Annotated in this window: 101 protein-coding genes and 1 pseudogene (2 of these 102 cut by a window edge); 7 read left to right on the top strand and 95 right to left on the bottom strand. The window is 29.9% G+C overall.

What is annotated here, in order from left to right; translation table 4 throughout:
* From SCHRY_RS01865 to thyA, 7 genes are all read right to left on the bottom strand, one after another.
* Window positions 1-118 carry the beginning of a pseudouridine synthase gene (locus tag SCHRY_RS01865; protein WP_016338779.1) on the bottom strand. The gene continues 632 nt to the left of window position 1, outside the view, so the window shows 118 of its 750 coding nt (coding positions 1-118); its start codon is at window positions 116-118; the stop codon falls past the left edge of the window.
* A 1-nt stretch (window position 119) separates the two neighbouring features.
* Window positions 120-668 carry an SMC-Scp complex subunit ScpB gene (scpB, locus tag SCHRY_RS01860; protein ID WP_016338778.1) on the bottom strand — a complete coding sequence of 183 codons (549 nt, stop codon included), beginning with the start codon at window positions 666-668 and terminating at the stop codon, window positions 120-122.
* 15 nt (window positions 669-683) lie between these two features.
* On the bottom strand, window positions 684-1,421 hold the full coding sequence (locus tag SCHRY_RS01855; protein WP_016338777.1) for a segregation and condensation protein A: 738 nt from the start codon (window positions 1,419-1,421) through the stop codon (window positions 684-686).
* A gap of 143 nt (window positions 1,422-1,564) precedes the next feature.
* Entirely contained in the window at window positions 1,565-2,875 is a 1,311-nt protein-coding gene (locus tag SCHRY_RS01850; RefSeq protein WP_016338776.1) for a thymidine phosphorylase, read from the bottom strand.
* 10 nt (window positions 2,876-2,885) lie between these two features.
* Window positions 2,886-3,674: a lysophospholipid acyltransferase family protein gene (locus SCHRY_RS01845; protein WP_016338775.1), complete on the bottom strand. Its 789-nt coding sequence runs from the start codon at window positions 3,672-3,674 to the stop codon at window positions 2,886-2,888.
* Window positions 3,675-4,157: a dihydrofolate reductase gene (locus SCHRY_RS01840; RefSeq protein WP_016338774.1), complete on the bottom strand. Its 483-nt coding sequence runs from the start codon at window positions 4,155-4,157 to the stop codon at window positions 3,675-3,677.
* Window positions 4,157-5,026, bottom strand: coding sequence for a thymidylate synthase (thyA, locus tag SCHRY_RS01835; RefSeq protein WP_016338773.1), 870 nt, complete (start codon window positions 5,024-5,026; stop codon window positions 4,157-4,159). Before thyA ends, SCHRY_RS01840 begins: the two co-directional genes overlap by 1 nt.
* Before the next feature lie 136 nt (window positions 5,027-5,162).
* Here thyA and SCHRY_RS01830 point away from each other — a divergent pair, with 136 nt between their 5' ends.
* Window positions 5,163-5,513 (top strand): hypothetical protein, encoded by a 351-nt coding sequence (locus SCHRY_RS01830; protein WP_016338772.1) that lies wholly within the window; start codon window positions 5,163-5,165, stop codon window positions 5,511-5,513.
* Between the two features lie 162 nt (window positions 5,514-5,675).
* On the opposite strand, the gene SCHRY_RS01825 is transcribed toward SCHRY_RS01830, so the two are convergent.
* The 22 genes and pseudogenes from SCHRY_RS01825 to rplU form a co-directional block, all read right to left on the bottom strand.
* Window positions 5,676-7,115: a hypothetical protein gene (locus SCHRY_RS01825; RefSeq protein WP_016338771.1), complete on the bottom strand. Its 1,440-nt coding sequence runs from the start codon at window positions 7,113-7,115 to the stop codon at window positions 5,676-5,678.
* Window positions 7,116-7,258: 143 nt separating this feature from the next.
* A complete protein-coding gene (locus tag SCHRY_RS01820; RefSeq protein ID WP_016338770.1) occupies window positions 7,259-8,827 on the bottom strand; it encodes an MATE family efflux transporter in 1,569 nt (522 codons plus the stop codon).
* A 37-nt stretch (window positions 8,828-8,864) separates the two neighbouring features.
* Entirely contained in the window at window positions 8,865-9,305 is a 441-nt protein-coding gene (locus SCHRY_RS01815) for a peroxiredoxin (RefSeq protein ID WP_016338769.1), read from the bottom strand.
* 44 nt (window positions 9,306-9,349) lie between these two features.
* Window positions 9,350-9,679 carry a hypothetical protein gene (locus SCHRY_RS01810; protein WP_016338768.1) on the bottom strand — a complete coding sequence of 110 codons (330 nt, stop codon included), beginning with the start codon at window positions 9,677-9,679 and terminating at the stop codon, window positions 9,350-9,352.
* A 129-nt stretch (window positions 9,680-9,808) separates the two neighbouring features.
* The gene (locus SCHRY_RS01805) at window positions 9,809-11,227 is read right to left on the bottom strand and encodes an NADP-dependent glyceraldehyde-3-phosphate dehydrogenase (protein ID WP_016338767.1); all 1,419 of its coding nucleotides are present in this window, start codon (window positions 11,225-11,227) and stop codon (window positions 9,809-9,811) included.
* 70 nt (window positions 11,228-11,297) lie between these two features.
* Window positions 11,298-12,620 carry a methylenetetrahydrofolate--tRNA-(uracil(54)-C(5))-methyltransferase (FADH(2)-oxidizing) TrmFO gene (trmFO, locus tag SCHRY_RS01800; protein ID WP_016338766.1) on the bottom strand — a complete coding sequence of 441 codons (1,323 nt, stop codon included), beginning with the start codon at window positions 12,618-12,620 and terminating at the stop codon, window positions 11,298-11,300.
* Window positions 12,621-12,622: 2 nt separating this feature from the next.
* Window positions 12,623-15,268, bottom strand: a complete 2,646-nt coding sequence (locus SCHRY_RS01795; RefSeq protein WP_016338765.1) for a valine--tRNA ligase — start codon at window positions 15,266-15,268, stop codon at window positions 12,623-12,625.
* A gap of 736 nt (window positions 15,269-16,004) precedes the next feature.
* Window positions 16,005-16,505 (bottom strand): DUF2130 domain-containing protein, encoded by a 501-nt coding sequence (locus SCHRY_RS01790; RefSeq protein ID WP_016338764.1) that lies wholly within the window; start codon window positions 16,503-16,505, stop codon window positions 16,005-16,007.
* Window positions 16,496-16,747 (bottom strand): hypothetical protein, encoded by a 252-nt coding sequence (locus tag SCHRY_RS01785; RefSeq protein ID WP_016338763.1) that lies wholly within the window; start codon window positions 16,745-16,747, stop codon window positions 16,496-16,498. Before SCHRY_RS01785 ends, SCHRY_RS01790 begins: the two co-directional genes overlap by 10 nt.
* A 38-nt stretch (window positions 16,748-16,785) precedes the next feature.
* A complete protein-coding gene (locus SCHRY_RS01780; RefSeq protein WP_016338762.1) occupies window positions 16,786-17,067 on the bottom strand; it encodes a CHC2 zinc finger domain-containing protein in 282 nt (93 codons plus the stop codon).
* 128 nt (window positions 17,068-17,195) lie between these two features.
* A complete protein-coding gene (locus SCHRY_RS01775) occupies window positions 17,196-17,651 on the bottom strand; it encodes a lipoprotein (protein WP_016338761.1) in 456 nt (151 codons plus the stop codon).
* A 192-nt stretch (window positions 17,652-17,843) separates the two neighbouring features.
* Window positions 17,844-20,111, bottom strand: coding sequence for a lipoprotein (locus SCHRY_RS01770; protein WP_016338760.1), 2,268 nt, complete (start codon window positions 20,109-20,111; stop codon window positions 17,844-17,846).
* Between the two features lie 204 nt (window positions 20,112-20,315).
* The gene (locus SCHRY_RS05505) at window positions 20,316-21,788 is read right to left on the bottom strand and encodes a type IV secretory system conjugative DNA transfer family protein (protein WP_236607999.1); all 1,473 of its coding nucleotides are present in this window, start codon (window positions 21,786-21,788) and stop codon (window positions 20,316-20,318) included.
* Between the two features lie 39 nt (window positions 21,789-21,827).
* Window positions 21,828-22,460, bottom strand: coding sequence for a hypothetical protein (locus tag SCHRY_RS05500; RefSeq protein ID WP_236607998.1), 633 nt, complete (start codon window positions 22,458-22,460; stop codon window positions 21,828-21,830).
* A 218-nt stretch (window positions 22,461-22,678) separates the two neighbouring features.
* Window positions 22,679-22,876: a hypothetical protein gene (locus SCHRY_RS01760; protein ID WP_016338759.1), complete on the bottom strand. Its 198-nt coding sequence runs from the start codon at window positions 22,874-22,876 to the stop codon at window positions 22,679-22,681.
* A 120-nt stretch (window positions 22,877-22,996) separates the two neighbouring features.
* Window positions 22,997-24,625, bottom strand: a complete 1,629-nt coding sequence (locus tag SCHRY_RS01755) for a spiralin repeat-containing protein (protein WP_016338758.1) — start codon at window positions 24,623-24,625, stop codon at window positions 22,997-22,999.
* Window positions 24,626-25,357: 732 nt separating this feature from the next.
* Window positions 25,358-25,483 (bottom strand): hypothetical protein, encoded by a 126-nt coding sequence (locus tag SCHRY_RS05620; RefSeq protein ID WP_269077127.1) that lies wholly within the window; start codon window positions 25,481-25,483, stop codon window positions 25,358-25,360.
* Window positions 25,484-25,519: 36 nt separating this feature from the next.
* Window positions 25,520-25,903 (bottom strand): hypothetical protein, encoded by a 384-nt coding sequence (locus SCHRY_RS01745; protein WP_016338757.1) that lies wholly within the window; start codon window positions 25,901-25,903, stop codon window positions 25,520-25,522.
* Between the two features lie 97 nt (window positions 25,904-26,000).
* The gene (locus tag SCHRY_RS01740; protein ID WP_144060281.1) at window positions 26,001-26,330 is read right to left on the bottom strand and encodes a hypothetical protein; all 330 of its coding nucleotides are present in this window, start codon (window positions 26,328-26,330) and stop codon (window positions 26,001-26,003) included.
* An 875-nt stretch (window positions 26,331-27,205) separates the two neighbouring features.
* Entirely contained in the window at window positions 27,206-27,490 is a 285-nt protein-coding gene (gene rpmA / locus SCHRY_RS01735) for a 50S ribosomal protein L27 (RefSeq protein ID WP_041611930.1), read from the bottom strand.
* Window positions 27,491-27,492: 2 nt separating this feature from the next.
* Window positions 27,493-27,807, bottom strand: coding sequence for a ribosomal-processing cysteine protease Prp (locus tag SCHRY_RS01730; RefSeq protein ID WP_016338753.1), 315 nt, complete (start codon window positions 27,805-27,807; stop codon window positions 27,493-27,495).
* Window positions 27,808-28,085: 278 nt separating this feature from the next.
* Window positions 28,086-28,379, bottom strand: a pseudogene (rplU, locus tag SCHRY_RS05495) (50S ribosomal protein L21); the annotation flags it as partial.
* Between the two features lie 225 nt (window positions 28,380-28,604).
* Here rplU and SCHRY_RS01720 point away from each other — a divergent pair.
* On the top strand, window positions 28,605-29,711 hold the full coding sequence (locus SCHRY_RS01720; RefSeq protein ID WP_016338751.1) for a GNAT family N-acetyltransferase: 1,107 nt from the start codon (window positions 28,605-28,607) through the stop codon (window positions 29,709-29,711).
* A 14-nt stretch (window positions 29,712-29,725) separates the two neighbouring features.
* On the opposite strand, the gene SCHRY_RS01715 is transcribed toward SCHRY_RS01720, so the two are convergent.
* The 6 genes from SCHRY_RS01715 to SCHRY_RS01690 all read right to left on the bottom strand — a co-directional run bounded on the left by SCHRY_RS01715 (window position 29,726) and on the right by SCHRY_RS01690 (window position 37,029).
* A complete protein-coding gene (locus tag SCHRY_RS01715; RefSeq protein ID WP_016338750.1) occupies window positions 29,726-31,324 on the bottom strand; it encodes an MATE family efflux transporter in 1,599 nt (532 codons plus the stop codon).
* A 167-nt stretch (window positions 31,325-31,491) separates the two neighbouring features.
* Window positions 31,492-32,487 (bottom strand): ABC transporter ATP-binding protein, encoded by a 996-nt coding sequence (locus tag SCHRY_RS01710; RefSeq protein ID WP_016338749.1) that lies wholly within the window; start codon window positions 32,485-32,487, stop codon window positions 31,492-31,494.
* Window positions 32,487-34,343, bottom strand: a complete 1,857-nt coding sequence (locus SCHRY_RS01705) for an ABC transporter permease (RefSeq protein ID WP_016338748.1) — start codon at window positions 34,341-34,343, stop codon at window positions 32,487-32,489. Before SCHRY_RS01705 ends, SCHRY_RS01710 begins: the two co-directional genes overlap by 1 nt.
* Window positions 34,344-34,452: 109 nt before the next feature.
* Window positions 34,453-35,832 (bottom strand): DEAD/DEAH box helicase, encoded by a 1,380-nt coding sequence (locus SCHRY_RS01700; protein ID WP_016338747.1) that lies wholly within the window; start codon window positions 35,830-35,832, stop codon window positions 34,453-34,455.
* 76 nt (window positions 35,833-35,908) lie between these two features.
* Entirely contained in the window at window positions 35,909-36,622 is a 714-nt protein-coding gene (locus SCHRY_RS01695; protein WP_016338746.1) for a hypothetical protein, read from the bottom strand.
* 47 nt (window positions 36,623-36,669) lie between these two features.
* A complete protein-coding gene (locus SCHRY_RS01690; protein WP_016338745.1) occupies window positions 36,670-37,029 on the bottom strand; it encodes a hypothetical protein in 360 nt (119 codons plus the stop codon).
* 666 nt (window positions 37,030-37,695) lie between these two features.
* Here SCHRY_RS01690 and ispH point away from each other — a divergent pair.
* Entirely contained in the window at window positions 37,696-38,580 is an 885-nt protein-coding gene (gene ispH / locus SCHRY_RS01685) for a 4-hydroxy-3-methylbut-2-enyl diphosphate reductase (RefSeq protein WP_016338744.1), read from the top strand.
* 10 nt (window positions 38,581-38,590) lie between these two features.
* On the opposite strand, the gene SCHRY_RS01680 is transcribed toward ispH, so the two are convergent.
* The 31 genes from SCHRY_RS01680 to rsmD form a co-directional block, all read right to left on the bottom strand.
* Window positions 38,591-39,340, bottom strand: coding sequence for a Nif3-like dinuclear metal center hexameric protein (locus SCHRY_RS01680; protein WP_016338743.1), 750 nt, complete (start codon window positions 39,338-39,340; stop codon window positions 38,591-38,593).
* A 1-nt stretch (window position 39,341) separates the two neighbouring features.
* Entirely contained in the window at window positions 39,342-40,004 is a 663-nt protein-coding gene (locus tag SCHRY_RS01675) for a tRNA (adenine(22)-N(1))-methyltransferase (RefSeq protein ID WP_016338742.1), read from the bottom strand.
* A gap of 13 nt (window positions 40,005-40,017) precedes the next feature.
* Window positions 40,018-41,346, bottom strand: a complete 1,329-nt coding sequence (locus tag SCHRY_RS01670; RefSeq protein WP_016338741.1) for a sigma-70 family RNA polymerase sigma factor — start codon at window positions 41,344-41,346, stop codon at window positions 40,018-40,020.
* Between the two features lie 5 nt (window positions 41,347-41,351).
* Window positions 41,352-43,265 (bottom strand): DNA primase, encoded by a 1,914-nt coding sequence (gene dnaG / locus SCHRY_RS01665; RefSeq protein ID WP_016338740.1) that lies wholly within the window; start codon window positions 43,263-43,265, stop codon window positions 41,352-41,354.
* Window positions 43,266-43,286: 21 nt separating this feature from the next.
* Entirely contained in the window at window positions 43,287-44,654 is a 1,368-nt protein-coding gene (locus SCHRY_RS01660) for a glycine--tRNA ligase (protein ID WP_016338739.1), read from the bottom strand.
* Between the two features lie 54 nt (window positions 44,655-44,708).
* A complete protein-coding gene (gene recO, locus SCHRY_RS01655) occupies window positions 44,709-45,467 on the bottom strand; it encodes a DNA repair protein RecO (RefSeq protein WP_016338738.1) in 759 nt (252 codons plus the stop codon).
* A 2-nt stretch (window positions 45,468-45,469) separates the two neighbouring features.
* Window positions 45,470-46,363 carry a GTPase Era gene (era, locus tag SCHRY_RS01650; RefSeq protein ID WP_016338737.1) on the bottom strand — a complete coding sequence of 298 codons (894 nt, stop codon included), beginning with the start codon at window positions 46,361-46,363 and terminating at the stop codon, window positions 45,470-45,472.
* 72 nt (window positions 46,364-46,435) lie between these two features.
* Complete coding sequence (locus SCHRY_RS01645; protein WP_016338736.1) at window positions 46,436-50,791, bottom strand: PolC-type DNA polymerase III; 4,356 nt, start codon at window positions 50,789-50,791, stop codon at window positions 46,436-46,438.
* Between the two features lie 21 nt (window positions 50,792-50,812).
* The gene (locus tag SCHRY_RS01640; protein WP_016338735.1) at window positions 50,813-52,165 is read right to left on the bottom strand and encodes a site-2 protease family protein; all 1,353 of its coding nucleotides are present in this window, start codon (window positions 52,163-52,165) and stop codon (window positions 50,813-50,815) included.
* 15 nt (window positions 52,166-52,180) lie between these two features.
* Window positions 52,181-53,341, bottom strand: a complete 1,161-nt coding sequence (dxr, locus tag SCHRY_RS01635) for a 1-deoxy-D-xylulose-5-phosphate reductoisomerase (protein ID WP_016338734.1) — start codon at window positions 53,339-53,341, stop codon at window positions 52,181-52,183.
* Window positions 53,342-53,344: 3 nt separating this feature from the next.
* The gene (locus tag SCHRY_RS01630; RefSeq protein WP_016338733.1) at window positions 53,345-54,409 is read right to left on the bottom strand and encodes a phosphatidate cytidylyltransferase; all 1,065 of its coding nucleotides are present in this window, start codon (window positions 54,407-54,409) and stop codon (window positions 53,345-53,347) included.
* Window positions 54,402-55,106 (bottom strand): polyprenyl diphosphate synthase, encoded by a 705-nt coding sequence (uppS, locus tag SCHRY_RS01625; RefSeq protein WP_236607997.1) that lies wholly within the window; start codon window positions 55,104-55,106, stop codon window positions 54,402-54,404. Before uppS ends, SCHRY_RS01630 begins: the two co-directional genes overlap by 8 nt.
* A gap of 33 nt (window positions 55,107-55,139) precedes the next feature.
* A complete protein-coding gene (frr, locus tag SCHRY_RS01620) occupies window positions 55,140-55,688 on the bottom strand; it encodes a ribosome recycling factor (RefSeq protein WP_016338731.1) in 549 nt (182 codons plus the stop codon).
* Window positions 55,688-56,413 (bottom strand): UMP kinase, encoded by a 726-nt coding sequence (pyrH, locus tag SCHRY_RS01615; RefSeq protein ID WP_016338730.1) that lies wholly within the window; start codon window positions 56,411-56,413, stop codon window positions 55,688-55,690. The genes frr and pyrH overlap by 1 nt, the downstream gene beginning before the upstream one ends.
* A gap of 154 nt (window positions 56,414-56,567) precedes the next feature.
* Window positions 56,568-57,917 (bottom strand): signal recognition particle protein, encoded by a 1,350-nt coding sequence (gene ffh, locus SCHRY_RS01610; protein WP_016338729.1) that lies wholly within the window; start codon window positions 57,915-57,917, stop codon window positions 56,568-56,570.
* A 184-nt stretch (window positions 57,918-58,101) separates the two neighbouring features.
* The gene (locus tag SCHRY_RS01605) at window positions 58,102-58,371 is read right to left on the bottom strand and encodes a hypothetical protein (protein ID WP_016338728.1); all 270 of its coding nucleotides are present in this window, start codon (window positions 58,369-58,371) and stop codon (window positions 58,102-58,104) included.
* 119 nt (window positions 58,372-58,490) lie between these two features.
* Window positions 58,491-60,020, bottom strand: coding sequence for a ribonuclease Y (gene rny, locus SCHRY_RS01600; RefSeq protein WP_016338727.1), 1,530 nt, complete (start codon window positions 60,018-60,020; stop codon window positions 58,491-58,493).
* A 216-nt stretch (window positions 60,021-60,236) separates the two neighbouring features.
* Entirely contained in the window at window positions 60,237-60,764 is a 528-nt protein-coding gene (locus SCHRY_RS01595) for a ferritin (RefSeq protein ID WP_016338726.1), read from the bottom strand.
* Between the two features lie 84 nt (window positions 60,765-60,848).
* Window positions 60,849-62,693 carry a prolipoprotein diacylglyceryl transferase gene (locus SCHRY_RS05215; RefSeq protein WP_016338725.1) on the bottom strand — a complete coding sequence of 615 codons (1,845 nt, stop codon included), beginning with the start codon at window positions 62,691-62,693 and terminating at the stop codon, window positions 60,849-60,851.
* 82 nt (window positions 62,694-62,775) lie between these two features.
* On the bottom strand, window positions 62,776-63,372 hold the full coding sequence (gene yihA / locus SCHRY_RS01585) for a ribosome biogenesis GTP-binding protein YihA/YsxC (RefSeq protein ID WP_016338724.1): 597 nt from the start codon (window positions 63,370-63,372) through the stop codon (window positions 62,776-62,778).
* On the bottom strand, window positions 63,365-64,165 hold the full coding sequence (locus SCHRY_RS01580; RefSeq protein ID WP_016338723.1) for a TrmH family RNA methyltransferase: 801 nt from the start codon (window positions 64,163-64,165) through the stop codon (window positions 63,365-63,367). Before SCHRY_RS01580 ends, yihA begins: the two co-directional genes overlap by 8 nt.
* A 16-nt stretch (window positions 64,166-64,181) precedes the next feature.
* On the bottom strand, window positions 64,182-64,886 hold the full coding sequence (locus tag SCHRY_RS01575) for a hypothetical protein (protein ID WP_016338722.1): 705 nt from the start codon (window positions 64,884-64,886) through the stop codon (window positions 64,182-64,184).
* A gap of 108 nt (window positions 64,887-64,994) precedes the next feature.
* Window positions 64,995-66,344, bottom strand: a complete 1,350-nt coding sequence (locus SCHRY_RS01570) for a Sapep family Mn(2+)-dependent dipeptidase (protein WP_016338721.1) — start codon at window positions 66,342-66,344, stop codon at window positions 64,995-64,997.
* 49 nt (window positions 66,345-66,393) lie between these two features.
* Window positions 66,394-67,476, bottom strand: coding sequence for a radical SAM family heme chaperone HemW (gene hemW / locus SCHRY_RS01565; RefSeq protein ID WP_016338720.1), 1,083 nt, complete (start codon window positions 67,474-67,476; stop codon window positions 66,394-66,396).
* 92 nt (window positions 67,477-67,568) lie between these two features.
* The gene (locus SCHRY_RS01560; RefSeq protein ID WP_016338719.1) at window positions 67,569-69,293 is read right to left on the bottom strand and encodes an MSC_0882 family membrane protein; all 1,725 of its coding nucleotides are present in this window, start codon (window positions 69,291-69,293) and stop codon (window positions 67,569-67,571) included.
* A 59-nt stretch (window positions 69,294-69,352) separates the two neighbouring features.
* Window positions 69,353-69,613 carry a hypothetical protein gene (locus SCHRY_RS01555; RefSeq protein ID WP_016338718.1) on the bottom strand — a complete coding sequence of 87 codons (261 nt, stop codon included), beginning with the start codon at window positions 69,611-69,613 and terminating at the stop codon, window positions 69,353-69,355.
* A gap of 93 nt (window positions 69,614-69,706) precedes the next feature.
* A complete protein-coding gene (locus SCHRY_RS01550) occupies window positions 69,707-71,221 on the bottom strand; it encodes a hypothetical protein (RefSeq protein ID WP_016338717.1) in 1,515 nt (504 codons plus the stop codon).
* A 183-nt stretch (window positions 71,222-71,404) separates the two neighbouring features.
* The gene (gene argS / locus SCHRY_RS01545; protein WP_016338716.1) at window positions 71,405-73,078 is read right to left on the bottom strand and encodes an arginine--tRNA ligase; all 1,674 of its coding nucleotides are present in this window, start codon (window positions 73,076-73,078) and stop codon (window positions 71,405-71,407) included.
* A gap of 18 nt (window positions 73,079-73,096) precedes the next feature.
* Window positions 73,097-74,380 (bottom strand): 16S rRNA (cytosine(967)-C(5))-methyltransferase RsmB, encoded by a 1,284-nt coding sequence (gene rsmB / locus SCHRY_RS01540; RefSeq protein ID WP_016338715.1) that lies wholly within the window; start codon window positions 74,378-74,380, stop codon window positions 73,097-73,099.
* 9 nt (window positions 74,381-74,389) lie between these two features.
* A complete protein-coding gene (gmk, locus tag SCHRY_RS01535; RefSeq protein WP_016338714.1) occupies window positions 74,390-74,962 on the bottom strand; it encodes a guanylate kinase in 573 nt (190 codons plus the stop codon).
* A gap of 3 nt (window positions 74,963-74,965) precedes the next feature.
* On the bottom strand, window positions 74,966-75,523 hold the full coding sequence (gene rsmD, locus SCHRY_RS01530) for a 16S rRNA (guanine(966)-N(2))-methyltransferase RsmD (protein ID WP_016338713.1): 558 nt from the start codon (window positions 75,521-75,523) through the stop codon (window positions 74,966-74,968).
* A gap of 109 nt (window positions 75,524-75,632) precedes the next feature.
* Between rsmD and def the strand changes: the two genes are divergently transcribed.
* The 3 genes from def (at window position 75,633) to SCHRY_RS01515 (ending at window position 79,639) form a co-directional block, all read left to right on the top strand.
* Window positions 75,633-76,214: a peptide deformylase gene (def, locus tag SCHRY_RS01525; RefSeq protein ID WP_016338712.1), complete on the top strand. Its 582-nt coding sequence runs from the start codon at window positions 75,633-75,635 to the stop codon at window positions 76,212-76,214.
* 170 nt (window positions 76,215-76,384) lie between these two features.
* Window positions 76,385-78,142, top strand: coding sequence for a ribonuclease J1 (rnjA, locus tag SCHRY_RS01520; RefSeq protein ID WP_016338711.1), 1,758 nt, complete (start codon window positions 76,385-76,387; stop codon window positions 78,140-78,142).
* 105 nt (window positions 78,143-78,247) lie between these two features.
* Window positions 78,248-79,639 carry an alanine--tRNA ligase-related protein gene (locus SCHRY_RS01515; protein ID WP_016338710.1) on the top strand — a complete coding sequence of 464 codons (1,392 nt, stop codon included), beginning with the start codon at window positions 78,248-78,250 and terminating at the stop codon, window positions 79,637-79,639.
* A 17-nt stretch (window positions 79,640-79,656) separates the two neighbouring features.
* On the opposite strand, the gene SCHRY_RS01510 is transcribed toward SCHRY_RS01515, so the two are convergent.
* The 9 genes from SCHRY_RS01510 to SCHRY_RS01470 all read right to left on the bottom strand — a co-directional run bounded on the left by SCHRY_RS01510 (window position 79,657) and on the right by SCHRY_RS01470 (window position 89,421).
* Window positions 79,657-80,598, bottom strand: a complete 942-nt coding sequence (locus tag SCHRY_RS01510; RefSeq protein ID WP_016338709.1) for a CPBP family intramembrane glutamic endopeptidase — start codon at window positions 80,596-80,598, stop codon at window positions 79,657-79,659.
* Between the two features lie 116 nt (window positions 80,599-80,714).
* A complete protein-coding gene (gene gpmI, locus SCHRY_RS01505; RefSeq protein ID WP_016338708.1) occupies window positions 80,715-82,292 on the bottom strand; it encodes a 2,3-bisphosphoglycerate-independent phosphoglycerate mutase in 1,578 nt (525 codons plus the stop codon).
* A gap of 50 nt (window positions 82,293-82,342) precedes the next feature.
* Window positions 82,343-83,161 (bottom strand): Cof-type HAD-IIB family hydrolase, encoded by an 819-nt coding sequence (locus tag SCHRY_RS01500; protein ID WP_016338707.1) that lies wholly within the window; start codon window positions 83,159-83,161, stop codon window positions 82,343-82,345.
* Between the two features lie 63 nt (window positions 83,162-83,224).
* Window positions 83,225-83,995, bottom strand: a complete 771-nt coding sequence (locus tag SCHRY_RS01495) for a hypothetical protein (RefSeq protein WP_016338706.1) — start codon at window positions 83,993-83,995, stop codon at window positions 83,225-83,227.
* Between the two features lie 106 nt (window positions 83,996-84,101).
* Window positions 84,102-85,673, bottom strand: a complete 1,572-nt coding sequence (locus tag SCHRY_RS01490) for an APC family permease (protein ID WP_016338705.1) — start codon at window positions 85,671-85,673, stop codon at window positions 84,102-84,104.
* Between the two features lie 26 nt (window positions 85,674-85,699).
* Window positions 85,700-86,707: an NAD(P)H-dependent glycerol-3-phosphate dehydrogenase gene (locus tag SCHRY_RS01485; protein WP_016338704.1), complete on the bottom strand. Its 1,008-nt coding sequence runs from the start codon at window positions 86,705-86,707 to the stop codon at window positions 85,700-85,702.
* Between the two features lie 17 nt (window positions 86,708-86,724).
* Window positions 86,725-88,041, bottom strand: coding sequence for a ribosome biogenesis GTPase Der (gene der / locus SCHRY_RS01480; RefSeq protein WP_016338703.1), 1,317 nt, complete (start codon window positions 88,039-88,041; stop codon window positions 86,725-86,727).
* The gene (cmk, locus tag SCHRY_RS01475; RefSeq protein ID WP_016338702.1) at window positions 88,042-88,704 is read right to left on the bottom strand and encodes a (d)CMP kinase; all 663 of its coding nucleotides are present in this window, start codon (window positions 88,702-88,704) and stop codon (window positions 88,042-88,044) included. It abuts the gene before it with no gap.
* Between the two features lie 15 nt (window positions 88,705-88,719).
* A complete protein-coding gene (locus SCHRY_RS01470; protein WP_016338701.1) occupies window positions 88,720-89,421 on the bottom strand; it encodes a hypothetical protein in 702 nt (233 codons plus the stop codon).
* 99 nt (window positions 89,422-89,520) lie between these two features.
* Between SCHRY_RS01470 and SCHRY_RS01465 the strand changes: the two genes are divergently transcribed.
* Window positions 89,521-89,766, top strand: a complete 246-nt coding sequence (locus SCHRY_RS01465) for a ferredoxin (RefSeq protein WP_016338700.1) — start codon at window positions 89,521-89,523, stop codon at window positions 89,764-89,766.
* A 42-nt stretch (window positions 89,767-89,808) separates the two neighbouring features.
* Here SCHRY_RS01465 and SCHRY_RS01460 read toward each other — a convergent pair whose 3' ends face one another.
* The 20 genes from SCHRY_RS01460 to phoU all read right to left on the bottom strand — a co-directional run.
* A complete protein-coding gene (locus SCHRY_RS01460; protein WP_016338699.1) occupies window positions 89,809-90,318 on the bottom strand; it encodes a dUTP diphosphatase in 510 nt (169 codons plus the stop codon).
* A gap of 3 nt (window positions 90,319-90,321) precedes the next feature.
* A complete protein-coding gene (locus SCHRY_RS01455; protein WP_016338698.1) occupies window positions 90,322-91,866 on the bottom strand; it encodes a vWA domain-containing protein in 1,545 nt (514 codons plus the stop codon).
* A gap of 25 nt (window positions 91,867-91,891) precedes the next feature.
* On the bottom strand, window positions 91,892-93,370 hold the full coding sequence (locus SCHRY_RS01450) for an AAA family ATPase (protein ID WP_016338697.1): 1,479 nt from the start codon (window positions 93,368-93,370) through the stop codon (window positions 91,892-91,894).
* An 11-nt stretch (window positions 93,371-93,381) separates the two neighbouring features.
* Window positions 93,382-94,050 carry a hypothetical protein gene (locus SCHRY_RS01445; RefSeq protein WP_016338696.1) on the bottom strand — a complete coding sequence of 223 codons (669 nt, stop codon included), beginning with the start codon at window positions 94,048-94,050 and terminating at the stop codon, window positions 93,382-93,384.
* A 64-nt stretch (window positions 94,051-94,114) separates the two neighbouring features.
* Entirely contained in the window at window positions 94,115-96,805 is a 2,691-nt protein-coding gene (locus tag SCHRY_RS01440) for a hypothetical protein (RefSeq protein WP_016338695.1), read from the bottom strand.
* Between the two features lie 22 nt (window positions 96,806-96,827).
* The gene (locus tag SCHRY_RS01435; protein ID WP_016338694.1) at window positions 96,828-97,544 is read right to left on the bottom strand and encodes a hypothetical protein; all 717 of its coding nucleotides are present in this window, start codon (window positions 97,542-97,544) and stop codon (window positions 96,828-96,830) included.
* Window positions 97,545-97,562: 18 nt separating this feature from the next.
* Window positions 97,563-98,327 (bottom strand): hypothetical protein, encoded by a 765-nt coding sequence (locus tag SCHRY_RS01430; RefSeq protein WP_016338693.1) that lies wholly within the window; start codon window positions 98,325-98,327, stop codon window positions 97,563-97,565.
* A gap of 2 nt (window positions 98,328-98,329) precedes the next feature.
* Entirely contained in the window at window positions 98,330-98,917 is a 588-nt protein-coding gene (locus SCHRY_RS01425) for a hypothetical protein (protein ID WP_016338692.1), read from the bottom strand.
* A 116-nt stretch (window positions 98,918-99,033) separates the two neighbouring features.
* Window positions 99,034-100,587: a lipoprotein gene (locus SCHRY_RS01420; protein ID WP_016338691.1), complete on the bottom strand. Its 1,554-nt coding sequence runs from the start codon at window positions 100,585-100,587 to the stop codon at window positions 99,034-99,036.
* Window positions 100,588-100,642: 55 nt separating this feature from the next.
* Entirely contained in the window at window positions 100,643-102,724 is a 2,082-nt protein-coding gene (locus tag SCHRY_RS01415) for a hypothetical protein (protein ID WP_016338690.1), read from the bottom strand.
* 150 nt (window positions 102,725-102,874) lie between these two features.
* A complete protein-coding gene (gene lpdA, locus SCHRY_RS01410) occupies window positions 102,875-104,257 on the bottom strand; it encodes a dihydrolipoyl dehydrogenase (RefSeq protein WP_016338689.1) in 1,383 nt (460 codons plus the stop codon).
* 34 nt (window positions 104,258-104,291) lie between these two features.
* Window positions 104,292-105,578: a dihydrolipoamide acetyltransferase family protein gene (locus SCHRY_RS01405; protein ID WP_016338688.1), complete on the bottom strand. Its 1,287-nt coding sequence runs from the start codon at window positions 105,576-105,578 to the stop codon at window positions 104,292-104,294.
* A 17-nt stretch (window positions 105,579-105,595) separates the two neighbouring features.
* Window positions 105,596-106,585, bottom strand: coding sequence for an alpha-ketoacid dehydrogenase subunit beta (locus tag SCHRY_RS01400; protein ID WP_016338687.1), 990 nt, complete (start codon window positions 106,583-106,585; stop codon window positions 105,596-105,598).
* Window positions 106,585-107,688 carry a pyruvate dehydrogenase (acetyl-transferring) E1 component subunit alpha gene (gene pdhA, locus SCHRY_RS01395; RefSeq protein WP_016338686.1) on the bottom strand — a complete coding sequence of 368 codons (1,104 nt, stop codon included), beginning with the start codon at window positions 107,686-107,688 and terminating at the stop codon, window positions 106,585-106,587. Before pdhA ends, SCHRY_RS01400 begins: the two co-directional genes overlap by 1 nt.
* Window positions 107,689-107,705: 17 nt before the next feature.
* Window positions 107,706-108,695: a lipoate--protein ligase gene (locus SCHRY_RS01390; protein WP_016338685.1), complete on the bottom strand. Its 990-nt coding sequence runs from the start codon at window positions 108,693-108,695 to the stop codon at window positions 107,706-107,708.
* 17 nt (window positions 108,696-108,712) lie between these two features.
* The gene (locus SCHRY_RS01385) at window positions 108,713-110,071 is read right to left on the bottom strand and encodes an FAD-dependent oxidoreductase (protein WP_016338684.1); all 1,359 of its coding nucleotides are present in this window, start codon (window positions 110,069-110,071) and stop codon (window positions 108,713-108,715) included.
* 225 nt (window positions 110,072-110,296) lie between these two features.
* The gene (locus SCHRY_RS01380; protein WP_016338683.1) at window positions 110,297-111,244 is read right to left on the bottom strand and encodes a 3'-5' exoribonuclease YhaM family protein; all 948 of its coding nucleotides are present in this window, start codon (window positions 111,242-111,244) and stop codon (window positions 110,297-110,299) included.
* Between the two features lie 24 nt (window positions 111,245-111,268).
* Complete coding sequence (locus tag SCHRY_RS01375; RefSeq protein ID WP_016338682.1) at window positions 111,269-113,017, bottom strand: 2-oxo acid dehydrogenase subunit E2; 1,749 nt, start codon at window positions 113,015-113,017, stop codon at window positions 111,269-111,271.
* Window positions 113,018-113,055: 38 nt separating this feature from the next.
* Window positions 113,056-114,732, bottom strand: a complete 1,677-nt coding sequence (locus SCHRY_RS01370) for a phospho-sugar mutase (RefSeq protein WP_016338681.1) — start codon at window positions 114,730-114,732, stop codon at window positions 113,056-113,058.
* A 108-nt stretch (window positions 114,733-114,840) separates the two neighbouring features.
* Window positions 114,841-115,343, bottom strand: partial view of a phosphate signaling complex protein PhoU gene (gene phoU, locus SCHRY_RS01365; RefSeq protein WP_016338680.1) — the 3' portion only. Its footprint extends 157 nt past the window's final position; only the last 503 of its 660 coding nucleotides appear in the window; the start codon falls outside the window, past its right edge — the gene reads right to left on this strand; its stop codon occupies window positions 114,841-114,843.

Below are 115,343 nucleotides of genomic sequence, written 5' to 3'. Positions count from 1 at the left end.
TTCCTAGCTCACTTGTAACCACCCCATTAACTGTTACTTTCCCAGCGGAAATTAACTCTTCTGCTTTTCGTCGGGAACAATAGCCCGAATTGGCAATAACTTTCTGTAAACGTTCCATCTTATTTAAATAACTCCTCATCATCTTCTAATTTTGTTTCTTGCAATTCTGGTAACTCTGATAACGATGATAATTTAAAAACCTTTAAAAATTCTTCGGTTACTTGATAGTTCATTGGTTTCCCAGCAATTTCACTTTTACCAACTTCTTTAATTAATTCACGTGCTTTTAATTTGTGAATAACATTATCGGAATTAACGCCCCGTAAATCCTCAATTTCTGGTTTAGAAATTGGTCCCCGATAGGCAATTATCGCCAATGTTTCTAACGCGGCTTGTGATAGTTTACTTTCAAATTTATTATTAGCTAATTTTAAATAAAAACTATAATATTCTTTTTTGGTTGTTAAGCGGTATTTTTTGGCAAATTTGGTAATAATAAAACCACGACGAGTATTTTGTTGATACTCTTTTTCTAACTCAGTTAATAATAACGTTACTTCATTTGGTTCTAACTCTAAAACTTCACAAATTTCATCTAACATAATTCCTTCATCGCCAACTAAAAATAATAAACCTTCTAATAAAGCGATTTTTTCTGCATTATTCATCTGTTTTCCTCCTTGTTACTCCTGAAAAGTAAGATAAATTTGTTCTAAATGATCTGATTGTTCGATCACAATTTTTTGACTTCGCGCTAAATCAAGTAAAGCAATAAAACAAGCAACAAATATTTGTAGAGTTGGTTCAAAATGACTTAATAATTCTTCTAGTAATCATGTCTTTGTTGTCACCCCCATTAACTGGACAATTTTAACCGCCATATCTTCTGGAGACACTTCGCTAATCACAATATTTGATTGTAAGGGACGTTGTAAATTAATTCGTTCCAGCATTTTTAAAAAAGTATTAGCTAATTTATCAACATTAATTTTTGGAGATAATGGTAATTGTTCATCAGGAACTTTGTTACCTTTAATAATTGTTTTTGGTTTTGACAAATACTGGCGACCTTGTTCATGTTGTGCTTTAAAATACTTTGTTACTTCTTTAATTTTTTTGTATTCTAATAATCGGGCAATTAATTCATTGCGTAAATCAGTTTCGTAGTTATCTTCAATTTCCACTTCTTGTTTTGGAATTAATAACTTAGTCTTAATTTCAACTAAATAACTGGCCATCAACAAATACTCTGATGCCATTTCAATATTAAGGTCATTAACATTAGCTAAATAACCAGTAAATTGATCGGTCAATTGCGCTAAACTAATTGTAAAAATATCAAGTTCTTTGCCCTTAATCAGATGTAATAATAAATCTAATGGGCCAGTAAATTGTTCTAAATTAACTTCATAGCGCTCCATTGCCAATTTTCCTTTCTTAGTTAATAATCTCTTTAATTAAATAATAACGATATTTTTGCAATAATGAAATATTTTGATTAAAAATAATAACTGCCAAAAAAGAGTATATCATTTTATTTGATATACTCAAAGTCTGTTATTAATTATTGAATAATGTCATAAATTAGTTCTTGTTCTTTTGGAGCTTTTTCAACAATCCGATAAATTTTATCTGGTCATTCATAAATTACTTGGGTTGGGTAACGATTCGTGTATAATGTCATAATAACTTCATCTTTTTTAACGACATCACCATGTTTTTTATTTAAATAAATTCCTGCTCCATGATCAATTTCATCGGTCATTTCGCTACGCCCAGCTCCTAAACGCGAAGCTAAGAACCCAAGTTCACTAGTATTAAAGATTTCTAAATAACCATCTTGTTTTGCTTTAATTTCAATTACATTACTTACTTTTAATAAATTTTCAATTGTGGTTATATTTTCAATAATTGATAAATCTCCCCCTTGTTCTTTAATAAAAGCTTTAAAATAATTTAATGGCTCTGGGGTTTTTAAACGCGTTTCACAAGCAGCAAAGGCTTCATCTAGATTATCAAAAATCCCCCCTTGGCAAAGACTTAAAGCTGCTACTTTACAACTAATATAAATTAAATCTTGTGGCCCTCGTCCTTGTAGTACTTCTAAAACCTCAAAAATTTCAATTAAATTACCAATCGTATGTCCTAATGGTTGGGACATATTGGTAATAATAACTGCAACTTTTTTATTAAAATCCAAACCTAATTCAATCATAATCTGAGCTAATTCACGAGCTTCTGAATTACTTTTTAATAAAGCCCCACTACCACTTTTAACATCTAAAACAATCCCATCACTTCCTGTGGCAATTTTTTTACACATTACACTTGAAGCAATTAATGGCAATGAATCAGAAGTTCCTGTTACATCCCGTAATTGATAAATTTTTTTATCAGCAGGAACAATTTCTTGTGATTGAGAAATAATTGACATATTAGTTTTTTCAATGATTTTAACAAACTCATCGAAAGTAAAATTAGTTTTAAATCCTGGAAAACTTTCTAATTTATCAATTGTGCCTCCAGTATGACCAAAACCACGACCAGAAATTTTCGCAACTTTTAAGCCAAATGAAGCTACAAGAGGTCCATAAATTAATGAAACTTTATCACCAACACCCCCAGAAGAATGTTTATCCACTTTAAAACCAGGGATTTGTGATAAGTCATATGTTTCCCCTGAATTAACCATTGCCTCAGTTAAATAAAAGATTTCTTTGGCTGACATTGATTGAAAATAAACCGCCATCAAAAAAGCCGCCATTTGATAGTCGGGAATAATCCCATTTGTATATTCAGAAATTAAATAATGAATTTCTTCTTTTGTTAATTCTTGACCATTTTTCTTTTTTTCAATGAAATTTAAAATATCCATATTATCTATCCTAACTTTTTTTCTTTAATTCTTTTTTATATTCATGGTATGCTTTTTTATCATCAACATTGCCAAATTGATCAAGGCCTTTTTGAATGATTTGTTTAACATTATTGGCAATTAGATCAGTTGGTTTTGTCATAAACGTATCTGGTTTAATTGGTTTATGAAAAACAATATGAACATATTTACGTCCTTTTTTCTTTGCTTTTTTATTTAAAACACGATATGAATTTACGATTGATACTGGAATAATTGGGACATGGGCTTTTTGGGCAATTTTAAAACTCCCAGCTTGAAATTCCCCGATTTCTTCGGAATGGCTACGAGTTCCTTCTGGAAAAATCACCATTGTGCGGGGAATTCGAATTAACTCATTTGCCTCTTGCATTACTTCTAATGCTTGACGAGGATTTTTACGATCTAAGAATAAAACATCAATTAATGATAAAAATCGTTTAAAAATTTTATCATTTTGTAATTCCAATTTCGCAATAAAAGCACATGGAGCTGTTTTACTAAAATCATTTAAACTAAATAAAATTCCTGGATCAATGTTCGATTGGTGGTTTGCAACCATTAAACATCCTTTATCAATTCAATTATCACGATTGTGAACAATTAATTTAATATCAAAAAGTCATAAAAAATAACGACATTTTTTTTGTAATCAATGATAGCGATATTCTTCTGTTACTAAATTGGGGTCTCGCTTTACTTTTTTAGCCATACTTTTTGATTTTGTTAAAGTTCTTAAAAAGCGTGGCAAAGATAGAAAGACTTTTCAGCCATTAATCATCTAATTTTCTTCCTTCCTAATATATTCTTTTATAATAAAACCGGGTTTAACAACTTCACTTATTTGTTGAAAAGCCGTTATATCAAAGCCAGGAAAATAGGTATCTCCAGCATATTGTCCTTTAATTTCTGAGATAATTAACATATCTGCATAGGGTAAAAAATCCTCATAGACTTTTTTGCCCCCACAAATTAAAATTTCATTTGTTGGATTTTTACTATATTTCTCTATAATATTATCAAAATTATTAATAACTTCAACATCAACGTCATCAATTTTATAATCTTTTTGATGGGTTAATAAAACAATTTTACGATTAGGTAATTTTTTACCAATCCCCTCATAAGTTTTACGCCCAAACAAAATTGTTTTTCCCAAGGTTGTTGCTTTAAAATGGGCTAATTCTTCTTTTAAATGTCAAGGTAATTTATTATCCGCCCCAATTAAATGATTTTCATCCATTGCTCATAGTAATTTTATCATTAGACTGCGACAGCTCCTTTAATTAAAGGGGCTGGATCATAGTTTTCTAAAGTAATATCCTCATATTTAAAATCAAATAACGAATTAATGTTCTGATTTAATTTTAATGTTGGTAATGTGCGTGGTGTTCGCGTAAGTTGTTCATTTACTTGTGATAAATGGTTTTGATAAATATGGCAATCCCCAATACTGTGAACAAAATCACCAGGTTCTAACCCTGTTACTTGGGCAATTAAATAAGTTAATAAAGCATAGCTAGCAATATTAAATGGCACCCCTAAAAAAACATCAGCGCTACGTTGATATAATTGACAACTTAGTTTCTTATCTTCTGAAACATAAAATTGCATTAATGTATGACATGGTGGTAAAGCCATCTTGTTAATTTCCGCTGGATTCCATGCACTAATGATATGGCGACGAGAAAACGGATTACTTTTAATATTTTCAATTAATTGGGCTAATTGATCAACCCCATTAAAATTACGTCATTGTTTACCATAAACTGGCCCTAAATCACCATGGCGTTTAGCAAATTCGCCATCAGTTTTAATTTTTTCAACAAATTCGGCTAATGTTTCATTATTATATTCTTGTGATTTTTTAAATTTTTCATATGGTCATTCATTTCAAATTCGAACATCATTATCAACTAAATATTTAATGTTTGTATCTCCCGCAATAAACCATAATAATTCGTGGACTACTGACTTAAAGTGAATTTTCTTTGTTGTCAATAACGGAAACCCCTCTTTTAAGTTAAAACGCATCTGATATCCAAAATATGAAATTGTTCCTGTTGCAGTCCGATCTGCTTTTTCTTGGCCATTTGCTAAAACAAATTCAACCATTTTCAAATATTGTTTCATAATACTCTCCTCTTAATGTTAATTTACTATTCAATATTACCCTATTTGGTAAATAAAATCACTTAAAATGATTAAAAAACTATTGCTATTTTTATCTTTTTTATGTTAATATTAGGGTATTAAAGGGGTGAGAACAATGAAAAAAAAGTTTTTACAGATTTTATATAAAATTAAACTATCTTTTGGTCTGTTTACCCCAAAATCAACTTCACAAGTTTTATGAAATATTTTTAATAATAATGATTATGAGCAAGCCTTTATTATTATTAATGAAATTAATGAAAATAATGCGATTATCAATAATAATGAAACAGTTGTAATTGAAAAAAATGAACAAGAAATATTTTTGGCCCCAATTGCTAAAAAAATTAGTTCTCAACAACAAAATAATTTTTTAACAAGTCCATTATTAGTAATTTTAGGCTTTGTTTTATGATTTTTCTTAATTAAAGTAGTACAACTACCACCAGTAAAATCAATAAATTAAAAAAAATACAACAACTAAACCCTAAAATTAATATAAATTTTTCATATTTTTAAACCCTTTAAAAAATAAAATTAATTATAATAATAGTTATGAACTAGACATACTCCTGTCTAGTTTTTTTATTACTTAAAATAATAAAAAAAGATATTATTGCTAATATCTTTAGAATCATGGGTTAAAGGTTTTAGTAATTCCAAATCACCCATTTACAATTTCTTGGAACGCCGGAACATTGAAGTAAACAATTGTTAAGACTCCGACTGCAACTACTAAGATTACTAATAAACTAATTATAATTTTAGCTCATAAAGGTAATTTCTTCTTATTGGCACGTTTTTGTTCTCTTTCTCATACTTTTTTTGCTTTTGCATTGGCTCGTAATTCTTTTTTAGTTAATAATGCATTGTTTTCTGGACTTAAATTATCATAATTATCGTAATTTAAATCTTGATCATAACCATCATTGTAATTAACTGGGTAATTATCATCATTTTCATAATTATCTGAATAATATTGATTTTCATCATTAATAAATTCATTATCCATCTCATTAACATCGTTTCATTGATCAATATAATCTTCTTTGCTTGATAATTCTGGATTCATAATTGCAAAATGATTATCTGCTCCTAAACTATCATTATAGTTATCAAATTTATTTCCTTGGTTTTCTAAACCAAACGATTGTGAATTACGGTCTATATTGATTGGATTTTGACCAATCACACCTGGTTGGTTTGGTTGGTAATAATTTTGTTGTGGATACTGTTGATATCCTGGACCAGGTTGGAATTGGTTAGTTGGTTGAACATTTAAATAATATGGATTATTTTGTTGTTGACCATAAGCAAGGTTTATCGGATTAAATGCTAAATTTTGAGGATTAACATCATACATGTTCATACCATGCATATTATTTTGTTGACCATTATTAATGGCTGGTAAAACATAAGGTTGATAAACAATAGCTTGATAAATTGGTTTGTTATAGTGAATTGATTGCTCAGGACCACCCATCCCCATTTGATTAAAACCAGGAACACGACCTTGTTGTGCATATTGTGAAAATAATTGTTGACCCATAAATTGATTATATGGATCGCCCATAATTGGCATTCTTGGGGCTGGGTATTGCGCTGGATTAGATAGTGGTGTTAAATAACCATTATTAAAACCAGGAACAACATTATTTTGTTGTTGATTTTTTAGCATTTGATTTTCTTGCACCAATTGATTAATTAAATCATTGTTACTATTTTGACCTGGTGCTTTTGGTTGACCTGTTGTCTGTACCGTTTGACCTGTTGTCTGTCTTTGATTTACAGGCTTATTCTCAACTGTCGTTTTAACTGGATCACTAGGTCTCATTGGTTTTCCAGCACCATTTACTTGGTTTGATCCTGGTTGTGGTCCGTTACTATTAATCCCTTGATTTGTTTTTATCCCTGTACTTGCATTTGCTCTATTTGCAAATGTTTGTGAATTATTTTGGCCAATTGGTTTATTATTTGCCATCTTTACATTATCAACTAACTTATTATTAATTAATGGCCCTGGTTTTGATTCACTAACATTTCCGCTACCTTTGCTTTGATTATTCATAGTTTAACCCCCTGTATTAATTTTTACCCGTACATTAATATTATACTACAAAAATCAAAAAATTTCTAAATTTTCTTGCTTTTATTATAGGCACAGTATATAATATTATACTAAATTCCCAAGTCATAGGTTGTAAAAACGCTTTAAATTAAGGCTGGTTCAGTTTGTGCGGGCGGTTTTTTTAAAAACGAATTCTTACGTTTCGATAAAAAAACAGCTAAAATAATCCCAACAATTACCCCTGAAATTAAATCATTTAAACCAATTACTAAAAAATAATATCAGTTACTATAAGTTGTTCCATCATCAAAAGCATGCGCAATAAAATAGCCAATAATAACTAGAATCGGTAAGATAATAATTGCACGTAACGATGAAACAATAGTGGCTAATCTTGTTTTATTAATCCCTTGGAATAAAGTTGTTGCGGTAAAAGAAATTCCAGCTAAAGGAAAACTCATCATCATCAAAACAACCCATCAACGAACCTCACTCACATTTTCGGGAGGAAAGGCAAAAACACGCATTAAACTAGGAGCAAACAAGAGACAAATGAAAAAGACTATAACTAATCACCCCGTGACTAAAATATAGCTTCGTCATGAAATTTGATAAATCTTATGATACTGTTTGGCCCCATAACTATAACTGATTAAAGACTTGCTACCTTGACTAATCCCTAAGGCAACAGAAGTAAATAACATTATTCAGGGGCTAATAGCGCTATTATATAGTTGTAGCATTGAAGAACCATATTGATTGCGTTGTTCAACTTGACCTGGTAAATAAGCAATTATTGTTGCCGAAAGAATTGCCACTGAAGCAATTGCTAGGTTATTTAAAAACGATGGTAATCCTAACTGAAAGATTTTTTTAAGATTATTTTTTTTCAAAATGTAAAGATCATGTCAGCGAAAACGTAAATATGAATCATGGTTTTTATATATAATAGTCATACTAATTGCAATCGAAATAGCTCACGAAACAATTGTTCCTAAGATTGCCCCTTCTAATAATAAGTGACCTGCCTTAACAAAAATAATTGCAAAAACAGCATTGATAGGAATTGATAAGACGGTAATTAAAGCAGCTCATTTCCCTTTACCATCGGCTCCTAATAAAGTTAATAATAAAAAGTTAATAAACATTAATGGGCTAGCAATTAACATTGGTCAAATATAACGTCAGGTTAAATCTTGGATGATTCATGCCCCTTTTTTTGATAATTGGATAAAAATAATGATATTATCTCATTTTGGATAAACTAAGGTGAAAACAAAAAGACCAGCAAAAAGAGAAAAAAGAACTGTAATTGTCATGGAATTACCAGAAATAATTTTAGCCTCTTCGCGGTTAACTTGACCATAGCGATAAGAAAACGAAATTGATGCTCCTAAAGCAGTTAAAACAGCAAAGGAAAATAACAAGTTATAGATTTGGGAAGAAACTTGGGTCGCAATATTAACAAATTCTTTTGCAATTTGTTCCGATAAAATGCCATTATTGACGTTAATATTATTTTTATATCATTCAAGATATGGTTGATAATCCAGGACATTTTGTGTTACAAACGCCAACGAAATTAACTTATCAATTAGCGGATAAGATGCTGAAATTGTCATAACAAAAATTGTTGGTAAAGAATAGATGAAAACTGCTTTTCATAGATTTTCATAGCGTAATTTTAATTCATTTTGTGATAGTATTTTCATTTAGACTCCCATTGGTTGATTTTTAATAATTATAGATTTAAATTAATTTTAGAACATCGCTGATATGCTCAACCGCTTTAACATTTCGTCATTCATGTAGAATATTAAAATCATTATCAAGCATAAAAGTACTACGTTCAATTCCCATAAAAGTATTATTAAACATTTTCTTTTGTTTTAAAACATTAAAAGTATTACATAATTGTGAATCAACATCACATACTAATGGAAATTTGATATTATTTGATAATTTAAATTGTTGTTGTTTTTTTGGTACATCGCGGCTAACCCCAATTACACTATATCCTGCTTGCATAAATTGATCATAAAGCCTATTATATTCAACTGTTTCTAAGGTACAAGCACTAGTATTTGCTTTTGGAAAAAAATAAATAATATAACCCTTTGCTTGTTGAAACTCACTTAACAAATGTTCAATATTATCCGAAAATAGTAATTTTGTTGTTTTTAAATCCATAATAATAACCCCTTCTTTCTTTTACCATAAAAAAAATAAACTAATTATTCGTAAAATAGTTTAATTAAATAATTAGTTACTTCTAGTTTATTTTTTAAGATATTAAATGATAGTTTTAAGTTTAAGAATATTAAGTACAATGAAATTTCTGAAATTGTAAACTTATATTCAAGTTCGGAAATTTCTGTTTCCACAGCTTGAACCTCTTCTGAAATGCTATCATAATCATCTTTGACGGCACTATTTTTTAAACTAGCTCTTTCTTGTAAATCACTAATGTCTAAATTAATATCACTAACTGTTTGCATTAGTTCATTTAAGCGTTGTTCAATTTTTTCTTCGCGTAATGTCATATTACTATCTTTATGTTCCATATTCTCACCTACTTATGAATATAATATATCATAAATATTTAAAAAAGAAAGCCTCTCCCGAAAAACTAAATTATCTTAGTCTTTTTACTTAAAAATAAAAAAACTGATAATAAATCAGTTTTTTCTTGTTTAGTAATTAATTACTAAACCTTTTAAGCGTGTTACAGAATTAATAGTTTCGCGAATTCCTTGTACTCCTTGTCCTGAATCTTTAATTCCTAAAAATGGGAATGAGTCTGGGCCACGTTGAGATTTACTATTAATATTTACCGTTCCTGTTTCTAATTGATCAGCGATTAAAAAGGCGTGATCTAACTTATTTGTAAAAATACTTGCTTGTAAGGCAAAATTAGAATCATTAGCAATTTTAACCATTTCGGCAACTGATTTACAACGAATAACTGGTAAAACAGGGCCAAAAGGCTCTTCTCATGCTAACTTCATCGCTGTTGTCACATGGTCAAGCAATGTTGGGGCTAACAAATTTCCTTGGCAAATATTACCTGTCACTAATTTTGCTTGATGTATTAAAGCATCATCAATTAACTCTTGAACAAAATCAGCTGATTTTTCGTCAATAATTGGAATCACTGTGGCATTATCTAGCGGTGAGCCAACTGTTAATTTTTCAACTTCTGTTTTTAACATGCTAACTAATTCGTCAGCAACTTCTTCGACGACTAATACCCTTTTAATTGCTGTACAACGCTGCCCTGAGTATGAAAAGGCCCCAGCCATTATTTCTTTAACTGTTTTAGCTAAGTTAGCATCCCCTAAAACTAAGGCTGGATCTTTTCCCCCTAATTCTAAGACTAATTCTTTCCCGTTACATTTTTGTTTAATTTCATTTCCAACATTAACTGAACCAGTAAATGAAATTAAATCAATTTCTGGGTTTGTAATTAATAAATCACCAATATCACGACCACGACCAGTCACAACATTAATTACTCCAACTGGAAACTTTGCTGCGTGAAATAATTTTGCCAAAAATAAGCCTGTTAAACTACCATTTGTTGCTGGTTTAAAAACAACGGTATTTCCCATTATTAAACTTGGCGCAATTTTAGAAATACTTAAGTTGACTGGATAATTAAACGGTGAAATTGCTAAAATAACTCCTTTTGGAATTCTTGAAAATATTCCTAATTTATTTTTAATATTTCACCCATCCCCAGTTAATGTTTCGGGATGAACACGTTTTGCTTCTTCAATTGTATAGTCAATGTATTCAATGCTTCGTTCAATTTCAACTTCGGCATCTTTAATGCCCTTTCCAACTTCATAAGCCATAATTTTTGCTAATTCATTTTTATGTTCCAATAATAATTGGCTTCAATGTTTTAACAATTTAATTCTTTCAAACAAGGTTGTTTTTTTTCATGTTGCAAATGATTGACGAGCAGCTGTAAAAGCACGATTAATTTCGTTTGCTTTTAATGCTGGTACTCTTCCACATGGTTTTAAATCAATTGGGGAAATAATTTCAAGTCATTCATTATTATTAATCATCTCGCCATTAATTAAGGCGTTTAATTCTAAATTCATTTTTTCTCTTCTCCTTACTTTTGGATATATTTTATTATTTTTTTACCAATAATAAAAGGGCTTTTTCAACTTAATTAATTTTATTTGTTGCTAAAAAATCAGTTAAAAAATCTTGTGCTCTTTTAACATAAGCTTGATATTTTTCTAACTTTGAAGTAAACTTTTGGTCAATTAATGGGGGAATAATCCCAAAATTAGCTTTCATTGGCTGAAAGTTATCGCGATCAGCATGTAAAATATAATTAATCAAAGCACCAATCATTGTCTTTTTTGGAAAAACAACGGCTGGTTGTTTTTCTAAATAATTAACTACATTTAAAGCTGTGACAATTCCACAGGCACTAGACTCAACATAACCTTCAACCCCCGTAATTTGCCCGGCAAAAAAGACATTAGGATGGTTTCTTAACTGTAAGCGCTCATTTAATAATAATGGAGTATTAATATAATTATTTTTATGAATTACACCATAGCGAACAATATTAGCTTGTTCTAACCCAGGAATTAATTGAATAATTCGTTTTTGTTCCGGAAACTTGAGGTTGGTTTGAAAGCCAACAAGATTATATAATGTTCCAACGGCATTATCTTGGCGTAATTGGACAACCGCATAAGGGCGTTCACCCTCTTTTTGTCCTAAGCCAACTGGTTTTAAGGGTCCAAATAACGGGGCATGGATACTACGTTTCGCCATTACTTCAATTGGCATGCAACCTTCAAAATAGATTTCTTTTTCAAAGGATTTAAGTTCAACAGTTTCAGCGTTAATAAGTTCATTGACTCAATGCTCATACTGTTCTTTGGTCATTGGACAATTAAGATAATCTGCACTATCCCCTTTATCATAACGAGATTTAAAATAAACTTTTGTTAAATCTATACTATCTTTAGTAACAATTGGGGCAGCAGCATCAAAGAAATAAAAATAATTCGCCCCAATTAAGTCTTGTAAAGCTGTTTGCATTTTTGAGGTTGTTAATGGTCCCGTTGCCACAATTGTTATTTTTGTTAAATCAATGGTAATTACTTCTTCGTCAATGACTTTAATATTAGGGTGATTACGTAAGTAAGTTGTGATGGCGTTTGAAAACTGGTCACGGTCAACCGCTAAAGCATCACCAGCCGGTACTTGGTTTGCTAAAGCATTTTTAATTATTAAAGAATCTAATTGCGCCATTTCCGCTTTCAACAACCCTACCCCTGTTGTAATGCTGTTACTGCGTAGGGAATTTGAACAAACTAACTCGGCAAAAGTATCTTGTTTTTGAACAGGATTTTTTTGTTTTGTTTTAACTTCATATAAGTTAACAAAATATCCCCGTTTTGCTAATTGATAAGCTGCTTCTGTACCAGCTAACCCAGCACCAATAATATTAATTTCTGGTTTTTTCATGCTTACTCTTGCTCCGCGGTTAAATTAGCATATTGTTTTAAATAGTCATTATATTTATCTTGTTCAATTTTAATTTTTTCCGGGCTAGCTTTGGCTAAAAAATTAGCATTTTCTAAAATATTTTTACTACGAGCAATTTCTTTTTCTAAGCGGGCTAATTCGGCAGTTCTTTTTGTAGTTTCCAGTTCATTATTAATAACCCCTTCAGCTTTTAAATAAAGTGTGTAATGTTCTAAAGGAACCGCAATGTATTCTTTGCTTTCTCCAAATGATGTTACAACGCTAGTAATTTCACTATTTACTAAACGAATAATAAACTTATTAATACTATCAAGTGCTGTTGATAATTCTTGTTCTTGTTCCAAAGTGGTTTTAATAATTAAACTTAATGCTTGCGTTTTTGGAATTTGATATTGGGTTCTCAATTCACGAATTAAACCAGTAATCTTTACCACTTCATTTAAGAAATTAGTTTGATAAGTAAAAGCAAAAGTTGGATATTCTTCGAGCATAATTGATGGTTTTAAATTTAGGGTTTGATAAATTTCCTCGGTAATAAAAGGTACAAAAGGATGAAGCATAATAATAATTTGTTTTAAAACAAAGAATAAAGTTTGCTGCGTTCCGATCATAACTTCTTGATTATCACTTCCTAAATTAACTTTTGCTAATTCAATGTATCATGAACAAAACTTGTTTCAAATAAAATCATATAAGTCTTTTGCTACTAGCACAAACTCATATTTTTCCATATTTGCCTTCACAGCTTTAACTGTTAAAGTTAACTCTGATAAAATTCAACAATCAATAATTGATTCTTGGTGATGTTCGATAATTGGTTTAATTTCTTTTTGATAGTCAGGGAATAGTTTAAAATCTGCTGGGCGATTCATTTCAACAAAACGCGCGGCATTTCATAATTTATTTAAAAAGTTCCAAGCCGCTTTAATTTTTTCTTCTGAATAACGTAAGTCTTGACCGGGGGCACTGTTAGTTACTAAAAAATAACGTAAGGTATCAGCGCCATATTCACTAATAACATCCATTGGATCAATCCCATTTCCTAATGACTTACTCATTTTTTGACCCTTTTCATCCCGAATTAAACCATGAATTAAAACATCATTAAATGGTTTATTATTAGTAAACTCTAATGATTGGAACATCATTCGTGAAACTCAGAAGAAAATAATATCATAACCGGTAACTAAAACATTAGTTGGGAAATAATGGTTAAATAATTCTTCGTTTCAGTTTCATCCTAATGTTGTGAATGGTCATAATGCTGAAGAAAATCAAGTATCTAAAACATCTTCATCTTGATATCAATCGGTTTCGTTAGGTGGCTCTGTTCCAACAAAAACTTTACTTTCATCATCGCGGTGATATCACGCTGGAATTTGATGCCCTCATCATAACTGGCGAGAAATGCATCAGTCTTGGATATTTTCCATTCATGTTTGTAATGTTTTATCAAAACGGGGTGGAAAGAAATTTATTTTATCTTTTGAACTTTGGAATTTTAAAATTTTGTCAGCAAAATAATCCATTTTAACAAATCATTGTTTTGATAAATAAGGTTCAACAACAACCCCACTACGTTCAGAAAAACCAACTTGGTGAACATGGTTTTCAATTTTAACAACTAAATCTTGGGCCGTTAAATCATTAACCAGATTAGTACGAGCCGTAAAACGATCTTGGCCTTCGTATTTACCAGCCATTTCATTTAATGTACCGTCTAAATTCATACAAATTGGCATCGCTAAATTATGACGCTTCCCAATTTCAAAGTCATTAGCATCATGGGCTGGGGTACATTTCATTGCTCCCGTTCCAAAATCTTTTTCAACATAATCATCGCAGATGACTGGGATTAATTCCCCATTTGCTGGATTAATAACTTGTTGATTTCAATATTGTTGGTAACGTTCATCAGTTGAATTAACAACAACACATTGATCGGCAAACATTGTTTCAGGACGAGTTGTTGCAATTGATAAAAATTCATTTGTACTATTCGCCAAAAAGTATTTAAAATAATACATTTTGCCAACTTGTTCTTGGTAAATTACTTCAATATTTGATAACGCTGTTTTTTGTTTTGGATCTCATGAAATAATTTTTTTTCCTTGGTAAATTAACCCTTTTTCGTAAAGATCAATAAAAACTTTTTGGACAGCGCCAGATAGGTTATCATTTAAAGTAAATTGCTCTTTTGAATAGTCTAATGCTAACCCTAATTTTGCTCACTGATCCCGAATAATTTGAGCATATTCTTCTTTTCATTCTCAAACTTGATCAATAAATTTTTCACGACCTAAATCATGGCGCAGTTGATTTTTTGTTGTTCTTAACCGTTCTTCGACTTTTGCTTGCGTCGCAATCCCGGCATGATCCATTCCTGGTAAATATAAGGTATCATACCCATTTAATTTTTTATAACGAATAATTAAGTCTTGTAAACTTGTATCTCAGGCATGACCTAAATGTAATTTTCCTGTTACATTTGGGGGTGGGATAACAATACTAAACGCTGGGTTATCTTTTGTTATTTTTGCTGTAAAATAACCTTTGTCAACTCATGTTTGGTATTTATCTTGTTCAACATTTTGGGGATCATATTTTTTAGCTAATTCTTTTTTCATTTTACTGTTTTTCCTTTCTAAATAAAAAACTCCTATTAAAAAATAATAGGAGCAATTATTTGCATAACTACGGTACCATCCTGATTTTAATAAAATAAAAATTTTATTATCTTAATTTAAGATATTAAATTATCAGATTAGCAACCTTCATTACATAAATAGGTTAATTTTTCAGCAACCATTAACTCTCTGTAAACTATTTATAGTAATTACTCCTCTAATCTTGTCATTTTAATTATAATGAATTGTTTAGGAAAAACAAGAAAATAATTTCAAATTACAATATATATTTTTAATATTATTAAATATAAAATTAATTAACTTTTTTTGTATTTTAACAATTTTTTTAATACTTCAAAAATATATAAGAATATTTTTTTACAAAATAATAATTTTATAATGTTAAAATTCCATGAAGTATGAAAAAAGCAAAATGTGATAAAATTTTTCTAATTTTTGTATAGTCACTATTTTTAACTTCCATTTTTTTATTGCTAGTCTTCTAAAATCTTTTTTTCTAAAGAATAGGCTCTAGATTTTAATATTTCAGCATAATCAGTAGGTTCTTCTAAATTAAATTTAAACTTTTTAGATAATTTATTAATTACACGTTGAATTCATATTTTAGATCACTATTTTGATGAATAAATTAAAATAATATTTTTCTTATTATTATGCATATAATTATCCTTTCCATTTATTAATTACTAAATTCTAATTAATTAAATTAAAAAAATTAATCTACTTTAAGTTTTTCTAAAATTTCATTAAAAATTATATTTTCAGATTTAAAAATATTATCTTGGACACTCTTAGTACTAGAAAGCATAATTTCTATAGTGTCTTTTGTTTTTTTAAAAATATGAAATAATTCAGAATGGATAATAAGTATTTTAATTTTTCTCCATTCTTCAAATTTAGAATTATTATTTAAATTAATCAATTTATAATTATTTTCTATTTCAATTAATTTTCTTATTAACTGAAAAACCAGTGCCACATTCTCATGGCTAGTTAAAAAAAATCTATTATTAAAATTCGAAATAACAAAATAACTATTAGGATATTCTTTATTAAATGAAGTAGCACAAAGAATAGCATAATCAGAATTTGTTTCTTTCATGTCTTCTGCTAATTTAAGTTCTCAACTTTTATTTCATCCTATTGTATTTTTAAATTCATAAATTATTTTTCCAATTTCTTTTGAATTTAATTTACTGTCTTTAATTACTTGCAATAAATCTGCTTTTTTCCTGCTTTATCAATAGTTGAAATTGTATCTCAAGGATATAATTCAACTAAATTCGCCCTCATTTCATTTTCCAAATTTTGTCCTATAATTTTGCTGTTTGTTAATCTCATTTTCATATTATTATTTTGTTCTTCTCTTAATCTGTCTTCCAAAAAAAGAATTTTGTCTTCTAATTTTTTTCTTTCTTGATTTAGAACTTCATTAATATCACTTTGTAAAAAATCCAATAAAATATTTTTCCCTTTTTTACTTTCAATAATGGTATTTAAAAAAATAACGTAATGAATTTTGGTTGTATAATTACCTGCTGCTGATCTAAATTATATTTCGTTGCAATTAATTGCTTAGCTTCATTAATTGAAAGATTTTCAATCTTAGCAACAAAATATTCAACTAATCCCTCAACATTGCACACAAAACAACGCCAAACTTGTTTTTCTACCGATACTGATAAACTAGGATGTGAATCACTATGAAAAGGACAAATTGCAACATAATTTCGCCCTCTTTTCGATAATTTTAAATAATCACGAAATACTTCTAACATATTTATTTACCTTTATTAAATTTATCTTTTACCAAATAAAAGAACACATGCATACGATAAAAATCGTAGCATGTGTCATTAGCTATCTACACAATACTATATAACAAAAATCTTTAATTTTCTAAATTTTATTTGGGCAAAATAGTTATTTTAGTCTTAAGATTATTTCAAGTAAAAAACTCATTATTTAATTCAAAACTAAAAGTACATTCTAATTTTTTTTCAAGAGGTTCTGTTTCGTCAAAATTTCGAACTATTGTAAAATGATAAACCAAATTATCATATTTATCTTGAACAGGCAATTCTTCGTTAACTTTTAAATAATGAATAAATTTATCATTATTTATTTTGAAATAGGAATTAAATGCTGTTATTGGTGGTACTCTACCTGGTGGCATTCCTAAAATTAGTGTTGCATAAATACAGTCTTCATCCAATTGAAATTCATACTTATTAAATAAAACTTTATTTCTATCTACAAAATAGTGCCCTTTTAGTGGGTCTATGGGTGACCCACATGCAACTACAGTTGAAGATGTTGTAATAATTCCAATAGCTGTAAAAAATCATAATAACTTTTTCATATTAAACACCTTTCCTACATAATTACCCTACCACTCACTACCAAATAATTGATAAAATATTTGTAATAAATTATATTATATTTTTATTTTATTAATTACATACATAAAAATAGTTTAAACATAAAAACGAGATTTGAAATAAAATCTTGTTTTTATGTTACTAATTTATTCTATTAACAGCAAATTAAACTATTAATTTTTTTGATCAGAAAAAACAATATCAAATGATAAATTATCTGAGGTAGTTAAAGAAATATCTTCATCAACAGTTGAATTTAATTCAAATTGTAAATTACTTAAATGAATCTTAAAGTCTTTAGCTGTCATAAATTGACTTAAATCAGGGTTTGCTTTTCCATTAAACATATCTTTTAAATCTTCTCAAACCCCATTCTTATTTTTTAGCATTATTTTTGCATTACCAGATGTTAATCTTACTTTAATTTCTTTCGATGGTTTTACTCCCAATGAAGAAAAAATGTCATTCCCTATTTTATTCCATAATAATGGACTAATTACAAATTCTGAAGCTAACGTTAATGTAGATGATAAAGAAATATTTGCCAGAACATTTCTATCAATTATTTCAAATATATTTTCTCCATCAGGATTAAAATTACTTAGTTTATTTAAAATAGATGTCATTATTTTAGTTACATTAAATCCAATAAAAGATGGTAATAAATCCTCTTTTTTACTAATATTGTCTTCTATAATACTAATTTTTGACTGAATTTCTAAAACTTCAGATGTTTCAGAAAAAATACTGCCCAACTGCGCTTTTCTTTTAAATAGTTCTAATTTTAGTTTTCTAATTTCATTCCTTACATTTTTATATTTAGGATCATTTTCCTTTAGATTTTTTAGTTCCTGGTCAAATTCTGAAATTTTAGTCTTTATTTCAATATAATTACTATCATTATTGACATACTCTTCTGTTTTATCTGAAATTGTTTTAGATAAAGTCTTTTTTTCACTTTCTAATTTTTTAATTGTTTCTAAAATTTCATTATATCTATCATTATCAGAAAATAGATAATCAGGATTACTAAAATTATATTTTGTAGGTTCTTTAGGAATAACACCAGGAAAAAAAGAAATATGTGGTTCTAGTATCATAATCTTAACAGATGATCCTTCTTTGTAACCAACTAATAACTCATAAATTAAACTATCTAAATTAGTTTTAGTATTTTTATATAATAAACTATCTTCTCCTCAGGTTTTTTTAATTCCAATTTGGACATTTTGATCAACACTGGAAAGTAGATACTGCAATAACTCTAAAATAAAATTATTAGTTTCAAAATCATGATTTAATACTCAATGTAATAAACTAACTAAACTTGGGGCCATATTTGTTAATAAATCACCAACTGTTCCACTAATATCAATTAGTTTTTTTGCATCATCAGGTAAACAATCATTTACATTTTTATTTAATATTTCTTTTGCTGATTCATCCTTTTTTGATAATAATAATATAATTCAATCTAAGAATTCTTTTCAATTTTTTTCAAAAGTTGGATTTCCAATTGACTCATAAACTTTAGCAACTTTTTCTTTAACTCCTCCTAGTAATCGTAGAGCTGGTAAAATTTTCTCAGTTATTCCTCCAAATGTCATAGTACCAAAAACTGGAAGTGAAAATGGTAAATCAACATTAGTAATATTTGAACTTGTTCCTTTTTTATTTAAAATATCATTAGCATTAACAATATCAGTAATTGATTCTGATACTCAATTAATTGTTCCATCATAAATGATTGTTTTTGATTTTTCTGTATTTATTCAACACTCAAGATTGATTGTTCCATAATTAATTGTTTTATCATCTAAAGTTCTATTTTTTAAAGATCGTAAACTTGGTCGGTAAGTAATTTTATTAACTTTGAAATTTAAAGTTTTATTAAACCTTGCTTTAAAGGAATTTTCAATATCGTTTTCATCAATATCACTAATTTTTTTCGTAACTTTCCCTGTTTGTTTTACTACCATACCTCCTAATTCACCTTGCATTGTTTTAAACTGTTCTAGACCCTCTTGAACAATTCCATTCTGCAAAGTAGTTCAAAATATTTTATCTTTATAAACTTCTTTATTATTAATTTTAATAATGATCATTGCGACCCCGGGTTCAACTTTAACTTTTTCATTTTGATCGTTAATTTCTTTAAGATTAGATTCCTGATAATCTTGGTCCAAAACTTCAATATTACTATTGCTTCCTAAACTTAAAGTTGCTTTTAATTCTTTTATTAAGCGATCTTTTTTATTTCCTTCTTCTCGGCTTAATTTAAAAGGTTTATCTTTAGTATATTTTTTTAAAACTTCTTTTATTTTTTGACTAACTTCTTTCTTATTATCAGTCACATGTCCTTTACCACTACATGCTACAACAGAACTTGCCCCTGTTGTAGTAATTGTTAATACACTCAAAATTGTTAATAATTTTTTCATGTTACTACTCTCCTTTTTTCCGTAAATTATCTCAAACAAACTTATGTTGCCTTTGTGAGATATAATTATTATAAATAAAAAGAGATAAAATATTTTTATTTTGTCAAAGTTGTTTAAAAAAAAAAAAAAAATGAAAAAGTTTGATAAATTATATTGTTTAAAAGTTATTAAATTTTTAATTATTTTACACATAAAAACAAGATTTTATTTCAAATCTTGCTTACTTTTATTTATTAAATTTTTGTTCTCTTCCTTGTTTATTTTGGTTTGAATGTTGCGATATTTGGCGACAATTTCACGTTCTTCTGGTGTTCTTTCACTTGGTGCTTTAGCCAGTAAACTTGTAATATTTGGTAAATTTTCTTTGTCTTTGTTTTGAGAAATTTCTCTTTCGGTTTCTTGTTTTACCAAAATATCAACATCAATATTGTTTTTACCGGGAACATATGAAAATAAATTAAAGAAGTAATCATTCAAGAAATCAACAGTATTGATTTCTTTTTCTTTTCGCTCTTTTCCTAAATTAAATTCCTTCGCAAATTTTCAGGCTGATTCCATATAAACTAATCCGGGGTTTTCTTTGGAACTAAATATTATTCCATAAGGGTTTTTAAGTTTCATTAAATCCCCGGCTTTAATTAATGGCATTCCTTCTAACCTTGTTTGTGGGGGATTTTTAATAATTTTCTTTGTTTTTGGATCGCGACTAGTTGTGTAACTAACAACTTCTACTGTTTGGTCCCCCAGCATTTTTGAATACATTTCGGCTGTTTGTGTATCATTTGTTTGAATATAAATGTTTAAGTTACAGTTAGAACGAATAATTCCCCCATTTTCTTTGCCATATTTTTGATCTAATTGTAAAAAATCTTGTAGAATAAGTAAGAAAAACATTCCCCGGCTACGAGCAACCGTTACGAATCCTTGAAAGTTTGGAATCATTGGCATGTTCCCAAATTCATCTAAATATAATTGGATGTCTCTTGGCAAACGTTTATCAGATTGTGAATTTGCAACTAAAACATTTGCTTTGTACAACTGCGAAACAAATAAACTGGCCAGAATATGGTGGTTAGTTTTTTCATCAGGTACAATTAAAAACAAAGCTTTTGGTTTATCAGTAAATGTAAATAAATTAATATCATTTTTACAGACAATAGTATGAATTCTGATATCTTGATAAATTTGTAAGCCTCGATCTAAAGTTGAAAGAATAGAACCCAGTTCTTTATCTCCTGTTTTTAATGCATTTGAGCCTACTATTCGGGCCATTGATTTTAAAGATAAGGAATTATGCCATTGTTTCATTTTTTGGCGGTCAGCGGCTAAAATTCCAATAGTTGGTAAATTAAACATTTCTAATGTCAATTCATTGGGGTCTTTATCCAATATTTCTAACATTCCTAACATCAAGCATTTAGCAATGCTTCCGGCCATTGTAGAAAAGTGATCATTATCGCTGCCTTTTAACGGTCAAATTGTTAAAACTAAATCATTAATTTCTTCAATAGCAAAAGATTTTAATTCTCGTTTCATTGTTTCACAAAGCAACTCTGCTTTGCTTACTTTTTTAAATCACATCTTTTCAAACAGAGCGATTTGACCCTTTTCTTTTAATAAATTTAAACAATCATAACAAAAACTTTCTTCATGATCATAACACTTAATATCTTTCAATTTTTCTTTTAACTCTTCTAAGTTATTTAATTTTACTATTTAAATTTCTTGGTGTATTGTAACTGAATCATAATAATATTTGAATACAATAGCTAACGGGTTCCAAGATGATGATAATTTTGCATCTCTCAAATTCAGAGTTAAAAATTCATAACCCTTTTCTTGCAATGGTTTAGAAAGATTTTGATATAATTCCCCTTTTGGATCAGTAAAAATCATACACGGTTGTTTTTTAGAAGCCAAATTTGCATTATAAATTGTTGAAAGCATTACGATTTTTTGAAACTTTCCGGAATTTCTTGCTCCTAAACAAACGGCATGCGTATTATCTCGAATGTTAAAAACTAACTCATTTTTGTTTTTAATAAATCTTGTTTCTCAACCAGGTTGCTCTGAATTTGTAAGACTATGATTAGGATATAGTTCATTGAACGATTCTATTTTTTCCTTTTCTTTTAATTCATTAACAATCCACTTTGCCGCACCATATTCAATTGAATTGGTTTCTTTAATATAAACTTTTTCTAATTCCTTTTTAAATAAAATAATCGTAAAAGTAATAATTCAAAAAATAGTGGGTAAAATTAAACATAATAAAGTTATAAAAATCGGATTTATTCTAATAAACGATCATAAAAAATCAAAATATTTGAGTAATTTAAATCCTTCCATCTTTAATATTTTCAAAAATGGAATAATTATTACTCCAATTAATATTACAAAGGGAAAAATTACAATGGAATTAATCAAAAAATCTTTTCTAGGTTTATTCCAAAATTTCTTTTTTTCTTGATTATCCATTGAAACTTAACACTCCAAAAACTATAACTCCAATTATCGCAATTACTAATACTATCAAATTAAAAATTAATCTAATTTTTATTTCTCTTTTAACTTTGTAAATTTGTTCTTCATCTAACTTTTGAATTTATTTTTTTTAATTCAGGTTTACTATTAATTCATTTTTGAAAGTATTTTGATCAGATTTTTTGGCAGTATTTATTTCATTTAACAAAAACAATAATTTCATAAATTACTAAAACTATTGATAAAAACATCAATGCCGACATTGTTGTTTGATACATCATATATTAATATCCTTTCATTCAAATTTGTTCTTTACCAAATAAAAAAACACATGCATACGATAAAAATCGTAGCATGTGTCATTTAGTCATCTACATAATTATTATACTATAAAAATTAGACTAATTTATTAAGAATACTTTTTTGGCAGGTGCTGCTAAAGTATCTATAAATTTAAAATTATCTTTAATTATAGATGAACTATCTTTTGCTGTAACTATAAATTCAACTGCGGTTCCAGCCACTTGTTTGTCTGTTCCTGTTTGGGTATTTGTTAATTCAAAATCAGCACTAGTTACTTGGTTTCTTGTTAAGCCTAAGGCCTTATTAATCGCATCAATTACTAAATTAATAATTGTTTGATCAGCATTTAAATCAGCATATGTCTTAGTATCATCTGCTACTGTTTGTGGGTCTTCTACATTAACATCGGAAATACTTTTTTTAGCAGGTGCTGCTAAAGTATCTATAAATTTAAAATTATCTTTAATTATAGATGAACTATCTTTTGCTGTAACTATAAATTCAACTGCGGTTCCAGCCACTTGTTTGTCTGTTCCTGTTTGGGCATTTGTTAATTCAAAATCAGCACTAGTTACTTGGTTTCTTGTTAAGCCTAAGGCCTTATTAATCGCATCAATTACTAAATTAATAATTGTTTGATCAGCATTTAAATCAGCATATGTCTTAGTATCATCTGCTACTGTTTGTGGGTCTTCTACATTAACATCGGAAATACTTTTTTTAGCAGGTGCTGCTAAAGTATCTATAAATTTAAAATTATCTTTAATTATAGATGAACTATCTTTTGCTGTAACTATAAATTCAACTGCGGTTCCAGCCACTTGTTTGTCTGTTCCTGTTTGGGCATTTGTTAATTCAAAATCAGCACTAGTTACTTGGTTTCTTGTTAAGCCTAAGGCCTTATTAATCGCATCAATTACTAAATTAATAATTGTTTGATCAGCATTTAAATCAGCATATGTCTTAGTATCATCTGCTACTGTTTGTGGGTCTTCTACATTAACATCGGAAATACTTTTTTTGGCAGGTGCTGCTAAAGTATTTATAAATTTAAAATTATCTTTAATTATAGATGAACTATCTTTTGCTGTAACTATAAATTCAACTGCGGTTCCAGCCACTTGTTTGTCTGTTCCTGTTTGGGCATTTGTTAATTCAAAATCAGCACTAGTTACTTGGTTTCTTGTTAAGCCTAAGGCCTTATTAATCGCATCAATTACTAAATTAATAATTGTTTTATCTTTATTTAAATCAGCATATGTCTTAGTATCATCTGCTACTGTTTGTGGGTCTTCTACATTAACATCGGAAATACTTTTTTTGGCAGGTGCTGCTAAAGTATTTATAAATTTAAAATTATCTTTAATTATAGATGAACTATCTTTTGCTGTAACTATAAATTCAACTGCGGTTCCAGCCGCTTGTTTGTCTGTTCCTGTTTGGGCATTTGTTAATTCAAAATCAGCACTAGTTACTTGGTTTCTTGTTAAGCCTAAGACCTTATTAATCGCATCAATTACTAAATTAATAATTGTTTTATCTTTATTTAAATCAGCATATGTCTTAGTATCATCTGCTATTGTTTGTGGGTCTTCTACATTAACATCGGAAATACTTTTTTTTGAAACAGTTGGAGTATTAGAATTAGAAGATTTGCATGCGACAACTGCAGTTGCCCCAGTAGTTGTTAAACCAAGAGCTCCTAATATTGCTAATAATTTTTTCATAATATATCCTTCTTTCTGTTGCTTAAAAATAAGCTATAAAAATTATATAATTTTAAAGAATGCTTTTTTTTTTTTTTTTTCAAAAGAAAAAGAAAAAAAAAAGAAAAAGAAAAATTTTGCAAAATTAATTTTAAATTTTCCAAAATTATCAAAATTTATTATAGAGTATAGTTATTTTAATCCCATTTTTTATAATGGCTATATATAATCTATTTTAATTTATTACGAAAAATAAGATTAATTTATAGTTTATAATAATTAACATTACTAACTATTTTAAAAATTTATTTATTTTACAACTCCACATAATAATCTTTAATAATTTTAAATTTATAACCACAAAATAATTGCAGTTTTTCTCTAAACAAATTACTTTAATCATAATTTCACCTCCTGATTCTAATTGATAGACTAATAATCTAACCTTCCTAAATTTAAATAATTGTTCTCTTTGTTAGCTAATGAATGCTGTAATTGCATTGCCTGTTGTAGATATAGTTTAGAATTATTCTTTTTCATTTCTTCAAATGCTTTGAAAAGTTTTTTCCCACTTATCGAAATAATTTCTTCAACTCCTTTTTCTCCATAAACTATTTGTTCATAGTCTCTGTTAAAAATACAGGCTGTAGCAAAGTATCCTGTCGGGCAATAAATATGTCCTGAGTTATTTTCACCAACGCCTAAACATGAATTTTCACTACCACAAGATCATTTGTTGCTGATTTGAAATCATTATCTTGATCATCAAATAACAGCTCTTGGATTGATTGGTGCTTGAACAGCAAATGCTGTTTTCTTTTCAATTCATTTAACTAAATATCTTTTATTTAAAAAAATTTGTTTTTTAATTTGTTCCAAAATAGTATGTTCCTTCCTATAAACTTTCTAAATCTTTTAATAACTGTTCGTATCTATGTTCGCATTATTAACTGAATTGTTCTTTTTTTGATACATCTGATTAAACTCATCAAATGAGTTTTGTTTTTTACTATTTCAATTAATGAAATTATTAATAATCTCACTACCTGGTTTGTAATCTTTTAAATTTTGCAAATCTTTTTTTAAAAAAATTGGATACAAATCTGTCTTGCTAATACCAACCGTTAAACAGTTAGCAAATCCCTCGTCATTAAAAACTCAATTTTCTTTAACATAAAATACTTCCAGATTAACACAAGGATTATTTATGAAATAACCAATTACTCTACCCTGTTTATTTTGTAAACGATGATAAATTTGTGAATTTAATACATATAAATTAACAATATTTTTTGACATTATCTGTTTTTTCCTTATCAAATATGATTTGGGCCAAAAACTATTTTTCGTCTTGGTAAATCAAGTTTTTCACATAATAACTAACAATACCCGTTGATTATAAATTTAATTCTCTTATTATATCATCATATGATAATTCTTTTGAATGTAACGTTCTTATTTGTTCTGCTTTATTATAATTTTGTAAATTAACATTTAAAGGCATTCTAAAATAAGGTTTAATTAGTGGTTCTAACTGATCACAAATTCCTCCTTCACGATCATATCTATAACTACCACGATATTTATAAAGATTAACCCAGCGTCAAATTGTTCCAATAGGAATTTCATATTTTTTTGATATATCAGTAGCACTAAAATCATCATCTATACATATATTTCTTTTAAACATTTCATAATAAACTCATCAGAATATTTTAAATTTCATGCTTTTTTACGTCTTCCAGTTTCGTCATAAAATAAGTTTTCATAAGTTCCTATTGGTAAATTATTAATTTTCATTTTTACTACTTCCTTCCTAGTTGTTGTCACTGATTGGAATCACTGATTTTTTCAGCAGCACCCACTCACTGTTTTTTAATCAACTTTAAATCTTTATTTTAATCACTGATGTACCAGATTAATAAAAAAATCAAAATTTAAGCAATAAAAAACACTTTTCATAATTAGACACTCTTTTCGTCCTAATTTTTAAAGCTTGATATGTTTAATTTTGAAATTGCGCTCATAAAATTTGACTTTTTGACACATGTATATAATTAAATTTAATTTTGTTTTGATATACTTAAAAAGTAATGTTCCTTGTATCCTTCCATTCTTAATATATATACATAATTCTTGAGACTAACCACATTATTATAATTTTCTAATGGACTCAATTCAGAAAGGAGTTATGTCAGTAGGAACATACTGATACTTTTATGCCATAGATAATCCCAAGAATTATGTATATATACGATTTAAGCAGTAAAAAAGACTGAAATTATTCAGTCTTCTAGAATGCTTATAAAATATGGGTTTTACAACAACCCTTTTTTTATTCGGTCGAACAAAGATTTAGATTGAATTATATTTTTGCAACATATTTTAAAATCTTAAATTCTAAATAAGTTTTTAAAACTACATACAAATCTTGAAATTATTTTAGTACATTTTTAACAATACTTATTTTATTTAGCAAAATTGCTTTTTTATCAAAGAAAAAATAAGTAAATGAGCGAGTTTAAATAAAATATTATAACTAATTTTTAATTATTAAAAAAACAATAACTTTTAAAGTTATTGTTCACTTAAATAATTATCTTAGTTTTTTGGATATACTGATGCTTTTGTTTTATTTTTTCCAAATTTTTCAAATTTAACAACCCCATCAATTAAAGCAAATAATGTGTCATCTCCACCACGTCCAACATTTACCCCTGGGTGAACTTTTGTTCCACGTTGACGGTAAATAATTGAGCCAGCATGAATTGCTTGACCATCTGCTCTTTTTGCTCCTAAACGTTTTGAATGTGAGTCACGACCATTTTTAGTTGACCCAACTCCTTTTTTAGAAGCAAATAATTGCAATCCTAATAAAAATTTCATCATTATTGTTCGACCTCCTTTAGTTGGATATACGTTTGATATTGTTGATATATCGTTAACAATTGATAATACATTGTTTGTAAGATTATCTGCAAGATATCATCATCGCTAAATACTTCAATCACAATTAACCCATCATCAATTGTAAAATTACAACTATGTTCTTTGATTTGATCAATTGCATTTAAAGTTCCTGTTGAAATTGCTGTAACAGCGGCACAAACAAGATCTTTTCCTGATTCTGCTTGTAACGCATGGCCCGTAATTTCGACTTTTTTAATTTTATTTTCAGTTTTTATAAAATTAATCTTTATCATCTTTATTTATCTGTATTTTTGTTTTCTGCTGGTTTTTTAGTTGCTACTGTTTTTGCAGCTGTAGTACTTGGTGATTTTGGTTTTGCTGTTGTAGTTGTTGTTTTTGGCGCTGCCGGTTTAGCTCCCGCTGGTTTTGGCTCAGTTGCTGGTTTAACTGCTGTTACTTTTTCTCCCACCGGTTTTACCACAGCAGCAGGTTTCACAGTCGGAGCAGCTTTTGGGGCTGCTGGGGCAGGACTTGCTGCTGGTGCTGCTTTACTTGCACTAGCTCCTGTTAAAGAAATTTCTTCGATTTTAACCTTTGTATATGGCTGACGATGTCCATATTTTTTATGAACATTTTTCTTTGGTTTATAATGAAAGACAACAATTTTCTTTTGTTTTCCTTGTTTCATAATAACCCCCGTTACAGCAGCCCCTTTAATTGTTGGCGAACCAATTTTACTATCAATCATTAGGACCTCGTCAAAACGAACTTTATCTCCTTCAACACCTGTTAACATTTCTACAAAAATTTCATCACCTTGTGATACTTTAATTTGTTTTCCACCAGTTTTAATAATTGCAAACATTTATTTACACCTCCAGTTTATACTCGCCTAGTAAGTAGATTAGTGTTACAAATCCTTTTGGTACTTAAAAGTCAAAGAGCGGTTGAAACTGAAACAACCATAATTAATTATAACGATATCTCGTTAAAATACAACAAGATATTTATTTTTTTTATTTTTTCACCAAATCAGATTAGATTGGGCTATAATAAAACATATAAAGTAGCATGGGAGAAGCAAACAAGTATGAGGCGGAAAAAATACCGGTTAAATTACAAAGTTAAACGGATGTTTAAATTTAAAGGGGCAGTTGAAGCAACACAATTGGCCCAAAATTTTGTGCGATATATAACTAATCCATTTATTGATCAAACTTTAAAAAATGAGTTAATTGACCATGAAAATGAAATCTATATGTCCGATATTATTAGTGACGAAGGGGCAAAATATACAATTGCAATTAGTACCCAGTTAGATTATCAAGAAGATGCCGAACGGGTTAAAGAATTAGTCCAAGATTATGTTGATAATGACCTTGATTTTATTTGATATACAATTGGGGATAAAATTGATATTCAAGAAAATCAGTTTTTTGAATCAATTGGGTTAGTTCAAAATGACAACTTAATTGGAATGATTATGGATGTTAAAAAATGAAAAAAACAACAAAAAAAAGTTGAAGACCAGACAATTAAGTTTCGTCGCGTTAATAATAAAAAACGATTAAATGACTTTAGTAGTATTCTTAAAGCTGCTTTGGGGCCAAAAAGTTGAGATTATTTATTTTATAAAACCCTATTAAAATTAAATAAAGATGATGATATTGCCGAAATTGATTTGCTATATAAAAATGACCAGCCAGCAGTAACAGGAAACATTTATTTTGAAAAAGATCTTGTTATTATTGATGATATTGCTACCCACCCTGATTTTCGTCACCAAGGGCTAGCTAAAAAAATGATTAATCATCTCTTACATCGCGCTGTTTCACATGGTTATGACTTGGTTGGTTTAATTGCAACTCCCCAAGGTTATAATCTTTACCGAAAAATGGGCTTTCGGCCAATCAAACTTTATTTAACAGAGTATGTTACGAAAACTAGCAAAAGTAACCTTGAACAAATTGCGACAAAAATTAGCAAAGGAAAACTTAAAAAATTACAAGTTGTTAAAAAAGATAGTTTACTAGCAATGGTCAATGATTTGGTTTGTGAAAACTGCCAAGAAAAAATTGAAGATCCCCAGTACATTACCACTTTAACAAACTTGCCTAACTTTAGTATTAATAATTATCATAAAAAATGTTATCACTTTTCAGCGAAAGAACGTTGAGTTGTTATTAGTGAACAATAAAAAAACTTGGTCCCCTATTCTTTCGGGTTAGCCAAGTTTTTCTTTGTTTTTTTAAGATGGTGTGACTCAGAAATTTGGTCATGCTCATAATTATCTGGTTTATCAACCAGTTTTGTTTGATATTTAAACCAAAAGTAGGCTAAAATTGGAATAATAATGGCGGCCGAACAAAGATCAGTTAAACCAATAAAAATATAGAAAAAGATTGGATTACCAGTTTTAACACTAACAGCATAACCAATTCCAATTAATGGTAAAATAACAATCACTGTTCGTAAACTACTTGTAAGGGTCGCTAAGAATGAACGATTAATTCCTTGGAACAGGGTTAATGCAATATAGGTAAACCCACAAAATGGATATGTTGCAAAGTTAATAACAATTCATCAACGATATTGCACGGCATACTCATGGGGAAAGGCAAATAATTCCATCATTTGTTGACCAAATGAAATGATGACAATTAACATTAAAACAAATCAGGCAATAATAATAATGCTCACCCGTTTTAAAATTTGTCAAATCCGTTGGTATTTTTCCGCCCCAAAATTATAAGCTAAAATTGTGCGGGACCCTTGGGTCATTCCAATTCCAGCGGATAAAATCAACGTCATTCACGGTACCATTGATGAATACAATTCTTGTAGCACCGAAACTCCATCATTAAAATCTTGATTTGGTAACTGAACAACTAACATTGTTGAAACATAAGAAGTAATAACAATTGCCCCATTAATAATAAAGTTTGGGAATCCTGCCCGCATAAATTGCCAAATATTATTTAATTTAATATTAACTAAATTAGCTCAGGTAAATTTTGCATAACTATCTTTTGTTTTAAAGACAATGAAAAATCCTCAAATTACTTGCACAATTCATGAAAAAACTGTTCCTAGCATTGCTCCAGCCATCTCTAAATGAACAACGCGCATAAAGAAAATTGCGACTCCTGCATTAATTGCTAATGAACTAACAACCATTGCCATTACTCATTTCATCCGACCTTCACTACGAATTAATGAAATAAAGTAATAACTTAAAAACATCATTGGTGTTGCTAATAACATTGGTATTGTATAGTTTCAACATAATGCTTGCGTAATTGGATTAAAGTGTGATCCCATTTGTGAAGTAATAAAAACTGCTCCTCATCCAGGATAAACAATACTAAAAATAATAAAGGAAATTAAAATTGAAAATAAAGTTGTTACCGCAAAAGCATTTCCTGATAACTCCTGCATTTTATGGGTATCTCGTTTCCCAAAAGCAATTGAAAAATTCATTGCACAACCCATCCCAAACATAACACTAAATGCTCACAGTAAATTATATGTTTGTGAAGCATATTGTGTTGCAACATTAATAAATGAGCGCATATCAGCTAAAGGAATTTCATTTACCAATGTGCCCTTTAGTTCATTATACATATCAATATAATATTGATTATGAATCGCATCTGGGGCGGCAAAGACTTGCGCTAAACTTTTATCTAAAATATTGTATAGCCCTTGCACAATCATTAAAAAAACGGTTGGCAAACAAAAAATTAAAATGGTTTTTCAAGGTTTCTCATAACGTAATGTTTGTTCACGTTTTGTTAAAACTGTTGTCACAACTTTGCTCCTCCTTTTTGTTGTAAATATCTTATTGTATTTGCTTTATAAATACTGAAAAATGGTTTATACCATCAATAAAAAAATCTTTAAATTGATTTATATCTTCCCAACCATTATTATATCGGAAAAAATCATTATTTAAAGATTTTTTAAAATATTTTCTATTATGAAACTAAGGCTGATGCCTGACCAAAGTTCTTATTATTTGAAAAAACAACATCATCATAAATTTTTGTAATATTAGTAAAGTATGGTTGAATTCCAATTAAAATAATTTTTTGTTCAAAAGCGGCAAAAGCAATTCGTTTAATTTCATTTTTAGTATCATTTAATTTAATAACATAAGAATCAGCAAATTGATGAATAATTTCATAACCCAATTTTTTAATTTCTTGTCCCAATTTTGTTAACATTTCTGGCTCCATTACTGTGAATTCAAAGTAATTATGTGAAGCATTAATAACTTCGCCATAATATACGATTTTCCCATAATTTAAAATTGTAATTTCATCAGCAATATCTTGTAGCTCAGATAAAATATGCGAACAAATTAAGATTGTTTTACCCTGATCACGTAATTTGATTAAATCATTAAATAATTCTTGGCGGGCCGTTGGATCTAAATTAGCAGCTGGCTCATCTAAAATCAAAACTTCCGGATCAGCCATTAAAGCTTGCGCTAACAAAATTTTCTTTTTCATCCCTGATGAAAAAGTATTAGGATTTTTTGATTTAAACTTAATTAAATTTAGACTAACTAAAATTTTGCGGGCCTTTGTTTTGGCCTCTTTATAAGGAATTCCCCGTAAATATCCCATTTCAGCTAAATACTCTAAAGATTTTAAATGCTTAGGAAAACGGGCATTTTCAGGAATATAACCAATTGCTTTTTTGGCATCAACAGAAGTTGCCACTAAACCATTGATATAAAATTCGCCATTTGTTGCAATAATAGCTCCAATTAAAGATTTAATTGTTGTTGTTTTACCACTACCATTAGGACCAATAAACCCATGAATTTTCCCTTTTTTAACGCTAATATTAATGTTATCAACTGCTGTAAATTTTTTAAATTTTTTGGTAAAATTTTTAATTTCAATTGCTAATGTTGGATTAGGGTTAATATTATTAACCTTTTTTTTAAATAACGCTTTCATCATTAAACAAAATCCTTTCTAGTAATTGATCACACCGATAACCCAGCAATACCAATACTAAAAATGGTATAAACTGAAATCATTGCTGGTAAATTGACAATTTCAACTGGAGCAGCAAAATTAGCACCAATAGAATAAGTTGTAAAACTATCACTACCAGTTTGATATTTTACTGGGTATAATTCTGAAGTTAAAAAATTATTTAATGGTAATAAAAAGCCACTATTACCTTTGTTTCCTGTTCACATTACCATTCATTGTTGTCAAATGTTTAAGTATCCCATTAAGCGATAACTTAATTCTTGTTGTTTGATTTTATCAATTTCCTTATTAGCAATGTCAATATCATTATTGGTTTTGCCAAAACTTAGGATTGGAGTTCAGATTTCTTGTAATAGATTATTAGTAAAATAATTTATTGTATTTAGTGATAAATCATTAAAATAAATTTCTCTTGATGATGGTGGGGTTAAAGAATTTTTTACTAAGTAAAATAAACCATTCAAATTTTCCTTTGTAATTTGTTTTGATAAATCATCTAAGTCAATTAAATTGTTAACTGAATAGTTTTTTGAGTTTGGAGTAAAAAGTTCATTTTGATATCACTCATTAATTAATTGTAAAATTTCTTTGTTTTCTGGGGTTGTAATATTAGTTGTATCAAAATTTTTAACTCCTAAATCACCAATAACATTATTTTTTCATGATAAAGTAACTGGCTTTTTAGTTTTAACATTTTCATAAAAATCAGATAATAAATTGATTCCCAGATTATCATTTTCTAATATTGTAAAATTTTGACCCCCAATGTATTTTGGTAAACTAACACTATCTATTGTTAATTCATGATTGCTAACAAGATTATTCATTAAAGGATAATCACTAGCATTAGCTAAAATATATGTTCGATATTCTTCCGATGAAACATTAGGTTTTTTAGCAATAATTGCCTCAGTTTCCTCATTAATGTTGGTTAAATCATATTTTAAGGCAAAGTTTGGTCTACTATCGTTAGGAAATTTAATTGTTAAACCATTACTGCTAAGGTTTCAAATATCTCAACCTCGAATATCTGTCATATTTTTAAAGACATTTTTATTTGTGTTATTTAATGAAATTTTCTTTTTTGCAGAATCAGATGTAGATAATAAAAAATTTGAACTTGGATTACTCGTATTTGTAGCATTATAAATAAAAGGACCCAAGGCACCAATTAATGATAAAAATCCTAGGATAAAAAGAACTCCAATTACCCCTTTGCTACCAATTATTAACGATAATAAAATAGCAACACTTGATAATAAAAATTGGATAATAATTCCTGTTAAAAACATATATGGCAAGGCCTTATATATCGCATTTGTTAATAACTGTCCTACTTCACCAGTAGTATATCCAAATAATGGTGGAATAAATAATACAATAATTGCATAACTTAAGCAAATTACTTGTAATGATAATCATTTTTCAAAAATCATTTTAAAGCGAGTAATTGGTAATGATGCCATAATCAATAATGTTCCATCATCTAATTCGTCCCGAATAATTTGAACCGATTTAAAACCTATATACATTGCTGAAAAAGAAAAATAGAAAATAAAGAAAATCCACAAATAAAATGATAATTGTTGGTTTATATCCTCATTTAAATTAATGCCGTAACTTCTTGATAAGCCCGTAAAGGTTAAAACTAAATTGGCATTTGTGACCATTGTAATTGCTAAAAGGACATAAGTTGACGGTGACTTTAACATTTTAATTAAACTATAACGAAAAACTTTTAATGAAAAAGCATTCTTAAGTTTTTCTTGGAACTTTGATGTTTTTTGATTTTTGTTCTTTAAAACTGAATGATTCATTTTAATTTCCTCTCTTTTTTAATTATTAATAATATTTTATAAAATAGTTTAAAAATAGTTTTACTATGTGCTAATTTTATTAACACTCAAAATGATTGTATCTGTTTTTCTATTCTTTATCAAATAATTTTTTACCTCGTTCTTTGGCTTTTTCTTTTTTTATTTTTTTAATGGAATTTTTAATATGTTCCCGGCGGATTTGTTTAGTTAAATTATCGATTTCTTCTTTTCGTTTTTTCTTATAACCTGGTTTAATTTTTTTGTTATTATTTTTTGTTTTATAACGATTAATAATTTTATTAACTTCATTGGTTGTTGTTTGGGGTTGATATTTTTTCCGAGGTGCTTCAAGGTTAACAGTTACTAATTCATTGTTACTATTTCATTTTTGATATTCAAAAGTAATCCCTCACTGCTCTAATTGTTTTACGAAACTTAAGTTCTTGGTATCATATAAGACATAACTTTTGCCAGTATATTGGCCCCGCCCAGTTCTGCCACTCCGATGAATATAATATTCTAAATTATTTGGTAAATCAATTGAAATAACATGACTAACCCCATCTAAATCAATTCCCCGCGCGGCAACATCTGTTGCAATGACATATTTAAATTCAAGATTTTTGATCCGCTTCACCATTTGTGTTCGTAGCCGTGGTTCTAACCCCGCATGTAATTGACAAACTGAATAACCATTTTCGCGCAGTAAATCAAAATAGCCTGGAATTTCTTCACGACGATTAACAAAGATTAAACATAAATATGGATTAATTGCTGCTAAAACTTTTAATAAGACTTTCCCACGGTCTTGATGTTTTGTTGGAATTAAAACATGTTCAATATTTTGATTAGTTACTGTTGTCTTATTAACGTCAATAAAATGAGGATTTTTTAAATATTTTAATAAAAAAGGTTTTAATGATTCGGCAATTGTCGCTGAAAAAACAGAAACTTTAACATTATTATTTACTTTACTTAAAATGTAATCAACATCATCAATAAACCCTAAATCAAAAATCATATCACATTCATCAATAATAAATGATGATAATTTTCCAAAGTTTAAAGCATCAGCAAGAAAAAGATCTTTTAACCGCGTTGGCGTTACAACAATTATTTGGGGTTGAGATTTTCCTAACTGTTCAATTTGACGTTTAATATCTTCCCCACCAATAAAACAACCAACTTGTAATTCTGGTTGGTATGTTTTAAAAAAGCGAATATTATCATAAATTTGTTTAGCTAATTCACGGGTTGGAGTTACAATTACACTTTGAATCCGATTTAACTGATAGTCCAAATTATTTAAAATTGGTAAAATAAAGGAATGACTTTTTCCAGTTCCAGTATTAGCTAAACAAATAACATTTTGATGTTTTTGTAATAATGGGATTACTTGTTCTTGAACTAAAGTAGGTTCCAAAAATTTTAGATCAATTAATCCATCATTTAAAAATTTTTTTAATCCAAAATTACTAAATTGTCCCATTTATTTTATCTTCCTCAATTTCTGATATATTAAGAATTATAACAAATAAAAAATGAAATTAGGTTAATTTCATTTTTTATTTTTTTGTTTTTAATAAAAGTTTTTTATCATTATATTGCTCTTCATAAAAAGCTTTTTCCCTGATAAAAATATTATTTCGCTCAATAATTATTTCTGCTCAGTATTTTTCAACATCTATTAGTTTTTCTTTATTAATAATTCCTTTTTTAAAGGTTTTTTTAGCTTTTTTAATGTCTTTTTTGCTTTCTTTATTGGCTTTTTTTAAACTATTTTTCGCATCAATATATTCAATTGAATGTTGACAAATCATTGCGCGATGCAATTTAATTGTTACTCAAATAGCAACCAAAACTAAAACTGGAACAGCAATAATAATTCCGGTTAATAATCCCCCCACTAAAGCGGCAAAATTTAATCCTGTTGTTAATTCCATGTCTAATCAGTCAATTACACCGCCTTCATTTGAATGACTTTGCGCTCATTCTAAAATATTATAAGTTTTACCATCAAAAACAAATGTTGCATTATATCCTCAAGCAAAAGTTCCGGTATTTGCTAATTTTAAAAAAGTTGGAAAACCTAATTGTTGAATTAATTTAAAACCACTACCACTAAAAGTGTGAATTTGATTAATATTAGTTGGTAAATCACTATTATTATCTCAATAGTATCCCGAATATGGGAGTGCTAAAAAGGTTAAACATAAAATAAAAATTATAATTGGAATTATCCAAATAATTGAAATCCCTCATTTACCAAATGATTTCATTTTTTTCCTTCTCTCTAATTTTACAAATTAAGTTTTTTCCTAATTACTTAGTTTTTTTGTTTTTTAGTGGTTACTTTTTTGGCTGGTTTAGCCTTAGTAATTACTTCCGCTGGAATAGTATTTGATTTTTTTGCTGCATTAGTTTTTTTAACACTACTTGGTTTTACTCCTAAACGATCAGCAATTAAATCTTCTGCTCTAAAAATTCCTGAAGCGGCTGAACCATCTTTTTCACGATAATCTTTAAAATTTTTATTTTCCACTACCCCTGTTTTACGGTTAATTGAAATTAACATTGCTGGTGTTGCCTTAGCAATTGCTTCTTTTTTAATTTCCATTCATTTTGCTCTTTGAATTTTATCAAACATTTCTTTTGTCATTTTTTGCTTTTCTTTGATAGCTGCCATTCCTAAATCCCCTTTATATATTAATTTATATAATATAATTATATAATTTTTTTAGCAATTATTTTAAAAATTAATTAAAAATTTTAAAATAGTAAATTAATTAATCTTAATTTTTTTAGCAATCATTTTAAAAAATTAATTAGCATTTAATTCTCAAATTACTCCAGTAATAGAAGCAACTTAAATTCTATCATTATTTAACTTAGTACCACAAATGTAAGCTTTTACTTCGGTCTTGACTAACTCCTTAAAAGATCCATCTCCATTTAAATGTAAGATTTCATCATTAATTGTTAAAGCAATAAATTTATCTTCTGAAAAATAAATAAACTCTGTAATAAAAGCAATCTCCTTATCAATATTGTATTAATAATCTTTCCATCTAAATCTAATTCATAAATTTTATTAGCAATATTAGTATAAGCAACAAGTAAAATAGTCCCATTTTCCAATTAAAATAGTAGCGACTTTATTTTTGTATTAATAAGCCCATTATCAACTTTATTAACATCATTTCAATTTGTTGGATTTAATTGCTATATTTGATTGTTTAGTCCAACTACTTATATACTGGTTAATTTTTCCCTGAAAAAAACTTTAAACTATCTCACTATTTTTTATGATATGCTATGATTAAATAAAATTAAGAAACAAATGGTGAAAAAGATGAATGTTATTAAAGTTACTCCCCGCGGTTATTGTCTAGGAGTTGTCAAGTCAATTAAATGAGCAAAAGATGCTGCTAAACAATATCATGATAAAGAAATTTTTATGCTCGGCTATTTAGTCCATAATCAACATGTTGTTAAAGAAATTATTGATCTAGGAATTATTCCAATTAATGATTATAAACAAAACCGGTTGGATTTATTAAAAAACTTACCCAATAATAGTGTTGTTATCCTATCAGCCCATGGTAGTGATGAACGGATTAAAACTTTAGCAGCGCAAAAAAATATTATTATAGTAGATACCGAATGTGAATGAGTTACAGCTACAAAAGATTTAATTCGAGAATTTTTAGCTAAAAAAGACTATGAAATTATTTTTATTGGAAAAACTCATCATCCTGAAACAAATGCCATTTTATCAATTAGCCCCCTAATTCATTTAGTAACAACCGTTACTGAAATTGAACCTATTATTCCTCAACTTGATCACACGAAGAAAATCCTCATCACTAACCAAACAACCTTATCAAAAATTGATATTGAAGATATTGTTCTTAATATTAAAAACCAGCTACCAGAACGGATTATTGAATTTAAAAATGATTTATGTAATGCTACTCTTGAACGGCAAAATGCTGTTTTAGCGTTAGATTCAGACCAAATTGATTTACTACTTGTTGTTGGTGATAAACGTAGTAATAATACTTTAAAGTTAGTGGAAATGGGGGAAAGAAAAAATATTCTCTCTTACCGGATTAATGATAAAAATGATATTAAAGATGAATGATTAAAAAATATTAACACTGTTGCCGTAACAGCTGGAGCTTCAACTCCAAGTAATATTCAATTAGAAGTAATTAAATATTTAGAAGAACAATAAAAAAACATTATTATCGATAGTTAATAATGTTTTTTATTTCGTAGGCATCAACAGTTAATGCCGGAAATTTTTCTGCTAAATACTGAGTAAAAATTTTTGTGTAGTAATTTTCCATATAATGATTAAAACAAATAACATTTAAGTTTTTTTCATTAGCTATTACTCACTCATTTCATTTAACTTCCCCCGTAATAAATAAATCAATTTCAGAAGGTAAGATATTAAGATAACTACCCCCAGCCCCAGTACAAATTGCAACTGTTTTAATTTTCTGATTAAAATCACTAAGGTTATGTTGTATAACATTAATTTCAAAAAGCTTTTTTAATGTCTCACTAATTAGGTTTGCGGTTGTTTTAACTGTTGCAACTTTTAAGATATGATTGTCTTTTGTAAAGTTTCGAATATTTTCTCCCTTCAAGATTGATAAAATTAATTCATTCATTTTACCATCAAAATTAGTATGAGTTGCATATACTGTAATATTATTTTCATCTAATAGCTTAAAAATTTTATTTTTATATGCAACCTTTTGTTCTTTTTTTAATTTTTGAAAAACAAAAGGATGATGAGTAATTATTAAATTAACCTTTTTTTTAATTGCCTCGTTAATAACTTCTGTTGTTAAATCAAGGGCAACCAAGACTTTATCAACTTCAATTGTTTTTTTACCATATTGTCGTCCACAATGATCTCATTTTTCGGCTCATCGTAATGGGAAATCAGCTTCAATTATTTTAAAAATTTCTTTCGCCTGCATTTTAAATCATCTTATTAATTAATTTTAATTTCTTTTTTAATTCTTTATAACGCTGACTTTTTTCTGGTAATCTCCCTAATAAGGTTTGATAATAATCACTTTTTAATAATCACTTTTCATTGAATAAGGCGTTTTTCTCTTTGCGCAATAAAACACCAAAAAAAATATCTTTCTGTGATTTCACTTTATGACCAGCAACTTTATTAACAACAATAATTTCATAAATATAATTATTTTCTTTAATTAATAGTTCTTTTTCAATAAAATATTTTTGTTCTTTGACCCATTGGCGCAATAAATATGGGTCATCATTTGGACAAAAAATATAACGTCCAATTGTTGTTTGATCTTCTTGTAAAATATCAAAAATAGTACTACTTCCCATTCCGGCAATAATACATGAATCAATTTTAATCCCTTTAACGCCATTTAAGCCATCAGCTAAAACAGGTGTAATAACTTCTTCAACGTCATATTTTTTAATATTATCAATCGCTTGTTGGAGTGGTTTTGGGGCGATATCACAAGCATATGCTTTCGTGATTAAATTACCTTTCGCTAAATAAATTGGCACTAAACCATGGTCTGTCCCAATATCACAAATAATATCTTTATCATTAACTTGCTTTGCGATTAATAATAAACGCTCTGATAATTTAGTCATTGTGCTCCCCACCTTATCCTTTAAAGAAATCTTTTAATACTTTTGCTTTTGATGTTGCTTGGTTTGGTTTAAATTTACGAATTGTTTTAGCTTCAATTTGCCGAATTCGTTCTCTTGTAACTTTAAATTCCCTTCCGACTTCTTCCAAAGTTTTTGGTGAATCATATTTTGATAAGTGCTTATCTATTAATTTATTTTTGCGACTTTGAACTTTTTCAATTGGTGTGTCATAATGAATATCAAGGGTTTTGATTGTCTGAACTAACTCAGGGAAAGTTTCATCTTCACATTCTTTTGCTAACCGTAAAACTGTTCGTAATTTTGTTGGTAAAATCCCAAAACGCATACGAATTACTTTTTCTTCCCGTGCTGATAAAATTTCGTGGAAAACTTCGTCAATTACTTCGCGTAATGATTCTTTTTCCGCATATTCATCAGGGGTAAAAATATCTTTGTCATCAACAAAATCTCCAAAATGAGTATCATCTTCATCCCCAATTGGTTTTTCTAATGATACTGGTTCAATTGATAATCTTTTAATTTCGCGGACTTTTTCACCCGTCATTCCTTGCCCCATTCTTTCGGCAATTTCATCAAAAGTTGGTTCACGACCTAATTCTTGGGTTAACTGACGTTCAATTCTTGTTAATTTATTAATTGTCTCAACCATATGAACAGGAATTCTAATTGTTCGGGCTTGATCAGCAATTGCTCGCGTAATTGCCTGACGAATCCATCACGTTGCATAGGTTGAAAACTTAAACCCACGCTTATAATCAAATTTATCAACTGCTTTCATTAGACCAATATTTCCTTCTTCAATTAAATCAGAAAAATCTAATCCCCGATTTAAATGTTTTCTCGCCACAGAAACAACTAACTTTAAGTTTGAAGTAATTAATTTATCACGGCCATATTTTCGTTCTTCTTCATCTTTTGATTCAAGCATTTTAGCATATTTAATTTCTTCTTCACGCGTTAAAATTTTACTTGTTCCTAAAACATTAAAATAAGCTTTAATAATATCTTGAATTTTAGTTTCGTTTGAAATTCCCCCAACTTTATATTTAATTTTTTCTTCAGCCGCTTTTTTTACTGGTTTTTCTGGTTCTTCTTCAACTTCATCAATACCTGTCACATCACTAAAATCAACCCCGTTACTTAATAACTCCTCAAAATATTCATCAACATCGTTATCATCAATTTCAAAATGATCATTAATTAAACTTAATAATTTTTCTTGTTCAATTTCATTATTATTTTCTTCCAGATATTTACTAACATATTCCTTGAACTCGTCAAATGTTTGCATATCCTTAACTTCTTTTTTTGTTAATTCCATTTTATCTACCCCTTCTTAAATTTTAAGCGCTGATTCATCATATCAACCTCATTGGAAATCACTTGTTTTTCTTCAAGTGTAGTTGCTTCTGTCATTTTTTTCCGTAATATTTCAATTTCTTTTTCATTTGCATAATCATTAATTAGAATTGCATAGTCTTCTAATTCTTTTTTATTATATTTAGTTTTCAGTGTTGATTTATTAAGAATTGTCATTAAAATTGCATTTAGCTGCCCGTCATTAATCTCATCACACAACATATTAATATTAACACTTTCTGCTGATAAATGTCTATGATAATAATCAATTATATCATTTGCAATTAAACGATAGTTATTATTATTTAATGCCCCAATTTTCAACTGATAAAAATTCATTGCTTGACGGGAAAATAATAATTGGAGAATCATTTTTTCTTCCGCTAATGTATAACGTTTTAAGTTCTTAATCCGATAAGGTTTTCAAGTCAAGATAATTTCATTTATAGCAGATGGGTTAATTGGTTCAACGGTTGAAGGCTCATCGGGAATAAAATAATTCGAAGCCCCAGTTGGTTCGGGAGCTTTTGTCACCAACCCTGGTGGTTTAACTGGTCCCTTTGTACTAACTGGTTTCAAATTACCCTTTAAATGCTCAATTTTTGTTGCAATTGCTGTTGGGGATAGTTTTGTTACTTTTGCTAAATTATTAATTGATAGTTCCTTTTCAATTGGATCGGGAATTACTTTAACTAAGTTTCCAACAATTGTTAAAAATTCCGCAAGTTCGTTCGCATCTTCCAAATTATATTTATCCATAAAATAATTAATAGCAAAATTAACTGGATAATTTGCCCCCACAATAATCTTTTTAATAAATTCTTCTTCCCCAGCTTTAACCAATTCATCAGGATCTTTACCAGTTTCATTATAAACAACTTTCACTTTAAAATTATTAACCAATAATTTCGCAGCAGCCTTTAAACTAGCTTTAACCCCCGGTAAATCTCCATCTAAAAAAATAATACACTCTGGCGTTACTTTTTTGATTGTTGTAATATGATAATCACTTAAATTAGTCCCCATTAATGCAACAGTATTTTTAATCCCCATCCGGTTTAAACTAATAATATCCATATATCCTTCAAGCAAAATTAAATTACCACTTTTTTTAATAAATGGTTTTGCCCGATAAAAGTTATACATTACTTGTTCTTTTTTAAAAACTTTTGTTTCTAAGGTATTTAAATATTTTGGCAAATTAGTTTTTTCTTGAACTAAACGGCCAGAAAAACCAATAATATTATTTTCATCATCATGGATTGGGAACATTACACGATCATTAAAATAATCATAGATTTGTCCTTTCCCATTAATATTTACTAACCCAGCCTGTTCAATTTCATTAATGGTAAAACCTTTTTTCAGTAAAAAATTATATAGACTTTGACTGTTACTATCCGCATAACCTAAGTCAAAAGCCAAAATATCCTCATTGCTAATATCTCGCTCTTCTAAATATTGCTTAGCAGGTAAACCCTTTTTAGTTTGTAAATTATTCATAAAAAAGGTTTTTGTCAATTCATTAATGGCAAAAATCTTTTTATCTTCCTCACTATAACGAGAAACTTCTTGATAATTTTGAAGTTCGGTTAATGAAACATTCGCTTTTTCCGCGACGATTTTTAAAGCTTCAATAAAAGAAATATTTTTATATTCTTGGAGAAAAGTAAAAACATTCCCCCCGGCCGAACAAGCAAAGCACCGATAAATTTGTTTCTCCGGTGAAATACTCATTGATGGATGGGAATCTTGGTGGAATGGACAAACCGCCCAAAAATTTCGTCCACGCTTTTCTAACTGTAAATACTCCGATAAAATTTCGACAATATTTACTTTTGAACGAATTGATTCAATTTTTTCATTACTAATTAAGGCCATTACGTTCTCACCTCTTTTTGGTTATTTTAAATGTTGTTTTAAATAAGCTGGCAATTCACTAATTGCAATGCGGATCTGTTTCATTGTATCACGATCGCGAACTGTAACTGCATTGTCAGTTAAACTATCAAAATCATAGGTAATACAATATGGGGTTCCAATTGCATCTTGGCGACGATAACGTTTACCAATATTACCTGTTTCATCATACGTACAATCAAAATCAGTTAATAATGTTTCATACAAGTGATATGCTTGTTCATTCAATTGTTTACTTAACGGAATAATGGCAATTTGATATGGAGATAATAATGGTGATAATTTTAAAACTACACGACTATCATTTTCCCCAATTTTTTCAACTTCATAGCTATCAGCTAATAATGCTAACAATAAACGCCCAACCCCAACCGAAGGTTCAATAACATGGGGAATAATTTTTTCGTTAGTTTCTGGATTTAGATAACTTAAATTCTGATGACTATAGTCATTATGACTTTTTAAATCAAAATCCCCACGATCAGCAATTCCTCATAATTCCCCTTGTCCAAACGAAAATTTGTATTCAATATCAATTGTTCGTTTTGCATAATGAGCCAATTCTTTTTGATCATGTTCACGTAAAACATAATTTTCAGATTTTAAACCTAATTTTGTTAAAAAAATTGTAACTTGCTGAACTCAGTAAGTAAATCAGTCAGTTTGATCAGCGGGATCATAGAAAAATTCTAATTCCATTTGTTCAAATTCGCGTGTACGAAAAATAAAGTTTCCAGGGGTAATTTCATTCCGAAAAGACTTTCCAATTTGGCCAACACCAAATGGCAATTTCTTTCGTAATGAACGTTGAATATTTTTAAAATTAACAAAAATCCCTTGCGCTGTTTCTGGTCGTAAATAAACAACTGATTTTTCATCTTGTAAGACCCCTTGGTTTGTTTGAAACATTAATTGAAATTGGCGAATATCAGTAAAATCATGGGCTCCACAGTGTGGACATGCAAGTTGTTCTGTATTAATAAAATCAGTTAATTGTTTATTATCTCAACCCCCACAATTAATGTCAGGATATTTTTCCTCAATTAACTTATCAGCACGCATTCTAGCTTGACATTTTTTACAATCTAATAATGGATCAGAAAAATTCCCAAGATGCCCTGATGCTTTTCAGACATTATTATTCATTAAAATCGCGCTATCCAAACCAACATTATATTTTGATTTTGTGACAAAAAACTGTCATCATAGATTTTTCAATTTGCGAACAATTTCAATTCCTAAAGGACCAAAATCCCAGGCATTAGCTAAACCACCATAAATCTCACTTCCTGGAAAAACAAACCCTTGCGTTTTAAGATGATTAACAACTTCTTCTAACGAATATTTCATTTAAAAATAACTCCATTCTATTCCTTCTGATTTATTATACTATGTTATGGGCTGTTATTTAAAATAAATTGATTTCTCAGCTATTTCTTTAATACTATATGAAAAAATACCAACAACATTTAAATAATACTCACATAGCATCCTAAATAATAGCATTAATTCTTGATTTGTCACAAATGTTTTACTAGCCAAAGTTGCGATTGTAAATTGTTCGTCTTGCCATAAAATAATTTCTTTTATTAATCCAATTGAAAAAAGATAGTCTTTTTCAGTTATACAACCTCTACAAATCAAACCTTGATCAATAAAAGAAATTGTTTTAATTCCTTCTTTTTTGTAACAGCGTTGACATTTGCCAAAATCTCAACGTAAACCATACCATTTAAGCATTTTAAATAAGTAGAAAATTACAATAATTAAATTATCACTATTGTTTAGCAAACAGTCTAAACTAGTTGTAATTAAATTATAAAGTTCATCATCAGCAGTTCGCTCTTCAATTGCTTGGTCAAGTACTTCAACCATTAATGTTGCAACTAAATAATCCTCATAATCTTTTGCTAATAAATTACGGTCTTTAATTAAAACACCTGTTTTTAATTTACTGACTTTATTTTTGTGATAAGACAAAAAAAGTTCAAATTCACTAGTTGCAAATAGCTGTAATGAAAACTGGTTTTTTGAGATTGCTTTACGAACCCCGGGAGCATAAAAACTTAGTTTTCCTTCTTCGCGCGAAAAAATCGTAATAATTTGGTCATAATCGTTATAATTAATTTTACTAATAATAAGTCCCTGTAAATTATTAGCCATTGTTAGTAACTCTCTTTGTTATATCCTAAACGGGCAATCATTGATGGTTTATCGCGTCATTTATTAACTACTTTAACAAATAATTCTAAATATATTTTTGTATTTAAAATTTGTTCTAACTCTTCACGAGCCTGAGTTCCAATCTTTTTAATTAATTGCCCTCCCTTACCAATAATAATCTTTTTCTGTGAATCCCGTTCAACACAAATTGAGGCAATAATTTTTAATAAGTTTGGCTTTTCTTCTAATTTATCAATTAAAATAGCGACACTATGGGGTACTTCTTCTTCGGTTAAAAAAAGAATCTTCTCACGAATAATTTCACGAATTAAAAATAATTCTGGTTGATCACTAATCATTTCATCAGGATAATATTTTGGTCCGACTTCTAAATGACTTTTTAAAATAGTTAATAAGCGGTCAGTATTATTATTTTTTAAAGCTGAAATTGGAATAATTTCACTAAACTGATAAAGTCCTTTTCAAGCAGCAATTTTTTCTAATAACTGGTCATTTGTTACTAAGTCAATTTTGGTAATTACCAAAATTACCGGAACATTACGCTCTTTTAAGGCATTTAAAATAAAATGATCATTTTGACCAATATATTCATTGGCGGGAACTAAAAACAAAATTACTTCGGCGGCTTTTGTTGATGATAATGCCACTTTGTTCATAAATTTCCCCATCGCATGATGGGCACTATGAATCCCAGGGGTATCCATAAAAACAATTTGGGCTTCCTTATCATTATAAATTCCTTGAATACGATTACGGGTTGTTTGAGCTTTCGGCGAAACAATCGCAACTTTTTGAGCCAATAGACTATTTAACAGTGTTGATTTACCAACATTTGGTCGCCCAACAATTGCCACAAATCCTGATTTAGTTTCCATAATTATGTCTCCTTTTCTGATTATTATTACTACTCTAATTATAAAGCAAAGTACGAAAGATTAGTCCTTTCTTTAAAAGTTAAACGAAATTTGGTCATCTAATGATAAATGATTTAAGGTTCCTAAATCCTCAAAAGATTGCATATGAGCCTTGGTAATATTTGTTCGTTTTTGTAAATCCGAAATTGAAATAAAAGGTTTTTCTAAACGCGCTCTGATAATGCTTTCCCCGACCGCTTCACCTAAACCATCAATTGCTGAAAATGGAGGTAAAATCATTTTATTATTATTCTCATCTTTTACAATTTTAAAATTTTTATTATCACTATCTTCTAAACTAATATTTAACATTTTAATACCCCGCCCATACATTTCCAAGGCTACTTCATAGACCGGAATTAAATCCTTTTCTTTTTGCGATGGTTTATTTTGAAAATTAAAATCTTTGATATCCATTCGTTGTTGAATATCCTGAACAACCTGTTTAATTGTTTCTGGTCCTTTTAAAATGGTTTTAATATCAAAAACATCAGTTCGCGTTGAAAAATATGTCGCATAGTATTCCGTTGGATAGTTGATTTTAAATCAGGCTACCCGTCAAGCCATTAAAACATAAGCTGTTGCATGGGCTTTTGGAAACATGTATTTAATTTTATTACATGAATCAATATATCATTGTTCAACATTATGTTCTAACATTAACGCTTGATATTCTGGTAGTAACCCCTTTCCTTTTCGGACATCTTCCATAATTTTAAAAGCTGTTTTTGCTGGTAACCCTTTATAAATTAAATTAACCATAATGTCATCACGACAACCAATTACTTCCGAAATTTTAACTCCTTGGTTTCGAATTAACTCTTGGGCATTGCCTAATCAAACATCTGTTCCATGTGATAACCCCGAAATTTGAACTAAGTCAGCAAATGATTGTGGTTTTGTATCTAATAACATTTTTCGAACAAAAGTTGTCCCAAATTCAGGGATTCCAATTGCCCCTGTTTTTTCACCATTTAAATCATCAGGGGTTATTTTTAAACTATCTAAATTACAAAACAGACTCAAAACGGTTAAATCATTTGTTGGAATTGTTTTTGGATCAACACCAGTTAAATCTTGCAACATTCTTAACGCGGTTGGATCAACATGACCTAAAATATCCAATTTTAAAACATTATCATGAATCGCATGAAAATCAAAATGGGTAGTTAATCACGTTGAAGTAACATCATCAGCGGGAAAATTAACCGGGGTAAATTCTTCAACAATAAAATCATTTGGAATTACAACAATCCCACCCGGATGTTGACCAGTTGTTCGTTTAACACCTTCGCACCCTTTGGCAATTCGCTCAATTTCCGCTTTGCGTTTTAAATGTAAAGCATTTTTTAATTCAAAATAACTTTTAACATAACCATAAGCTGATTTTTCAGCCACAGTTGAAATCGTTCCGGCACGATAAACACTTTTTTCACCAAACATTTCTTTGGTAAAATCATGGGCAATTGGTTGGTATTCCCCCGAAAAATTTAAATCTATATCTGGAACTTTATCAGCTTCAAATCCTAGGAAAGTTTCAAACGGAATATCATGACCTTCCCCAAATAATTGCTGCTGACATTTTGGACAAGGTTTATTTGGTAAATCATAACCACACCGAACACTACCATCAGTAATAAATTCACTATAACAACATTCTTTACACAAATAATGGGGTTGAAGTGGATTAACTTCGGTAATATTACTCATTGTTGCAACAAAACTACTTCCCACACTTCCCCGTGATCCAACTAAATAACCATCTTGGAGTGATTTATCAACTAATTTATGCGCAATTCAATAAATAACAGCAAAACCATGTTTAATAATTGCTGATAATTCGCGTTCTAACCGTTCAGCAACAATTGGAGGCAATTGTTCCCCATAAATTTGATGAGCATTTTTATAACATAATGTTCGTAATAACTCATCACTACCTTCAATTTTTGGAGTATATAGTTTATCTTTAATAACCTGAACTTTTTCAACTTGCTCAGCAATTAAATTTGAATTAGTAACAACTAATTCATACGCCAATTTTTCATCTTGTAAAAATTGAAATTCATTTAGCATTTCATCAGTTGTTCGGAAAAATTGTTCTGGATAATCTTTTACGCGTTGTTTATAATCATATAACGGATGGGCTTTTCCCCCAATCCCCTTGGCGTGAATATACACTTCACGGAAAATTTTATCTTCGGGATTTAAATAGTGAGCATCCCCAGTTGCCACGACAATCTTATTCAATTCTTTCGCAATGCTAATAATGTCTTTAACAATTATTTCTAATCGTTCTTGGGTTAGATCACCCATTTGAAGTAAATGTTTATAAACACTCAAAGGTTGAACTTCAATATAATCATAAAAAGCGATTGTTGCTCGCAATTCTTCTTTTGATTTGTTACGGGCTAACTCAAAAATTTCCCCGTTAACACATGCTGAGCCAATTAATAAATTAGCTCGTACTGGGATAAGGCAGTCTTTTAATAATTTTGGTGAGCCATAAAAATATTTCGTATGCGCCTCAGTTACTAAGGTAAACAAGTCTTTTAAACCTTGTTGATTTTTGGCTAAAATCGTAACATGTTTTGGTCGCAATTTATTATAAATTAAAGGTTGATGAATCTGATCAATTTCATCATCAAAGGTAATATTATAATCAGATGTTAATTTTCGAAGTTGGTATTCATAAATTTCTGATAAAACATTAGCATCATAATCCCCCCGGTGGGCAACTTCCTCATTATAAATAACATTATAACAACGAGCAATTGTTCCCAAGCGATAATTTTTTAAATTTGGTTCTAATATCCGAGCTAATTGTAAAGTATCAATTACGGTATTATCAATTATTGGACGGTTGACTTTTTGTAATCATGATTGAATAAATCCCATATCAAATTCGGCATTATGAGCAATTAAGATTGCATCTTTAAAATAAGCTAAAAGATCATCAATGCTATCAATAAAACTAGGTTTATCAACTAAAAGATCATTTGTAATTCCAGTTAATTCTGTTGTAAAAGAAGAAACAGGTGTTGTTGGCTTAAATAAATGATTAACAACTTTTTTTTCACCAGTATTACTATCATAAATGACAGCACCAAATTCAATAATTTCATCATACTCACTACTTAAACCGGTTGTTTCCAAGTCAAAAATAACATATTTTGCCGTTTTTAAATTATGGTGATGAGGATTTTTAACATATCAAACTTTGTTTTCTAAAATATCAGCTTCAACGCCATAAATTACCTTTAAATTGGGATATTTTAAACTTGTATTATAAACTTCAGGAAAGGCTTGAACATTAATATGGTCAGTAATAGCAACCGCACAATGCTCTCAAGTGTTTAGTGTTTTAAATAAACTAGGGATTTCAATTAACCCATCCATTATACTCATTTTAGTATGTAAATGTAATTCAACTCTTTTTTTCAGAGCCGTATCTTGACGTTCTTCATTTTTTTCCTCTAATTTAGTAATTTTTTTTGCAAAAAACATTTGTTCATTAGCATAAGTATCATAGCGGATATCGCCAAAAACACTAATTCAATCGCCATTTTTTAACTCTTCAATCGCCATATCTGGTTGTTCATTACGGGAAAAGAACTTGACCCCAATTGAATCAGTTTTATCAGTAATTTGAATTGTATAAATATATTTTTTTGCGGCAGTTTGTACTCGTGCTTTATTAAAAACTTGACCATGAATTGTGATATTCGGAGTATCTTGGTCAATTTCAACAATCTTTTTATAGGTTGGTGAAAGTGGATTAGTTTTTGTATATCCCCCTACCTTTGGTTTGACCAATGCTGGAGGTATATTATCTTGTTGTTTTTCATCATACGCTAACGCTGAGGATTGATATTTTCGTAATTCCTGTTCATTAAGCTCTAAAATATTATTAACTGTTTCAATTTGATTAATAACTAAAGTTAAATCTGCAAAACCATAGCGACGAAGTTGTTTTTGATAATAAATACTATGTTCTGTTACTAATTTTTTTTCACTATCTGAGTAAACCGCAATTATTAATTCTTGTCCAACTAAAGTAAAACGATCATTTGATAATTTTCCAAAAAAACTTTGCTTAACTTCTGATTTATTAACCCGAATATACTCAAGATAATGAAAAATATCTGCTAATTGATAATTTCTTTTAAGAACTTCAAAACCAACTTTGGTTGGCATTTGGGGATTATTAAGTAACGTTGTTTCTAAAGTTAGCAATAAATCAACGGGTAAAAAATCATTGATGACAATGACTACTTTAAAGACTTTATCAGTCGTACTATATTCACTTTTAATAATTTTAGCACCAATAAAATATTGCTCATCAAACTTTAAATTATTGGCTAAAAATAATCGTTCTAATTGTTGATCCATCTTGCTAGTCCTCCTGGTATTTTAAAAAAAGATATCTTTAATCGTAATTCCAATAAATAATAAAATAAATAAAACAGCACCAGTAATATTAATAATTAGTTTGGTCTTATTTGGTAAATGTCAATTTGGATTAATTTCCTCATATTTTATTTTTGCTTGGGCTAATTTTACTTCATCTTTACGATAATATCACATTTTATAACGCCCATTAATTTTTTTCCCACTAATAATAGTTCCTTCAACTGCTGTTTCCAAAAATTTATAACCATCTAATGGTGGAATTGGAATTAAGTTTAAAACAAATAAATTAGCTGATAACATTGCCACATATAAGAAGAATGGCACCGCTCCATTGTCTAAGATTGATGACATTGTTTTAGCAATCCCAACAGGGCCAGATAGTTGCCCTCATTGACCGGTAAATAATAATCCAAACGATTTTAAAATCGAAACAGACTGGGTAAAAGTTTCTTTTCAACCATAACTGTACCCTTGTCATGTTGAGGTAAAAATCCGGTTTGGGGCAGCAATCCCAACAGTATATACTCCTTTGGTTTGATCAAACGCAACAGCTGAAGTAATTGTTGGTTCTAATAAAGGTCCACTAAATTGTTGATGAGCATTAACCGTTCGAATCCGAAAAACAATTGCATCATTATGCTCTGGATTTTTATCATATTGTTTTTTTAAAACATCAATAAAATTATAGACTGTTGTTGTATAATCGGGAATTTGATTATTTTTGCTTAAGTGACTAACCGTTACCCCTGGAGAATCAACACAATTATCATTGCCTTGCGCAAGGCAATTGTTATAGTCTAGCGCTGCTTGTTCAATCTGCGTTTTATCGGTTCCTAATCAATAATCCAAAATAACAATTTCTTGATTAACTTCTGTTATGTTTGGTGTTCCTTGAAAAGCTTGATAAGCTACGCCTTGTGGTGAATAAGTTGCTCCTCAGTATGTCATATCATTTGGTTTATGACCTAACGAGGCAAATAAAATTGTAAAAATAAAAACAGCAATAAAAAAATTCATTATTGCTCCCGCAACAATAAAAAGCATTTTTTTTCAGCGCTTAATATTCTCCATTTTTCGATGTTCAGGAATAACTTCATCTTCACGCCCCTTTGGTGGGTCTGCTAATTCACTTGCGATATATACATATCCTCCAAAAGGAATTAACCGAAGAGAATACTTTGTTTCCTTCTTTCCTCAGCTAAATAATTTTGGCCCAAAGCCAATCGCAAATTCATAAACATAGGCCCCAGCTAATTTTGCAATAATAAAATGGGCAAATTCGTGAATTGTAACTAAAATTAATAAAATAATAATTCCAATTACAAATCCTAAAATTATCATTCCAACTGACATTTTTTAACTCCTTTGCTAATTACTTCCCGGGGCCTTATTTTTAAAATAGGCTTCTATCATTGTTCTAATCTTATCATTTAATTCTTTAATTTGTTCATAATTAGTAAGTTTTTTCCTTGGAGTTTGCGCCATAAAATACTCAACATAATTAACAATTTGATAAAAACGTAATTCTTTTTTAATAAATAATTCGCGTAACGTTTCATTGGCACTAACCATTGCAACCGCTTTTGAATTATTTTCAGTTAAGCATTCTTGCGCTAATTGTAACGCTTTTCATCTTTGCTGATCGGCTTTTTGAAAAGACAGGGTTAGTAAATTATCAAAATTAAGTGGTTCGAATAGCGCATTACTTTGCCGAACTGGATAAAAAAGAAAATAACTCAGTATTTGGAGCATTGAAGGAACAGACATTTGTCCAATAATTGTATTGTCATTATACTGGACAGCCGAATGCAAGATTGATTCAGGATGAATAACAGTAACAATTTGATCAGTTTTAAATAAATGATAAGCTTCCACTACTTCAAAAGCTTTATTGATCATTGTTGAAGAATCAATCGTAATTTTTGTCCCCATTTTTCAATTTGGATGTTGAAAAGCTTGTTGGTCATCAATTTGTTCTAATTGTTCTAATGATAAATTGGCAAACATTCCTCCAGATGCTGTTAAAATAATTTGTTTAATTGAATTATTTTGATCAAGACACTGGAAAATGGCACAATGTTCGGAGTCAATTGGATATAATTTTCCATTATTGACGGCTAATAAATTATTAATCTGATGGCCCGCCATCACTAAAGATTCCTTATTTGCCAATAATAAAACGCGGTTTTTTGTTGCCAAAGCCGCTAAAGTTGGAAATAATCCGGCAAAACCACTAATCGCATTAATCACATAGGCATTAGGAAAATGGTCAAAAAGTTTGCGATAACCCTCTTGCCCTGTTAAAAAAGTAATTTCAGGAAACTGCGTTGCTAAAGTTCTAACTTCTTCTTCCCGTTGAATAATGACAAATTCAATACTTGAAAATTCAATAAGAATTTTTTTTAACGCCTCAAGGTTTTGACCAACACCAACCGCCATTAACTTAAAAGACCCTGGATTTTCTCGTAGTAATCTTAAAGTTTGTTCACCAATATTACCACTAGCTCCTAATAAAATTAATTCTTGCATTTGTTAAGCCATAACAATTGATGAAATAATAAACATTACAAAGAAGACCAATGAAAATGAGTCAAGACGATCAAGAACCCCACCATGGCCAGGTAATAAATTACTAAAGTCTTTAATCCCATAACGGCGTTTAATTCATGAAAATGATAAATCCCCAATTTGTGAAACGATTGATAAAATAATTCCTAATAAGACATAAATTACATAACGCATTGTATTTTGGGCATCATCATTTGAAAAAAAGTTAAAAACTCAATTCTGTTCGGGAGCAAATTGAAACATTAAAATAGCATAGGCAATTGCTGCTCCAGCTCCAGCAATTGTCCCTGTTACTGAGCCTTCTCATGTTTTATTTGGTGAAATACTTGGTGCTAATTTATGTTTTCCATAACTAATTCCCCCAACAAAGGCAAAAGTATCTGTCAAAATAATAATCAATGCTAATCAAACAACACTACTTCATCCATAATTTGGATTTAGCATGAATTTGGTCATTCCTTTAAGAGCAAAAGTTAAATATAATGAAAAAGCAAAAACAATAAACATTTTTGCAAAAGAAATTTCTTTTGCCGCAAAAATTAAACATAAGTAGATTAACACAACAAATAGATAAACTAATAAAATTACTCAACTATGTAATCATTCTCAGCTAATTAAAGTATAAAAAGAAAAGTTAAGTTGTGATAAACTATTACCCACACTTTCAACTGGAAATAAAAATAAGAAAATAATTAAAATATAGGTAATAATTTGAACATAAATTGGTCATTTTGTACCTCCAACTAACTTTAAAATTTCAAAATTAGCAAGCCCCAAAATAACAATGTTAGCACCAATAAAGACATAGTCAGCAATGGCAATATTTGGTAAATCTGCTCATTGGGTTGCCACTGCACCAGTGAAAAGATAGAAAAATAATAAAACAATTAAAACAACAAAAGTTAAATAACGTTGTTGATATTTTTTTTGAAATATCCCTTTTTCGTTGTACTTTGTCTTAGCAACTTTTCCAACATTTTCCGTATTTGGTGATGTTGAATTTTGTACATTTACGTTTGCATTACTCATTATCTGTGATTCCCCCAAATCTTCTATTTCTATTATTATAATCCATAATTGCCGCTAGTAAACATTTTTCATCAAATTCTGGTCAATATTTATCTGAGAAATATAATTCAGCATATCTACTCTGAAATAATAAGAAATTACTTAACCGTTTTTCTCCCCCTGGTCGAATCAATAAATCAACAAGCGGTAAATCCTTTGTGTATAAATGGTTCGCTAAAATTGTTTCATCAACGACTGGAATTTTTTCAGCAATAATATTATTAATGGCAGATAACATTTCTTCGACTGCCCCATAATCAAAGGCAAATGTTAAAATCATTCCTTTATTATCTTTTGTTTTTGCTAAACTATCTTGCAAAATTTCAAGCGTTTTAGCTGGCATTTTTGTTGTTCGGCCAATATGATTAATTCGAATTTGTTCATTATTAAAATCATTAATTTGTTTATTTTGTAGTAAGCGCTGAGGCATGTTCATTAAATAATTAACTTCACCAACTGAACGATTTCAATTTTCCGTTGAAAAACAATAAATTGTTAAATATTTAATTCCCATTTTGCTAGCTGCCAAGGCAATTGTTTTAATTTGCTTAGCCCCTTGTTCATGGCCATCAGTGCGTGGTAACCCTTGGGCTGTCGCTCATCGGCCATTACCATCTAAAATAATTGCAACATGTTGTGGTCCTTTTACACTCATCATTTTTTCTCCTCCTAAAAGATGAAAAATGGAAGATTATACTTCCATTAGTTCTTTTTCTTTTGAAACGGCTTTTTCATCAATTAACTTAATATATTTATCAGTTAATTTTTGAATTTCCCCTTCATAATATTTTTTATCATCTTCTGTTCCAGCCCCATCTTTTTTAATGGCATCATTAGCATCACGACGTTCATTACGAATCGCCACTTTAAAACCTTCAACTTCTTTTCACATCTCTTTTACTAACATTTTACGACGTTCTTCAGTTAAAGCCGGAATATTTAATCGAATTAAATCTCCTTCCGCCATTGGTGATATTCCTAAATCAGATTTATTAATTGCCCCAACAATAGTTGCAATAATTGAACGATCATAGGGTTTAATTACCAATTGGCGCGCTTCAGGCACAATAATATTTGCCATTTGCGTAATTGGAGTCATTGTGCCATAATAATCAACAGCAATATGTGATAACATATTTGGATTAGCACGTCCAGTACGAATTTTAACTAGTTCATTTTCTAAGGCAGTAATTACCTTATCCATTTTAATTTTTGTTTGCTCAATAATTTTATCAGCCATTATTTTTCTCCTCCTGTTACGATTGTTGCGCGAGCTTCCCCATGGGCAGCTTTATAAATATTATTTGCATCATTAATATCAAAGACAACAATATCAACATTATCTTCCATTGCTAAACTTGATGCAGTTAAGTCCATTACTTTTAAGTTTTTTTGTTGTAAGTCCCTTAAACTAATCTGTTCAAAACGAACAGCATCTTTATTTTGTTTTGGATCTTTATCATAGATTCCATCAACACCATTTTTAGCCATTAATAGGACATCAGCTTCAAGTTCAATTGCCCGAATTGTAGCGGCTGTATCAGTTGTAAATTTTGGTTGACCTGTTCCCCCTGCTAAAATAACAATTGCTCCTTTTTCTAATCATGCTTTTGCTTTTTTAAATAAATATGGTGATGCCACTTCGGGAACTTGCACTTTTGAAGTAACAACAACATGCACACTTCCTTCATTCTTTAAAACTGCTTCTAAGGCTAAAGCATTCATTACTGTTGCTAACATCCCCATATAATCGGCGCTAATTGGATTCATGTTAATCGTATCCGCTTGATTACCTCGTCAGATATTTCCTCCACCAACAACAATCGCAATTTGTAATCCTTCTTCTTGCAATTTAACAATTTGTTTGGCAATATCATGAATTTTTTGTGAATCATAAATATTATCTTCTGTTCCTAGGGCTTCCCCGGAAATTTTTAATAAAACGCGCTTATATTTCAATCCCATTATTTAATATCCTCTTTTCAATTTTCTCAATTATCATATCTTATTATAAATTGTTTACGACAATAATTAAAGTAAAAAAATAAAATATTTAAAAAAAGAACATTTAATTATAATATCCTAATGAATCCGATATCTTAAATGTTCTTATTATTGTTTAATTAAAGCCTAAGCCACCCATTCCTGGGATATTTGGCATACGCCCTGATTTAATTTGACGAGCAATTTCATCAACTTGTTTTTTTGTTTTTTCAAATTGATTAATTAATTCATTATATTCTTTTTCACTACGACCAGAACCTTTAATAATCCGGTTTTTGCGTGATAAATGTTTTAATAGCCGTGGTTCACGACGCTCCTTGATTGTCATTGATGATAATAAGACCTCGGTTACTTTTAACTTACGTTCAGCATCAGCAATTTTTTCATCACTAACTTTTGGCATTCCAGGAATTAACTTCATTAATCCCCCCATTTTTCCCATTTTTGAAATTTGGCGCATCTGATTTAACAAGTCTTGTAAATCAAATTGTCCCATCATCATTCGGTTCATGGTTTTTTTCATGTCCCGTTCATCAATCACATCTTTTGCTTTTTCAAATAAGGTTTGGACATCTCCCATCCCCAAAATTCTGTCCGCCATTCGGTCGGGATAAAAAATTTGTAAGTTACTCATTCCTTCTCCGGTCCCAATAAAGCTAATTGGTAATTTTGTTAAATGCGTAATTGATAAAGCTGCTCCCCCACGAGCATCTCCATCTAACTTTGTTACTACTACTCCTGTTAATTTTAATAAGTCATTAAACTCACTAGCAACATTAATAATATCTTGCCCAGTCATTCCATCAACAACAATTAAAATTTCACTTGGTGAAACATTATTTTTAATCTCTTTTAGTTCTTGCATTAAATTTTCATCAATATGTAAACGACCAGCAGTATCTAATAATACAACATCATGTTTATGTTCTTTCGCATATTCAACAGCTTGTTGAGCTGTTAAAACTGGATTTTGTGTTCCCCGTTCAAAAACTTCAACTCCTAAATTTTGCCCAATTGTTTTTAACTGATCAATTGCGGCAGGGCGATAAATATCACAAGCTACTAATAACGGTTTTTTATGATATTTTTTTTCAATTAATTTAGCAATTTTCCCAGTTGTGGTTGTTTTCCCACTCCCTTGTAATCCAACCATCATAATAACAGCTGGTTTTGCCAAAAGATTTAATTCATAAGCTGTTTTACCAAAAATGTTAATTAATTCTTCATGAACAATTTTAATCATCATTTGTGAAGCATTCAAACCGTCATTAATGTATTCTCCTTTTGCTTTTGCTTCAACTGCTTTAATAAAATCTTTAACTACAGCATTATTTACATCGGCTTCTAGTAAAGCCAACCGAATTTCACGCAACGTTTCTTGCACTGTTTCATCAGTTAAAGTTGATTTTTTTAAATTCTTTTCAATTGACTTTTTCAAGCGATTAGCTAAAAAATCTCCAATCATCGTTATTTTCCTCCTTCGTTATTTTTTAATCTTTGTTAATTATACCCAAAAATTAAAAAATAACATCTAATCAAGATGAAAATTAAAGGAATTATCGCAAAAAAAAAAAAAAAACTTATAATTTAATAATTAATAAGTTATAGTTTGTTTGATATTATGTTGTTACAAATTAATAACTATCTGTTTAGTTACTAATATTTGGTTGGGGTGAATTGATGATTGGTCCTTCTTCAACTTTAATACTTTCATCTGTAATTAGTAATAAAATTCCGGCAACTATACCAAACATAAAACCAAAAAGAATACAACAAACACCTAACCCAACTGATCCTTTTGGATTATTAAGTTGTTTTTTTGTTAATACTGTTAATGGAATCATTCATGCTAATGGCAAAATAAAAACAGATGTTAAAACTGTTCCGGCAATCATTAACCCGTAAGATACTTGGCGCACTAAATTTACCTCCTTCTATTCTTGTGTAAAATAACGATATAATTTTATTGTTTTAACAATAGCCTTATATATTTTTATTATAACAAAAAAATCAAGCCTAAAAACCTGATTTTTCTTTTTTAAATAATTGTTTCGGTAATTCGTAATTCTCGGATAATCGTGATGACAATATCACCAGGAACTGATTTATTGGCCTTAATTTTTTCCCGAATATCATAGGCTAATTTGTGGGTTTCTTCATCTGTTTTTTGAACTGGATTAACGATAACACGAATTTGACGACCAGCTTGAACAACATAAGCATGATCAACACCAGGAATACTTTCACAAATTGTTTCTAATTCTTTCATTCTAGTAATATAATTTTCTAATGTATTATTGCGACTTCCTGGTCGAGCGGCTGAAATTGTATCAGCGGCTGAAACTAACACTGAATATGGGTTTGTTGGAGGAATTTCACCATGATGAGAATGAATTGCATTAATAATAATATCACTCTCATTACATTTTGTTGCTAATTTAACTCCTAATGTTACATGACTACCTTCATTTTCAAAATCAATTGCTTTACCAATATCATGCAGTAAACCGGCACGAATAGCAATACTTGGTTCTAATCCTAATTCACTAGCCATAATCCCGGCTAATTTTGCCACTTCAATTGAATGTAGTAAAACATTTTGCCCATAACTTGTTCGGAATTTTAACATTCCTAAATGTTGAATTATGCTAAGATCAATGTTAGTAATTCCTAATTCTTCAACCGTTTGACGACCAACATCTAAAATTAATACATCAAAATCATTTTGTTCGCTTTTAACAACTTCTTCAATCCGGTTTGGTTGAATTCGACCATCAAGGACTAATTTTTCTAGTGCCCGGCGGGCAATTTCACGACGGATTGGATTGAATGACGATAATTGGACTTGATTTGGCGTGTCATCAATTATTAAATCAACCCCCGTTGCTAATTCAAATGTTTTAATATTACGGCCATCTTTCCCAATAATGCGTCCTTTCATATTATCATCTTCTAATTCTAAAACAGCTGTTGTTTTTTCAATAACAGTATCAGTTGCATAACGTTCAATTGCTATTGTAATAATATCAATTGCTTTATTTTTTGCTGTTAGTTTAGCGACTGTTTCAGCATTTTTTAAAAAGGCTCCAATTTCTAATTGATATTTATCGCCAATTTCTTTAAATAAAATTTCTTTAGCCTCATCCCGAGAATAGCCCGACACTTTTTCTAATAATGTAATACTTTCTTCAACTAATTCTTTATAATATTTTGTTGTTGTTTCTAATTCATTTTGTTTGCGGAAAAAACCTTGTTCTTTTTTATTTAGCCCTTCCTCACGTTCATGAAATAATTGTTCACGTTCTGCTGAGAATCTTTCACGTTCTAAAAACTCAATTCGTTTCCGATCAGTTTCATCTTTAGCTTCTTGGCGAATTAAGGCTGCTTCAACTTTTCCTTCAGCCTTTGCAACATTAATTATTTTTTTTGCCGTCTGCTCAGCTTCTAATACTTTTTGTTTTATTTTTTGTTTTAAACGAAAACGTAGATATTTTTCAATAATATATCCTAGCACTAAGCCACTTAAACCGGCTGTGATAACTATTATTATTCATTGGTATGCTGCCATTGTTGTGACTTTCCTCTCTCCATGTTTGACGAACAGAAGTAATTAAATATGTTGCCAAAACTTAATTTTTAATCCTTTTTCTTTACTAATACTATACTATTTTTTGACCGAAAATACTAGGGATAATCGCATCTTGATGATAATTTTCTAAAATTTTGCAAAAAAAACTTATAATAACACTATTGTCATTATAAGGTTTAATTACACGATGATGGTTTATTTATGAGGACTAAATGGTTCAATTACTAATAACGTATTTGGCTCTTCACGTTTTAATACTTTTTTATCAAGGTCATAATAGTCACCATTTGACATTGCAATTCAATCCAATAAGTCTTTAATTTCTCCTAATTCTTCCGAAAAATCAATAATAAATCAATCATAGAATTTTGTTGTTGTTAAATCATTACGAGTTGATGCTTCTTTTGCTAATTTATTCGTTAATTCAGCAAAATAAGTTCTTTTTTCTTTGTATGCTTCAACAATTTCTTTGAGGTTATTATATTTTTTGTATTCAGGAAGCGTAAGGCTATCTAATTGAAAATGAACATCTGATTGCATCATGAAATTCATAATTCGACGTTGATGTAATACCTCATCTTGACCCTGCACTTGGAAATAATGGCTAAAACCAGGGAATCCTAGGTGATCTGCGTTGCTACTTAAGTTATAACAAAATAATTGCATTTTTGCATGTTCAGTTAAAAATGCTTGTAAATCTTTTACACTATCTGTTGCTACCATTTTTTACACCTCTTTCCTATACTATTATTTTACTAGAAAATAAAAAAAGGTAAACCCAGTTCGGAATATCTTTTTTCAATTAAGCTAGATTTTGAAGGTTATTTTTTTCTCAATGTAATAGCATTCAGTTTCTTTAACCTTAAATTTAGAAATTTCAAGGTTGTTATTAGCAATAGTTAACTCATCAAAGTTTAACAATTGTTCTAACGGAATCGTTAAAACATTTGTTTTGGCTGAATTTAACTGCGGATAAATTTTACGTCAATACGTTTCAATTTTCCCCTTAACCGTTTGATCTGTTAAAATTGTTCTCATCGCCTTAATAATTTCTGCTTTTGAAACTTTATTATTTTTTTGCTGGTTAACAACAATTTTTTTTCGATTAAAAATTGGGGTTAAATCTAACTTATGGTCAATTACAACAACAATTTCATCAGTGAAGTAGTTTTCACGGTTATTAATTGCTTTAATTTTAAAACTAAAATTAACTACCTCTACTTTAGGAACATCATTTGCTAGGAAATTTTCAAAAATAAAGTATTTATCAAATTGTTGGGATGAATAGCCTAAATATTGCATTACATATTTTTTGATTGCTAACGGTAAAGTATCATAATAATTTTCTTCACCCAAAATAAGGTTTTGTTCTAAATATCTTTTGAAATGTCAATTATTAAGCGTTTGATAATTAACATATTCTTTTTCATATAAAAAGCCGTTTTTACGATAGTGATACGGGGCAACAAGCTGGGCAAATAAAATAATTAGTAAGCCCGCAAAAGCAATTAATAGTAAGACAGTGTAATCAGCAACACGATTATTTTTAATAAATAACTCCGACTCATTTTCGCGTTGGGTTTCTAAAATAAAACGAATAATATTTCAGCCCAGAAAATAAAATCCGGTTTGGACCCCTGAACGAGTAATAGTATAACCTTCGGGATTATTTAATTTTGTTAATTGTTGTGAACCATTTGCTCATCAATGAGTAAACTTATTTTTAACTTTACATTTACCAGTTTTAACATTAACTGGTTCAATTGTTTCCAATTGTGCTTGGTTAGGATGATTTTTAAAATAAGCCTTATTTCAAGCTTGTGATCAAGTCATTTTTGTTAGATCATCTTTGCGATGGAAAAAGTGTTGCATCGAATATTTTAAATCAAATGGATATTGTTTTGGATCTTTTTTTCATGGTTTTTTTGAACATCATTGCCCAAAGTTTGGAACAATAAAAGTAATAACTACTCATAAAATGAAATTAAAAAATGATTCATATAAAAAGATTGGTTGACGATAAACAATTTCTTGTTGTCCTAAGGCATTTATAACTGTTTCAGGGTGCATTCCATCTCAAGCTCAAGCATTATCGCGAATAAAGGCTGGCAATCAGGATAAGGCATCATAGGTTGTGACGTTTCCTAATAATTCATGGTTAAAAAAGTTTCCTCAACGACCAATAATTTGTCCTAGTAAAATGTTAGGAATAATACAATCAGCATAAACTCATAATGAAACATGCGATGAACGACCAACAACACCAAAAATTGTTAGTCCCACAATTGCGCCAAATAAAACTCCCCCATGAATACTCATCCCGGCTTCTCAGAAGGCGAATAATGAGAAAAATGGAATTGCCCCTCGCGATGATATTCACGGATCATCAACAAAAGTGTTAACTTTTCCAAAAAAACTAGCACCAAATAGTGAAGCGGGAATAATTAAGAAAACTGACCAAATTAATGGTTCAATTGGAATGTGACGACGTTTCAAACGGAAGTAGCTGACCAAAATGGCTGCGATCATCCCTAATGTCATAAAGAGTGCATACATATGAACTCAACCATAATTGGCCAAAATATTATGCGGGGTATTCTCAGGAGTAATTGTGCTAGGATCTAGAGGTGATGATAAGAAATTAAATAACATTGCTAGTTTCCTCTCCTTTACTTTTATCAAGATATGTTAATTATATACATAGAATTAAGATATCCCCAAAAAAAATGAAAAATTATTCTAACCCTAAAAGGTTAGCAAAAATTTTTCAACATTCTTCACGGCCAATTTTATCTTTACTTGATGTTTTAATGAAATCATCAGTTGGATTAAAGCCTAAGGTCTCTTTAATTAATTTTTCATTTTTATTAATATCATTACGTTTTAATTTATCTAATTTTGTCCCAATAATTACTGTTTTAATATGATGGTATTTTAAAAACTCATACATTGCTAAATCATCGCCAGTTGGGAGATGGCGTAAATCAATAAGTAAACAAACAAATTTTAGATTATTACGTTCTGTTAAATAACGTTCCATTAACTCTCCAAAAGCATCTTTTTGATCATTGCTAACACGAGCAAAGCCATAACCAGGAGCATCAACAAGACGAAATGTATTATTATTTATACTAAAAAAATTAAGCATTTTAGTTTTTCCTGGTTGTTGAGAAACTTTCGCAAGTTGTTTATTATTAGTTAACATATTTAAAAAACTTGATTTACCAACATTACTACGACCTAAAACACAAATTTCCATTAAATCATCATTTATTCAGCCAGCTTTATTTACTGCGGAAGTTAAATATTGCGCATTTTTAAATTTAAACATTGCTACCTCCTTTTTGCTTATTAATTTCATACATAATTATGGCACTAGCCTGACTAACATTTAATGACTCAAGTTGAGGATTAATGTTAATTTTTAAATTTAATTGACTCATTGTTAATAATTCTGAACTTAAACCATTGCCCTCATTACCAAACATTAACGCAATTTTTTGCTTGGTTATAAAAGAATATTGATCTAAGTAAACTGCTCTTTGATTTAATCCTGTTGAAATAAGATAATAAGCTTGCGTAGTTGCTAATTCTTGCAAAACGCTAAGATAATTTGTTTTAATGACTTTTAGATTTAATTTTAAAAAAGCTCCTTGTGAAGCCCGTAAAACTTTCTCATTAAAAATACTGACACTATCACCAAGAATTAGAATATTATTAAAATTAAAACCAAGAGCTGTCCGTAGTAAGGCTCCCATGTTACCAGGATCTTGAACATTTTCTAAAATTAGCATATCCGTATTAAAATCAAGATAATTATAATTTTTTAATTTATTTAAATCCAAAACGGCAAAAATATTTTGACTATTAACACTTCCTTTTAATTTGTTAGCAACATGCTCACTAACAATTGTTAATGGAATCGTTGGTGCTGTTGTTATAAAATAATCTTGCTGTTCTTTTGTAGTAATAATTTCTACTACCGCCAAGGTATTTAAAGCTTCCTTAATAATATTCCAACCTTCAACTAAAAACTTAGCATCTTCAATAATTTTAGCGCCATTTTTTAATTTAATTAAGGTTTTAATATGGTTGTTATCAGTTGAATTAATTTCTCTAATCATTTTGATGCTCCTAAGTTTATTCTACATACATAAAGCCAATGATATATTTTTTTAACTTTGGATCATGTCATGCTGTTTTATTTTTGGCCGTAGGACGAATCATAACTGCCATTGCCCGCGGGCGACGAGGGGGATCTTGCATTTTTCCTAATAAAACAGCCAGGCCTGTTTTTTGATGTTCTTTTTCTTTGTTATAGTCTTCAGCATCTTTAACCCCGACTTGCTTGGCCATAATTTTAACCTTATTTTTCGCAAATCATTTTTGAAATTTGTTATATTCCTCATAAGTAAACTCTTTTTCTTCTCAGTCAAGATAAATCCGATCTTCTTGTTCATCCCATGATGCTAAATAATCACGAAAATGAATATTAGCAGTTGGTCCCCGTTGCATTAACTCCGTTGTTTTCTCTAACGCTTCGGCTAAAGTTTCAAAGCCATAACCAACAAAAGCATTTCCAACTCAGTGATGCTTATAAACTGGTTTTGCCGCATTAATTGGTTCTGTAAACGTAACAGCATAAGTTCAATATTTATCATCAATAGCACTTTTAAAAATTTCATAGCCATATTTTGAATGCTTAATTACAACAGCATCTTTCTTTACAGCGCACACTAAATGTTTAAAATGATTAATTATTATCGTTTTATCCTTTTCAGCTAACGACATTTTCATTTTATCCTTTTTCATATTCAAAATTTGTTCAGCGTAATACGATGGCATTAATAAACCCCCATGTTTTTTATACATTAATTATATAATAGGGTTTAATAATAATTAAGTAATTTAGTTAATATTTTTAATAATTTTATTAAAAAAAGAAGTTTATCCTTAAACTTCTTTTTTTGTTAATAATGTTAAAGATTTTGTATATATTTCTAACATTTTTTGTAAGTCACTAATTCGAACATATTCATTATAAGCATGCATTGTTGAATCTTCCAAATCAAATTCGGCCCCAAAGGCAACACAATTAGGCATTGATTTCGCATAAGTTCCTCCACCAAGAGCAATTGGTTGCGCTTTTTGATCACCTGTCACTTCCCGATAAACTTTCATAATATTTTTAATCATCGCACTATCTTTCGCCATATGAATTGGAACTTGTCAGTCAACACTTTTAAGTTCTAATTGATATTTTTTTAATTCCTCACTAAGACCAGCCACAATTTGATCTTTCGTAAATGTAACTGGAACCCGTAAATTAAGGGTTAAGCGGCTTTTTGTTTGGTCAATTTCAACAATGCCATTATTGACAATTAAATGACCTGTTTCATCAACCATTGTTGGAAAGATTTTACTAAAATTAAAAGCCTGATATAAGTGGTCTTTCACAAAATTGGCAATTGGGGATTTCGAACTGAATTGTGCGTAAGCATTTAATGTTGCTAATGCAGCATTAACACCCCGATCAGGAAAACTACCATGTGAAGCTCTTCCTTTAACAATTAAGTTTTCTCCTTCCAAATAATTTTCAATTCCTTGTGTTGTTAATCACTTGGCAATTTCTGCTTTAAATTCACCATTATAATAAACTAAATCAGCGACACAGTTATAGGCTTCGCCCCCTTTTAAAGTAAAAGAAGCACCTGGGCCCAAAATATCACCGTCATAAATCCCTTTTTCGGCATAAACAACTGGGAATGCCCCATCAGGAGTATATCCTAATGCTGGGGTCCCTTCTGTTGCCATATAGGCTTCAATACAAGTTCAGTCTGTTTCTTCTGTTAACCCATAAATTAAACGAATCCGATAATCAGGGTTAAAATTATGATCTTTTAAATACTTTAAGGCATATAAATTAATAATTGTTGGGCCTTTATCATCAAAAGAACCACGGCCAAATAATTTGCCATCTTTAACGATTGGTTGAAATGGTTCAAATTCTCATTTTGTTAAATCGCCAGTTGGAACAACATCTAAATGTCCTAAAATAGCAAAAATTTCTTCTCCACTACCATACTCAACAAAACCATAACGATTTTGGGGATCCTGATAAGTTCTAAAACCCAATTCATGAGCTAACTTAATCGCAAATGCTAAAACATCTTTTGTTCCTTGTCCAAATGGTCCATTTGTAACTGGTTCTGAGCGAACAGAGGGAATTTTGATAATTTCTTTAATATTTTCTAACGCTAATGGAAAGTACTCTTCTTGTAATTTTTTCACATCAATTAGCATAATTTTCATCTCCTATCAATTATTTGGTTTTATCATAACATAAAAAACCCTATTCTAATAGATTTATGAGAATATCGTTTAAAAGATTATAACCTTGTGGAGTACAACGTAAATGATTATCAACAACCTCTAAGCGGTTATGACTAATTTCGGCGCTAATTTTTGGTAAATAATACTGATAAGCTTCGTTAGCATCTTTAACTGTTGTTAAATTAATTCCCCCTGTTAATCGTAATCCCATCATTAAAATTTGAAAATAATAATCAGTTTGGGAAATTTGTGCTGTTTGTTGTGTTCAATCACAGTATTTCCGACTATTCTCAACTAGCAAATATTTCGGGTCATTTAAAAAACCAACAGCCCCTGGTCCTAGTGGTCAAAATGATTTATTAGTTCAATATGCTAAATTATGCAAAGCATATTTCTTATTTAAAGTATAATTTGAAATTTCATATCGTTCATAACCAATTTTTTGTAATTCCGTGTTAACAATTTCATCAAATTCAATATCATAATCTGGTAATTTTGTTTTTGTTTTCCCTCAATATGAATTTTCTTTTAAGATTAAGGAATATCAACTAAGATGATCTGGTTGTAACTCCCGAACAACGGCTAAATCATGGATAATATGGGTTTGGTTTTGGTCAAATAAATTATAAATTAAATCAAAAGAAATATTATCAAACCCTATTTTTCGCGCTAAATGGTAATTATCAATAACATCTTTAACATTATGATGGCGATTAATTTTTTTTAATAACTTATCATCAAAAGTTTGGACACCAATTGATAAACGATTAACATTATATTGTTTTAAAATAACTAATTGCGTATTGGTAATATTTTCAGGATTCAATTCAATTGAATATTCCTCTAAATTTGTTTGATCAAAACATTGTAAAATTGTTAAAAGCTGAGTTAATTGTTGATCAGATAAACTATTAGGTGTTCCACCTCCTAAATAAATTGTTTTTAAATTAAATTTGCTTAGATCTAAACCGGCGACTTCCGCGGTTAAAGTAACTAGATATTCTGTTACCATTTCTTCTTTATTTTTTTTAATTTTAAAAAAATCACAATAAAAACAAATGTGATTACAAAATGGAATGTGGACATATAAATGTTCAATCATCGTTTTCTCCCTTATCAATTAATATTGTTATTATTATATTATAAAATAGCTTAATCAAAAGAAAAAAACGTTAAAAGCGTTTTTTTCAAAGATTATCCCTTATTAAATCAGCGGCCAATAATTGGAACCCCTTTGCCAGCTTTTTTACGACGAGCAATTAACCATGGAATTGAAATTAATAATGTTAAGATAATTAAAAAGATAATAAAAATAACTAAACAAATACGGTTTGTTTTTTTGCGTAATGCTGCTAATTCTTCTGGTTTAACGATTTCATAACCATAATAACCAATAATATTTGCTTTACGTTTTTTTGTTAAAATAATATTTGTAATATGAATTCCCAACATTGCAATTAAAATAATAATATTAATTGTAATTGCTGCGGTTAAATCATCAACAATTCCTCAACTTCAGAAACCAAACATAAATTGTTCACCTTTATGTTGTTGGAATCCGTATAAAATCCCTAAGATAATTGCCCCAAAAACATACGTTGGAAAAGCAACTCAGTTTAAAACAATTCCCCGTACTGTCATTTTTTTATAATTATTAATTAGAAAGTGTGGAATAGTATGATTACCACGGTTTAAATTAATAACATATGTATTAGCTTCACGACGGACTCGTGATAAATCAAAGATACCACTAAATAATACTCCTAACGAAATAATTAATAAGGTAATTGTTAAAAATGGATGAGGAATATAAATTGCTTTAATCCCAATAATACTTTCCATCCCATTATTATGAGTAACAAAATATAAGGCAATAAATAAACTCGTACAAATTGTGCCAAAAATACCAATAACTGTCATTACTAAACTACTTATTTTTTCTGAACGAATTTCGCGGGCAATTTCAAATGGCATTAATTTATTAATATGTTCTTTACTTAATTTATTTGAATGTTGTTTTGAAGTTAATTGTGGTTGATAAGCATAACGTGATACTTCAGCCCCAACATTTCCTGCTGGTACTGAAGGATTATATTCAATTGGTTGAAGATAATTAGGATTTTGATATCCTGGCCCATTAAATTGTCCTGGCCCATGAAAACCTGGTGTTGGATTAACTGGTGATGAATAATTTGGAGTCCCGTAATTATTTGGTCCATAGTCATTAAATTGTTGTTGATCATAAAATTCATTCATGTTCATTTGATTATGCGGATTAATAATTCGACGTTGATATGGGCGACGATATTGATTAACATACATATGTTCTTCATTAAAATAACCTTCATTTGGTAATTTATTATAATATTGCTGTTGCGAAGGCATTTGAGGTTGGGGGCCATTAAAGTTATTTGGTCCATAATTTTGATTACCATTTTGATTCATCATTCGGCGCGGTAAAATTTGTTGTGGCGCTACTGGTTGATATTGGTGAGCTACTTCATGATTATAATATGGTTCAACATAGCCAGCTGGTCCCGGTTCGTGTTGTGGTCCAACAAAATTTTCTTGGGCACTAATAACTGCTTCTTCATTATTAATATCAAGATAGTAATTATATTGACCAGAAGGATTAATTCGTCCTGGTTTAATCATTTGATTACTATTATATAACATATTTGTATTATTTAATTGATTTTGTTTATATGCAACATTTGGTTGAATAAACTGTGGGTTATTTTGCGAATTATCAAAAGTTGATGCGGGTGGTTGACTATTTGGTGCTAAATTAGGATTAGAAAAATTTTGATCACTAGGATTATTTACCCCAACTTGAAAATTATCTCCTTGGCTGTTATTTGGCCCTTTTGGAGGATTATTATTTGTGACTAAATTTTTAACTGAATTAAAAAAACCCATACTTTGTACACCTGCCCTAATAGTTCTAGTATTTCTTTTTTACAATGAAGGTTATTATCTTAGCCTTTTAACCCGTTTTTTTTGGCTAACATAATTTCTTGTTCAAAATCTTCAATATTTTCTTTTAAACTAGCTTGTTTCTTCATTTTTGCTGTATTTAATTTCCGTTGTTTTCGTTTTTTATTTTGAAATAAAGAGAATGTTATCACAAAATAAATGAATAACAATAGTGCTGCAAATCCTAATAAAATACCAATTAACCCAATTACTGGTAAATTAAAATCTAGAATTTGAATATTTTTTGAATAGTTTATGCCCATTTTTACACCACACTATCTAAGTGTATTATAACAAAAAATTTTGATTTTCAAAACAAAAAATGCATTTTTAGTAATTTTTGGTTAATTTTCCACTTACCGCTGTTCGGGTGAACTTGTTACATTTGAAACTTGTGATTGAACTTTATCAATAAGGCTTTCACGTAATAAAATGTTAATTTTTGGAACTAGTAAAACAAGGTGATTACGATATTCCGCTAAAATGAGATCAGAGGTAAAATAAAATCCAACTAAAATTCCTAAAATAATTATTGCTGCAACCGTAAAAATAATCGTTGTAATATTATCAATATTAACGGCAAAGTTTGGTGTTTCAATAAAATTTTGTCCTAAAACATAATCGGCAAAAATCCCGACTTTTTTATATTTAAAAATGTTATCGGTAAATTGCACAAGAAATTCTGAACCAAAAAATAATAATTGAAATTGTCCAACAATTGGTAAGTTATTTGGTGCGCGATATTTTCATTCACAAACCATTGCAAATAAAATATTAAAACACATTGCATAAGCTAAACCATTAATTAATTGTAAAACAAGAAAAGCTTCTGGAGAGTGGTTAAATGCCGAAACAGCAAAGAAAATAAATCAAAAGAACATTCCTAGCGCAAAACTATATTTGATTCCTAATTTATTGTATAGAACATGACAAGCTAAATATGCCCCAAAAAACTGGGGAATAAAGAAAAATTGTTGGTTTAAGCGAATAAATTGATTAACAATATCAATATTATGATATTTTTCTCATGTTCGTTGTCCTAATAATCATAAATAGATGTTTGATTGTGATACTTCTTTTAAAATAATAATAAAAAACAACATTACAAAAATTATTAATACTTTATACCAGCGAAATGGTTCTAATGCTTTTTGCTGTTCAACAGTAAAACTTGTTGCCGTAAAATTTTTCCGAGCAAAAAACCAATATAATAATAAAGCTGATAAGATTGCGATAAAAGCTAACGAACCAATAATTGAAAATTGGGCGCGACTATTTAAAACATTAACTGTTGAAGAAATAATTAATGAATTAAGATCATTCCCAGCTAATAACGCTAAAGTTATTAGTGGCGCAATTAAACTAACAGTTTTAAAAGGAAAAAACTTTTTCCCATATATTTCATTATATGATAAATAATTAAGCCCTTTAATAGTAGCCCCTGCTCCTAGGATAATTGATAAAATAATTGTTGTCACGATATGAGGATAAGCTGTAAATAGCAAAATTCCTCCGGCCACTAAACTATAAATAACATAGTGAAAAATTCGTCAACTAAATTTTGATAATTTTTTTTGGCAAAATAAAAAAGGAATCATAAAAATAAAGGCATAAAAACCAATTGAAATTGCAAATAATAGTAATAAACTATCTAATCCAGTATAACCAAAATTAGTTAAAATCGAACTTAAGTCAACGTTATTACCAATAATTAAAAATAAGGCAAATCAAAAACAAAATATTTCAACCAAAAAAACCTTTTGACTTAAAACTTTAATACTACCACTTTTAAAAATGAATAACCCATAAAATAAAAATAGTAATAGTAATAATAATGGGTTAAATAAGAAATTATCCCAATTTTGCTGCAAGCAAGAACACCCTCTCTTTTTCTCATTAGATTATAACACAATAAAAAACCAACGGCGATAAAACTGATTAGACAAAAATATTTTTATTGTACTTAACATAACTAAATAATTGCCAAAAGAAAAAGTGACTAAAACACCTTTTCTTCTTATCAATTAAATTTTTTGTAAGTTAACAATCTTTTTTTACATTTCTTCAATAACATTAACACCTAACAAATTAAACGCATTAGAAAGAACTTGATATACTACTTTAACAAACACTAAACGTTGTTTTGTTAATTCAATTTGTTCAAGATTAATAATTTTAAACTCATTATAATATGAATGAAATTGGCGGGCAATATTTTGTAAATAGTCACACACTAAATGAGGTTGGCGTAATGTTGCTGCTCCTTCAATACAACGATTAAACAAATCAAGATCATTTAATAAGTCTAATTCTTTTTGTTCAACTAATAAATCAAAGTTTTTAACATCACTAATATCAATATTATTGGCCATACCTTGTTTTAAAACACTATTACAACGTGCTGAAGCATATTGCGCATAATAAACTGGGTTTTTTGATGAATGTTCTTTTAAAATGCCTATATCTAAATCCATATGACTTTGGGCACTTTTTGATACCAACATATAGCGAATTGGATCAACCCCAATTTCTTCAATTAGGTCAATTAATCAAACCGCTGTTCCTTTTCGCTTACTCATTTTATATTCTGCTCCATCTTTAATTAGACGGACCATTTGAATCATATCAATATCTAAAACATCTTTTTGATAACCTAATAATTGTAAACCTGCTAACATCCGAATAATATAACCATGGTGGTCACCCCCTCAGAAGTTAACCAATTTATCCGCTTTACTACGAATTAAGCGTTCATTATGAACAGCTAAATCAGGGGTAATATAGGTAAAATCACCATTTGCTTTAATCAAAACGCGATCTTTATCATCTCCAAAATCTGTTGTTCGTAATCATAACGCCCCATCTTTATGGTAACTTTTTCCTAATTTTTCATATTGCTTTAATGTTTCTTCAATTTTACCACCGGTATAAATTGCTTTTTCTGATGAATAATATTCAATATTAACACGGAATAATTCTAATTGGGCTTTAATAATATCCATAAAAATTTTGACTGATTTTTCACGGAATAATTCGTGCACTTCTGGATCGCTAATTTTGTAATGTTCATCAAAAGTTAGATTAATAAAACGATCTTGATACTCATCAATAAATAATTGGGCAACATCATTATACATTTCTCCACGATAAGATTCTTCGGGATATGGCATTGTTTTTCCCAACAAATTTAAATAACTAACAAAAACTGTAACAGCTAAAGTATTAATTTGATTTCCGGCATCATTAGTATAATATTCTGTTTGAACATTATATCCTGCTGCTTTCAAGATTCGCGCTACACTATCACCAATTGCCCCATTTCGCGCATGACCAACATGTAAAAATCCCGTTGGATTGGCTGAAACAATTTCTAAGTTATAAGTATAGTTTTTTGGTGCTGAATGACCAAATGCTGATTTTTTTGTTAAAACATCATTGATAACAGCTCATAATTGTTGATTTGCAATAGTAAAATTGATAAATCCTGGTCCAGCGATTTCAATTTTCTGAAAGTAGTTTTTATTGTGTTCTTCAAGATAAGCAATAATTTCTCCGGCAATTTCACGAGGGCTACATCCTAATTCTTTTGCTAATAGTAATGCTAAATTAGTTGATAAGTGGCCAAAATTACCCTGTTTTGGTTTTTCAATAATAATATCTTTCTTGATTTTCTTACTAATTAAAAAATCATTTAATAGGTTTGTGATTATCTTAATATTTGTATTCATATTTTCTTCCCTTCTTTCTTATGTTGTAATTTGTTTTTGGATTTTACTATAATAAAAGCCATCGGTGTTATTCTCATCGCCAAAGACTTGTTTTTCTTCCAATAAAACTAAGTCTTGATTAGCAGTTAAAAAATCTTTAATTTGATCATTATTTTCATAACGATTAAAAGTACAAGTTGAATAAACAAGGATTCCTCCTGGTTTTAATAACTGATAAGCTTTGTTCAACAACTTTTTTTGGATTTCCACTAAATTTGCCAATTGTTTTGGCCCTCATGGTTGGTACTTAATTTCTGGTTTTCGTTTCATAACCCCAAAACCACTACAAGGAACATCACATAAAATTTTGTCATATTCGATATTACTAATTATCTCACTTGCATTTAAACAATGCAATTCAATATTATGACATCCTAAACGCTGGCTATTAACCTCAACAACAGCTAAGCGGTTTTGATTAATATCATAAGCATCAATACGACCAGTATTATTCATTAGCTGACTCAAATAGGTTGTTTTTCCCCCTGGTGCACTACACATATCTAAAATTATGTCATTTGGTTGAGGATCTAAAACTTCAACAATTTTCATACTCATTTCATCTTGTAAATAAATTAAGCCCATTGTTAACATATCAGAATTAATCACTGGCATTTTAGCAATTAAAGCATTTGGTGAAATCTCACTAGCAGTTAATTGATATTGCGCATATTTTTTAATAAATTCCGCTACTGATATTTTTAAGGTATTAACTCGTAGACTAATTTTTGGAGTTTGATGGCTATCAACCGCAATTTTTTCCGCCCGCTCAACACCATATTGTTTGGCAAAAAAAATAAATAATAATGGTGGCATACTATTTTCTAGTAACAACTTTTCGTGCGAATCTGTTACTTCAAGAACTAATTGATCAGGATATTTTTTTATGACTTGTTTTAAGACTCCATTAATAAAACCACCAACTTTTTGATCAACAGCTTTGGCAATATTAACAGCTTCATTCACAATTGCATAACTTGGAACTCGGTCAAGAAAATAAAGTTGATATAAACTCATTCATAATAAGATTTGATATTGTAATTTTGTTTTGGATGGGATAATAAACTGCTTACAAAAATATTCCAGTAAGAGTTTATTCTTAATTGTGCCATAGACAATTTGAAAAACTAAAGTTTTATCGCGGTTAGAAATATCACTATTATTTTGAAAAAAATCCGTTAAAACCTTATTGCTGTATTTATGATGAGAAAAAATTTCTCGTAATAAATTAAAGGCAATATAACGCGGACTATTTTTAATCATAATCACGATTTAACGTTGTGCAATTTCTTTTTTTAAAATAGCAATAATTTCATTTGTCGCTTGTTCAACCGTATTATTGACCACAACATAATCATAATTTTTTTGGAGTGGTAATTCATCAGCCGCCTTTGCTAAGCGCGCTTGTAAAACATCTTCGGCTTCACTTTTCCGACCGCGAATCCGGCTTTCTAACTCCGCTAAACTAGGAGGAATTAAAAAAATTGAAACAGCATTAATGTTTTTAGCTAACACTTGTGTTGCACCTTGAACTTCAATTTCCAATAAAACATTTTTTCCTTGATTTGTTTGTTCTTCACAATATTTTTTTGGTGTTCCATAATAGTTTCCAACAAACTCAGCGTATTCTAGCAATTCATCATTGGCAATTGCTTGTTGAAACCGGGCTCTATCAACAAAAAAGTAATTTACCCCTTCTACTTCATTCACTCTTTTTTCTCTGGTTGTCATTGAAACTGAATAAGCTAAATTCAGTTCTGGATGTTTAAATAATTCTTGACAGATTGTTCCTTTTCCAACCCCACTCGGTCCGGAAAAAATAATTACAAATCCTTTTTTATTCACAATTTAGTCCCTTTCTAACCTTAATAGATATAAATACTTGTTTTGATACTGCTTTAATTTTAATAAATTTAAATCAAACTGCTCAAAATCCAATGGTTGATTAGCTTCACAAACAATTATCCCATTTGGATTTAAAATGTTATTTTTTAGTATTATAGAAATAATATCATAATAATAATTAATTTGAATAAATGGTGGGTCTAAAAATAAAATATCAATCGTTAATTTTTGGGTCAGAAAAGAATTTAATAAAAGTTTATAGTCTTGTTGAAAGAGATGGGCATTCTCAATTTTTAAATTTGTTAAATTTGTTTTAATAACATTAATCGCTCCCAAATGAACATCATTAAAATAACAATATTGTAAACCGCGTGATAACCCTTCTATTCCTAACTGACCACTACCAGCAAAAATATCTAAACCTATTTTGTTGTCAAAAATAAAATAATTATTTAAAATATTAAACATATCTTCTTTCACACGCGCTGTCATTGGCCTTGTATTCATTCCTGGTAATGTCCTCAACCGATAGCCTCGATATTTTCCACTAATTACTTGCATTTAGACCTCCCTTTAACAACCTATCAAATATCTATTTTATTATAATATTATACATAAAAACAAAGGAAAATTGGATGTTATGTTATAATTTTTATTGAGGTGATTTCCAATGTTACAAACTAAAAAACCAAGTAAAGCGTGGTTAGTTTTTGATAATACTCCTAGTATTCGCCAAACATCAAGCCCTGTACCCTTTCCTTTATCAACTGAACATGAAACAATAATGCAACAATTAATTGACTTTGTTCGTTTTTCCCAAGATCCAAAACAAAATATTAATCATATTGTCCGTCCTGCCGTTGGCCTTGCTGCTCCGCAAATTGGGGAAAACCTAAATATGTATTATATTCGCATTGAAGAGACTGATGATAAAACTGGGGAAAAAATTGTGACTGAACACGCAATGATAAATCCAAAAATAATTGGAAAAAGTTCACAATTAGCTTGTATTGAAGAAGGTGAAGGATGTTTAAGTGTTGATGGTGACAAAGAAGGTTTTGTGCCACGTAGTTTTCGGATTTTAGTTAGTGGTTATGACTATTTACTGCAAAAAGAGGTCCAAATTACCGCCCGTAACTATGAAGCAATCGTTTTCCAACATGAGCAAGAACATCTTGAAGGAAAACTATACTATGACTTAATTAATAAAAAAAATCCTTGAACAAAAGAAAAAGATTGAATTATTTTATAATAAAATTCAATCTTTTTTAATTTTAAAAAAATCTGCTAATTTTTCTTGAAAAGGAATAATATATGTTATAATTTCCTAAGAATTAAAAGAAGAGAGATATTGTTCTGAAAAATGATATTTAATAATTTATTATAAATTTTAAATTTTGTCAGTATAGAGAGGTTTTTATTATGAATAATGAACAAATGAATTTAAAGAATCCTGCGATACAAACTAATAGCGATGATTCAACAGACCAACAAGGGAAAACAGTTACAATGCCAAACCAAGAACCAACAAAGGTTTTTGCCTTAGGAGGATTAGAAGAAATTGGAAAAAATACTTATTGTATTGAACACCAAGATGAATTAATTATGATTGATGCTGGGGTTAAATTTCCTAGTTCAACAATGTTAGGAGTAGACGCTGTTATTCCAAATTATTCTTATTTAAAAGAAAATCAACGAAAAATTAAAGCGTTATTTATTACCCACGGTCATGAAGACCATATTGGAGGAATTCCATATTTATTACGTGAAGTTAACGTTCCAATTATTTATGCCCCCCGCTTAGCAGCAGCGTTAATTCGTGATCGTTTAAAAGAAGCAAAATTAGAACAAAATACCATTGTTAAAGAAATTGATAATATGAGTGTTATTAAAACAAAAAACTTTAAAATTAATTTCTTTGCCGTAAACCATAGTATCCCTGATGCTTTTGGAGTAACTGTTAATAGTCCTAACGGACGAATTGTTTCAACGGGTGATTATAAATTTGACTGAACACCATTAGGACACCGTGCTGATATTGAACGAATGGCAAATATGGGACAAGAAGGTGTAATGTTATTAATGGCAGATAGTACTAATGCCGAAGTTGAAGGTTATACTCAAACAGAAACAAAAATTATTAAAAATATTGGTGAATTATTTGTTAAAGCAAAAGGAAGAATTCTTATATCCACTTTTGCCTCAAATGTGCACCGAATTCAACACATTGTTGAAATTGCCAATAAATATGGTCGTAAAATCCTTGTTTTTGGACGTAGTCTAGACCGAATTATTAAAATTATTCGTCAAATGGGACATTTAAAAATTTCGGATAAAGCTTTTATTAAAGCAAATGAAGCAAAAAACTATAAAGATAGTGAAATCTTAATTATTTGTACTGGTAGTCAAGGTGAACCAATGGCTGCTTTATCACGAATTGCTAATAATCAACATCAACATATTTCAATTATTCCTGGTGATACAGTTATTTTCTCATCATCACCAATTCCAGGAAATCAAGCTGATGTGGAACGGGTAATCAATAAATTAGTACGGGCTGGAGCAATTGTTCATGAAAATAGCCCTCTAAATCAAATTCATACTTCTGGGCATGCCTCACAAGAAGAACAAAAACTATTATTTACCTTATTAAAACCAAAATATTTTATGCCAATGCATGGTGATTATCGAATGTTAAAACAACACGGAGAAACAGCTGTTAGTGTTAATATGAAAGAAGAAAATATCTTTATTTGTGCAAATGGTGATCAAATTGAATTGTTAAATGGCGAAGCAAAAATTGGAAAAAGAATTGAAGCAGAAGCAATTTATGTTGATGGAAAAGACTTATCAGGGCAAACAACAGCGGTTGTACGTGATCGCGAAATTTTATCAAAAGATGGTTTAATCGCTGTTGTTATTTCAATTGATTCACAAAACAATCGTTTATTATCTCCCCCAAGAATTATTTCGCGAGGTAGTTTCTATGTTAAAGAATCAGGGAATATTATTAATGAATCAATCCGTTTAACAACAGAAGCTATTAATGAAGTTCTTAAGACCCAAAAACCAACTTTTGGGGCTTTAAAAAGTGCGATTAAACAATCCCTATCCCCTTTCATTTACCGTTATAAACGTCGTAATCCCCTAATTATTCCTGTTATTTTAAATAAAAAGTAAAAAAATCGCTAAAAATAAAAGAAAGTGTCATAAAAACCTTTCTTTTATTTTTTTATTCCGGTATGCTATAATAAATATTACTAACTTAATAAAAAGGAGACAATAATGGATAACACAAAAATTAATGCCTTATGGCAAAATCTGAAAAATGATCAAAATAACGGTAATTTCCCAGTAACAATCTTTAATGGTTATACTAAAACAAGTGACCATGGAACTGTAATTGGCTTATTTAACAAAGATGGCAAAGTAATTAATGAATTAACAGGAGTTGGTTTTATTATTTTCGATCAAACTGTTTTTTATGCTCTGGGGGGAGGACAAATCTCAGATACCGGGTATTTAAAACAAGGAACTAATTTAATTCCAGTTTATGATTTAAATAAACAAATTTTTAAAAAAGTTTATGTTCACTTAGTTGATACTGGTACTGTGACAATTAAAATTAATGATGTTTTAGAACAAGAAATTAATACAACTCGCCGCAACAATTTAACAAAAAATCATACTGCTCAACATATTTTATCTTATACAATTGAAAAATTTGTTAATGATGGTGAATTAACCGATTCTGTCTTAATTAAAGAAGAATCATTTTTACTAGCAATGAATAAAACCGATAATTGACTAGATGTTTTACTACAAGCTCGCGATAAAATTATTACAACCTTTATTAATCATGATATCGCGCGAATTGAACACCAAATGCCAATTGCCGAAGCTCGTGCATTGCATTTAGCGCACCCTAGTTTTGAATATGACCCAATTGTTCGGGTGGTTGAATTCCCGGCCGCAACAATTGATTTATGTGGGGGAACACATGTTAATAATTTAAATGAAATTAGTTATTTTGAAATTTGAGATTGTTGAGTTGATAAAAAGAAAGTCCGAATGGAATCATCAACAAATCAAGTGGCAACTGTTCATTACTTTAGCACTTGAGCTAACAATAAAATTATGGAACTACAACAACTCCTTGATCGAATCAAAAAAATTGATCCCCAATTTTCTTATCAATTACCAGTTTTAACAACCCCAACTACTTTTGTTGAGAAAATTGCGCTAGAAAATAAGATTAAAATAATCGAGCAAGAATTAACAGAAATTAGTAAAGAAAAAAATAAACTTCTAATCCAAAAAGTAAATGAATTAGAAATTGAACCAATTATTGAACCAATTAGCAATAACTTAAATTTAGTTAGTTTTACTGTCAATGATGAGATTTTAACCCTTGATTTAATGCGTATTAAACTTAATAAGTTTTTCCAAGATTATCAAAATAGTCTAATTTACTTTAATAACCCAGTCCTAAAATATGCTTACATATCATTTACAAAAGTTAACAGTGTTAACTTTAATTTAAACCAATATTTCCAAGCTAATAAAACGGCTTTAAATTTAACAGGTGGAGGAACACCATTCTTTTTAAACATTACTTATCAAGATAATTTGGATCATTTTATGGAAACCTTATTATTAGAAATTAAAAAAAGCTAAGATTTTCTTAGCTTTTTTTAATTAATATGATTAACTATTAAAATAAAGGAAATTAAGTTCATTCCGGCATGCGTTAGAATTGTATATGTAACATTCCCTCATGTTATCATAAATAAACTTCCTAAAGCTAATGCTCCTCCTAAATAACCAATAATATGTTCTCAATCCCCACTTGTACTAACATGCATTCCAGCAAAATAAATTGTTGAGCAAGCTAGAGCAACTCATCGATCACCAACTAAACTAAAAATACCATGTCGACAAGCAAATTCTTCAATTACTGGTGCTAATAAAATCGTATAAATTGCTAATGCTAATGCATACCATCATTTATCAACTCCATTAACTAATGATTCTTGATTATTTGAAGTTCCCCCAGTAATTAATCCTTGTATAAATCCAAATAAATAATTCAAAGCAAAAGCTGCAATAATAGCAATTGGAACAATTATCAATACTCTTAGATAATCTTTTTTAAAAGTTAACTTTATTTTTTTAAAAAGTTGCGGACAAAAATAATAAGTTAACCCAATCGCAATCCCATTTCCAATCATTCCAACAATAATATTAATTAACCCTTTAACTTCCGTTGCTAAATTAGCTAAAAATGAACCAATAATAAGAGAAAAGATCAAACTAACAATTGCCGGAACAAAATAAAATAAATAAAAAGCTATCGCTCCTGAACGAAACATTTTATCATTTGTCCGGCTGAAAACAAAATATGAACCAACCCCAGAAATAATTCATGATAAAATTAAAGCTCCTAAATTTGCTGTAGCGGTATGATCAAATAAATAATTTAGTAAAATATTAATAAGAAATGGTCCAATAATTGCCGTTAAAATAAAAATATATCCGACTGATTTTAATGATACTAATTTAAAATCAAATGGTGATGCTTGATCAACTAGTCCTGGTTTAACTTGATATCATGCTCTTTTTTGATAATTATCCATCGTTTAAAACTCCTAACTTGCTTTCTAATTAAACTTTGCTCTATTATATAATGAAAAAACTGAGAATAATAGTTATTTTAAAAAAATAAAAAAATAATAGTTATAACTATTATTTTTTATTTAATAATTAATGAAGACTGGGTCATTTCCGCTGGAATTTCTTCTCCAATTAAATCAAGAATTGTTGGTGCAACATTCGCAATCCCAACTTCACCTTGACGAAGTTTTAAATCAGCTTTTGTAATAATAATTGGTACTAATTGTGAAGTATGCTTTTTATTTATGCCACCTTCTTCGTCCAACATTACCTCAGCGTTACCATGGTCGGCAGTAATAATCATAATTCCATCAACTGCTTTAATTGCTTGATAAATTTTTCCTAAACATTCATCAACTACTTTGACTGCTTTTGTTGCCGCTGCTAAATTACCAGTGTGACCAACCATATCACAGTTAGCAAAGTTTAAGATAATAACATCAAATTCTTTTTTATTTAATTCTTCAATTAATTTATCAGTAATCCCATACGCTGACATTTCTGGCATTAAATCATATGTTGCTACTTTTGGTGAAGCAATTAAATCTAGTGATGACCCTGGAAGGGTAATTTCTTCAGGGGTTGCTAGACCATTTTTAAAATAATCTTTCCCACCATCAAAGAAGAATGTCACATGGGCAATTTTTTCAGTTTCAGCAATTCGTAATTGTTGATATCCTTTTTTGCTTAATCATTCTCCTAAACCATTAGTAACTTCAATTGCTTGAAAAGCAATATGAGGTGAAGTAACTGTGTCAGCATATTTCATCATTGATACAAAATAAATATTATCAACTTTTGGTAAAAAATATTTATCACTTTCTCCCCCCGGAAAAGCAGGATTTGTAATTGCTGAAGCAATTGCGATTGCTCGATCTGGGCGGAAATTAGCAAATAAAACTCCATCCCCTGGTTTAATATAACCAGTTGGAGTATTAACATTATACCCAGGCATTAAAAATTCATCATTTCGCCCGGCCGCATATTCAGCATCAATATATGCAATTGGGTCAGTGAATGTTGCTCCTTGATGGGATACTAAAACATCATATGCCACTTGAACACGATCATATTTTTTATCACGATCCATTGCATAATAACGACCACCAATTGTCGCAATTTCTCCAACTTTTAATTGTTCTTGTAACACTTTAAATTTTTCAAGATATTCTTTAATACACTCTGGTTTTGTATCACGTCCATCACCAAATGCATGTAAATAAATCTCAGTTAATCCTTCTTGGGCTGCTAAACGATATGCTGCAAAAATATGGTCAATGTGTGAATGCACACCACCATCTGAAAATAGTCCCATAATATGGAAAGCACCATTATTTTCTTTCGCAAACTTAATTGCTGCTAATATTTCCGCATTTTGATTAAATGTCCCATCATTAATTGCTTTATTAATTAAAGTTAATGATTCATATTTAATTCTTCCTGCACCCAAGTGAATATGTCCAACTTCTGAGTTTCCCATTTGGCCCTCTGGTAATCCGACTCATTCCCCTGACGCATGGGCTTTTACTCATGGATATTTTTCCATTAACCCTAAAACATTTGTCATATGCGCTTGTGTTACCGCATTCCCAACACTATCTGGGGCAATTCCTCACCCATCTAAAATTGCTAATAAAATTGGTTGTTTAACCTTCATAACCTACTTTTTTTCCTTTCAAAAAATTTTATAACACGATAGTATTATACCTAAATTTCGCTATTTAAAATATATTTATTTAGCATTTTTGCTACACCACCATCTTTGGCATCACTTGTTACTTCTTTGGCAATTGCTTTAACTGCATCTTGGGCATTACCCATTGCAATTCCAACCCCAACATTTTTTAACATATGATAGTCATTCATACTATCCCCCATTGCCATCACATTTTCTAACTCAATCCCTCATTCTTCTGTTACTCATCGTAATCCTAATAATTTATTAATACCTGGGGCATTAATTTCCGCAACACCATTTTTATCAATTGCAATTTCAATATTATGTCCTTCAGTTAAAGCAACAACAAAAGGATGATCATCTGTTAAATCAAATCCTAAACATTTATAACCATCTTCACTAATAAGAGCATTATTGGGATTATATTGTTCAAATTCACCATTAAAAAAAACACATTCGGTATTTGCTTCTAAAATTGGATCAAAGTTAACAATTACTTTTGTCAAATCATTTGTATAGCATCAAATTTTAATTTGATGCTTTGCTGCTAAAGCAAAAATTACTTCCAATGTTGCTGATGGGATTGTTTGTTCATGAACAATTTGATTATTTTTAATATCATAAATACAAGCCCCATTAAAGCCAATAAAATATTGGTGATAATAATCCATTTTTACTTTTAAGGCTTCTTGTAACGAAGTTAAAATTGGACGGCCCGTTGCAAAGACAACCTTAACCCCTTTTGCTTGAGTTGCAATAATTGGGTCAATATTCTCAGTTAAAACCCCTTCTTGAAATACACAAGCTGTACCATCCATATCTAACGCCACTAATTCGATTTTATTCATTAATATTTTCTCTTTCTATTTTATTTATTAATATTCTAAGTTATTAGAACTTAAAAAAAGCTGTTATTTAATCTCAATATCAGCAGAAATTTTAATATATTTATCACTATCAATATTTTGTTCAGCGCTCTTAGATAATTTAACAACCATTGTTCCTTTAATTTCGTCATCATTTGCTAATTTACTTTCTTCTAGACTCTCAAAATTAGGTAATTCCGTCCAGTTTTGTTGTTGATCTAATAATCCTAATGATAATAAACTAAATGACTTTTCAACATCACTTGGTGCGGCATTATATTTTTCAACTAACTGCTGTTTAATTGCTGTTTGATAAAAAACTGTTAGTTGACCGTAAGCAAAAGTTTTTCATTCAGTTTGGCCTTCTTTACTAATCCCTTCTTTAACTACTAGTGGATTATTTTGAAATGTATCTGCACTCATCATCTTATATGATGAATTAACTGGTAATTTAATATTGTTAACTATTCAATCGCGAATTTTAGGAGAATAAGCGTATAACGCTCCTGCGACTCCTCCCAAAATTGCTAAAATCACAAAAATAATAACAAACGTTTTAATTACTGGATGACGTTTTGTTGTACAATTTTTGCACATGCAAGTTTGCAAATAATCTTGTCCTGGTCCTGATCCTGGGAATGGTTGATTATTATTTCTCGGTTGACGTTGCTGGTTTGCAAAATTGGGATTATTTGGTCGGTTAGGATTTTGGCGTGATCGGTAATAACCATTACCACGGTATTGATTATTAGAAGTAAAAGCATCTCAATCACTACCATCAAAATTATTGTTTTGTCGTCTATTGTTTCTGTCCATCTTTAATATTGCCCCTTTGTTTAATTACAATTATATTATACCACATTTTAGGGTCCCTTTAAATCCTTAGGTTTGACAAAATAAAAATTGAGGTTTTGCTCAATTTTTATTTTCGTTGTTTTATTCTTTGTTGTTTGTCAGTTGACTCTTCACCTTGATCATTAACACTACCAGTCTTTTGCACAGCTGTGGTATTATTTTCTATTTTAGTAATAGGTATGATAACTGAAGATAAACCTTCATTCATTCATCACCCACTTCACGGACAAATTAAAATAAATAATAATAAACTAATTCGAATAATTGGCCCAGCACTAGCGCCAGTTTCAATTGCGTTTAAAAAGTAAGAATAAATATTGTAACCCATAATAAAGGCAATACAAATTGTACTGATAATTGCCGTAGGAATAAAATACCAATACTGGTGGGAACTAACTTTTTTTGTATAGCGATTATATAATCCTAAACCAATAATGGATCCATACATTAAAAAGGCTAACACAACTCCGGCGTCACTAATAAAGCCATAAAAATCTAAATCAGTAAAAATTGTTGGAACTGCCATCACAATTGCTCAAAATAATGTTATTACCATTGCATAAAGGAATGTTGCCCGTTCAAAACTAGTTTTTGTTGCCAACTTATTAGCTTTTTTCCCAAAAAAACCAAAATTATCTTCAATTGAAGAACGGCTTAATTTAGTTAATGAAAAATGATAACCATTTAAGGCTCCAAAGGCACTAATAAAAATAAAGAAGAAAATAATTCGTTCAAAGATTTTATTTGCTAAGGGACTATTAAAGATTTTTCCGGCCGCTGCCGCAACACTGCCACTAGCATCTAAATTCAGAGTTCCAATTGATACTAATAAGTACAAAACTGTCACGGCTGTTAAACCAACAACAAGCGCTAAGGGAATATTTTTTTCCGGTTTAACAACATCTTTTTGAATATATGTCGTTGCTAAGAACCCATCAAAAGCAAAAAGAATGCCAGGCATTGCCATTAAAATCATTTCAAAGCCACTCTTCCCAGCAACCAATGGGTATTTACTCTGATCACCTAACCCACTTTCGCTAAAAGCATTTGGGTCATTATTAATAAAAAATAATCCAATTAGTCCAATAATAATTAAAGGAAAAACTTTTAAAATCACAGTAACAATTTGAATCCATTTACCAACTTTTTCTTGGTAAGAGCAAATATATACCAATAATAAACTATATAAAATTGAAAACGTTGCTAAAATTAATTCATAGTTTAAGTGTCCACCAACTTTTGCTTTGAAAATTTCTTCGGCCACTAAGCCCCCACCAAAAGCTCAAATTGATGCTTTTGTTGTATAATAAGCAATTACAGCTGCTGTAATCGGTAAATAAACATGGTTCATTGCACTACGGACAACATGGCCAAATCTTTTTCCCCCAAAAATTTTAGCGTATAAAGAAACTCCTGAATTTGAATCTTGCTTAGCTGAAGAAATTTCCATGAATGATAGACCAAATGAAACGGCCATAATTCCCCCAATCAGTCAAGCAATTAATCCTAAGATCCCATTCCCATTTGTGAATCCATAAACAGCTTCATTTTTAAAGAAAATTCCGGTCCCAATAATTGTTCCAATTGCCATTGATAGACACATAAAGAATCCATATTTTTTTGCAGTTGTTTTATGCATTTCTTAACTCCTTTTCTGTTTTAAATTTAAATAATTGCCTGAGCAAAAATACTATTAATAACGGTACTTGGTTTTTTATTATTAAATAAAATTGCGTAAAGAGCTTCAAATAATGGTAAATAAAGATTGTTTTCTCGCGCACTATGAACAACAGTTTTACAAGTTAATACTCCTTCAACTGTTGTTGAATGCCCTTCTAAAACTGTTTTTGCATCATCACTTTGTGCGATTTCTCATCCTAAATTAAAATTCCGTGATTTTGCCGAAGTAGCTGTTAAAATTAAGTCAGCTAAACCAGCAAAATTAATAAATGTTTCAATTTTAACTTTCTTTTGACTGGCAAAGATTTTTGTTTCATTTAAACCCATTGTAATTAATGAGGCTTTGGCATTATCTGAAGCATAAAGACCTGCTGCCATTCCGGCGGCAATTGCAACCGAGTTTTTTAAAGCTACCCCATATTCAGCTCCAACTACATCATTATCGGCAAAAACAATAAAGTATTCATTTCGAAATAAATCACGAACTTCTTTAGCAACGGCTAAATCTTCTGAAACAGCCATCATACAAGTTGGTTTTCGTTCTAACACTTCTTGGGCAATACTTGGACCATATAGCCCAGCATACGCACGCATAATTTTTGGATTGATGGTGCGATTAACTTCAACTGATAATACTTCATGGGTGTCTCAATCTAACCCTTTTGCAACATTAATAATTACAACTGGATGTTTAACAACTTCATTGATTTTGGCAATAATTGTTTTAATAGCAATAACAGGAATCCCTAAAATAATATAATCAGCACTTGCAACTGCCTCAGTAAAACTAGTTGTTGCTTTAATAGTTGCATTAATTTTTAAATCACGAAAGAAACGACTATTTAAGTGGTTATTATTAATATCGTTGACTTGTTCTTCTTCAATTCCAAACATTGTCACATGATGATCATTATCTGTTAAGACATTGGCCAAAACTGTCCCATAAGCTCCTGTTCCAATGATAGTAATATTTTTTGATTCATTTTTAAACATATTTTTTCCTCAATTCTTTATTTTCTTTTTCTAAATAGAATTTTAATTGGTATTCCTTCAAAGCCAAAGTGTTCCCGAATTTGGTTTTCAATAAAACGTTTATATGAAAAATGAAGATACTTTGGTTCGTTACAAAACATAATAAATGTTGGGATTGTTCCAACCGGCTGGGTAGCATAATAGATCTTTAAACGCCCTCCATTAAAATCTGGCGGAGGATTTAATAACTGGGCTTTAACTAAAATCTCATTTAAAACACTTGTCTTAACCCGAATTTTTAAGCCTTCATAGACTGTTTTAATTGTATCAAATAATTGGTTTAAACGTTTCTTTTCTAACGCTGAAACAAAAACCATTTTGGCATAGCTTAGATATTTAAAATAACCCCTGATGTGTTTTTCAATTTGGTTCATCGTTTGTGTTTCTTTATCAACAATTGCATCCCATTTATTTACAACTAAAATAATTGGTTTATTTTGTTCAAACGCCAAACCAGCAATATTCGTATCTTGATCAGTAATTGGAACGGTCCCATCAATAATGACTAAGACAACATCACTACGTTCAATCGCATTAACAGCTCTTAAGACACTATATTTTTCCAACTTTTCATACACTTTTCCCCGACGGCGAATTCCCGCAGTATCAATCACAGTATATTTTTCATGATTACGGGTAAAAGAAGTATCAATTGAATCAGTGGTTGTTCCGGCAATTGGAGAAACAATTACTCGTTCTTCTCCTAAAATAGCATTAACCAAGGATGATTTTCCCGCATTTGGACGGCCAATTAAAGAAAAATTAATTCCCGGTGGTTTTTCAACAACAGGAATTGCATCTAAATAAGAAATTACTTCATCTAATAAATCCCCAACACCAATTCCATGAGCGGCTGAAACAGGGATTGGTTCACCAAAACCTAAGGTCATATATTCATATAGTTCACTATCTTTTTCTTGTTTATCATACTTATTAACAGCTAAAATGATTGGTTTTTTACTTTTATAAAGTAATTTTGCAATCATTTGATCATCAGAAATTATCCCATCTTTATAAGAAACAACAAAAATGATCACATCTGCTTCTTCAATCGCAATTTCAGCTTGAACTTTAATTTGTTGCGCAAAAGGGGCTTTATGATCTAAGGTAATTCCACCGGTATCAATTATTAAAAATTCTCTTGTTAATCATTCTGAATATGAATAAATTCGATCCCGAGTTACCCCTGGGGTATCCTCAACAATTGAGAGGCGTTCGCGAATAATTCGATTAAATAAAGTTGATTTACCAACATTTGGTCGTCCTACAATTGCTACAGTTCCTTTTCGCGCCATTTAATTTCCTACTTTCTTAATAACTAAATTATAAATTGCTGTTACCGCTTGGTCAATTGTTTGAACAGAACTATCAATCACAATTGCATCAGGAGCAATTTGTAATGGTCCAACCGCACGATTTTCATCAGCATAATCCCGTAATCTTAATTTTTCTTGGATGTCACTTAAATCATTGGGACTAATTCCATTAGCTGCATTTTGTTTTCATCGTCGTTCAGCCCGAACTTTTAAATTAGCTGTTAAATAAATTTTAACATCGGCCGTTGGCAAGACAACAGTTGTTGTATCACGACCAACCATTACAACACCCTTATCATTACTTAAAGATTGTTGTAACTTTACCATCGCTTCACGCACAAAGTCAAGGCCGGTTATTTTATTAATATTATCAATAATATCTGTCTTTTGTAATTTATTTGTAACATCTTCATCATTAACAAAAACATTAGCACCAACAACTTGATATTTAAATGTTACTAATTGGCTTTTAATAGCTGTTTGATCTGCAAAATTAATCTGGTTTTTTAAACATCAATAAGTAAAACCACGATATGTTAAACCGGTATCAACAAATTGATAACCTAATTTTTCCGCTAATTTTTCAGCAACTGTTGATTTACCACTTCCTGCTGGTCCATCAATCGCAATATTTATTTTCATTATTTTGTTTCCCCCCTACAATAGAAAAAATAATCCCAAAATTATTGCTAATAAAACAATTAAACTACAAATTGTTCCTAACAAAATTTTATATTTTGGCTTTACTTTCCGATATGCTGTTAATAAGACATTATGTTTTTCTTCAATGATGTTATTAACATCTTTTAGCATTATATTAACTGGTCGTTCGTCATTTTTACGCATTTGCGCTACAACAGCAAAATCAATATTTGATGAATTAATTTTAAAAGTACTATTTTCTTGGCGAATTTGCTCTAATGAACTACGATAAACAATTTTATCTTCTAAAATTGCTTCTAAAATTGCTTGATATTTTTGAAATGTTGGCTTATTTAATAATGTTTCTGAAATTAAAATATTATGCATAACATCTGTTGCTTCTTGATTAACAGCTGGTTTAATTGTTGCATTAATATTTGTTGCCCTTTGCACTTGTTCTAATAAGTTCTGTAAATCATACTTAAAATTTGGTGGGTATGGTTGTTCATCGGGATTTTTATCAAGATAAACTTTTTCTCAATTAAATTCTTGTTCAAAAGCTGATTTAACATTAACAAAAAAACTATTATCAATTAAATTTAATTTATTCATATAATTTGTAATAACTTGATTAGCTTGATTAATTTCTTGATCTAATTCAATTTCTTTTTTGATTCGTTCCCGTAATTGATAAAATTTTTCAATTCTTGTTTCCACTAAAATACCCCTCACCTTTTAAACTACATTAAAATTATATATTATTCTCAATATTTTTGATATTATTTATATACAATAAAAATAATTGAGGTGAAAAAAATGGCAGAGCGTAATATTTCAAAAAAAAGAACATATGTTAATACCGATTTATGTATTGCTTGTGGTAGTTGTGTAATGATTGATGATAGTGAGACTTTTTTTATGGACGACGATGGTTTTGCAAATACCAAAGATAATGATTTAGAAATTGTTGAAGCACAAATGGTTTGTCCAACTGCCGCAATTTTTATTAAAACATTAGAAGAATTTAAAGAAAATCGAAAAAGTAGTGCTGATGATCAATAAAAAAGTTTAGAATCTTATTTCTAAACTTTTTTATTACTAAATTTAGTAATTATTATCTTGACGATCAAAATTCGTTTTATTTTTAGTAATATAAGTTGCTAAAATTTCTTCTTCGCTAAAATCTAATTTTTCAGCAATTTGGAAATAACTTGTCAAAACTTTAAAATAATTGGCTTCGGTTGGTTTTTTAACCAATTTTGGAAAAACAACAAAACAGTTTAAATATAAATCGATTAAACTAACTTCCTTGTTGGGTTTTAACCCTTGATAGTGATACTTATGATACTGGACTTGTAAGGTATTACCCAAACTTATTAAAAAGTGGATACCATCAATAAATTCTTCTAATAAGACTGTTTTTTCTGAAGATGGTTTTTTACTTCAGTATTTAAATTCGCGTTGTTCATTAATAAACTCTCCTAATTCAATTAAAAAAGCCAATAATCTTTTTTGAAATGTCGCTTGCGCAGTTAATTGATACTTTTCTAAAATATAATTATCTAATTTATGTTGATTTGTTGCTAAAAACATTAAGTTCTCTAATTTAATCATTTGTTAAAAATCCTTTCCGGTGCGAATCTGCACCAATACTTCTTTTGCTCCAGGAACATTATTATAATGTTCACTTACTTCATCCGTTAACGCCGCTAAAATCCGTTCGGAAGCAAACGGATCGCGGGGATCATAAACTCAGGCATTATTAAAAATTTCAGCAGCATTTTCATTACTATTTGTTCCAATTAGAATCGCGTGGAAACGATTACGCCTTTGTTTTAATTGCTCCACTTTAGCGGCAACTTGTTCAGATAATTCACCTGTCATAAAATCACTAATAACTAGTAAATCAGCGTTAAAATATTGATTGGTTTCCATGACATCCAAAGCATGAATAAGAGCGGGGTCTAAATCAGTATCGCTCTTAAAGCTTTTCGCCAAAAATTCAACTAAGTCGGAAATTGAGTTTTTTAAATGCGATAAATCATAGGCATCAATTGACTTTGAGAAATTAATCATATAACATGGCCTTTTATCTTGACCCGCTATTTTAACAATTGCTAAAGCTAATGCTTTAGCAATTTGTTCAGGGCTTCCTTGCATTGATGAAGAAGTGTCAATTGATAAAATAATTGGCCCCTTTTCTTCGGGAACACGGGTTTTAACCGTTTCTAACTTGATTTGTTCAATTGGGACTTGATCTTGGGAAATAAATTCAAATGTTGTTAATTTTCCCTCAATAAATTTTTTGTAAAAAATATATTTTAAGACCGGATCACGTAAAAAGACTAATTCAGCGGGGAATAAGTGTTCTAAATCTTTTGATTCTGTCGCCCCAATTATTTCTTCTGGGGATGAACCAATTGGTTGTCATTCAAAATCCATTACAATTTGGTCAAGAATTCGTTCCTCAATTAACTTGCTTTCCCCTTGGTAGCGTCCTAATAAAGTCGCAATTTCCATAATTGCGGGATTAGTTTCTAAAAAGAGCGCAAACTTCTCAATTGCCGCCATATCAACCCCTTTTTTTAAAATTCTTTCGGGGTCTCATAATTTACCAAAGAAATTTCAAGTTGTTTTTAATAATTTATTTGATTTGTTCATGATTTCCAGGCGATTATATAATTGCTGGGAAAACTTTGTCCGGATTTCTTCAATTTTAGCAAAGCGATAATCAATTAAACGCTTAATTAAGATATTTTCTCACGTACTAATAAAATCACGAAATAATAACTTTGGGTTACTATTTTCTTTATTAAATTCATAACGATAAAAATTTAGGCGATCATAAAATGGTGAATTAACCTTGAATAAAAAATCTTGTGTTTTAGGATAGTTTTGTTTTAATCCTTCATAACCATTAACTTTAATTCAATTAAAAAGATAAATTTCTTTTTCCATCGTTGGGGGTAAAGGAATTTTTGCTAACTCATTTTCTAATTCTTTATCATAAAAATTATTGACAGAATCATTATATAAATCAGCTAATCAACGATTTGATTTAGTTTTTAAAACAATTGTTGGATTTTTTAAATCCTCTTGCTTTAAATCATCAAGTTTTTTCGCCAATTTTTCCATTGTTTTATGTTCTAAATAATTTTGCATGTTAACTCCCCTTTAGTAACTGGGCTTAATGACCTTGTTCTTCATTAATAAAACTCAAGTTTTCATCACTAAAAGCATTATTGACTGCTAAATAATAACGATTATTAAAGAATATGCAACTTAACGATAACAAGCGTTCTTTTTCATCGGGGAACGCTGTTCCTAAGCGGTTAATTTCTTGCTCAACTGTTAAAATTCGGTTTTCCAATTGGCTAACTGATTCATCTACTTTTAAGTTTTTAACTTCAACTGTGACATTTTCCTCAGTTTTTAAAATTTTTAAGGTGCGATCATTAACATAAGATACTTCCGTTTGTAAAACATCTTGCATATTATCTAAGTCTTCCCCATAGTAAAATTCAACAATTGTTGCTTGTCCTTTATTTTGGCGTGCGTCAATTAAATCCTCAACACGAATAAAGCAAATTGGTTTTGTAACATCTTTTCATAAAATCCGGTGGAAAGTTCCTTGCAGTTTACCATCAAAAACATCATAATATTCACTTTTATTACTAATTGCTTCTTGTAAATTATCATATTGTTGTGATAATTCTTCTAACTCGCGGTTTAAGCGATTCTTTTTATCCCGGACGTCAAATGTTAAAGCATCTAAATAAAACTCATTAAAAATCGCATTATATGCTTCTTCTTGTTGTTCATCATCTCAAATACAGTATGGGATAACAACTCAATCAGGTTTATCAACAACACTACGACCATTATAATAGGCTGATGCTTTCATTAATTGCGCAATCTTTTTTCATCGACGATCTGAAATGTAATATGTTCCTTCTGTTGCTAAATACATTGCTTTTCGGAAACGGGCAATAAAATCAAAGGTTGCTTGACTAAATTGAACTTTATTAATTTCTGTTCGTCATATATCATATTCGTCATGTTTAATTTGTAAAGCTTCATCAACTTCAACATCTAAATCCGTTACCCCAGCTAACATATGGTTAAAATTATCAGTATCTTCTAGCCCATGGGCAATGTAACGAATAATAAAACGGTCATATAAGGTTTCTAATCCCTGACCTTCGGCTGGTAATTCGTTTGATGCTGAAATTAATAGTTTCATTGGTACTTTCATATCAACCCCAGCATTACGGAAAATCTTTTCATTAATAATAGTTAACAAGGTATTTTGGATTGATGGCCCAGCTTTTCAAATTTCATCTAAAAAAACAATTTCCGCTGTTGGCAGATATCTATCAATTAATCGTCTATAAACTCCGCGTTGTAAATCTTCAATTGAAATTGGCCCAAAAATTTCTTCTGGGGTTGAAAAACGGTTCATTAAATATTCAAAAATGGTTCCATTTTTAAAAGCAAATTTTAAGCGTCGTGCCACTAAAGACTTCGCAATCCCTGGTTTTCCTAATAAAAAAATTGATTCTCCACTTAACATTGCTAATAATGCTAAACGAAAAATTTCATCTTTTTCATAGACATCTTTCTGTAACTGTTGTAGTAGATTTTCTAACCGTTCTGTCAATTTCATTTTATCTCTCCTTATACTTCCAAGCTAATTTTGCGTTTAATATCATCTGATTTAACAATTAATAAACACGCCCCGACAATTCATAGGGAAGTAATTGCTAAAACAACCGCCATAAAAACAAATAATCAAATACTAATTGATTCAAGGCCGGAAATTTGTTTAATACTTCCTAAAATTAATAATACTGCACAAATTATTTCAATAAAGAAAAAATACAAGATTGCTAAAACAATGTAAGTAATAGCTCAGCCATAAATTCCTCCCGCTGTTCGGACAATTGCCATTGGGATAAAATATAATAACCCAAAAACCAAGGTAATAAATAAGAACCCAAATGTTAAAAGATCACGAACATAAATTGTCCCAAACACTTTAATATCAGGATTAATCATTCCCCCTAATACAAGGACAATAACTTTTTGACCAATAAAATAAGCGAGGGTGATTGCTAATAACTGGGCAATAATAATAAAAGCCCGGCCAACTTTTTCAAGGGGACTACTTCAATACATTTTTCGTTGGGAAAAATCATTATGCTGAATTGGTGAAACGAATTTAAAGCGTTTTTCCTCTTCAGGAGCCAATTGAGCCATTTCATCTTCAATTTTTTTCCGTTCAGACGCTGTATTAATTAATTCCAAATCTGGAAAATCACTACCATATGTCGGTTTTTGTTTCATCTCTATCCCTCTTTATCATTGGTATAATTGTAGCATTTTTTTAATAAATTAGGCAAGTATAAATTTAGTTTACAATAAATCCTTTTTTAATATAGCCCCTGAATCATTTTGATCCCTCATGAATTATTTCGATTCGTAATCAATATTGCCCAGCAGTTTCAAAGGTTTCACGAAATAATCTTTGCCCATTAGCATCAGTGACATAAATATCAAAATTTTGATTATCTATTGATCCAAAATTATTTTCATTTAAAACAGATAGTAATTGGCTTTTTGCCACATTAATAACCCCTGCTAACGAGCTATTGATAGTTTGATTACTAGGGGTAATTCGATTACCAGCTAAGGCATCTAAATCAATTGATTGAACATTTAAGTTAAAGGATGCCAATCCGGTTACTAAATTATCACCCCCACTGGCACGAATAGTAATTTGATGGGTTCCAGCAGTTAAATTAAGATTATTTGTTGTGATTCCCTCAATTGTAAAATCATTTTGGTTTAAAGCTAAGCCAGCATTATGGGCTTTTGTTAAAATCTCATTTTTAATCCGATTATAAATCTCTTGTTCTTTATCCCGTGTTGTTAGTGACAATGATGATAAACTAATCGCTGAAATTGGTGCTTGGGCTACAACAACCGGATTAGAAGTAACTGTTCCTTGAAAACTAAGAGAACTATTCAAAGCTGTTATTTGTCCTTGATATTGCCCAACTTTTAAATTATTGCCATTAGTTCGTCCTGTTGTTTTATCAACTAATCCCGTTGTGAAGTCTTTACCTTGTTGTAGTGGTTTTTCATTATTATGACCTTGGGAATTATTGTTAATTCATTGTTGTGCTTTTTCAAGAAATAAACTACTATAATTATTTTTCAAACTATTAATTGAATCTAATGTTGTATATTGGCGCGTTAAATTTAAATCATTTTGAAAAACTTGCAGATTATTCTTTGCCGTTCCAATTGGGTCTTTAACTAGTCAATTATTTACTTTAAATTTATTGGTAATATTAGCTTGGGTTGGCTTTGTAAAAGTAACTTTAACACTAATTTCGGGGAAAGCAAAAACTTTATCTTGATAATAAACGCTTGAATTTCCGCGCTCTGTTCCATTAACAATTGGCTTTCAACTTGTCGTTGTTCCCCCAATTACTGTTTCATTTGAACTTCAGCCAACTTTAACACTTTGAATAATATTATTCGCAATAATATGATTGTTATTTAACTTACGAACAATAAAATTTTTAACATTATTTTGAATAATAGCTTGTTGTTGATTTAATTTTGTATTAACATCTTCAACCCTATCCTGATAAGTAATTTTTTGCATTGCGGGAATTAAATCAGCGCCAAGATTATAATCAGCAAAATTAATTGAGCGATCAGCATAACTTTGTTGGTCATAATAAATTGTTGTTACTGGACGAACAATATTATTATTGCCCCCGGCATTAATATTTAAGAATTTAATTTCCACTTGGTTACGGAAAATTTGGTGTTCAGTCCCTCACATATACTGCTGATAACCAGCTGCGCCTTGCTGATAATTAATATTATCGGCAATATTATCAGAGTTAATTCCTAATTCTTTAATATAACCCTGGTAAGAATTGACGCGGGCATTAATCATTTGATTTGTTAAAAAATTTCAATTTGTTGTTTTATCATATAGGTCATAATTACCAACATTACTAAAACGGGGCATTCCAATCCCTAACGCTTGATAAACAGCATTAATTGTGCTATAACCAGGACTATGATTGTTAAAAAGACTGGCCCCAAAAGCATCTAAAGTTGTAAAATGACGAGAATCGTATTTAATATTTAGATTTTGATCACTAGCATTTGGATTAGCACCGATTTTCGCAAAAGCTTCATTATTTTTATTTTTAATTTCTTCATTAAAGATAATTTTATTTGGAGCATTATTATCTCGAATTGAATAGTATTGCTGTAAAGTCTTATCTAATAGTTCATTATTATTTGTTTGCAAACTGATTGCACCACTACTAATAAAATTTTTAACTTCTTGATTATTAATTAAAAATAATAATTGCGGTACCGTTAACGGGTTACCCCCTGCTCCTAGTCGCGAATTATATGAAAAATCATAGGTTTTATAAAAATCTAGATAATTACCACCTTGATCTTTTCCGACCAATTCTAAAGCAAAACGAACTTGATATGAAAATAAACCAGCAGTTAAATCAAGGGGATGAAAAGAAACTTCACCATATTTATCATCGCCATTATCATATGGATAAGCTAAAATTTTTGGTTTTAACTCTAATTTATATTTTTGGTTTTTATAGATAACTTGAGTTCCCGATAATTCTGCTCCTGTCCCATTTAGCATTTCATTAACAGCACTATAATTATTTAAAATTCATTCTTCCTCAGCAAATAAATTACGAATTAAATCACTGTCTAGTTTATTACTATATGAAGTTAAACTACTTTTTTCAGGAACAGTAAAATGAAGATAAGATTTTAAATTATCCGGATTAACTGTCCCATTGGCATTAAGTAATGGTTTTGACAGGTGCTTATTAATTTCATTGGCAATTTTATTATCTAATGGAATGGCATTTGCTCATGGATCTTTATCATAAAATGAAGATTCAACCACAATAGCATAAATAATTCCCCCAATTGCCCCTAAAATAATAATTGTTGCCAAAGAAATCATAATTTTTAAATTAGTTTTACGCCGTGAATGGTTTGTTAGCGGTTTTGGTTGCTGTTGACTTGTCATTTGCACTTCTCCTAATTAAAAATTAATGTTCTTGTTCTGGTTCTTCTTCGGTTCAAACATGTTTTTGACGTAAAACATGATTTTTTTGATTTGCTTGTTCGTTTAAACTATGTTTATCATGTTGATGCTTAATAACTTCCGCTTGATAGAGCACTTGGCGACGACGTTCTAATTCTTCCAATTTTGCTTCATTTGCTTGAAATAATTTTTCTTCGGCCAAATATTCAAACCCTTTGCGCATTTTCCATTGCTTTTTAACTTCCCGTCAAAGTAAAAAATACATCACAAAAGTAATTAAACAACAAAGCGGTAAAATAGTAACAGCTGTTAGAAAGTATTGATTAAAATTGTGATAAATTATTGCAAAAGATGCTAAAAGACTAAATGTTAAAACATAATAAGAAAAGTTAAAAATTGTTGCTAAAATAATTCACGGTTTAACACTTTCAGCCCGGCGAACTTTAATTGCTGGAATTCCAATAAAAACAAAAAAGAAAATCCCAACAATAAGACCACAGCAGCCCCCAATAATATAATTTATTTTATAAGTCCCATGATTCATCGCTCCAATAACATCTTGTAAATGATTATACGCCATTGCACAACCCCCGGCAACAAAGTAACCCATTATCATTGCTAAAAAAGCAAACGCAAAAATGAGTAAGCGCGCAATAATTTCTGTTTTAGTATTTCATTGGAGCGCTAATCCTGCGCGTTTATCTGCTACTTTTCCAATCATTGTTTTCTTTCTCCTTTGTTATTTTCTTAGTTCACGAATTTGTTCAGCAATTTTATTTTCAACATCGCGATAATATTTTTTATTATTATTGATAAGTGATCAGCATCCTAATGTAAAACACAAACTCGCCAATCCTGTTAGGCCTAAAAGAATAATTTTTGTAATCATCGTATCACTAATAACTGGGTTATTTAACTGTAAATAGATTAGTTGGGCAATCCCCATCGCAATGACTATTCCATTATTAATTGTACCTATTATCAAAATAATTTTAGTTCAAATCCGGACAGTTCTAATTGTTCGGGTTAAAAACATCGGTAACATTGTTAAGAAAAAAATTGAAACTCAAGCAATAACGAAAATTACAACTAATAAGATAACAATTCATGAGTTTTGGATAATTAAATCCCCACCAAAGCCACCAGCCAAGCCTTGTAATAAAGCAAGAATTGATTGGGCCGCAATTTGGGCTAATGACTGGACATAAATTAAAGCTGGGATTAAAATCAGGAGTTGACTAAAAATGATAAAAAAGCGGGCACTAATTTCTCATTTACTTTGAAAATAATAACTAGTAGCTTCAACATCATAAAAATATGGTAATTTTTGGTTCACTCCCCGTTGCTTTAAATTATAGGTTCCTAAATTTCTGACTGCGCGATTAGGAATTGGTTGTTCCATTTTTTTCAAGTGATTAGGGCGGTTATCTTCAACAAATTCAATATGATGATTAATTACACCATCCTTTTGCTTATTTTTATCCTCTTTTTGTCCTCGTGCCATTTTTATACCTCCTCATCAGCTAAATTATTTTTAAATAAAATACTAGTGGTAAGTGCTTTATTTAAACGATGTTGTTGCTGTAAAGCTGATGTTCATAATAATAAACTACCAATAAAAACTAAAATTACTGTTCCACCAGCTAAAATTATTCCTGGTAAATTAAATTTAACAGGTAAATAAAAATAACAAAAAATACTTAAAACTAGTAAAAGGACAGTAAATAAAATACCAATTGTATTATAGATAATTCCAACTCTTTTAACCAATTTAATGTTGCGAACAATTAAGGTTGGAATCACAAATACTAGCGAGAAAATTACACCACATGATGCAATCACAACAGTAATTGCACGAAAAGCGCCATCAGCAATCCCAAATTCATTAAAAATAGCTGGAATTGGTAATTTACTAGCAGCTAGGGCTCCAAATGAGGCGGAGATAATAATAATAACACCTAGCATTAATAACTGCGAAAAAAGAATACAAAAGCGGCCAATTATTTCACCACCATTGCTAAAATACATTCTCGTTAGCGCTGGATTATGCGTTGAATCAATTGTTGATATTTTTACTCCTTGTTTTTTTACCATATTTTACCTCATTTTAATTATAGGATGATTATAACATTTTATCTGTAAATAACCATTAAAATAATAGCGCATTATTTAGGAAAATAAAAAAAATCTTATTTTAAATAAGATTTTTTTTATTTAATAACTTTTAACACTCCTGTTAATCTGACCTCAACATCTTTTTCAATATTTGCTTCAGGTTTTGAAATAATAACTGCATCATAGTCAACTGGTAAATCTAATAAATTTGAACGATTAATAGCCTTTTGAATATCATCATAATTAATATCATATTTTGAACGGTCATTTGAGACTTGAGCATTTTTTCATTCTTGTTCATTAATTAAAATACTTCAAAGTTTATCAAGAACTTTTTCTTGATCTTTAATTTCATCAACTGATAAATTTAACCGTTCAGTTAAATTAATGCGTTCAAAAAAGCCAAGACTTAACAATTTAACATTAACTGTTAAATCACCTCTAAAACGTCTATCAGAATTATTATTAATTGCTTTTAAAGTAAAAGTTTGTCACAAGCCTAATTCTGGTCAGTTATTTAAAATATCTGTTTTTCAACTACTAATATTAAAAATGTTAAAATCTGGTAACAATGGTAAATTATAATCATTTAATAAAACTAAGGTTTTATTTCAAATTTCGTTAATAATTTGATCAATATTAGATTTATCTTTTAAGGTAATTTCTATTTCTATTGGTCCAATAGAATCTGTTGGCATTGCAATAGCATCTTTATTAATTTTACCGATAATATGAATTAAACTAAAATCACCTTGATTTGGTTTTGGTTTGGCTAAAATATTAAAAGAGGTTGAATCTCCAAAACTTGGTTCTTTGATTTGCTCTCAGGCAATATCATAATTTTGATATTGATCAGAAAACTTAAAGTTATTAACTCCATCCATCTTATCTTTAACAGCACTTCAAATTGCTTGTTCAAAATTTGGTACATTATTAACGGCTGGTAATGAAACTTCAATGTCAGCTTGGTATCAAACTCAATTAAAAGTAACAGTAATTTCCCCACTATATGTTACCCCTGGTTTATTAGCGTTATCATTGCATTTTAAAACTCAACTTGTGTTGGCCAATTTATTTTCTGGTGGAAAGGTAATTTTTGAAAAGTCATAAGCACTTTTATCCGTTGGGGCATCTTTTTCTAAGCCTTTTTCTAGCACTCGCTCTCAGATAAAAATGTCCAATCCTTGACCAGAATTATATTGATATTCTGTCACATCAAAATACTCAGAACCTAAATTTACCTCTTGAGTAATATCAAAAGTTGCTTCCTTAACAATTGTAAAACGAATTGTAATCACACCAGTATAGCGAATCAAGGGATCATCACGGAAAGTTAAGACAAGATAGCCATCCCTCTTTTGACCATTAGCAGTTGGATATTCATTATTTTTTTGGTCAGTAATATCTAGAATGTTTAAACTAATATCATCTTTAAGTCGTCCTTCTTTAATCGCAGCGGATAAGATTAATTGATTAATATCGGTTCCTGCATTTTTTACTTTAACAATATCAGTTAATTTAAAATCAGTGGTAGCATTAGTTTTACCTTGATTAATTGAAGTACTATCTTCACCCCCACAAGCAACAACTGCACTTGCTGTTGAACCAGTTACCACAATGCTTGTTAAAAAACCTAATAATTTTTTCATAATCTCACCTCTTTTCGATTGAATAATAAAATATAGATATATTATATCTGATAATTTACTTAGAATAAATAGTATTAAAGCGGAAAGTGATTGTTTGCAAATTTGGTGGTAATTGCCCTGTTCGTGCTGTAATTCGAATGTCTAATGCCGTATAATCTTGATAATCATCAACATTGTGGTCAATAACAGCTTGCGCTCAATTATTAAAATTCCCAATCCCTGAATGTGTTTTATTAACAGGAACAATTTTAATATCATACTCATTTGTAAAGGCTGTTGTATAACTGCCTTTTGTCATCCCAGCTAAAATATCTAATTTTGGCTTAGTAACTTGATTTAAATTACTTGCAAATTGCCATGTTTGATTGACTAGTTGTTCTTTAATAGCATTGCTAAGCTCATTTGAACTAGTAAAATTTTGTTGTAAATTAATTGTATTTAACTTCTCACTATTATATAAATTACTACTTCAGTAATTAACAAATAATTCATTGCGTTTACGAAGATCATTAATAGCATATTTCGTATTTTCGGTTGTTGTTGCTAAATTTGTCACATAATGTAAATTAGGTTGGTTAATTGTAATATAATTTTGTTCTTTTGGTTTATTTGCAAAAACATCAATCACTAAATCTTGTGGTTCTTGTATTTTTCGTTTATACATTTGATAATTTTTATCCTCAAACCGTGCATGGGTTTGGAATGGTAAGACATTTCATTTAAATAACCATTTATTTTCTGTTGAATTTGGTTTGGCTAAAATATCATTTCCAATTCGAATAATTGCATCGCGTAATGACTCTTTACCATCTAAAATTTCCGCAATGTATTTTTTTAAATTAACCCCAAAAATATGTTGTAAAGTCTCCCCTTCTGGTAAAAACATAAAGTAAAATTCTTCTGGCTTTGTTAAATCTAATTTTTTTGGTTTAATTAACTGATATCAGTCTTTTCAATCACTAGGGACATTTTCAACAGGTAAGGCTAGTCCCGGATTGCTTGATGTTTCAATAACATTTTTTAAAAAAACTAATAACTGAGCAATATATTTTTCTTTAATATCAATTTTTAGACTTTTTAACTTTGTTTTTTGAAGATACTGTTCAAGGGGAGAAATCTTGGTCTGATTATTTGATTCACTAAAAACGGTATCAATATCAAACATATAATTATAACTATTTAAATTAGTTGGGAGATTTTCAATTACTTGGTCTTTTGTGTTAACTGATGAAATAACAAAATTACTGTAGGGATTAAAATTACCAACAAATTCTTTGTCATCACCCTTATTAGCATTATAAAACTTATCAAAATACTCCCCATAACTTTGATAAACTTTATCGGCAAAATTCAGCGGATTAGTACTTTCCCCCGCTAACATTAAACCATTAGCTTGGTCACCAACAATATTAGTTTGATTTTCTCAAATAACATTATCACCAAGATTTTTATGCATTGAATTACCTAATTTAAATTCAAAAAAGTTCGATAAAAACGATTCCATTCCAACAAACATTGTTGGCATTAAAATTAATTGTGATTGTAATTCACCATTATATTTAATTTCTAAATTTAATAAATTATTAATTATATTAAACTTATTATTTTGAACATCACTTAATCCTAAAGTTTTACTCCGAAGTGCGTTAGTATAGATGTTAACAATTTCAATTTTTCCGGGCTCAGGATATTTATCTTTATAAAAAAAGCTTTTACTAATATATGCCTCAGGGGCTGTTTCAAAAATAAAATTATAGGCATATTCTAGGCGCAATGAAGTTGATTTAACAGCCATACGCTCAGACAGTTTATTATTTAGGTCACTTTTAATAACTTGTTTTTCAAATTTTGGTTGATTAAGCGGGTTATCACGTAAAGGCGTATAGGCAAAGTCAACTTGAAAATATTCGCCTTTATTTAAATTTGGCAATGTTCCATCAGTCTCAATTCCCCCATAACTTAAAACTTCCGATAAAAATCAAGCTGCTAAATAGGTCATTGGAATTAAAGCCCCTAAATATAGGGCCGCACAACAAGCAATAATGATACTTTTGCGTTTTGAATGAACGCTAACTTGCTTTGTTATTTTGTTAATATTACTTCAAGTTCCGTGATTCTTGCCCTTATTTTTTGCCATTAATATCCCACCTTTGAATTAGTATAAATTTACTATCTATAGATTATTATAGCAAATATTTTTGATTCGCATTATTATTCTCTTGATTTATCAAAAAATACCAGCAAAATTATGCAAAATATTTAAAAAAAATCTAACATAGTGTTAGATTTAAATATGAATTGCATGCCCTTCTAAACCATGAGCGGCTTCCATAATCATTTCTGATAAAGTTGGATGAGGAGTAATTGCCCGTCCTAAATCATAAATTGTTCCTTCCATTTCCATACATGTTGTAATTTCTGAAATCATATCAGTGGCTGTTCCACAAATCATATGAGCTCCTAAAATTTCACCATATTTTGGTTCACAAATAACTTTAACAAATCCATCAGTTTCCCCATCAGCTAAGGCTTTTCCATTTGCTGCAATTGGGAATTTAAAGGCTTTGTATGGTATTTTTGCTTTAATTAACTCATCTTCAGTTTTACCAACAACGGCAACTTCAGGGGATGAATAAATACAGGCCGGAATTTTATTGTAATCAATTTTTTGATTACGTCCTTTAATGTTATCAATAACAACCAATCCTTGAACTGATGCGACATGAGCTAACATTGCTTTCCCAACAACATCCCCAATCGCATAAACCCCTGGCAAGTTAGTACGACAACCATCATCAACAACAATACTTTGGCGATCATTAATATTTAGCCCAATGTTTTCAAAACCATTAATAATTGGTTTACGACCAACTGATACTAAACAATAATCTGTTTTTAAAACAACATCTTCACCTTTATCATTAGTATAATGAACGGCTTTATCCTTAATTTCTTTAATTTTAACATTTGTTTCAATTTTAACTTTGTTTTTGATTAATAATTTTGTCATTTCTTCACGAACATCTTTGTCCAAAATTTCCAAAATTGTATCTAATCCTTGTAAAATTGTTACTTCTGTTCCTAAACGGCGGTACAAACAAGCAAATTCAACTCCAATTACCCCACCCCCAATAACAGCTAGTTTTTTGGGGATTTTTGGTAATTTTAAAGCTTCTGTTGAAGAAATAACATAACCAGCTTTAAAACCTTCTTCAAAACCAGGTAATGGTAGCATTCGACTTGTACTTCCTGTTGCAATAACTAAGTTGTCACAACTATATTTTTTGCCATCAACTTCAATCGTGTTTTTATCAAGTGCTTTTGCTGTTCCTTTAACAATTGTGACTTTATTTTTCTTTAATAAAAATTCAACACCACTTGTTAATTTGTTAACAACTTTACTTTTACGATCTTGCATTTTATCTCAATTAGGGACAATTTTATCTAAATCCCCAATATCAATTCCATAGGTGTCCGCATGCTGAATAATGTCATAAACTTTTGAACTTTTTAATAGCGCTTTAGTTGGGATACAACCAACATTTAGACATACACCCCCATAGTATTCTTTTTCGACAATCATTGTTTTCAACCCTTCTTGGGCTGCCTTAATTGCACAAACATATCCACCGGGACCAGCGCCGACAACAATAACATCAAATTTATCCATAATTCTTGTTACCTCTCTATTTCTTTTAATGATTTTATAATAGTAATAAAGCTGGTGATTCAAGTAAGGCGCTTACACGTTGTAAGAAACGCCCTCCATCAGCACCATCAATTAAACGATGGTCAATTGTTAATGATAATGGTAAGATTGAACTAATTTCAATTTCATTATTGGCATTAACAACTGGTTTTTTTTCAATTGTTCCAACTCCTAAAATGGCAACTTCTGGGAAATTAATTACTGGTGTTGCAATTTCAACCCCCGCTGACCCAAAGTTACTAATTGTAAAAGTCCCATCGCGCATTTCATCGGCTTTTAATTTACGATCACGCGTACGAGTTGCTAAATCATTAATTACTGCCCCAATTTGTAGGACATTTAATTGATCAACTCCTTTAACAACGGGAACCATTAAACCATTCGCCGTATCAGTTGCCATTCCAATATTATAATATTCTTTATAAATAATTTCTTCACTTTGTTGATCATATGAAGAATTTAAAATTGGGAATTCTTTTAAGGCAATTGCACATGCTTTCATAAAGAATGGCATGTAAGTCAATTTAACCCCCTGTTTTTCCGCTTGGCCTTTTAATTGAGTTCTAATTTCAATTAATTTTGTTACATTAACATTTTTAATTAAAGTTGTTTCAGCAATCACTGTTTTTGCCAATGTCATTTGTTTTGCAATTGCTTTACGAATTGATGACATTGGTTCACGTTTAACATTTCCTGACACTTGAATGTTTGGAATTGTAATTGGTGCTCCCCCAATTGAAGGTCCACTTGCAATAGGCGCTGAAGTTGGTCCGGCTAATAAGTCCGCCTTCATAATGCGACCATTAGGACCAGTTCCTTTGATTTTTGATAAATCAACTTTCATATCAGCGGCCATTTTTCGCACAATTGGAGTCGCTAAAATATGTTCATTATTTACTGCGGCATTGTTTGTTGTTGGTAAACCACGTGATGGTAAAACAGCATTTGATATTGGCACTGCGCCAACAACACCCGCGGCTTTTTCTTCTTCAACTGGTTCTGCAACACTAGGTGCTGGTGTTGCTGATGCCACTGGTGCATCACCTTTCCCATCATCAATTTCAACAACAACATCGCCAACATAAATGACATCGCCAACTTTCATATTAATTTTTGTAATGACACCATCACATGGTGAATAAATTTCGGCATTAACTTTATCAGTTTCTACTGAAAACATTTCATCGCCATCTTTGACTTTATCACCAACTTTGATATTAATAGCCCCAACTTTCCCTTCAGTTAGTCCTTCACCAATATCTGCAAATTTAAATTTAACCATTTTCCTCTTCCTCCCAATTAGAATTGATAATCTAACACTTCTTTAATTTTAACAACAATTTTTTGAACTGATGGTTGGTGGAAATGTTCGCCACGATCAAATGGCACAATAATATCATATCCTGTTACACGAGCACAAGGTGCTTTTAAGTATTCAAAACTTTTTTCATTAACAGTTGCAATTACTTCCGCAGCAACTGAGAATGAACGAACGGCTTCATGAACAACAATTAAACGGCCAGTTTTTTTAACTGATTCAATTACCATTTCACGATCTCATGGTTGAATTGTACGTAAATCGATTAAATCAACACTAATATTTTTACCTTCCCCTTTTAAATGTTCAATTGCTTTTTCACAATCTCCAACTTGAGCGCCATAAGTTACAATTGTTACATCTGTTCCTTCTTGTACTTTATAGCCTTCCCCAATTGGTAAAGTATAGTATTCATCAGGAATATCTTGTTTAAATGCCCGATAAATTTTTGTTGGTTCTAAGAATAAAACTGGGTCTGGTGATTCAACAGCAGCTAATAACAGCCCTTTTGTATCAAAAGGTGTTGAAGGAATCACAACTTTTAACCCCGGGTTATGAGCAAACATTGCTTCCATTGCTTCCGAGTGATGTTCTAACGCACGAATTCCTCCCCCCATTGGCATTCTAATTACCATTGGACAAGTAAAACGACCACGTGAACGGTTACGCATACGTGCGACATGGGTAAATAATTGTTGGATAATCGGATATGAGAATCCTTCAAATTGAATTTCAACAACTGGTTTTAAACCATTAATTGCCATTCCAACTGCTGTCCCAACCAATGTTGCTTCGGCAATTGGGGCATCAAAACAGCGTTCTTCACCATATTTTTGTTGTAACCCAACTGTTGCTCGGAAAACTCCCCCTTCATATCCAGCATCTTCACCATAAACAATAACATTTTGGTGTTTTTCCATTGCTAAATCTAAGGCATGTGTTAACGCCTGAATATTATTCAAAACCGCCATTAGTGGTGTCCTCCTTTACTTGGATATGCTTCAAAAAATGCTTTTGCTTCTTCATATTGTTTTGCTAAAAAGTTTGGCATTTCTTCATATGTATATGCAAAAATATCTTTTAAATCAACATTATTATTTGCTTCAACTCAAGCAAACTCATCTTTGATAAATTGATCTTGCTCAGCATCTAATTTTGTTTGCTCTTGTTCTGATCATTTTTTCTTTGCAATTAAATATGCTTTTAAACGAATTAATGGATCATTTTTGATTTGTTCTTGATGATTGTCTTCATCACGATAAACTTTTGGATCATCTGCTGAAGAGTGGGGTCCGATTCGATATGTTTCACATTCGATTAATGATGGTCCTTCCCCTTTACGAGCTAAAGCAATTGCTTCTTGAACAGCCCCATAAACAGCAAAGAAATCGTTTCCATCAACTAAAATATTACGCATTCCTACAGCAATTCCTTTAACAGCAAAGTTAATTGCTTTTGTTGCTTTTTTTCGTGGGGTTGAAATCGCAAATTGATTATTTTCGACAATAAAAATTGCTGGAACTTCATGTAATTTAGCGAAGTTCATTGCCTCATAAAATTCTCCTTCTGAAGAACCGCCATCACCAGTAGTTGTTAAGACAACTCCCCCAGTTTTATTATATTTTTCAGCAAAAGCTAACCCTGTTGCGTGTGAATATTGTGTTGCAATTGGAATATTAACTGGTAAAACATTAATTCCTTCCGGTGTTTTTGCTCCCATTTCATTTCCACATCAATATAACATAATATTACGCATTGGGATTCCCGCTGTTAATCATGCGGCATTATTTCGATATGCTGGTGAAAATCAGTCTTTTCCTTTAATAATTTGCATTGCATAAGCTACTTCAGCGGCTTCTTGCCCTGTTGATGATAAGAATGATAACATTCTTCCTTGACGTTGCACTTTGTTTTGAAAATCATCTTGACGACGTGATAAACACATTAGTTTATATGCTGTTAAGATATCTTCATCACTAATCTTTGGCATTAATTCTGGTTTTAAAATTTTCCCAGTATTATCCATAATTTGTAATTTTTCATTTTTCAATGCATTAAATTTGTCAAAATACATAGTTTCCTCTTCCTTCCTTATTTATGAACAATCGTTTCTAAAATTTCTGAGCGAGTAAATTTATCACCAAAAATTTTTGTTAAATCAAAGTGCTCTAAGATCTTGTTAATATCTTCAATTTGATACTTGCAATTAACTAAAGCAGCCTCTAATTGTTCGGTTCCTTCTCATCCCAAAAAGTCTCCAAAAAATTTAATTTCTTTAATTATTGAATTTTCAACATTCATTCGTACATCAAGGGTCCCTTTCCCTTCAAACCTAATTTTGTTTTGAAAAACAAAACTAGGGTTTTTACCATAAATCCATTCTCAAGTCCGATATTTTTCTTCAGCTAACTTGTGAGCTGCTGTGATGATATTATCGGGAATTGCTTGAACAACTGTTCCTTGTTCAATAAACTCTTGCATAATAAAATCCATGAAATCATCAATTGAAAGATCTTGTTCTAATAATGGTTTAATGTTTGTTACTCGGGCTGGAATTGATTTAATTCCTTTTGAGATGATCTTTGATTGATCAACATTTAAATATTTTCCCATTTTACTTAAATCAACATTAAATAAAAATGTTCCATGATGAAGTAAACGTTCTTTATATTGGAATTGCGCATTCCCTGAAATTTTTTTACCATCAATTTCAATGTCATTTTTTCCAGCAAACTGAGCATTTAATCCTAATTTGGCTAACACATCAATAATTGGTTGCAAAATCGTGTGATAGTTTTTGGCCATTGCACTATTTTTATCTAAAATAATTGAAAAACATAAGTTTCCATCATCTTGATAAACTGCCCCACCCCCAGATGCTCGTCGTGCCACTTTAACATGATCATCATTTGCCAATTTTTGATTAACTTCTTCGTAAGTATTTTGATTTTTTCCAACAATTACGGTGTTATGGTTTTTTCACAAAAACAAAATTGGCGTTGGTAGATCACTTTTTAATAAATACTCATCTAAGGCTAGATTAAAATAGACATCGTTATCATTGCTTTTAAAGCATAACATAACTAATTCCTAACTTACTATTTTTTAAAATAGTTTAGTCCTAAAACTTCTAGACCAGCTAGGGTAATAAAATTATATGGTTTGTTAAAATGTGGTAAAAAGAAAATATCAATTAATGGTAACTCATCAATTGTTACTCCTTTCATGATTGCTAATGAAAACATATACATTACTTCAGTATGATTATTTTCTGAACCAACTTGAGCTCCAATGATTTTTCTTGTTTTTTTATCTCAAACAATTTTTATAATTACATTTTTATAAGATGACATAAACTCTGGACGATCATTATCACTAAAAGTAATTTGGTCATAATCAAGGCCTAAATCTTTTGCAACAGTTTCGGTAACCCCTGTTGAAGCTAAGCACCATCCAAAAACATTAATAGCATTCGAACCTTGGAATCCTGGTGATGCTAAGCCAGCTGGTTTAATAATATTAACAGCCGCCACTACTCCTGTTCGAACAGCATTTGTTGCTAAAGCAATATATGCTGATGTTTTTTTGGCATTATCATAAACTTCAACACAATCACCAACTGCAAAAATATTTGGATCAGATGTTTGCATATATTGGTCAACCATAATTGCCCCATTTTTATTTAAATCAACAACATTTTCTAACATTTTTGTTGCTGGACGGAAACCAACTGCTCAAATTACTAAATCTGCTGGGTATGAACCTTTGTCGGTTACAACATGACTAACAACATTGTCTTTTCCCTCAAATTTAACAACAGTTTCTCCACCACGGAAAATAACACCATCGCGTTGCATTGCGCCTTCGACACAATCAGTAAATGGTTTATCATAATAACGTGGCATGATACGATCTGAAATATCAACTAGTGTAACATTTTTACCTTTTTGATAAAAAGCGTCTACTAATTCAATTCCAATATAACCAGCCCCACAAACAACAACATTTTTAATGTCATCATTGTCATTGGCATTTTTTACAATCTCTCCATGTTGATATCACTTAACAATATGAACACCTTCTTGTTTAATTCCTTCAATTGGTGGAATAATTGGTCATGACCCAATTGCTAACACTAATTTATCATAACTATCTTCGAATTCTTCATTTGTCTGTAGATTTTTAACACGAATTTTTTGGTTTTTGTTATCAACCCCAATTACTTCATGTTCCATATTAACTTTAATACCTTCATTTGCTAAAATCTCTGGTGAAGCATAAAATAATCCTTGCGGATCATTTAATTCCCCTGAAACTCAAAGGGCAATTCCACACCCTAAGAATGAGATGTTGTTATTACGATCATATGTCACAATTTCAGCGCTTGGATCTAATCTTCTTAAAGTTCGAATCGCTGTTGTTCCGGCATGATTTGCTCCTACTACTATAATTTTCATTACTGATATAACTCCTTTCTAATATCTCGATAATTTTCCTACTTTTAGTTTTTCATTGTTTAACTAAAAAAATAAGATAAGTTATATCTTTTTTAATTATATACTTTATTTAAATTTTTTTTATAAAAAAGTTATTTTAATAAAAAAAATCTCTTTACTTTCTTTGGGTTTTCACACATTATCTTCCAAAATAAAAAAGCCTTGAGAAAGGCTAACAATAATCAATTATTTATTTTTATCAAAGTGCTTAATAAATCAACGGTTTTCGATTGGTAATAAGCGTGGGGTTTGGTCATTAACATTAATTTTTTCTAACTCACGGTCAATACGATAAATTCGGGCATCTAAATTATCTAAAAATGACAATATTTCTGCTTCTAATAAATGGGGTTCAACTGGTGAACCAAATTCTAATTTTCCATGGCTTGCTAAAACTAAATGTTCTAGTAATAAGACTTTGTCATCAACAATGTCATTTTCTTTCGCAATGCGATGAATTTCATTACCCATAATTGAAATATGACCTAATAATTTTCCTGCTAAAGAAAAATCACTAACTGTCCCAACACTAATTTCAATTACTTTTCCTAAATCATGTAAGATAATGCCACACCCTAAAAGTTCAAAATCAATTAAGCGATCTGAATAAATTATCCGTAAACTTTCCGCCATTTTTAGCATTGTCAAACTATGTCATAATAACCCTGATTTAATTTCATGATGATTACGAATTGCGGCTGGCCAAACTTTAAAATCTTCGCCATATTGCAATAAGACTAACTCCATAATTTTTTTATAAACTGGTTCTTGTAAATTATTAACAAAATTAATAATTTCTTGGTACATTTCTTCGGCATTAATTGGTGCTGTTTCTAAAAAATCATCAAAATTAATTTCGCTAGGATCAACAATATTATAACTATTAATTTTTGCTTGTAAAATACGACGATATTCAATAATGTTTACATTAACTTCATAAAAGTTCCCTTTAACTCATGTTTCTAAATCAAGGGGTTTGGCATCTCATAATCGTGCTTCAATTGTTCCGGTTTTATCTTTTAGGGTAATTGATAAATATGTTGTCCCATTTGTTGCCACCCCTTGGGCAACTTTTTCGGCTAAAACTGTTAATTGCAAGTTTGAGCCTTCTTTTGTTAAATCCTTAATTTGCATACAGCACCTTCTTTCTATAATTACTTACAACAATAATCCTGGATTTGATAATAAGTATGCAACATAATGGGCAAACTTACTTGCTTCGGTAATATCAATAATCATTTCATTATAAGCTAAAGTGATTACCATAATATCACGGATGGCAATATCATTTTTTTCAACAACAACTGGTTTTTTGAAAATAATCCCCATCCCAATTGCCGCCGAATGATGTTCAGGAATTGTTAAAGTTCCTCGTGTTACTCCGAAATCACCAAAATTAAAAATTGAGAAAGTAGAATTTTCGTAATCAAAGGCTTCACTATTATCATCATATTCTTTTGCCGCTAAAGCATTACATTTTGTTGCAATCTCTTTAATTGTGTCATCTTTTAAGTCAAATAAAACTGGTGTTGTAATTGTTGTATCATTGTCTAAACTAACAGCAATATTGTAAATTCATTTAAAAAGAACACTTTGTGTTGCTAAGTTAAAACTAGCATTTAAAAGCGGGAATTTTTTTAAACCACTGTGGACAGCTTTGACAAAAAATGGTAACAATGTTAACTCAATATTTTGTTGTAAATAAGCCTCACGCATAATTGTTAATAAACTAACTAACTCACTAACATCAACTTCAATATCTAAAAAAGTTTGGGCTGTTTTATTATGATTTTTTAACAATCGTTCAACACGCCGATAAGCATGAGCACTTAATGTTGCTTCACTACTGATATTATCATTGTTTTCCTGACTAATATCACGAGGCTCTTCAACATTATTTGTTAAATCAGCAATAATTTCTGATTGGTCAAAACTAGGTTGTTCTGGGGCTAATGCTGATGGATCTTCTTTGGTTGGCGTTGAAACAATATTATTATCATCCAATTCTTGCTCCATTAATTCTTCATTAAAATAAATAATTTCAGTTGTTGTTGGTTCAATTTCAACTTTACCTGGTTCAATATTACTTTCATGATTTAAATCATTTTGAATATCCGTATACATTCGATGAACAAATGTTTTTGACAATTCATCTTGAAATGGTTGTTGCGGTTTAAAGTTTGAATGACCTGATAATTGGTCAACATCAACATCAGAAATTAAATTGTTAATAATTTCTTCTTGAATATCAACCGTGTTAGTTGCTGTTTCAACTTCTTGCAAGTTTTTTCGTAAACTATTCATGTTTGAAATAAAATCTTTTTCATCAGCAGCTGGTTGGGAAGTATTATTCACTTCATCTGTTAATAATACTGATGTTGTTGCAATTTCATCACCAAAAGAGTATGTATTATTATTTACCTCTGATTGTACTGAACCAGTTTGCTGTGAAAGTGGTACTGTTGGTTGTTCAGTTAATACTGGCTCAAGAATTTCTTCTGTTAATTCAATTGAATCAGAATTTTCCCCCGCTACTTTACGGGCTAATAATGTTTCAATTAACTCTTCGCGGAAAATTTCTGTTTCCGTTTTTTTATTTTGATTATTGTCAAAACGAACATTAGTAAAATTTGATTTGTTATAAATGTTTTTTTGATCATGATGATTATAATGTTTAGATTGACTATTTAATTCAAGTAAAATATCCCCTGTATTAATTACTTTATTTTCATAAATACTTAAATTAGTTACAACTCCTGGACCTGGCGCTTTAATTTCATAAACCCGGCTTTGTGTAACAACATTAACTAATTTATCACCTGTTTGGACTGGTTGTCCTTCTTTTACAAAAACATTATCAATGATTCCTTTACGATTATCATCGGCCTCAAAAAAAATTTTTCCCATTGTAAATCCCCTTTTTCTTTAATTATCTTATCATAAAATTAATTGTTTAAATATTTTTCTGCTAATTCTTGGTACATTAACTCCATCTTTGTTTTTGCTTGTTGTGTACTTTTATCAACACAAACAAAATAGAATTTAATTTTTGGTTCAGTCCCACTCGCACGAACAGCAAATCAGCTACCATCAGCAAAATAAAATTTTAATAAATCTTGTCCAGGCATATTATATAATCCCGTTAAATAATCTTCTTTTTTAACACACGTAATTCCATGTAAAGCTGGTAGTGTTTTTTCACGTAGTGTTTTTAACATCCCTTTAATAATTTGAGGACCTTCGACACCAGTTCGTACTAAATTAACTGTATTACAATAGTAGTAACCAAATTTTTCGTATTGTTCATTTAAAACATCTAAAAATGATTTTCCTAAGTTATGATAATATCAGCATGCTTCAGCAATAACTAATGATGCTTGAATCCCATCTTTATCACGAACAATATCTTTTAAAACATAACCATATGCCTCTTCAAAACCAAATAAAAATGTTCTATTTTGGCTTGGTGCTTTCGCCATTTGATCACCAATCCATTTAAAACCAGTTAAAGTTTTAACAACTTCAATCCCATAACTTTCTGCCACTTTATCTGATAAATTTCCAGTTACAAAAGTATTATACATAACCCCATTTTTTGGTAACCTATTATTTTTTTGATAGTGTGAGAATAAATATTCTAATAATACTGGTGCTGTTTCATTTCCCGTCATCAAATAATATGAATTATCGGCTTGGCGAATTCCAATTCCTAACCGATCAGCATCAGGGTCATTTAAAATTATAATATCAGCATCGTGTTGTTGGGCATATTTAATTGGTAAATCAAAACACTCCGCTAGTTCTGGATTTGGATTTGGAGCATAAGTAAAATCGGGATCATTATTAAACTGTTCCTCTACTATAATAACATCATAACCACATTCTCTTAAAATCCGTGGTGTTCAGTCTTTACTTGTTCCATGCAGATTTGAAAAAACAATTTTAATATTGCGTTTTTGATCTGGGTAAAATTGCATTGCTTTAACATCCTCAACGTAATTTTCTTCAACTGTTTGGGGGACAAATGTTAACAGTTCGGCTCTCGGATTAAGACTTAAAGTAAAAACTTCTCCTTTAATTTTCAAATAATTTTCCCCAATTATATCAGTATCAACTGGTAAAAATTGGCTTCCATTATGGTCATAAATTTTATAACCATTATATTCACGAGAATTATGACTCGCCGTAATAATTACTCCAGCAGTTGCCCCAATTTTGCGAATTGTATATGAAACCATTGGTGTTGGGCGTAAGTCATTGTTATGAAATAAAATTGCTTTTATCCCATTTGAAGCAAAAATATCAGCCACTTCTTGGGCAAATTGCTCAGAAAAATGACGGTTATCATGACCAATTACAACTCCTTTTTCTTTTAAATCAGTCAGTGAATATTTTGTTTGTAAAAATTGTAAAAATGCCAAGGTTGCGCGACGAATTGTATATAAGTTCATTTTCCCTGTTCCAGGACCAATTAAACCTCGTAACCCAGCAGTTCCAAATTCTAAATCACTACTAAAGGCTTCCAGTAATTCTTGTTCTGACATTGCTTTGAATTGCGCCGCCAGTTGTGGTTCTAAATTTTTAGCATTTTTTCATAAATTTAAATTATCAATATAAGACATTATTGTTTCCCTCTTTCTTAACTTAAGTATACTATGTTTTATTAGTAATATTCTAGTCAAAATAATGACTTTCTAAAAAATAAAAAATAATATGCTTGCCATATTATTTTAAATTGGTGTTTCTAAATCGTATGTTCTTCCTTCAATAATGAAAATTAATAGTTCAGTAATACTAATAATATGTAAACCAGCTCGTTCAATATATTTTAATTGTTGCATTGTTGATGTAATAACTTTAATTTCTTCTTTTGTTTTAACATCACGAATTTTTTCAATTAATTCATTATTTTCTTTTTTAAAGATACGATCTAATTCAACATCATACTTTGGCATATTATAAGCTAATTCAATTTTTTCTTCCTCAAAAATTTTTGAAACTTCGGAAAGCATTTCAATTACTTTTGCCACTAATTCTTCTAAGTAGTGAACTAATTTATTTGATGGCATATATTTAATGAAATAACGACAAACATTTTTGGCATAATCAGCAATTCGTTCCACTTCCCGGACAATTGAAATAAAACCAACAGCACGGCGTAAATCACTGGCTACCATTTGTTGCTTGGCAATTTTCCATAATGACACATCAATAAAAGCTTCTTCCATCCGGT

The sequence above is a fragment of the Spiroplasma chrysopicola DF-1 genome (genome assembly GCF_000400935.1).
GTDB classification, from domain to species: Bacteria; Bacillota_I; Bacilli_A; order Mycoplasmatales; family Mycoplasmataceae; genus Spiroplasma; species Spiroplasma chrysopicola.
The sequence above is the reverse complement of the archived record's forward strand: the minus strand, read 5'-3'. Positions and strand labels throughout refer to the sequence as shown.